Below are 111,897 nucleotides of genomic sequence, written 5' to 3' on the forward strand. Positions count from 1 at the left end.
GACCCGTTGGGGATCCTCCTCGTCGTCGCGGCTGTGGTTTTCGCCGTCTTTTTCTGGCCCAGGGAGAGGCGGGACTTCTAATCCCGGTCAAACCCTCGGCGCGTTACGAGCCCCCCCCCCCCCTGGGGTCCCCCGGTCCCGCGCGTTCCAGCAGGCCTTGTGCCAGTGGCGTCTGTCGTCGACGCCCGTGTGCTCCGCCCAGGCCACCACGTGCGGCACCCCGTCCGGGATCAGCTGGTCGCAGCCGGGGCAGCGGTACGACTTGCCCTGCGCGCTCGCGCCGGCCACGTGCCGCACGTTCCAGCTCTCGCCCTGCCAGTTCTCCGGGGACTGCCAGCCGCCGTAGCGGCCGGGGCGGTCGTCCTCGGCGCTCCGGCCGGAAGAACCGGCGTCCTTGGGTCGGTTGCGACGCGGGGACACGGGACACCTCTCGGGGCTATACAGGAAGCACGGGCCGCGTCCAGCCTACGCGGCGCGCACGGGGGTTCTGGGCTCCCGACGGTTGACTGCGCACAGGCGTGTATGGGCGAGTGTCCGTGTTGTGGCGCGTGCGGACCCCTGGGCGGGAACGCAGGTTCTTCTGTCGAATGTGTGACCTTTTGCCCGTGGTGGTCGTTGAGACGTGCTGAGGGATGGGTGGGTCAGCGCTGGGCGGGGGTGAGGGGATTGAGTGGGCTGCGGAGGGTTGGGACGCCGTTCGTGGTGCCCGGCCCTTGCGGGGTTGCGGTCCGGGACCAGCTCAAGCACCTGACTGCCGAGGACGAGAAAGTGCTGCGTCTGGTCGGTGACCATCTGGGCAGGCTGGCTTGCCTGGACCTGAAGATGCGGTGCGCGGCAGGGCTGGAGCATGACACTGATCAGTGGGCCGAGCGTAAGCGGGCTCTGACACAGGCGTCCTCTTCGCGGTGGGCCGGGTCGATCACGAGGGCCACCCACGATCAGTGGGCGCTGGCCCGACGCAGCCAGCTGGCACACATCCAGAGCCTTCAGGCGGGGGTGCGCACGATCGCGCACCGGCTGTCCCTCCCAGTCGGTGAGGCGGGCAGCAAGCGGGCTCCGGGCGGCTACCGCAGCAAGCGGGAGTGGTTCGCCAAGACGCGCCGCCTGCACGTGCTCACCGACCGGCTCCAGGCGGCCCGGGCGGACTGGGAGGCCGGGCGCGTGCATGTGCTGCGCGGCGGGAAGCGGCTGTTGAACACCCGCCACCATCTGCACACCGCCCAGCTGAGCGAGGAACAGTGGCGCGCGCGGTGGCGGGCCGGGCGCCGGTTCCTCGCAGCCGACGGCGAATCGGGGAAGCGGTTCGGCAACGAAACGATCCGCGTCACCCCCGAAGGCCAGGTCTCGATCAAGCTCCCCGCCCCGTTGGCGTATCTGGCGAACGCCCCGCACGGCCGGTATGTGCTCGCCTCGACGGTGGCGTTCGCGCACCGGGGTGAGCAGTGGGCCGACCGGGTCACCGCCAACCGGGCGGTCGCCTACCGCATCCACGAAGACACCGCACGTCGGCGCTGGTACCTGACCGCCTCATGGACGGTCCCCCAGGTCCAGACCGTGCCCCTGGCCACAGCCCGCGCGGGCGGGCTGGTCGGGGTGGACACCAACGCCGACCACCTGGCCGCCTGGCGCCTGGACAACCACGGCAACCCCGTCGGCGAACCCCATCGCTTCGACTACGACTTGTCCGGCACCGCACAGCACCGCGACGCCCAGATCCGCCACGCCCTGATCCGCCTGCTGCGCTTCGCCGAACGCCACCACCTCGCGGGCGCGACGGTCCTCCCCCGGGCGCTCTCCCCCGGACTCCCGGCGGAACGACGCATTCTGCAGACAATCCGCAAAATACTCCGCCCGGCCGTGTCCTCGACACGTGTCGGACGGTTATGCGCTGTGGGGGAGCTCCTGTCGGAGCCAAGGAAGCAGGAAAGCAATGCGCGTTGGAAGTTTCGTGTTGGCGGCCCAGTTCCCCGGTCAGGGCGAGGGAGAGGCGCTGCACCGCGCGGTCCGCTCGGCCGAGGTGGCCGAGGAGGCCGGGCTCGACACGGTCTGGCTGGCCGAGCACCACTTCGTGCCGTACGGCACATGTCCGTCGGCCATCACCCTGGCCGCCTTGCTGCTGGGCCGCACCCGGCGCATCCGGGTCGGCACGGCGGTCAGCGTGCTGCCGACCGTGCACCCCGTGGCCCTCGGCGAACAGGCGGCGCTGCTGCACCACACGAGCGAGGGCCGTTTCACGCTCGGTGTCGGACGCGGCGGCCCCTGGGTCGACCTGGAGGTGTTCGGCGCAGGTCTGGAGGCGTACGAGCAGGGGTTCCCGGAGTCCCTGGAACTTCTGGTGCGGTGGCTGCGCGAGCCGTCCGTGGCGGCCGACGGGGAGCGCTTCCGCTTCCGTGAAGTCCCGGTGGTGCCGCGGCCGTCGGAGGCTCTGACGGAGGGCGCGGGACCCGAGCTCGTCATGGCCTGCACCTCACCGGCGAGCGTGCGCCTCGCCGCCGAGCGGGGGCTGTCGATGCTGCTCGGGATGCACGTGGGGGACGAGGAGAAGGCCGAGATGGTCGCACTGTGGCGGCAGCACGCGCGGGCCTGCGGCCGGTCGCCGGAGGAGATCCTGGGCGCCTCGCATGTGTCGGCCGGCGTCTGCCAGATCGCGGACCGGCGGGTCGACGCGTCGGAGACGCTGATGAAGGCGATGCCGGGCTGGCTGAAGCAGGGCCTGGAGGCGCATGTCACGGTCGACGGGCGTACGCGCCGGATGCGCGACCCGCTGGCCTACACCGAACTGCTCTGCGGGCTCCACCCGGTGGGCACCCCGCGGCTGTGCGCGGACCGGCTGGCGGCGACGAGCGAGCGGACGGGCATCTCCCGCTTCGCGTTGCTCGTCGAGGGCTCCGGGGACCTGGCGGCGACCGAGGAGAACGTGCGGCGGCTGGGCACCGAGGTGCTCCCCCAACTCGTCTGAGAGCGCGGGAAATCCCTGGGGGCTTGCCGCTCCGGTACAAAACCGCACCTCCCGCGTACGGAGCGGCAAGCAAGTGGCGCCGCGTCAGCAGTCCCGGAACTCGGGAGACTGGTTCAGCACCTGACTGCGGAGCGAGGTGAAACGGTCCAGCTTCTCGTCGACCGAGGAGTCGAGCGGGAACACGGCCACCCGGTGGCAGTTCTGGAAGGCCAGGCGCACACCGAAGTGCCGTTGCAGCGCGCCGCGTATCGCGTCACTCGCAAGCGCACGCAGCAGCTGACCGCGTGCCTGCTCGTCCGGCGGGGGCGTCTGGTTGTCGGCGAACGCGCCGCCGTCCACCTTCAGCTGGGCCACCAGGGAGCTGATCATCTCCCACGCATAGGGCAGGGAGGTCCGGACGCAGTCGACGAATTCCGCTTCGTCGACCTCGCCTCGCTCGGCCTGTTCGAGTAGGGCCGGTGAGACGTCGAGCGACATGAGTTCTCCTCTCGCACCCCCGCCCGGCGGGCAGGGGTTGCCGGACAGATAAGGGAGTTCGCGACGCCGGACACGCTGCGTACACGCACGGCGACCTCCCGTTCATACGGTAAGCAACGTACGGTGACGGCACCAGGAAAATGCGCAGATGAGACACTCCCGATGAGCACACCATGCACACAATCGGCCATTACCGAACACGTGTTTTCCAGGGCGAATCGCGTCGACAGGCGCCCGTCGAGTAGCGTTGCCGACCATGCGTCTCGTCATTGCCCGCTGTTCCGTGGACTACGCCGGGCGGCTCACCGCCCACCTTCCCTCGGCCCCGCGCCTGATCCTGGTGAAGGCGGACGGCAGCGTCTCGATCCACGCCGACGACCGGGCCTACAAGCCCCTGAACTGGATGTCGCCGCCCTGCACCCTGAAGGAGGGCACCGGCGAGGAGGAGGGCGTCTGGACCGTCGTCAACAAGGCGGGCGAGAAGCTCATCATCACGATGGAGGAAGTCCTCCACGACTCCTCGCACGAACTGGGCGTCGACCCCGGCCTGATCAAGGACGGCGTGGAAGCGCACCTCCAGGAACTGCTCGCCGACCGCATCGAGACACTCGGCGAGGGCTACACGCTGATCCGCCGCGAGTACCCGACGGCCATCGGGCCGGTCGACATCCTGTGCCGGGACGCCGACGGCAAGACCGTCGCGGTGGAGATCAAGCGGCGCGGTGAGATCGACGGCGTGGAACAGCTCACGCGTTATCTGGAGCTGCTCAACCGCGATCCCCATCTCGCCCCGGTGCGCGGTGTCTTCGCGGCCCAGGAGATCAAGCCCCAGGCCCGCGTCCTCGCGACCGACCGCGGGATCGGATGCCAGGTGCTCGACTACGACGCGCTGCGGGGCATCGAGGACGACAAGCTGCGGCTGTTCTGACAGCCCGTACGACGACGAACAGGGCCGGGTCCGTGGAACGGACCCGGCCCTGCTGTCGGTGCGGGTGTCAGATCACCGTGTCCGGGCTGATCGGCGTGCCCGTGGTGCTCTGCGGCGCGCTCGCCGTGGTGCTCGTGGGAGCACTGGGCGCCGGGCCGCTGGCCGAGTCGGAGGTGGACGGGCTGGTCGTGGGCGGCTCCGAGGTGGGCGGCGCGGAGGTGGGCGGTTGCGAGGTCGGCGGCTCGGACGTCGGCGGCTTCGACGTGGGCGGCTTGGACGTCGTGGGGGGCTTGGACGTCGTCGGCGGCTCGGACGTGGGCGGCTTCGAGGACGACGGCGGCTTCGACGGCGACGCGGAGTCACTCGGGTCCTGCGAACCGCTCGGGGAGGCCGTCGGCGTCGGGTCGTCCGACGTGCCGAGGGTGCCGTCCGGGCCCGGGTCCGTCGGGCGGGCGGGCACCTCGCCGGTGTCGCCGCCGCCGTCTTCGTTCTTCGGCCGGTCGGCGCCGAGGCTGTCGTCGTTGATTCCCTGGCTGGCGGACGGGTTGACGCCGACCTGGCCGGAGGGTGGGTTCTGGTCGTTGTCGGAGGTGGCGCCGAGCGTCACCACCGTGCCGAGGACGGCGACGAGCAGGGCACCGGATCCTGCGGCCACGAGGTTGCGCCGGGCCAGGCCCTTGAGGCCACCCCGGGCCGCCCGTGAGGGCGCGGGCGAGCTGCGGTGGGTGACCAGGGTCGCGGGGGGTGGCTGCTGGAGCTTCGGGAAGGGGGCCGGAACACCGCCGGGCGGGGACGCCGACTCCTCGTCACGGGCGTCGGGCACCTCCTCCCCCGCGGTCGGCCCGAGCCCGATCGGGGTGCCCGAGCGGTCGGCGACGAGGGCGAGGGCACGGCGACCGGCGACGGTACCGCGCTTGTCGGCGAGGGCGCCGCGCAGGCCGATGGAGGCCTCCAGTTCGGCGCGGGCCCGGTCGAGCTGCCCCCGGCACAGGGCGAGGACGCCGAGCTCGTGGTGGAAGTAGGCCTCTTCGGCGACGTCCGCGGCGAGCCGGGCGGCCTCGGCGCCGGAGCGCAGGGCCCGCTCCCAGGCGCTCCAGTGCAGTCCGGCGGCGAACGCGGGGGCGGCGGTGCGGGCCAGGTGCACGGCCGCGCTCTCCTCGCCCTCGGCGGGCGGGCGGGTGGCCGGCCCGAGGACGGCCAGGGCGGCGAGGACCGCGTCGGCCTCGGCGCACACGCGCTCCGGGGTGACCGAGGGGTGTCCGGCCCACCAGGAGTAGTGCTGAGCGGCGCTGCGGGCACCGGCCTCGGCCTCGTCGGCGTACCCGGCGGCCTCCAGTTGGGCCGGTACGCCGGCCGCGAGGCGGTAGCGGGAGCCGACCGGGGAGACCAGACCGCAGGCGGCCAGTTCACCGAGTGCGGCGTCCGCGTGGGTGTCGCCGACCAGGGCCGGCAGATGCGCCTGGTGCGGAACCTCGCCGCCGAGGGCGACGGCGAACCGCAGGGTCGCCCGGGCGGAGGCGCTCAGCCGGGAGGCGAGCAGCGGCGCGGGCGCGGCGGCCTCGCCGAGCGCGGGCAGCGGCACGTCGTCGCCGAGGTCGTAGGTCTCGGCGCCGTCGGCCGGGAGCGCGTCCTCGAAGACACCGAACTCGTCGACGGCACTGGTGCCGGCGCGCAGCCGGTCGCGCTGCCGCAGCAGGGCGCCGGCCTGGACGAAGCGCAGCGGCAGGCCCTCGGACTCGAACCAGAGGTCTCCGGCCCAGTTGGACTCGTCCTCGGTGAGGGTGCGGCCGACGGCGTGTTCCAGCAGGTCGAGCCCGGCCGCGCGTTCCAGTCCGCCGAGGACGACCTCCTCGACGGCGGCGTCGGCGGAGGGGGCCGGCACGTCCGGGGTGGCGCCGAGCAGGAAGGCGCACTCGGGGGTCGCCTCCAGCAGCTCGTCCAGCGCGGCGCCGCCGAACTCCAGGTCGTCGAGGACGACGACCGCGCCGATCTCACGGACGTGGGTGAGCAGTTCGTCCCGGTCCGGGCGGTGCAGGGGGGCGCTGTACACGGCGTGGAACAGGCCGTACAGCAGGTCGTCCGAGGTACGTCCGAAGCCGTTGAGGCGGACGACGCCGTCGGGGGCGAGGTCGGAGCAGTCCTCCGCGACGAGGTCGAGGAGGCGGGTGCGGCCGGAGCCGGCCGGGCCGGTGAGGCGGGTGGAGCGGCCACGGGCGAGCAGGCGCACCAGGCGCTCGCGTTCGTCCTGGCGGGCCAGCAGCGGCAGGGCGGGCTGCGGGGGGCCGGGCGGGACGGGCGGACGGGCCGCGCGATCGGCCTCGGCGCGTTCGGCCGCGGTGAGCTTCACGGGCCGGGCGGGCCGTTCGGTGGGCGGGCAGACCTCTATCTCGCTGCCGTCGACGGGGTTGACCGTCAGCAGGAAATCGCCGGCGACGAGCTGCACCGTGCGGGCGAGCGCCGGCGCGTGCTGGGCGAAGTCGGGTGTGAGGGATTCCCTGGGAGGGCGCTGGCGCGGCGCAGGGCCGTCGCCTTCGTGGCCGTACTCCTCGGGTCCCCGGTTGTCAGGATCCATAGGTCAAGCCCCCCAAAAGCGTGTGTGTGCTTGGAAAAGCCCCTCCCGGCCTTGCTGCACACCGCGCTGTCGCTTCTGGTCCGGTCCCGCTCGAAGGGTGTCATGGCAGCGGGCAGCCGAACCCTAAACCTTCGCACAGTATCTACGACAGTCCGGGGTACCGCTCCGTCCGTAACGTCACGGTCTCGTGAGGATTGTGCGCGTCGCACGACGGGGCGACGTGCGTCCGGGTCTCCCCGGTCGCCCGGCTCACACCCGTACGAGCCGTCACACGCGGGGAAGCGTCTCCACTCCGATGCCTCCCTCGATCGCCAGGATCCGGTGCAGGCGGGTGGCCACCAGCAGGCGCTGCATCTGCGGCGGTACGTCACGCAGCACCAGGCGCCGGCCGCAGCGGCCGGCCCGTCGGTGGGCTCCCATGATCACGCCCAGTCCGGTGGCGTCCCAGGAGTCCAGTTCGGACAGGTCCAGCACGAGGTCCCCGACTCCGTCGTCGACGGCCGAGTGCAGGACCGTACGGGCGTCCGCCGCGCTCCGGACGTCGAGGCGGCCCCCGACGACCAGCTCGGCGTGGTCGCCCCTGATGTACATATGCGCTCCCCGTGCGTGCGAATCGTGCTCCGCGTTCTGGATGTGGGTGATGCAACCTCTGACTGTGTGGAGGAGTCAGAGGTTGCTTCCTGTAAGCGAACCGATACCGAATTCACCCTTGGGTGTGATGGGCCCCGGGCATGTGCGGTTTCAGTGCTTGTAGAAGCCCTGCCCGCTCTTGCGTCCGATGTCACCGGCGTCAACCATCCGGCGCATCGACTCGGGGGCAGCGAACTTCTCGTCCTGGGACTCGGTGTAGATGTTGTTCGTGGCGTGCAGCAGGATGTCGACGCCGGTCAGGTCCGCCGTCGCCAGCGGTCCCATGGCGTGACCGAAGCCCAGCTTGCAGGCCAGGTCGATGTCCTCGGCGCTCGCCACGCCCGACTCCTGCAGCTTCGCGGCCTCGACGACCAGGGCGCAGATGAGACGGGTCGTCACGAAGCCGGCGACGTCGCGGTTGACGACGATGCAGGTCTTGCCGACCGACTCGGCGAACTCCCTGGCGGCGGCGAGGGTTTCGTCGCTGGTCTTGTAGCCGCGCACCAGTTCGCACAGCTGCATCATCGGCACCGGCGAGAAGAAGTGCGTGCCGACGACCCGTTCCGGGCGTTCCGTCGCCGCCGCGATCTTGGTGATCGGGATGGCGGAGGTGTTGGAGGCGAGGACCGCCTCGTCCTTCACGATCTTGTCGAGCGCACGGAAGATCTCGTGCTTGATCTCGAGCTTCTCGAACACGGCCTCGACGACCACGTCCGCGTCCGCCACCGCGTCCAGGTCGGTGGTCGCGGTGATGCGGGCCAGGGCGGCGTCGGCGTCGTGCGCTTCCAGCTTGCCCTTGGCGACGAACTTGTCGTACGACGCCTTGATGCCGTCGGTGCCCCGCGTCAGAGCCTCGTCGGTGACGTCCCGCAGGACCACCTCCCAGCCCGCCTGTGCGGAGACCTGGGCGATGCCGGATCCCATGAGGCCGGCTCCGATGACGGCGAGCTTCCGTGCCACTGTGCGACTCCCCTGACGCGCTGCTTATGTCTGCCTCTCGGGCGGACACTAGCGCTCGTGAGGGGCTGTGTGACCAGTAAGTAATGCGCGTCACGTCTCACATGACGGACATCACACCGGCAGGGGTCACGGGGCGCCTCGCACGGCGTAGTTGAGCACCTTCTCGCCCAACAGCTCCTCGATGTCGTCGAGGAGGACGAGGATCTCCCGTGACACTTCGTCCGGGTTGCGCCCCTTGACCATCTCGCGGCCGATCGCGACGAAAACGGTGCCGTGGACCCAGCAGATCTGACCGGCGATCAGCCCGGGCAGCGGGTCGCCGTCAGCGGCTCCGGTCTCCTCGCGCAGGGTCGCCTCCAGGTTGTCCTGGAGCTCCTGCTGCATGCTCCACAACCGGGAGCGCAGCGGTGGCGCCTCTTCGATGCAGCGCATGAAGCGGTCGTACCCCTCGATCAGGCCGATACGGGGCGAGACGGCCTCGAGCTCGGCGCGCAGCTCGCGCAGCACCGCCCGGGCGGCCGACTCCCCCTCGTCCCGGCCTCGCACCCAGCGGGAGAGCCGGTCGACGACATCCTGGGAGCGGTCGAAGAAGAGGTCCTCCTTGGCCGGGAAGTAGTTGTAGACGGTGTTCACGGAGACGTCGGCCGCCTCCGCCACGTCCGCGATCGTCACCGTCATGAATCCGTGCTCCAGGAACAGCCCGGTGGCGATGTCCGAGATGCGCTGCCTGGTCTCGCGCTTCTTCCGCTCCCTGAGCCCCTCAGCCATGTCTGAATCCTAACTTCCCTGGGGTCATAGAAAACTTGGGGTCATTGCAAACTTTAAGAGACTCTGTTTTTCTGGAGGCATGACCATCATCAGTACGGCCGGTCTGGCCCGTACCTTCCTGACCAAGAGCGGCCCCGTGGAGGCCGTGCGCTCCATCGATCTGACCGTCCGCGAGGGCGAGATCCTCGGCTTCCTCGGACCGAACGGAGCCGGCAAGACGACGACCCTGCGGATGCTGACGACCCTGCTGCAGCCGACCGGCGGGACCGCCTCGGTCGCGGGCCACGACCTGGCGACCGACGCGGCCGGGGTGCGGCGGGTCTGCGGCTACGTGGCACAGTCCGGCGGGGTCGATCCGCAGATCAGCGTGCGTGAGGAGCTGGTCACCCAGGGGCGCCTGTACCGGCTGACGAGGGGGCAGGCGGTCGAGCGCGCCGAGGAGCTGGCGCGCGAGCTGGACCTCACGGAGCTGCTCGACCGCAAGTGCGGCGCGCTCTCCGGCGGGCAGCGGCGGCGGCTCGACATCGCGATGGCGCTCACCCACCGCCCGAAGGTGCTGTTCCTCGACGAGCCGACGACCGGACTAGACCCCGCAAGCCGCGCCGACCTGTGGGACCTGGTACGCCGGCTGCGCGACGAGCACGGCACGACGGTGTTCCTGACCACGCACTACCTCGACGAGGCCGACGCCCTCTCCGACCGGCTGGTCGTCGTCGACCACGGCGTGGTCGTCGCCGAGGGCACCCCGAGCGCACTGAAGCTGCGGTACGGCGGATCGCTCGACGCCTCGCTGCAGGACACGTTCCTGGCCATCACCGGCCGCAGCGCCGCGCCGGCCGACGCCGCCCCCGTAGCCGTATAGGAGTCCCGGAATGCTGCTGCACGACACCGCCCTCGTCTACGGGCGCTATCTCCGCCAGTCCCTGCGCTCGCGCTTCGCGCTGCTCTTCGGCGTGCTCATGCCGCTGCTGTACCTGCTGTTCTTCGGGCCGCTGCTCACGGACCTGCCGCTCGGCGCGGCAGGCAGCTCCTGGCAGGTGCTCGTCCCCGGCCTGCTGCTCCAACTCGGTCTGTTCGGCGCGTCGTTCGCAGGCTTCTCGATCATCATCGAGAAGGGTCACGGAGTGGTCGAGCGTATGCGCGTCACCCCGGTCAGCCGGCTGGCCCTGCTGCTCGGCCGGGTGCTGCGGGACGCCACGGTGTTCGTCTTCCAGGCCGTGCTGCTGGTGCTGGCGGCAGTGGTGATGGGGCTGCGGGCGCCGCTGGCCGGCGTTCTGATCGGCTTCGCCTTCGTCGCCCTGCTCACGCTCTCGCTGGCCGCGCTGTCGTACGCGCTGGCGATGAGGATGGACACCCCGCAGAGCTTCGGCCCGGCGATCAACGCGCTGACCATGCCGTCCATGCTGCTGTCCGGCCTGATGCTCCCGATGACGCTGGGCCCGGCCTGGCTGGACGCCCTGTCACACCTCATGCCGTTCCGCTACCTGGTGGACGCGGTGCGGGACGCCTACGTCGGCAGCTACACGACACCCCACATGCTCTACGGCGCGCTGGTGGCCGTCGCCCTCACGGCGCTGTCCGTGACAGTGGGCACACGCGTGTTCCGAACGGCCTGAGCGTAACTACGCTGGCCACATGGTCAATCTGACGCGCATCTACACCAGGACCGGCGACCAGGGCACCACCGCCCTCGGCGACATGAGCAGGGTCGCCAAGACCGACCTGCGGATCTCCGCGTACGCCGACGCAAACGAGGCCAACGCGGCGATCGGCACGGCCATCGCGCTGGGCGGCCTGGACGAGGAGATCGTCACGGTCCTCACCCGCGTCCAGAACGACCTGTTCGACGTGGGGGCGGACCTGTCGACGCCGGTGGTGGAGAACCCGGAGTTCCCGCCCCTGCGGGTCGAGCAGTTCTACATCGACAAGCTGGAGGCGGACTGCGACCTCTTCAACGAACGACTGGAGAAGCTCCGCTCGTTCATCCTCCCCGGCGGCACCCCCGGCGCCGCCCTGCTCCACCAGGCCTGCACGGTGGTCCGCCGGGCGGAGCGCTCGACCTGGGCGGCTCTGGAGGTGCACGGCGAGGTGATGAACCCGCTGACGGCGACCTACCTCAACCGCCTCTCCGACCTCCTGTTCATCCTCGCGAGGACGGCGAACAAGGAGGTCGGAGACGTGCTGTGGGTTCCGGGCGGGGAACGCTGAGGCGCCCCTGAAAGGGGCGCGGGGAACTGTGCGAGGGGCCACGACGCTCGGGAAGCCGGGATGCCGGCCTCAGCGACGTACCCGCTGTTCCTCGAGCCTCGCCTCGGACTCCCCCGCGGGGGCACGCCGCGGCCAGATCAGATAGCTCAGCGCGACCAGTCCGTGGATCCCGGCCGCACGCCAGGCCACATAGCGCCAGCTCTCCAGGGAGGTCACACGGCTCGGGTCGTCCACGTACCAGATCGCGAGCTGGAGGAGCACGGTCGCGACGGCGGCGCCCACCAGCGTGCCCAGCCAGACCCGGCCCTCGTACCGCGCCCGGGCCATGCCGTAGCGCGGCGGGCCGATCGGCTTCGGGGCGCCGCCCAGCCGGTGGGCGGCGTGCCCGTCGAGCCACTTCACCGTGCGGTGGCCGTGCCCCACGGTGTAGCCGATGTACAGCGCGGCCAGGCCGTGCGTCCAGTTCGGCTCGGCGCCGTTCTTCAGGTCCAGCGCGGTGGCCACCAGCAGGACGACTTCCAGCAGCGGCTCGCACAGCAGCAGCGCCAGCCCCGTACGCGGCATGCGCAGCAGGTAGCGGACGGACAGGCCGGCCGCCAGCAGCACCCAGAAGCCGATCTCGCAGGCGGCGATCAAGGCGACGATCACGGTTCGCTCCTCTCGGTCACCTCTCCAGGCTCCCGGGCGGGGCGGCGGGAATCGTCGTCGCGACTGACGAACCCCGGGTACATCGAAAGATGCAGCCGGAGCCCCTACGCGCGGATCATGCGCGGGGTGCGACCGGCCGTGTTGGATGGTGCCATGGCCGCTGGACTCCCCCGCCCCGGACGTTTCGACGTCCACGTCGCGCTCGGCAGCCTGCTCGGCGGCCTGCTGCTGTGGGGTGTCGGCCTGGCCACGAGGCCGAGCACCGAGGTGTACGTGCTCCTGCCCGGGCGCTGGCCGGTCCTGGTGCCGCTGTTCGTGCTCGCCGGCTGCGAGCTGCTGCGCCGGACCGCCCCCCGCACCGGCCTGTTGATCGGCACGGCCGCGATCGTCCTGGACCTCGTCACCCAGGGCAACCTGGTCACGATCCTGATGTACACCGACCTGATGTACGCGGCCGTCCTGTACGGCCCGCCCGCGTCGGCCCACCGCATCCCGCGGATCACCGGGCTGCTCTCGGTGGCCGGGGCGGTGGTGCCGTTCGCGGTCTGGCGCGAGCCCGAGGCGCTGCTGATCGGCGTGGTCACCGGCCTCGTGTCCTTCGGCCCCGCCGCCACGGGTCTGATCGTCCGCAACCACCGTGACGCGGCCGAGGCGGCCCGGCTGCGCGCCGAACAGACCGCACTGCTCGCCGAGATGGACCGCACCCAGGCCGTCACCGCCGAGCGCGCCCGGATGGCCCGCGAGCTGCACGACATGGTGGCCAACCACCTGTCCGCCATCGCCATCCACTCCACCGCCGCGCTGTCCCTCGACGATCCGAAGACCTCTCAGGACGCGCTCGTGGTCATCCGCGAGAACAGTGTGGAGGGGCTCGCCGAGATGCGGCGGCTGATCGGCATCCTGCGCGACAGCAGCGGCGACATGGAACCGTCCGCCGCTCCCACGCTCGACGGCCTGGGATCGCTGGTGGACGGCGCCCGCACCAACGGCCTCGACGTCACCCTCGACGCCGAACGCTGCGAGGTACCCGCTCCCGTCGAGCTCGCCGCCTACCGCATCGTGCAGGAGTCGCTGACCAACGCGCTCAAGCACGCGGCCCCGGGGCGGGTCACCGTGTCCCTGGCCCGGCGGGACGGCTCACTGGTCGTCAGCGTGACCAGCCCGTACGGGGGCCGGGACGCCCCGCGCGCGCCCGGGTCCGGCGCGGGTCTGGTCGGCATGAGAGAACGCGTGGCCCTGCTGGACGGCACGTTCGAAGCCGCCCCCGAGGACTCGCCCGAGGGCAAGATCTGGGCCGTACGCGCCACCATCCCCGTCAGTCACAGTGCCGAAGGAGACACCGCATGATCAGCGTCCTCGTCGCCGAGGACCAGTCCGCCGTCCGTGCGGGGCTCGTCCTCATCCTGCGCAGCGCGCCCGACATCGAGGTGGTCGGCGAGGCGGCGGACGGTGAGCAGGCGGTGGCGCTGGCCCGTGAGCTGCGGCCGGACCTGGTGCTGATGGACGTGCAGATGCCGCGCCTGGACGGGGTGTCCGCGACCCGGCAGGTCGTCAAGGAGCGGCTCGCCGAAGTGCTGGTGCTGACCACCTTCGACCTCGACGAGTACGTCTTCGGTGCGCTGCGGGCGGGCGCCTGCGGGTTCCTGCTGAAGAACACCGAGGCGAAGGAGCTGCTGGAGGCGGTGCGGACGGTGGCGCGCGGGGAGGGTCTGATCGCCCCGGCGGTGACGCGGCGGCTGATCGCGGAGTTCGCCGCGAAGCCCGCGCGGGAGCCCGCGGCCGATCCGGCGGTGCTCGACCAGCTGACGCGGCGGGAGCGCGAGGTGCTGTCCTGCCTCGGCCGGGGACTGTCCAACGCGGGCATCGCGGAGCGGCTCGACATGGCAGAGGCGACCGTGAAGACCCACGTCAGCAGGCTGCTCGGGAAGCTGGGGCTGCGGAGCAGGGTGCAAGCCGCCGTACTGGCGCAGGAGTTGGGCGTCTGAACCGGGGCCGGGTCTGACACGGCGCACATCGGACGCATGGTGGTCCAGACCTATTGACCGGTGGTCCAGACCTTTCTATTCTCACCGCACCATGAGTGGCGTGAGGCTCAGTCACGCCCCCCACAACTCCATCAAGGAGGCGCAGCATGCGCTTCAGACACAGAGCCGCGGCGGGGTTCGCGACCCTGTTGCTCCCGCTGGCCGGCCTCGTCGGCCTGGCGAGCCCGGCCCAGGCCGCCACGTCCGCCACCGCGACCTACGCCAAGACCCAGGACTGGGGCTCCGGCTTCGAGGGCAAGTGGACGGTGAAGAACACCGGCACCACCACCCTCAGCTCCTGGACCGTCGAGTGGGACTTCCCCTCCGGCACGTCCGTCACCTCCTCCTGGGACGCCGACGTCACCTCCTCCGGCACCCGCTGGACCGCGAAGAACAAGTCCTGGAACGGCACCCTCGCACCCGGCGCCTCCGTCTCGTTCGGCTTCAACGGCAGCGGCACCGGGTCCCCCGCGAACTGCAAGCTCAACGGCGGCGGTTGCGACGGCGGCACCACCGAGCCCGGCGACAGCGCGCCCAGCGCTCCTGGCACCCCCACCGCCTCGGACATCACCGACACCTCGGTGAAGCTGTCGTGGTCCGCCGCCACCGACGACAAGGGCGTCAAGAACTACGACGTCCTGCGCGACGGCACCAAGGTCGCCACCGTGACGGGCACCTCGTACACCAGCACCGGCCTCACCGCCGGCACCGACTACTCCTACTCCGTCCAGGCCCGTGACACCGCCGACCAGACCGGCCCGGTCAGCGGCGCCGTCCGGGTCCGCACCACGGGCGGCACCACCGAGCCGCCCACCGGCGACAAGGTCAAGCTCGGCTACTTCACCGAGTGGGGCGTCTACGGCCGCAACTACCACGTCAAGAACCTGGTGACGTCGGGCACGGCCTCGAAGATCACCCACATCAACTACGCGTTCGGCAACGTCAAGAACGGCCAGTGCACCGTCGACGACACCTACGCCGCCTACGACAAGGCCTACACCGCCGACCAGTCCGTCAGCGGCAGCGCCGACACCTGGGACCAGCCGCTGCGGGGCAACTTCAACCAGCTCCGGCAGCTGAAGGCCAGGTACCCGCACATCAAGGTCCTGTACTCCTTCGGCGGCTGGACCTACTCCGGCGGCTTCGGTCAGGCAGCGGCCAACGCCGCCGCGTTCGCGAAGTCCTGCAAGGCCGTCGTGGAGGACCCGCGCTGGGCCGACGTCTTCGACGGCATCGACATCGACTGGGAGTACCCGAACGCCTGCGGCCTGAGCTGCGACACCTCGGGACCTGCCGCCTTCAAGAACCTGATGTCGGCGCTGCGCACCGAGTTCGGCCCGAACTACCTGGTCACCGCGGCCATCACCGCCGACGGCTCCTCCGGCGGCAAGATCGACGCGGCCGACTACGGCGGCGCCGCCCAGCACCTCGACTGGTACAACGTGATGACCTACGACTACTTCGGCGCGTTCGACAAGGACGGCCCGACCGCTCCGCACTCCCCGCTCACGTCGTATCCGGGGATCCCGCAGGCGGGCTTCAACTCGGCCGACGCGATCGCCAAGCTCAGGTCGAAGGGCGTCCCCGCCAAGAAGCTGCTGCTCGGCATCGGCTTCTACGGCCGCGGCTGGACCGGCGTCACCCAGTCGGCCCCGGGCGGATCGGCGACCGGCGCGGCTCCGGGCACGTACGAGGCGGGCATCGAGGACTACAAGGTCCTGAAGAGCTCCTGCCCCGTCACCGGCACGATCGCCGGCACGGCGTACGCGCACTGCGGCGGCAACTGGTGGTCGTACGACACTCCGGCCACGATCGCCGGGAAGATGACCTGGGCGAAGAACCAGGGGCTCGGCGGCGCGTTCTTCTGGGAGTTCAGTGGCGACACCGCCAACGGGGAGCTGGCGACCGCCATCGACAGCGGCCTGAAGTAGACCGAATCGAAGAGAAGTTCGAAGGGTCGTAGACCCTGGGCGACGTTGACGCTCCCCCAGACGTCGTCCGGGGCCCCCACCCAGCGGGTGAACGTGGCTACGCCACGTTCACCCGCTGTCCGGGCGGAGCTGCTTCGAGCCACGCGAGAAACCCGGTCAGCGCGTCTTCGCTCATGGCGAGCTCGAGACGGGTGCCCCGGTGCAGACAGGCCAGGATCACATGGTCGGAGAGCAGCGCCAGCTCCTCCTCGCCCTCCGGGACCCGGCGGCCGGCCACCTCGATCGCGGAACGCTCCAGGACGCGGCGCGGACGGGGCGAGTACGAGAAGACGCGGTACCACTCGACGCGGTCACCGTTGTACCGGGCCACCCCGTACGCCCAGCCCTTGCCGTTGGGGTCTCCCTCGGCCGGGGCGTCCCAGCGCATGCTGGCGTCGAAGGTGCCGCCCGACCGCTGGATCAGCCGGCGACGCAGACCGAAGACGAACAGGCCCACCACCACGAGGGCCACCACGATTCCGCACACAGTCAGAGCGAGGACCATCGACACCGACCTCCTCGTCTCCTAGGTAACGGAACGTAAAAATCACCCACATCCGCCTCAGCCGCGGCTGGGTCCGGATCTCTCCGGTACCCAGCCGCGGCTGAGTGACATCATCGCGCGGCGAATGGGGTCAGCGGGCCGCCGTGGCAGCCCGCAGACGGACGTCGGCGCGGCGCTGGGCCTCCGCGTCGTCCTCCGCCTTCGCGCGCTCGAGCTCCTGCTCGGCGCGCTGGACATCGATCTCGTCCGACAGCTCGGCGACTTCGGCCAGCAGCGAGAGCTTGTCGTCCGCGAACGAGATGAATCCGCCGTGGACGGCGGCGACGACGGTCCCGCCCTCACTCGTACGGATGGTCACCGGGCCCGACTCCAGCACACCGAGCAGCGGCTGGTGACCGGGCATGACGCCGATGTCGCCGGACGTGGTGCGCGCGACGACCAGGGTGGCCTGGCCGGACCAGACCTCACGGTCGGCCGCGACCAGCGCGACGTGCAGCTCAGCAGCCAAGGGTGGCTCCTCGGGTCACCACCCGGCGGGAGTGCCGGGTGTTGGTTACAAGTCTAGTAGGCGTGAATGAGGGGGCGGGACGAACCCCGCCCCCTCATGACTCGAGCACTGCCCGGGTCAGGAGACGCCCAGCTCCTTCGCGTTCTTCTTCAGGTCCTCGAGACCACCGCACATGAAGAACGCCTGCTCCGGGAAGTGGTCGTACTCGCCGTCGCAGATCGCGTTGAACGCGGCGATCGACTCGTCCAGCGGCACGTCCGAACCGTCCACACCGGTGAACTGCTTGGCGGCGTGGGTGTTCTGGGACAGGAAGCGCTCCACGCGACGGGCACGGTGGACGACGAGCTTGTCCTCCTCGCCGAGCTCGTCGATACCGAGGATCGCGATGATGTCCTGCAGGTCCTTGTACTTCTGCAGGATGTTCTTCACGCGCATCGCGGCGTTGTAGTGCTCCGCCGAGATGTACCGCGGGTCGAGGATGCGGGACGTCGAGTCCAGCGGGTCCACGGCCGGGTAGATGCCCTTCTCGGAGATCGGACGGGAGAGAACCGTCGTCGCGTCGAGGTGGGCGAAGGTGGTGGCCGGGGCCGGGTCGGTCAGGTCGTCCGCGGGGACGTAGATCGCCTGCATCGAGGTGATCGAGTGACCACGGGTCGAGGTGATGCGCTCCTGGAGGGTGCCCATCTCGTCGGCCAGGTTCGGCTGGTAGCCCACCGCGGAGGGCATACGGCCGAGCAGGGTCGACACCTCGGAACCGGCCTGGGTGAAGCGGAAGATGTTGTCGATGAAGAACAGCACGTCCTGCTTCTGGACGTCGCGGAAGTACTCCGCCATCGTCAGGCCGGCCAGGGCCACGCGCAGACGGGTGCCCGGGGGCTCGTCCATCTGGCCGAAGACCAGGGCGGTCTTGTCCAGAACGCCGGACTCTTCCATCTCCGCGATGAGGTCGTTGCCCTCACGGGTGCGCTCGCCGACGCCCGCGAAGACGGAGACGCCCTCGTGGAGGTTGGCGACACGCATGATCATTTCCTGGATCAGCACGGTCTTGCCGACACCGGCACCACCGAACAGACCGATCTTGCCGCCCTTGACGTACGGGGTGAGGAGGTCGACGACCTTCAGGCCCGTCTCGAACATCTCGGTCTTCGACTCGAGCTGGTCGAACGCGGGGGCCTTGCGGTGGATGGACCAGCGCTCGCCCGTGTGGGTCTCGTCGCTGTTCAGCACCTCACCGAGGGTGTTGAACACCTTGCCCTTGGTGAAGTCGCCGACGGGGACGGTGATGCCCGCACCCGTGTCGGTCACCGGGGCCTGGCGGACCAGGCCGTCGGTGGGCTGCATGGAGATGGCGCGGACCAGGCCGTCACCCAGGTGCTGGGCGACCTCCAGGGTCAGCGTCTTCTTCTCGCCCGCCAGCGCCGGGTCGGCGACCTCGACGTGCAGGGCGTTGTAGATCTCCGGCATCGCGTCGACGGGGAACTCCACGTCGACGACCGGGCCGATGACCCGCGCGACGCGGCCAGTGGCCACGCCAGCAGGAGCGGTCGGCTCAACAGTGGTGGTCATTTATCGGTCACTCCCCGCGGTCGCGTCGGCCAGGGCACTCGCGCCACCGACGATCTCGCTGATTTCCTGGGTGATTTCGGCCTGGCGGGCCTGGTTGGCAAGCCGGGTGAGCGTCTCGATGAGCTCTCCGGCGTTGTCGGTGGCCGACTTCATCGCGCGCCGCGTGGCGGCGTGCTTGGAGGCGGCCGACTGGAGCAGCGCGTTGTAGATGCGGCTCTCGACGTAGCGCGGCAGCAGGGCGTCGAGGACGTCCTCCGCCGAGGGCTCGAAGTCGAACAGCGGGAGGATCTCACCCTTGGCGGGCTTGGCCTCCTCGGCGACCTCGTCGAGGCTGAGCGGCAGCAGCCGGGCCTCGATCGCCGTCTGCGTCATCATCGACACGAACTCGGTGTAGACGATGTGGAGCTCGTCCACGCCGCCCTCGGCCGTCTCCGTCTCGATCGCCTCGATCAGCGGGGCCGCGACCTTCTTGGCGTCCGCGTACGACGGCTCGTCGGTGAAGCCCGTGAACGTCTCCGCGATCTTGCGCTCGCGGAAGTTGTAGTGGGCGACACCGCGGCGGCCGACGATGTAGCTGACGACCTCCTTGCCCTCGGCCTCGAGCTTCGCCGTGAGCTTCTCCGCGGCCTTGATGGCGTTGGAGTTGAAGGCGCCGGCCAGACCGCGGTCGCTCGTGAGGAGCAGGACCGCGGCGCGGGTCGGGTTCTCGGGCTCGGTCGTGAGCGGGTGCTTGGTGTTGGATCCGCCGGCGACCGCCGTGACCGCCCGGGTGAGCTCGGTCGCGTACGGGGTGGAGGCCGCCACCTTGCGCTGCGCCTTGACGACGCGCGAGGCGGCGATCATCTCCATCGCCTTGGTGATCTTCTTGGTCGCGGTGACGGATCGGATGCGACGCTTGTAGACCCGGAGCTGGGCTCCCATGAGTCAGGTCCCTTCCGTCGTCACTTACCGGCAGCCGGGGTGTCCTCGCCGAGCAGCTTGCCGTCGGCGGTCTCGAACTGCTTCTTGAACTCCACGATGGCGTCGGCGACAGCCTGAAGGGTGTCGTCGGACATCTTGCCGCCCTCGCGGATGGAGGTCATCAGGCCCTGCTCCTTGCGGTGCAGGTACTCCAGCAGCTCCTTCTCGAAGCGGCGGATGTCGACGACGGGGACGTCGTCCATCTTGCCGGTGGTGCCGGCCCAGACGGAGACGACCTGGTCCTCGGTGGCCATCGGCTGGTACTGCGCCTGCTTCAGCAGCTCGACCATGCGCTGACCGCGCTCGAGCTGCGCCTTGGACGCGGCGTCCAGGTCGGAACCGAAGGCGGCGAAGGCCTCCAGCTCACGGAACTGGGCGAGGTCCACGCGCAGACGGCCGGAGACCTGCTTCATCGCCTTGTGCTGGGCGGAACCACCCACGCGGGAGACGGAGATACCGACGTTCAGCGCGGGGCGCTGACCGGCGTTGAACAGGTCCGACTCCAGGAAGCACTGGCCGTCGGTGATGGAGATGACGTTGGTCGGGATGAACGCCGAGACGTCGTTGGCCTTCGTCTCGACGATCGGCAGACCGGTCATCGAGCCCGCACCCATCTCGTCGGAGAGCTTCGCGCAGCGCTCCAGCAGACGGGAGTGCAGGTAGAAGACGTCACCCGGGTAGGCCTCACGGCCCGGCGGGCGGCGCAGCAGCAGCGACACGGCGCGGTAGGCGTCGGCCTGCTTCGACAGGTCGTCGAAGATGATCAGGACGTGCTTGCCCTGGTACATCCAGTGCTGACCGATGGCCGAACCGGTGTACGGCGCCAGGTACTTGAAGCCGGCCGGGTCGGACGCCGGGGCGGCGACGATGGTCGTGTACTCCAGCGCGCCGGCCTCCTCCAGAGCGCCGCGCACACCGGCGATCGTGGAGCCCTTCTGGCCGATGGCGACGTAGATGCAGCGGACCTGCTTGTTCGGGTCGCCCGAGCGCCAGTTGTCGCGCTGGTTGATGATGGTGTCGACGGCCAGGGCGGTCTTGCCGGTCTGGCGGTCACCGATGATCAGCTGACGCTGGCCACGGCCGATCGGGGTCATCGCGTCGACGGCCTTGTAGCCCGTCTCCATCGGCTCGTGCACCGACTTGCGGACCATGACGCCCGGGGCCTGCAGCTCCAGGGCGCGGCGGTCCTCGGTCTCGATCTCGCCGAGGCCGTCGATCGGGTTGCCGAGGGGGTCCACCACGCGGCCGAGGTAGCCCTCGCCCACCGCGACGGAGAGAACCTCACCGGTACGGGAGACCGGCTGACCCTCCTCGATGCCGCTGAACTCGCCGAGGACGACGCAGCCGATCTCGCGCTCCTCGAGGTTGAGGGCGAGACCGAGGCTGCCGTCCTCGAACTTCAGCAGCTCGTTGGCCATGACCGAGGGCAGACCCTCGACCTTCGCGATACCGTCGCCGGCGAAGGTGACCGTACCGACCTCCTCGCGCGAGGCCGCGTCCGGCTTGTACGCCTGGACGAAGTTCTCCAGCGCGTCCCGGATCTCCTCCGGCCGGATCGTGAGCTCCGCCATCTGGGTTCCCTGCTCTCCTTGTTGGGCCCGAAGTTTCACTTTGGGGGTCTGGGGGCGACCCCCAGGATTCTTCTGCACGGCCCAACCAGGGCCGTCGTAAGTACGTACTGCCTATTGAGTTGCTGCTCAGCCGGCGAGCCGGCGGCTGGCGTCCTCGATGCGGTCCGCGAGGGAGCCGTTGATGACCTCGTCACCGACCTGCACCCGGATACCGCCGAGGACCTCGGGGTCCACGTCCAGGTTGAGGTGCATCCGGCGGCCGTAGAGCTTCGCGAGGGCGTCGCCCAGGCGCTGCTTCTGCGGGTCGCTCAGCGGTACCGCCGAGGTCACGATGGCGACCATGCGGTCCCGGCGTTCGGCGGCGAGCTTGGACAGGGACTCCAGTCCCGTCTCCAGGCTACGTCCCCGCGGCGCGGTCACAAGGCGCGTGACCAGACGCTCGGTGGCCGACTGGGCCCGGCCGCCGAGCAGGCTGCGCAGCAGCTCGCTCTTGGCCGAGGTGGTGGCCTTGCGGTCGGTCAGCGCGGCCCGCAGCTCGGTACTGCCGGAGACGATCCGGCCGAACCGGAACAGCTCGTCCTCGACGTCGTCGAGCTTGCCGGCCTGCTGCGCGGCGGTGAGGTCGGCGGTGTTGGCCAGCACCTCCAGGGCGTCCACCAGGTCGCGCGACTGCGACCAGCGGGAGCGCACCATGCCGGCCACCAGGTCGGCGGCGGGGCCGCTGACCTGGGTGCCGAGCAGACGCTGGGCCAGCTCGGCCTTCGCCTCCGCGGCCTGCGCCGGGTCGGTGAGGACCCGACGCAGCGACACCTCGCGGTCGAGCAGCGCGGTGACGGCGGCCAGCTCGTCGGCGAGCGAAGCCGCGTTCACGGACGTCGAGTCCGTCAGCGCGTCGAGACGCTCACGTGCGGCTGCCAGGGCCTCGCGGCTCGCTCCGTTCATCGCCCGGCCTCGGCCTTCTCCTCGAGCTCGTCGAGGAACCGGTCGATCACGCGGCTCTGGCGGGCGTGGTCCTCGAGGGACTCGCCGACGAGCTTGCCGGCCAGGTCGGTGGCGAGCTTGCCGACGTCCTGGCGGAGCGCGGACGAGGCGGCCTTGCGGTCGGCCTCGATCTGGGCGTGACCGGCGGCGACGATCTCCTCGCGCTGACGCTGGCCCTCGGCCCGCATCTCGGCGATGAGCGCGGCACCCTGCTCCTGCGCCTCCTGGCGCAGTCGCGCGGCCTCGTGCCGGGCCTCGGCGAGCTGTGCCTTGTACTGCTCAAGGACGCTCTGGGCCTCGACCTTCATGGTCTCGGCCTCTTCGATACCGCCTTCGATCGCCGCGCGGCGCTCCTCCAGAACCTTGTTGATGTTCGGAAGCAGCTTCTTCCAGAAGAAGAAGAACACGATGGCGAAGGCGATGGTGCCGACGAGCAGCTCGGGGCCCGGAGGAACGAGCGGGTTCTGCTCCTCCTCGGCCGCCAGCTGTACCAGGTTGGCGATCACATCAGTGCCTTTCGTCGTTGCCTGTCGGTAGGGATTTTTTAGTCAATACCGAAGACGAACGGCATGACGATGCCGATGAGGGCGAGCGCCTCACAGAAGGCGAAGCCCAGGATCTGGTTGGCGCGGATCAGGCCGGCGGCCTCGGGCTGGCGGGCGAGGGCCTGGGTGCCGTTACCGAAGATGATGCCGACGCCGATGCCGGGGCCGATAGCCGAGAGGCCGTAACCGACGGAACCGATGGAACCGGAGACAGCGGCAAGGGTCTCAGTGGCAGCCATGCTGAATCTTCCTTCTCTTAACGGACCGGTGGGGGTTGGCCACCGGACGACTGGGGGTGGTGGGGCTCAGTGGTGCTCGGCCAGAGCGCCCTGGATGTACGTGCAGGCGAGGAGTACGAAAACGTACGCCTGGACGGCCTGTACGAAAAGCTCGAAGCCGATCATGGCGATGGTCATCACGAAGGAGACACCGGCCGCCGGAACCATCCAGCTGTTCAGCAGGTACCAGGAGGCAACGGTGAACATGACCAGCATCAGGTGGCCGGCGAACATGTTCGCGAACAGTCGCACCGCGTGCGTGAACGGCCGGACGAGCAGGTTCGAGAAGAACTCGATGACCATGACGAGCGGCAGCACTCCGCCAAGCGACTTGTCGTAGCCGGTGACGTTCTTGAAGAACCCGACGAAGCCGTGCCGCTTGAAGGTCAGCGAGACCCAGGTCACGTAGACGATCACGGCGAGGACCGCCGGGAAGGCGATGATCGACGAGACCGGGAACTGCGCCAGCGGGATCACGGACCAGATGTTCATGATCCAGATGAAGAAGAAGAGCGAGACCATCAGGGGGACGTACTTCTCGCCCTCCTTCTTTCCGAGGGTCTCGTAGACGATGCCGCGGCGGACGAAGTCGTAACCGGCCTCACCGACCATCTGCAGCTTGCCCGGCACCACCTTGGCCTTGCCGAAGGCCGCGTAGAAGAACCCGATGACGAGGATGGTGGTGATGATGGCGAGCAGCATCACCTTGTTGAACTCGAACCCTCCAACCGTGGCAATCGGCTTGAAGAGGAACGAGTGCAGGCCCGGTGCCGGAAAACCACACCCGTCGGACATGATCCGACAGCTCCAGTCAAAGGCGAGCTGGGTCTGGTCAGCACTCACCGCGGGCTCCTTCGGTGTGACGCATGGGTACGGCAACCTCGTTGTGTCGGCGCGGCGTACAGCCGCGGGTCGGCACCGGACTGGTGTTAAGAATGTGAGGGCGGCTGGGGGGCATCGAGCCTCGCGTTCGAGCAGGCGTCAGCTCAGATGCCCGCGCCCGCGATGCCGCAGTTGGCACCGGACGATAGCAGGAGTTCCTACTGCCCTTTATCGCGCCCCTACTCGTCACGACGACGGCCCGGTCTTCTCCGGCTTCTCGCTCTTCGCGGAGTCCGGGTCGATGTAGAAGAGCTTGGCCTTCATGTGCGCACGAGCCTGCGCAGCCATCCACACGACGGTCGCGACGATGATCCCGGCGGCGAACGCCTTCGGGTTGAAGAGAGAGGTGCCCTTGAAGAGGGCGACAAAGATGAGGAGCAGCAGAAGCTGTGCCATGTAGAGCATCAGCCCCATGGCCTGGAACAACTGCGGGAGCGTTTTTGCCGTCCACTGGAGAACGTACAGACCGATTCCCATGAAGAGGATGGCCAGTACGGTGCCGACGGCCGCTCCGATGGCTCCCTTGCCTCCGGCCACCGCGCCACTGACGGCGACCACGACCACACCGGCAGCGGCTGTGGGCACAGCGCACTGCAAGAGGTTCCGGGCGTCATTGGACGGCATGGCGGCAACTCCGCTTTCGCAGGGGGCAGGGGTGTCGTCATGGACGAGCGTAGTCCCGGGCTGAGTGGAGACCTCACACCAATGGACCGTCGCACTACGGTCCTTCGGCTCTATCCGGGGGGTTCTCGTGAACCGTATCACAAACTATTTGATGCAGTCTTTACCTGGAGGTGTGCGGACTGTCACACATGAGAGTGAACTTGCGCGTCTGAGCGGGAACAGTGCCGAGATGTCTGGTATTGGGGCGCTTCGCACCCCCATCGCAATCCCACGACTTGGCAATGCTCTAGTCAGATTCTTACCTTGTCCCCGCCTTGCGCCGGTCGGCCAGACGCGAACGGGGGCCGATGGCGGTCGCCCCGTTGACACCGGCGACCCCGGAGACCACGGGCGTGCGGCTCTCGGTCGCGACCGGGCTGTGCTGGTCCGGCGTCGACGCCGGCGTCGAGGCCTCGGGTGAGAGGGCCGCGACCGAGCCGCGGCGCCGGTAGCGCGGTGGCACGAAGCGCTCCATCCAGCGGGGCGCACGCGGCGTGAAGCGCGGCAGCAGAAGCAGCAGGAGCCCGATCGCGCTGAGGAAGACCACACCCAGCACGATCCACATGGACGCCGAGTTGACCGAGTAGGCGAGAGCCCCGAAGGCGATCAGCGCCGACCAGAAGTACATGATCAGCACCGCGCGGCTGTGCGAGTGGCCGATCTCCAGCAGCCGGTGGTGCAGGTGGCCGCGGTCGGCGGCGAACGGGGACTGGCCGCGCCAGGTGCGCCGCACGATCGCCAGGATCAGGTCGGCGGCCGGCACCGCGATGATCGTCAGCGGCAGCAGCAGCGGGATGTAGACGGGGACCGTCTGGTGCACGGCCTCCTTCTCGGAGCCCACGTACAGGTTGAGCGCGTCCGGGTCGACCTGCCCGGTGACGGAGATCGCGCCGGCGGCCAGCACCAGGCCGATCAGCATCGAGCCGGAGTCGCCCATGAAGATCCGCGCCGGGTGCATGTTGTGCGGCAGGAAGCCCAGGCACATGCCCATCAGGATCGCCGAGAAGAGGGTGGCCGGCGCGGCGGCCTCGATGCCGTACGAGTACCAGATGCGGTAGGCGTACAGGAAGAACGCCGTGGCCGCGATGCAGACCATGCCGGCCGCGAGGCCGTCCAGGCCGTCGACGAAGTTGACCGCGTTGATGGTGATGACGACCAGGGCGACCGTGAGCAGGGTGCCCTGCCACTGGGTGAGCGCGACCGAGCCGACACCCGGGATCGGCAGCCACAGGATCGTCAGACCCTGCACGACCATCACGCCCGCGGCGATCATCTGGCCGCCCAGCTTGATCAGGGCGTCGATCTCGAACTTGTCGTCCAGTACACCGATCAGCCAGATCAGGGCGGCCCCGGACAGCAGCGCCCGGGGTTCGTTCGAGGTCGCGAAGACCTGGTTGAGGTTGGTCAGGTGGTCGGCGACCAGCAGGCCCGCGCACAGGCCGAAGAACATCGCGATACCGCCGAGGCGCGGAGTGGGCTCCCGGTGCACGTCACGTGCCCGGATCTCCGGCATCGCTCCGGCCACGATCGCGAACTTCCGTACCGGCCCTGTCAGCAGATACGTCACCGCGGCCGTGATGCAGAGCGTCAGGAGGTATTCACGCACGGGCTTCCCCACAGGTCTCGCTGGCCATCTCAGCCCCACACCCTAGCGATGCGCGCATATGAGTGGGGACTTCCGGGTAGCGACGATGGTTGCACGAGTGGCTGTGCACCCTGATGCGCTTACCCCGACTCACGCCGGATACGGCGGAAATCCACCGGCCAGCTCCCGCACTTCTTCACGGGCTCTCGAGGGATCCGTCACGCCCCGGAGCACCCCGGCGAACAGTCCGGCGATCCGGACCATCTCCGTCTCGCCCATGCCCTGCGTGGTGACCGCGGCCGTACCGAGCCGCAGCCCCCGGGCATCCCCGTGCGGCAGGGCGCAGCAGTCCATGACCAGGCCCGCAGCGGCCAGACGGCCCCGGGCCGTGCGTCCGTCGACGCCGAGAGGTGCCGGGTCGGCGGTGATCAGGTGGGTGTCCGTGCCGCCGGTGGTGACGACCAGGCCGGCCGCGGCCAGCCGGGCCGCCAGAACCCGCGCATTCGCCACCACCTGATGGGCGTACGCGGCGAACGCCGGTGTTGCCGCCTCCCCGAACGCGACCGCCTTGGCGGCGATGGTGTGCATCTGCGCACCACCCTGTGTGAAAGGGAACACGGCCCGGTCGACCCGCTCGGCCAGCTCCGCCCGGCACAGGATCACGCCGCCGCGCGGGCCCCGCAGCACCTTGTGGGTGGTCCCGCAGACGATGTCCGCGTACGGCACCGGATTCGGGGCCGCTCCCCCGGCCACGAGCCCGAGCGGGTGCGCGGCGTCCGCGATGAGGTACGCGCCCACCTCGTCGGCGACCTCGCGGAAGAACGCGTAGTCGAGGTGCCGGGGGTAGGCGATCGAGCCGCACACGATCGCCTTGGGCCGGCGGGTGCGGGCCAGGGTGCGCACCTGCTCGTGGTCGATGAGCCCGGACTCTGCCTCGACGCCGTAACCGACGAAGTCGAACCAGCGGCCCGAGAAGTTGGCGGGCGAGCCGTGTGTGAGATGGCCGCCGTAGGCCAGGCCGAGCGCGAGGACGGTGTCGCCGGGGCGGAGCAGGGCGGCGTAGGCGGCGAGCACCGCCGAAGATCCCGAGTGCGCCTGGACGTTGGCGTGGTCGGCACCGAACAGCGCCCTGGCCCGCTCGACGGCGAGGCGTTCGGCGACGTCGACGACCTCGCAGCCGCCGTGGTGCCGTGCGCCGGGGTAGCCCTCGGCGTACTTGTTCACCAGCGGTGACCCCAGGGCGGCCAGCACGGCCGGGGAGCTGAAGTTCTCGGCGGCGATCAGCTGGAGCGTGGTCGACTGCCGCTCCCGCTCCCCGAGCAGGACGTCGGCGAGCTCGGGGTCCTGGCGGCGCAGGACGTCGGCCTCGATGGCAGGGGTGACCGTCATGGTGGGCTCCGGGCGACGTTTTTCCGGGCGGTTGTCTCCGGGCGCCTGAGTCGGTCGGCTCACTCGCCGTGGTGACGTACGACCAATGTAGGCCCGGCGCCCGCGGGGCGCTCGGCCGTTACGTCTTTGCGGGGACGCCCGTCAGGGCCGTGACGACCGGGTCGAGTGCCTGGTGTATCTCGTCCCCGATGGACCGGAAGAACGTCAGGGGTGCGCCGTACGGGTCGTAGACCTCGTCCGCCTCGGCCGTCGGAGCCAGCAGCCACCCGCGTAGAGCGGCCGCGGCGCGGACCAGCGCACGCGCGCGGATGACCACGCCGTCCTCCAGGGGCGGCAGGGTCGCCGGGTCGATGGCCTTGACCAGGCGGGTGAACTCCTTGAGCGTGAAGGTCCGCAGGCCCGCCGAGTGGCCCATGGAGATGACCTGCGCCCGGTGGTCCCGGGTGGCCGTCAGAACCAGGTCGGCGCGGATCACGTGCTCGTCGAGGAGCTCGCGCCCGGTGAAGCCGGAGGCGTCCGCGCCGAAGTCGGCCAGGACGGTCTCCGCGTGGGACTCCATGGGTGCGCCCTCGTGGCCCCAGGTGCCGGCGCTCTCCACGATCAGCCCGCCGCCCAGGATGCCGAGCCGCTCCCGCACCGCATGGCGGGTCAGCCGCTCGGTGATGGGCGAGCGGCACACGTTGCCGGTGCTGACGTGGAGGATCCGGAAGCTGTCACGCGGAAGCCCCACGAACGTCGTCGTGATCTCCGCCGCGCTTTCCCCGTTGCCTATGCCACGCCCCGATCCAGGGGCCGTCAATTCGCCACCTCGAGGTCGGGTACGACCTTTCGCAGCTCGTCCGCCGAGATGGCGCCCGCGCGCAGCAGCAGCGGCACCTCACGGGTCACGTCGACGATCGACGAGGGCACGATGCCGGGGGTCGGGCCGCCGTCGAGGTAGACGGAGACGGAGTCGCCGAGCATCTCCTGCGCGGCGTCGCAGTTCTCCGGCGCCGGGTGGCCGGTCAGGTTGGCGGAGGAGACGGCCATGGGGCCGACCTCGGTCAGCAGTTCGATGGCGACCGGGTGCAGCGGCATGCGCACGGCGACGGTGCCACGGGTGTCCCCGAGGTCCCACTGCAGGGACGGCTGGTGCCGGGCGACGAGCGTCAGCGCGCCCGGCCAGAAGGCGTCGACCAGCTCCCAGGCCAGCTCGGAGAAGTCCGTGACGAGGCCGTGCAGCGTGTTCGGGGAGCCGATGAGGACGGGCGTGGGCATGTTGCGGCCCCGGCCCTTCGCGTCGAGCAGGTCGGCGACCGCCTCCGAGGAGAACGCGTCGGCGCCGATGCCGTACACCGTGTCCGTCGGCAGCACCACGAGCTCGCCACGGCGGACGGCGGACGCTGCCTCGCGCAGACCGGTCACACGGTCGGTCGCGTCGTTGGTGTCGTATCGCCGTGCCATCTTTAGCTGGCCTCCTCGTACACGTGCTGCTGGGATGTGGTCCACGAAGTCAACGAAGTCCGCGAAGACCGCGGGGTGCCCGGTGTGCTCACGGCAGTGCCTTGCGGGCCGTGGCGAAGCGCGGGCGGTTGTTGAGGTCCGGGTGGTCGGCCGCGTCGGTCCAGCCGCGGTCCTCGGCGAAGATCCACGGCACCTGGCCGCCCTGGGTGTCGGCGTGCTCGACCACGACCACGCCGCCCGGGCGCAGCAGCCGGTGCGCGGTGCGCTCCAGGCCGCGGATCAGGTCGAGACCGTCCTCACCGGAGAAGAGGGCGAGGCCGGGGTCGTAGTCCCGCGCCTCGGGGGCGACGTACTCCCACTCCGTGAGCGGGATGTACGGCGGGTTGGTGATGACCAGGTCGACCTGGCCGTCCAGGTCCGGGAAGGCCGTCAGCGCGTTGCCCTGCCGCAGGTCGACCCTGGATCCCTCGACGTTCTTGCGGGTCCACTTGAGGGCGTCCTCGGACAGCTCGACGGCGTGCACGCGCGAGCGCGGCACCTCCTGGGCGAGGGCGAGCGCGATGGCGCCGGAGCCGGTGCACAGGTCGACGATGCACGGCTCGACCACGTCCATGGCCCGTACGGCGTCTATGGCCCAGCCGACCACGGACTCCGTCTCGGGCCGCGGCACGAACACCCCGGGGCCGACCTGGAGTTCCAGGTAGCGGAAGTAGGCGCGCCCGGTGATGTGCTGGAGGGGTTCGCGGGCCTCGCGGCGGGCGATGACCTCCCAGTAGCGGGCGTCGAAGTCGGAGTCCCTGACGGAGTGCAGCTCGCCGCGCTTGACGCCGTGCACGAACGCGGCGAGTTCCTCCGCGTCGGTGCGCGGCGAGGGCACGCCGGCGTCGGCGAGCCGCTGGGTGGCCTGGGCCACCTCCGCGAGCAGCAGGTTCACGCAAGTCCTCCGTTTTACTCGTACGTGATCACTCGTACGTGCTCGTGCCTGCCTTACGCGGCCGCCAGCTTCGCCGCGGAGTCCGCGTCGACGCAGGCCTGGATCACCGCGTCGAGGTCGCCGTCCAGGACCTGGTCCAGGTTGTACGCCTTGAAGCCGACGCGGTGGTCCGAGAGGCGGTTCTCCGGGAAGTTGTACGTGCGGATCTTCTCGGAGCGGTCGACGGTGCGGACCTGGCTGCGGCGGGCGTCGGCGGCCTCCCGCTCCGCTTCCTCCTGCGCCGCTGCGAGCAGCCTGGAGCGCAGGATACGCAGTGCCTGCTCCTTGTTCTGCAGCTGGCTCTTCTCGTTCTGGCAGGAGGCGACGACTCCGGTGGGAAGGTGCGTGATGCGCACGGCGGAGTCGGTGGTGTTGACGGACTGTCCGCCGGGCCCGGAGGACCGGTAGACGTCGATGCGGAGGTCGTTCGGGTTGATCTCGACGTCGACCTCCTCGGCCTCGGGCGTGACGAGCACACCGGCCGCGGAGGTGTGGATACGGCCCTGGGACTCCGTCGCGGGCACGCGCTGCACGCGGTGCACGCCGCCCTCGTACTTCAGCCGCGCCCAGACGCCCTGGCCGGGCTCGGTGGCGCCCTGGCCGCCCTTGGTCTTCACGGCGACCTGGACGTCCTTGTAGCCGCCCAGCTCGGACTCGGTGGCGTCGATGATCTCGGTCTTCCAGCCGACGCGCTCGGCGTAGCGCAGGTACATGCGCAGCAGGTCGCCGGCGAACAGGGCCGACTCGTCGCCGCCCGCGCCCGCCTTGATCTCGAGGATGACGTCCTTGTCGTCGCTGGGGTCGCGCGGGACGAGCAGGAGGCGCAGCTTCTCCGTGAGCTCCTCGCGCGCCTTCTCCAGCTCCTTGACCTCGGCGGCGAACTCCGGGTCGTCGGCGCCCAGTTCACGCGCGGTCTCGATGTCGTCGCCCGTCTGCGTCCAGGAGCGGTAGGTGGCGACGATGGGGGTGAGCTCGGCGTAACGCTTGTTCAGCTTGCGCGCGTTGGCCTGGTCGGCGTGGACCGACGGGTCGGCGAGCTTCTTCTCCAGGTCGGCGTGCTCGGCGACGAGTTCCTCGACGGCCTCGAACATCTTGGGCTCCTGTGTACGGACGGGGGTGAAGGGCGGGCGACCAAAAACGCCGGTCCCGGCGCGCCCTCGGTGGGGCGCGGCCGTGGACCGGCGAATTGAGGCTCGCTACTTCTTGGAGCCGGCGGCCTTGCCGAAGCGGGCCTCGAAGCGGGCCACACGGCCACCGGTGTCGAGGATCTTCTGCTTGCCCGTGTAGAACGGGTGGCACTCGGAGCAGACATCGGCGCGGATGGTGCCGGACTCGATGGTGCTGCGGGTGGTGAACGACGCGCCGCAGGTGCAGCTGACCTGCGTCTCGACGTACTCGGGGTGGATGTCGCGCTTCAAGGTGTCTCCTAGGTTCGGGAGGGCGCCGGGTCGCTGACGCGGGGTGCGGGAGCGTGAACCGGAGCCGACGTACCAGTCTGCCAGGACTGGGGCCTACTCCCAAAACCGGGGGTTGTCGTCGTTTGTTCCCCGCGCGCCGCCCGTGGCTGATCGCGACCCGGGGCGGAGCCGCACATCGATACAGTCCCGTGCCCCTTACGGGGTGCGGAGCCGCACATCGATACTGCTCCGCGCGCCTTACGGGGCGCTCACGACACCCTTGGCCTCACCTGTCGCCGAACCCGACGTCGCCGACTTCGGGATCGGCTTGTCCTGCTCCAGGGCCTTCCAGATCTCGTCGGCCTTCTTCTCCTGGAGGAGGACGCGGTTGGGGTCGGCCGGGTCGTAGGCCACCGGCATCGTGACCATGTGCATGTGGGACGGGCTGATGCCCTTGAGGCCGTTCGCGAAGGACGCGAGCTTGTTGACCGAGCCGAGGTCGGAGTCCGCCGTCACCGTCTTGGTCGCGGTTTCCGCGAGGTCGAGCAGCTTCTTCGGGTTCGAGAAGACGCCGACGTCCTTGATCTGGTTGACCAGGGCCTTGATGAAGGCCTGCTGGAGCTGGATGCGGCCCAGGTCGGAGCCGTCGCCGACGCCGTGCCTCGTGCGGACCAGGCCCAGGGCCTGCTTGCCGTCGAGCGTGTGGGTGCCCGCCTTCAGCTTCAGATGGCTGTCGGGGTCGTCGATGCTCTTGGTCGTGGTGATCTCGACGCCGCCGAGGTCGTCGATGAGCCTCTGGAAGCCGGCGAAGTCGACCTCCAGGTAGTGGTCCATGCGCAGGTCGGTGATCGACTCGACGGTCTTCACGGCGCAGGCGGCCCCGCCGGTGGAGTACGCGGAGTTGAACATCACGCTGCGGGCGGCGGGGTACTCGTCGCCCTTGGTGTCCGTGCACGACGGGCGGTCGATCAGGGTGTCACGCGGGATGGAGACGACGCTGGCCTTCTTGTGCCCCTTGTAGATGTGCACGATCATCGCCGTGTCGGAGCGGGCGCTGCCGTCGTCGGAGCCGCCGCCGAGCTTCTTGTTGCCTCCGGCGCGGGTGTCGGAGCCGAGGACGAGGATGTTCTCCGAGCCGTTGTCTGCCTTCTCGGGCCGGTCCGTGCCGAGAGCCTGGTCGATGTCGACGCTCTTGAGGTTGCCGTTGAGCTTGAAGTAGAGATACCCGGCCCCGGCGCCACCCAGCACGACGATGCCCGCGGTGGTCCAGGCCGTGATCATCAAGCCCTTGCGGCGTCTCTGGGGCTTGCGTCGCCGGCCCTTGCCGCGGTGACGCACTCCACTGATGCCGTTACTTCCCGGTATGCCCGGATCCGGCGTGCTCTCGGCAGACATGTACTCCTCAGCTCTTCTACGGTCGCTTACCCCCTGCGGTCAGTGCCAGGCGTGGCCGAAAAGAACCTTCCCCGCACTATCGTCGCTCCACCTGGTCAGACGGAGAAACTCGGGAAAGGGTTGCACAACGGACTGTGCCCACCGCGTAGGACGGTGGGCACAGCGTGTGTTCGTCACAGCGGGATGAACCCCGCTCACCTGCAATTTCAGCCGAAGATGTCGTACTGCTTGAAATCGGTGCCGACGGACTTCCTTGTGGCGAAGATCTCGCTGGTCCCCTTGCCGGTGCCCGCGTACAGGTACAGCGTGCCGCCGGGGGTGCGGGCCAGGAAGTCGGCCTTGCCGTCGCCCGTGACGTCGCCCGGCGCGTCGAAGGCGTTGTAGCCGTCCCACGTGCGCACCTTGACCCGGGCCGAGAAGGCGCCCGAGCCGGCCTTGCCGGTGCCCTTGTAGAGATAGAGGTGGCTGCCGGACGAGCTGCGGGCGATCAGGTCGGTCTTGCCGTCCCCGTTGAAGTCGCCCTTGCCGCGCACGGAGTTGTACTGGTTCCAGCCGGAGCCGACCTTCACGCGGGTCGCGAAGGTGCCGTTGCCCTTGCCCGGGTAGATCCACAGGACGCCCGCCGAGTCGACCGAGAGCAGGTCGGGCAGGTAGTCGCCGGTGACGTCACCGGGGGTGATGATCCGGGTGCGGGTCTTCCAGTTGTCGGCGATCTGCTTGGTGCTCCAGGTGCCGCTGGAGATGACGTAGTGGGTCCAGAAGACGTCGCCGTCGCTGCTGCGCCGGTAGACCAGGTCCTGGTAGCCGTCGCGGTCGAGGTCGGTCTGCAGGACGACGTTCACGCCGTTCCAGTCGCCCCAGGACTCGCGGGCGGCGAAGGACGTGCCGTTGGAGTTCTTGGAGTAGCCGGTCTTGGTGGAGGCGTTGCGCACCCACAGGTCGGCCTTGTGGTCACCGCTGATGTTGGTGTCGTCGAGGCGCGGGTAGGCGGCGCCGACGTAGGAGCTGACCTTGGCGAAGACGCTGTAGGCGCCCTTCGCGACACAGTCGGTCACGCCCCAGGACACGACACCGACGATCCGGTTGTTGACGACCAGGGGGCCGCCGGAGTCGCCGTTGCACGCGGAGACGGTGTCCGCGTCGCTGCCGGTGGCGGGCTTGCCCGCGCAGACCATGTGGCCCTTGACGAAGTCCGCGCCGTACGCGCCGGAGCACGTCGTGTCGGACTGCATGGGCAGCGTGGCGGTCTTCAGCGTCTCGGAGATGTCGTCGCTGGTGGAGCTGGTACGGCCCCAGCCGTAGACCTTGGCACTGGTGCCGGCCGTGTACGACGCGGTGTCGCCGGAGGTCGTCATACGGATCGGGGTGGCCTTGACCGGGACGGGCAGGGTCAGCACCGCGATGTCGTTGTCGATGGTCGTCGCGCTGTACGACGGGTGGTTCCACTGCCGCCAGACGCCGGTGACGGTACCGCCGTGCAGGTCGGTGCCGTCGGCCGAGGGCAGCTGGGAGGTGCCGGTGACGACGGCGCCGTTGGCGTTCCAGTTGTAACCCTTGACGCAGTGCGCGGCGGTGAGGATCTTCGTCGGCGCGACGACGGCGCCGCCACAGAAGAAGCCGATGTCGTCGGTGGTGCCGGCGGTGCCCCGGTCGTCGTAATAGTGGAGCTGCGCCATCCACGGGGCCGTGCTGATGGTGGTCTCGTTGCCACCGATGATCTTGGGGTCGATGCTGCCGGTGCCGGTGCTCGCACTGAGCGAGGCCTTGCTCGTCTTGCCCGCGACGTCGTCACCGGCCATGGCGCCCTCGACGCGCTTCTCCAGCTCGGCGAGCGACGGCGAGCTGACGGCGGGCTTGACCGTCGGCTGCGGCAGCGGGGTGGCCGCGTCGGCGGACGTCGTCAGCAGCGCGCCGGCGACGGCGGCGGCGACACCGGCCGCGGCGACGGGCAGTCCGATGCGTATCCGGCGTCTGTGCCGACCGCCCCCGGGCATGGGTGTACCCACGAATGTCCCCCCTCGGGATCACAAGTTCGAAGAGAGCGTGATCCTACCCGCACCGGAACAGCACAGAGGGCCGCCCCCTTCGGGGAGCGGCCCTCTTGTGCAGTCCTTACCTGAGTCGACTCACCTCAGTCGCCGTTGCCGGGCGTCGGGGTGGTCTTCTGGATCTGCATCAGGAACTCGGCGTTCGACTTCGTCTGCTTCATCTTGTCGAGCAGCAGCTCGACCGCCTGCTGCTGGTCGAGGGCGTGCAGCACCCGGCGCAGCTTCCAGACGATGGCGAGCTCGTCGGGGGCAAGCAGGATCTCTTCCTTGCGGGTGCCGGACGCGTCGACGTCCACCGCCGGGAAGATGCGCTTGTCGGCAAGCTTCCGGTCGAGCTTCAGCTCGGCGTTGCCGGTGCCCTTGAACTCCTCGAAGATGACCTCGTCCATGCGGGACCCGGTGTCCACCAGGGCGGTGGCGAGGATCGTCAGCGATCCGCCGTCCTCGATGTTGCGGGCCGCACCGAAGAAGCGCTTCGGCGGGTACAGCGCCGTCGAGTCGACACCACCGGACAGGATGCGGCCCGAGGCCGGGGCGGCGAGGTTGTACGCACGGCCCAGGCGGGTGATCGAGTCGAGCAGCACGACCACGTCGTGACCCAGCTCCACCAGGCGCTTGGCGCGCTCGATGGCGAGCTCGGCGACGGTGGTGTGGTCCTCGGCCGGGCGGTCGAAGGTCGAGGAGATGACCTCGCCCTTCACCGACCGCTGCATGTCGGTGACCTCTTCCGGACGCTCGTCGACGAGGACGACCATCAGGTGGCACTCGGGGTTGTTGTGCGTGATCGCGTTGGCGATCGCCTGCATGATCATGGTCTTGCCGGTCTTCGGCGGGGCCACGATCAGACCACGCTGGCCCTTACCGATGGGCGAGACCAGGTCGATGATGCGGGTGGTGAGGACGCCCGGGTCCGTCTCCAGACGGAGGCGGTCCTGCGGGTACAGCGGCGTCAGCTTGTTGAACTCCGGGCGGCCGCGGCCGTGTTCGGGCGCCATGCCGTTGACGGAGTCGAGGCGCACCAGCGCGTTGAACTTCTCGCGCCGCTCGCCTTCCTTGGGCTGGCGCACGGCACCGGTGATGTGGTCGCCCTTGCGCAGGCCGTTCTTGCGGACCTGGGCCAGGGAGACGTACACGTCGTTCGGGCCGGGCAGGTAGCCGGAGGTGCGGATGAACGCGTAGTTGTCGAGGATGTCCAGGATGCCCGCGACCGGGATCAGGACGTCGTCCTCGGTGATCTGCGGCTCGGAGGCGATGTCGTCGCGGCCGCGGCGGCCACGGCGGTCGCGGTAGCGGCCGCGACGGCCACGCCGGCCACCCTCGAAGTCATCGTCATCCTGCTGCTGTCCCCGGTCCTGACGGCCGCCGCCCTGCTGGCTCTGCTGCTGGCCGCGCTGGCCGCCGCCCTGCTGGTCGTCGCCCTTGCCGCCGCGGCGGTCGCGGTCCCGGCCACCACGGTCACCGCGGTCACCGCGGTCCCCGCGGTCCCCGCGCTCACGGCGGTCGCGCCGACGGCCTTCGCCGCCGTCACCGGCGTCGGACTTGGCCTCGTTGTTCTGGGACTGCTGCTGCGACTGGGCCGGCGTCTCGGCCTTGGTGTCGTTCTTCGCCTCGGCGACGACGGTCTCCGCGGCGGAAGCCGGGGCTCCGGCCTCGGCGGTGGCCCGGCGGCGACGGCGCTCGGGCGCCTCGTCTCCCCCACGCTCGCCCGCGCTCGCGCGGGAGGGGCCGCCGGCCGGCTGGCCGGGGATCTCGATCTGCTGCTGGGCCACGGCCTTGTCGGCCTTGTCCGCGGGGGCCTGGGGGGCCTCCTTCGCGTCCGCCTTCTTGTCCGCCTTCTCGGCGTTGTCGCCCGTACGGGTCCGCGAGGTGGCGCGGCGCTTGGGCTTGGTCTCGGCGGGGGCGTCGGCCTTCGCGGCCGGAGCGGCGCCGCCGGACGCCTGCGCCTCCTTGATGACCTCGATCAGCTGGCTCTTGCGCATACGCGCGGTGCCCCTGATACCGAGGCCGGAGGCGACCTGCTGCAGCTCGGCCAGCACCATGCCCTCGAGGCCGGTACCGCGGCGCCGCCGGGAGCCGGCACCGCTGGCAGGCGCGGAGGCGTCCGTGGCGGGCGCGGCAGCGGTCTCCTCGACACGTGCGCCCATCAGATCGGTGGTGTCGCTCACGAAGGGTCCTTCCCTGGAGCGGACGTCGGCCTGTCTGGCTCGGCGACCGTTTGTGCTGTCCGACTTCGGTTCGTGTGGTGTGAACCGTGCCGGGGCGGTGGTCCGCCTAAGCGGCGGAGGAATCTGGTGATGGCGCTTCCTTGAGCCGTGGCACCCAGTGTCAGTGTCACGCGGCGTGGTCGCACCGGTTCCGGAGCGTGCCCTGCGCCCCGCTCAGTGTCCTTGTACGGCGTACGGTCCGACGTACGGAACACAGTGCGGCTTGGGGGGCTCCCGGAAGAATGTCTGTCCCGGACGGGGACACGAGGCACCTCGCCATGGTGGGGTCGGGTGCAGACTTGAGATTAACACTACCGGATCCAACAAACATTCCCCCTCTCGAAATCCGGTAACCGAGGCTTTTCAGATGTCACCGGATGTCGCGAGCGGCAGCACGCTCGCGCCCTGCTGATCGAGACGCAGCCGGTTCGCGGCCCACTCCGCGCCCGCCAGAGCCTCGACCTTGTCGGCGGTCTCCGCGTTGGCCAGCGCCATGACCGTGGGTCCGGCGCCGGAGATGACCGCGGGGATGCCGTCGCCCCGCAGCCGCTCCACCAGTGCCGCGCTCTCGGGCATGGCGGGGGCGCGGTACTCCTGGTGCAGGCGGTCCTCGGTGGCCGGCAGCAGCAGTTCGGGGCGGCGCGTCAGGGCCTCGACGAGCAGGGCCGCCCGGCCCGCGTTGGCGGCGGCATCGACGTGCGGAACGGTGCGCGGGAGCAGGCCGCGCGCCGTCTCCGTGAGCACCGGCTTCCCGGGGACGAAAACCACCGGAACGATGGAATCCGCGGGATCCATCCTGATCGCGCGCGCCGCGCCGCCCTCCATCCAGGACAACGTGAAGCCGCCCAGCAGGCACGCCGCGACGTTGTCGGGGTGGCCCTCGATCTCGGTGGCGAGCTCCAGCAGCGCGGTGTCGTCGAGCTTGGCGTCGGCCCCTATGGTCACGGCGCGGGCGGCGACGATGCCCGCGCAGATGGCGGCCGAGGAGGAGCCGAGGCCCCGGCCGTGCGGAATGCGGTTGGCGCAGACGATCTCCAGACCGCGCGGCTGTCCGCCGAGCAGGTCGAAGGCGGTGCGCAGGGAACGGACGAGCAGGTGCTTCTCGTCGCGCGGGAGCGTCTCGCTTCCCTCACCCGCGATGTCGATGTGCAGCCCGGAGTCGGCCACCCGGACGACCACGTCGTCGTACAAGCCCAGCGCGAGGCCGAGGGCGTCGAAGCCCGGACCGAGGTTGGCGCTGGTGGCGGGGACGCGCACCCGGACGGCGGCGGCGCGGAACGCTGGACCGGCCATCGCTCGATGACTCTCCTTGAGCTGCGGTGATTGTCGAATGACGTTCAGTGGACATTCGATGGCGTACGAGAACCCTGGAGGCCGCTGCCGACCGGGGTGGCCGGCCGCTGCCCGGCCGCGGAGACGGCGCGGCGCCGTGCTCATGCGGAGGCATATGCGGTGGGCGGGTTCGGTACAGCCTATCGAAGGAAGGTTCTGTGGCGACATAGGGCGCACAGGAGGCGCACGATGCGTGTCGTAAGCCCCCTATGCACCCCCCGTAGGGAACTCCCCCGGGCAAGCGCCGTCTTACGCCGGACCGTGTCGGGCGGTGCACCGGCGCTCGGTGCGACGCCGCAGGTCAGGCCAGGCCGAGGCGCTCCGCCGCGGCCGCCGAGTCGACGGGTACGGTGACCGGCTGCGGGGCACCGGCGACGGCCCAGTCGGGGTCCTTCAGCCCGTTGCCGGTGACGGTGCACACGATCCGCTGCCCCGGGTCGACCTTGCCCTGCTCGGCGGCCTTCAGCAGACCGGCGACGGACGCGGCGGACGCCGGCTCGACGAAGACGCCCTCCTGCGACGCCAACAGCCGGTAGGCGCGCAGGATCTCACGGTCCGTCACCTCGTCGATGAAACCGCCCGACTCGTCCCGCGCGGCAAGCGCGTACTGCCAGGAGGCCGGGTTGCCGATGCGGATGGCCGTGGCGATGGTCGAGGGGTCCTTGACGACCTCGCCGCGCACGATCGGGGCGCTGCCGGAGGCCTGGAAGCCCCACATCCGCGGGGTACGGGTCGCCACGCCGTCGGTGGCGTACTCCGTGTAGCCCTTCCAATAGGCCGTGATGTTGCCCGCGTTGCCGACGGGCAGGACGTGGATGTCGGGCGCGTCGCCGAGCATGTCCACGATCTCGAAGGCCGCCGTCTTCTGACCCTCGATACGTACCGGGTTGACCGAATTGACCAGCGCCACGGGGTAGTTGTCGCTCAGGCCGCGGGCGAGCGTGAGGCAGTCGTCGAAGTTGCCGTCGACCTGGAGGATCTTCGCGCCGTGCACGAGGGCCTGGCCCATCTTGCCGAGCGCGATCTTGCCCGTCGGCACGAGCACGGCGCAGACCATCCCGGCCCGCACGGCGTACGCGGCGGCGGAGGCCGACGTGTTGCCGGTGGAGGCGCAGATGACGGCCTTCGCGCCCTCCTCCTTGGCCCGGGTGATGGCCATGGTCATGCCGCGGTCCTTGAAGGACCCGGTCGGGTTCGCACCCTCGACCTTGAGGTGCACCTCGCAGCCCGTGCGCTCGGAGAGCACCTGCGCGGGCACGAGGGGCGTACCGCCCTCACGGAGCGTCACGACCGGCGTGCTGTCGGATACCGGCAGCCGGTCCCGGTACTCCTCGATGATTCCGCGCCACTGGTGGGTCATTGCTGGTTACTCTCCTTCAACCCGCATGATGCTGGCGACACCACGCACGGTGTCGAGCTTGCGCAACGCCTCGACGGTCCCGGTGAGGGCGGCGTCGGACGCGCGGTGCGTGACGACGACGAGGGAGGCCTCGCCGTCCTTCCCCGACTGGCGAACCGTATCGATCGAGACTCCGTGCTCGGCGAAGACGGTCGCGACCTGGGCGAGAACACCCGGTTTGTCAGCTACGTCGAGGCTGATGTGGTACCGCGTGACGACGTCGCCCATCGGGGACACCGGCAGCGCGGCATAGGCGGACTCGCCCGGTCCGGTCGCGCCGCCGATCCGGTTGCGGCACACGGCGACGAGGTCGCCGAGCACGGCGGAGGCGGTGGGGGAACCGCCCGCTCCGGGGCCGTAGAACATGAGCTGCCCGGCGGCGTCGGACTCGACGAACACGGCGTTGTAGGCGCCGCGGACGGAGGCCAAGGGGTGGCTCAGGGGGATCATGGCGGGGTGCACGCGCGCGGTGACGGACGCCCCGTCGCCGGCCCGCTCGCAGATGGCGAGCAGCTTGATGGTGCAGCCCATCTCCTTCGCGGAGGCGAAGTCGGCCGCGGTCACCTCGGTCATGCCCTCGCGGTAGACGTCGTCGAGGCGCACGCGCGTGTGGAAGGCGATGCCGGCGAGGATCGCGGCCTTGGCGGCGGCGTCGAAGCCCTCGACGTCGGCGGTCGGATCGGCCTCCGCGTACCCCAGGGCGGTGGCCTCGTCGAGGGCTTCCTGGTAGCCGGCGCCGGTGGAGTCCATCTTGTCGAGGATGAAGTTCGTCGTGCCGTTGACGATGCCCATCACCCGGTTGATCTTGTCGCCGGCGAGGGACTCGCGCAGCGGCCGGACCAGCGGGATGGCACCGGCGACGGCGGCCTCGTAGTAGAGGTCCTTGCCGTGCTGCTCGGCGACCGCGTGCAGGGCCGCCCCGTCCTGGGCGAGCAGCGCCTTGTTGGCGGAGACGACGGAGGCGCCGTGTTCGAAGGCGGTGGTGATGAGGGTCCGGGCGGGCTCGATGCCGCCGATGACCTCGACCACCACGTCGATGTCGCCGCGTTTGACGAGGGCGGTGGCGTCGGTGGTGACGAGCTCGGGGGCGATGCCCTCACGCACCCGGTCGGGCCGCCGAACGGCCACGCCCGCGAGTTCCACCGGGGCTCCGATACGGGCCGTGAGGTCGTCGGCGTGCGTCGTCATGATGCGCGCCACCTCTGAGCCGACCACTCCACAGCCCAGCAGCGCCACCTTCAGCGGACGCGTACGCATCATCCGACCTCGTTTCCTCTTTACCGTCTACGGTGGAACCAGTCTCACTCACCGGACGGGAGTTTCTGCCCCCGGTCCGGATCGTGAGATGTCTATTTCATTTTCGCGGAGGCGAAAGACAGGAGATCTTCCGCCGCCCCCGATGCCGGCCCTTTCCGACCAGCTGCCGGTCAGCTGCCGGTCAGCCGACGTCGAGACGCAGCAGGTCCTCCTCCGTCTCCCGGCGGACGATCACCCGCGCCTCACCGCCGTCGACGGCGACGACCGGCGGACGGAGCACGTGGTTGTAGTTGCTGGCCATCGACCGGCAGTAGGCGCCGGTGGCCGGTACCGCGACGAGGTCACCCGGTGCCAGGTCGGACGGCAGGAACGCGTCCTTGACCACGATGTCCCCGCTCTCGCAGTGCTTGCCGACGACGCGCGCGAGCATCGGCTCGGCGTCGGAGGTGCGCGACACCAGCGCGACGCTGTACTCCGCGTCGTACAGCGCGGTGCGGATGTTGTCCGACATCCCGCCGTCGACGGAGACGTAGGTGCGCAGCCCGTCGAGGGGCTTGACGGTGCCGACCTCGTAGAGCGTGAAGGCGGTCGGCCCGACGATGGCGCGCCCCGGCTCGACGGAGATACGCGGAGTGCGCAGCTTGGCGGCCTCGCACTCCCGCGTGACGATCTCGGTGAGCGCCTTCGCGATCTCGTGCGGCTCGCGCGGGTCGTCGTCACTCGTGTACGCGATACCGAGGCCGCCACCGAGGTCGATCTCGGGCAGCTCGACGCCGTGCTCGTCGCGGACGGACTTCAGGAGCGAGACGACCCGGTGGGCGGCGACCTCGAACCCGGACATGTCGAAGATCTGCGACCCGATGTGGCTGTGGATGCCGACGAGCTCGAGCCCGTCGAGCTGCAGGGCCCGGCGTACGGCCTCGGCGGCCTGCCCGCCGGCCAGCGGGATGCCGAACTTCTGGTCCTCGTGGGCCGTGGCGATGAACTCGTGGGTGTGGGCCTCGACGCCGACGGTGATGCGGATGAGGACCTTCTGCCGCTTTCCGAGGCTCTGCGCGATGTGGGCGACCCGGACGATCTCCTGGAAGGAGTCGAGGACGATGTGCCCGACGCCGGCCTCGATCGCCCGGGTGATCTCGTCGACGGACTTGTTGTTGCCGTGGAAGGCGATGCGCTCGGCGGGCATGCCGGCGGACAGGGCGGTGGCCAGCTCTCCGCCGGAGCAGACGTCGACGTTCAGCCCCTCCTCGTCGAGCCAGCGCACGACGGCGCGGGAGAGGAACGCCTTGCCGGCGTAGAAGACGTCGGCGTCGGCCCCGAAGGCGGTGCGCCAGGCACGCGCGCGGGCCCGGAAGTCGGCCTCGTCCAGGACGTAGGCGGGGGTGCCGAACTCCTCGGCGAGCCGGGTGACGGGAATGCCGCCGACGGTCACGACCCCGTCCGCGTCACGGGTCACGGTCTGGGCCCACACCTTGGGGTCCAGCGCGTTGAGGTCGGCGGGCGGGGCGGAGTAGTGCCCCTCGGGGAGGACATCGGCGTGACGGGGCCCGGCGGGGTGTGCGGAACGGCTCATGATCTGTTCGTGTCTCTCAGAGATGGTCGGGTGCGTCGATGCCGAGCAGGGACAGGCCGCCGGCCAGCACCGTCCCGGCGGCTTCGGCGAGCGCGAGCCGGGCACGGTGGGCGGCCGAGGGTTTCTCCTCACCGAGGGGCAGCACGGCGGGGAACAGGGGCATCGCGGCATCGGCGACGGTGACGAGGTGCCGGGCCAGGCGGTCGGGGGTGTGCTGCGTGGCGGTGGCGGCGACGACGCGGGGGTGATCGCCGAGTACGGCGGTCAGCGCTTCCGCTTCGCTCACGGGACCCGGCTCGGGGTGGAAGCCGAGGTCGGCGGCGTTGCGCAGGAGAGCCCGGGTGCGGGCGTGGGCGTACCGGACGCGGAAGAGGGGGTTGCTCTCCCGCTGGACGAGGTGGTCGCCGGGAATCTTGGGCCGGTCGTGGGCGGCGGGGTGCAGCAGGGCCCAGCGGGCGGCGTCCCGGCCGAGGGGCAGCGGGTCGGCGGGGGCGGGGACGGGCTGGACGGTGACGGACCGGTCGGGGATGACACGCGGCCCCGGAGTGGTGATGTCCGCCCCGAGGACGGACTCCCACTCCGGTGCGGTCCGGCCGGTGCACGAGACACGGACGATGTCCCCCTGGCTGCGCGCCAGACGGGCCACGACGTCCGTGACCACGACGGCACGCACCTCTGCCCGGCACCAGATCTTGAGGGCACTCCCGCTGAACCCGGTCGTCGCGTGGCCGTAGCGCCGCCCGCGCCGCAGGATCTCGTCGACCAGGTCGCCGGAGGCGGTGCTGTGCAGGCTGACGTTGAGGAAGCCGGGCCCGGTGACCACGACGTCGGCGAACCGCTGCTCGGCGAGGAGCCGCGCCCGCAGGACCTCGGCCACGTCACGCGGCGGCCGCCCTGCCGTGCGGGCCAGCTGGAGGGCGATGTTGGTGGCGTAGTCGCCACAGCCCCCGGGGCCCGGCGGGGCGACCACGGCCCGCTCCGGCACGGTCACGCTGAGCTCACCCTCGTCGACGGCGCGACGCACGGCGTGCAGCACGGTGCGGGAGAGCTCGGCGGGGGTCACGGAACAAGCGTATGGGAGGAAGGGGGTGGGTATGCGAGCCGGTTTCCCTACGGTCCGGGATGTGGACGCCGCCCGGTGTTCGAGACCTGCGCCGGCACCAGGTTCGAGACCTGCGCTGGCACCACGTTCGAGCCCTGTGGCGGTACCAGGTTCGAGACCTGCGCTGGCACCACGTTCAAGAGCTGCGCCGGCACCACCCGCCTACGGTACGGCGGGAAGATCCACTTCTTTCCCCTGGTCCCTCACCGGTTCCTTCGCTTGGGCACCACCGCCGTCGGTGTCGGGGCCACCACCGCGCTGCCGGCCCCCGCCCCGGGCTCGCTCCATCAACTGGCGCACCATGCGGACCAGTTCGGCGGGCTCGAAGGGTTTGGCGAGGAATGCGTCGACGCCCACTTCGAGTCCGGCCTCGATCTCGTGGTGGCCGCAGGCGCTGACGATGGCGAGGGGCGTGTCCCGGGTCCGCGGGTCGGCCCGGAGGCGAGCGGCGGTCCGCAGCCCGTCCAGCCGGGGCATGACGACATCGAGGGTCACGACATCGGGCCGCACCTGATGCACGACATCAAGACACTCGGCACCATCGGCCGCGGTCACGACCTCCAGCCCCTCCAGCTCGAGGTTGACCCTGATCAACTGCCGGATGACCTTGTTGTCGTCCACAACAAGCACCCGCCCCGACGCGCCTGGCACAACTCGAGAGTAGGTCGACCCCGGCCATCGCGTCCGGGTTTTCCCCACTTCCACCCCGCACGAGCGACCCGCATCCCCGCCCCCGGCAGCGGAAACCCGTTCATGACCACACCAGGAGAGCTGGTAGTGTTCTACCCGTCGCCGCGAGCAACGCGACGAACACGCCCCCGTAGCTCAGGGGATAGAGCAACGGCCTCCGGAGCCGTGTGCGCAGGTTCGAATCCTGCCGGGGGCACCTTGTATCAGGTGCCCAAAGACCCCGCCATCAGCGCTTTCGCTGGGACGGGGTCTTCGTGTGTGTGCAGGCGTGTGCCGGTCGGAGCAGCTGTATGCCGAGGGCTGTGGACGGACTATCCGTGGACTGGCTACAGGGTAAGAATTCGCAGGTCAGGCTCGGAAAACGCCGAGGCCCCGGATCGTGGTCCAGGGGCCGTCATGCCGCAGGTACGCGTGTCGGAGGGGTGCCGCCCGTCCTCGGCGGTGTCGAACTCCTCGATGCGGACGAGGCGAGGCGGGATCGGGACGATGCGCGTTTCGTTCGCGGGGCGATTCTTGAGGCCGCGGTTGTCGTGAACCTCCCCGGTTCCGGTCCAGCGCTTCCCCGCCGTCGGGCGTCTTCTCCAGGATCAGCGAGCCCCACCCGGTCTCCGGCAGCGTGCAGTCAGGACGCCGCAGCGCCACAGCTTCCGCCGGCCGAAGCCCACCGAAGTACATGCAGGCGAAGAGCGCGACCATGCGCCGCCCACCGGCTCTGCGGTAGCCGCCGACGTAAGAGACTGCGGCCAGGAGTTCGCATGCCTACTTAGGGTTCACCACGACCGGCGGTCGACTTCCTTGGTCATCTTCGGCGGCTTCCACTTCACGAGCGTGACCGGGTTCTCCGGAAGCTCCCCCAGTTCGACCGCATAGGCCAGGGCATTGAAGAGGACCGCACGCTTGCGCCGTACCGTCTCGGCGGCCGCTGGAGCGCCCGAGGCTTGGACGACGAAAGCCCTTGCCCCGCAGCGCCCGGCGCAAGACGTCGTCAGCCGGACGCCCAGGCCGATCACCCAGCAGCTGAGTCGTGACGAGCGTCATCGTCTCGTTCAAGCTGTCGCGTGAGGTCGGAGCCGCGTGCGGCCACTTCATGGCGACGTACGCCCGTGCGAAGTCGTACCAGGTGCGAGACGCCTTGGCGGGTGCCATGGAGTCCGGCAGACCGGTTTCCGTGTCGAATGCCTCCCCCTTCTGGGCAGCCCGAAGAAGCTTGGCTCGGAAGTTGTCGGCGAGTGCCTTCGTCCGGAAGGTCTCGGAGAAGGGCGGGGCATCGCCGACCTTCCATCGCACGTCGTACGACGGCGTCTTGTACGGCCGCTTGCGGATGCCCCACGCCCTCACGTCATGTGACTTCACGCCGCCTCCGCGAGCCCGTGGAGCCACGCGTTGAAGTCGCTGCGCCAAACGCGGAGCTCACCGTTCGGAAGCTTGATCGCTTCCGGAGCCTGTCCCAGCTCGCGCCAGCGATAGAAGGTTCGGCGGGACAGTCCGCCGAGCTCGGCCAGGATCTGCCGGGACAGTCATCAGTTCATCCCGTCGGCGGTCCATGTCGTGTCTCCTTCCGTTCCAGGGGCGGGTTCGAGAGATGCGGCCAGCCAGGCTTCGGCGTCGGACAGGCCGGTACCGGCGAAGACCCAGTGGGCGAGGACGTACGTCGTCTCGAGCTCGGGACCGGTGGCTGCTGCGGCTTGGGCGCGGCGCCATTCGGCGCGGGCGTCGCTGAGGGCTCCGAGGGTGGTGGAGTAGCGGCGATTGCGCGGCGCACTCGCCTGAGTCGAACGGCCTGAACGGACCGCCCACCAGGCGACCCCGATACCAACGCGAGAGCTCCTCGGACACGGACGGCTTGTCGCACGTGTCGGCGTGCACGCGAAGGTGCTCAGGCGCGTACACCAGCCATGCTGGGTTACGGGTGGACCTGCCACCGCAGGTCTGCCTCAGCGAAAGCCAGTTCGGTGTCGTACTGGCTCCCGTCAAAGTGAAATTCGGGCGGCGGGGCTGCCGGGGCGTACGGAACCTGCCAGTCCGACCACTGCACGATGTCCCCGAGCCGCTGCACGACCGCCGAGAGGAAACCGCAGCAACCGCCAGTGCACTCGGGTTCTCCCAGCTCCACGCGCCGTGCCTCGCTGGTCGCCTGCAGGGGGCTGGGGCGGCCGGTGGGCAGTGCATCAGCTGTGAACGGCCCGCGGCCCCCCTTGCCGACTGCACCTTCGACCACGTCCTCGCCGTTGACCCAGAACCGCAACTGAGCAGCGAACCGAGGGCCCGGCGGCAGCACCCTGATCTGCAACTGATCGAATATCAGGCCACCTTACGGTGAGTGTCGACGTCGGCACGCACCCAACCGATGCCACCGAGCCGAGCATGTTCGCGTGGACCCGGCTGAGCGCTTCGCCGAGTACGCCAACAGGACCTCGCTACGACACTCCCGAGGGTCTATTCACCCCTCACCAACAGCCGTCCGTACCAACATGGTCTTCATGCCGTTGGCCCCCACCAAGGCATCGATCTCCCAGCCTGCGCATGCGACTTCACGCCCCGCACAGAGAAGCCGAACACGGCCACCGTCAACCATCAGCTGGGACCGAAGTGTCAAGCATCTACCGGGACCGGACACAGCCCGCACCACAGACTGAGTTACAACTTTCTCTACTGGTTCAGGGCGGCTCGCTCCGCTCACCGCGCGCGGCCCGGCCCCCGGCCGGGCCTGCCCTCCAGTCTCCGCACCGCTCCAGCCCGGCCGGCGCCCGTGCCGCGCTCACGGCAGTCAGTCGCCTGATGCCAGAGAAGGAGGTGCGTCGTGGCTGGGGCGGTCGGCTCCACGGCTCTGGACCTCCTCTCATTTGGTGAGTCTGCGGTGGCAGATGAGGGTCATGAAAGGCTGGGAGCATGTTGGGCGGACCGTCTGAGAACCCAGACCTCTGGGCATTCCTGGAATCACTACCCCGCGGCGAGTTCCTTTCCGGCACCGTCACAGCGATCGAACGGTTCGGTGTGTTCGTTGCGCTGGACGACGGCCCCGACCATCCGGTCTTCCCCGGCGTCGGATTCATCTCCTGCGCTGAACTGTCTTGGCGACATTTCGACGCAGCCTCCGACGTCGTGCAGGTCGGGCAGCGCGTCTCATGCGAGTTCCTCCAGTTCGACACGTGGAACCTCGAGGCCAGACTGTCCTTGAAAGCCACACAGCCGGACCCCTTTCAGGCATTCGCCGACACCATCGCGGTGGGGCAGAAACTGCCTGGCCAGGTCACCAAGCTGATCCCGTTCGGCGTCTTCGTCCAGGTCGCCGACGGAATCGAGGGACTGGTCCACCTGCGCGAGCTCGCCTGGACACCCGTCAAGACTCCATCAGATGTCGTCCAGGTCGGCGACCAGATCACGGTGGTCGTCACCGAGATCGACCGAGAGCGACGCAGGCTGGCCCTCTCCCGACGACAAGGCGCATCCGCCGGCGGGTGATGCGCTGTGTTCCTGCGACAGTTCCTTTGCGCGACTGTCCCTGAACGTCTGCTCAGTCAAAGGAAGGCACACTCTCCAGGCCGGTGAACCTTTGCGGTCACAGCACTGAAGACCCTGCCATCAGCGCTTTCGCTGGGACGGGGCTCCACACCGCGCTTGCAGTCGATGCCGACCAGGGCGACCGGCCGTAGGGCGAGTTCACCCGCCGGGACAAGCTTCGGCAGGAACGACTCGATGCCAGTTCCGCCTACGCAGGCGCCTTGGTCAACTACCGCCGCTGCCTTGGTCATCTCTGCTTCTGCGAGCACGAACAGCCGCCACCCCAGACGGTCGGCCAGTTGTGGCACGCGGATCTCAACCATGACGACCCGCTACTCACTGCGGAGCCGTCCGAGTCGGCGCATCGCGGACACGACAGCCAGACCGAGAGTGATCCAGAGGAACCAGCCGGTATGTCCACGGCGCGCAATCCATCCCTCTCGGTAGGCCACCAGTACAGCCGTGCTGCACCAACTGTCGGCCAGGCGCGTTGATCCGCCATCAAACTGCTTCTGTCAGCCCAGGACGCACGGATAGGGTGCCGCTGGATGTCGCGCCGTCGTGAAACGGTGGTGCCGCGTGACACGGGGGTACGGATGAGAATGCGGTCAGGCTGGATAGCGCTTGCCGTCGCAGTGTCGACAGCCGCGGTGGGGTGCGGAAGGGGAGAGACACCCGTCCTCTCATCCGCGGAGCTGCAGGGTCGGTGGTGGTCATGGGTGTCCGCCGGACCTGACGAATCCGATCCCGTCGCGGACCAGGACGGAAGCTCATGTGCTCGGTCCCAGCCGGACGACGTGTGGTTCCTTGCCGGCACGTACGGGGGATCTGTCCGACGAGCCTGCACCATTCCTCACAGCCGGCCTGTCGCCTTCCCCCTCGTGAACAGGGTTGGCACTCCTCAGGAATGCTCGGACTTCATGGCGAGTGCTGCCGGGTCGGCTGCCCTCGACGGCAAGCGGCTGGATGCGGAGACCTATCAGGGGGAGCCGATTCAGATCGGCCGCTTCGCAGACGGTCGGGTCATCGGCGGGGACAGTGGAATCAATACCACTGGATGCGGAGTGTGGGTCCAGTTGCCGCCGCTGGAGCCGGGCGCACACGTTCTGAAAATTCGCGGTAGGTCTGGCGGCTTCCGCGTCAGCGTCGACTATGCGCTGACGGTCGATGCAGGGCAGGGCTAGTACGGGCTCCATACATCGCCCGCCTCACGCATGAAGCGTCGCCGCGAAGATGTCGAGGATGCCGGAGATCATCAGCATGACGGCCGCGAACACGGTCACGCCGGTCGCCCATTCCCGCAGGGACGTACCGGAGCTCCCCGGGTGCGTGGCGGTCATGCCGCTACCTCGGGCCCGAGCCGCCGGGTGAAGGGTGGCCACCTGCCAGGACCAGTTCCTTCGCCCTGCGGAACTCCTCGTCCGTGATGTCGCCGCGGGCGCGGATCTCGGACAGCCTGGCGAGCTCGTCGACGCTGCCGGACCGGCTGTCGCCGCCCTTCGCGGTCTCCCGGACGTAGCTCTCGAACGCCTCCTGCTGGGCCCGCGCCTGGGCGACTTCGCGGTGACCCATGTCCTTGCCGCGGGCGATCACGTAGATGAACACGCCGAGGAACGGCAGGACGCAGACGAACACCAGCCAGCCTGCCTTGGCCCAGCCGCCCAGGGAGTCGTCGCGGAAGATGTCGACGACGATCCGGAAGAGCAGGACGAACCACAAGATCCACAGGAAGACCCAGAACACGGTCCAGAAGGCGCTCAGCAGCGGAAAGTCGTAGGCCAGGTACGTCTGCGCGGTCATGTCCGTCCTCCATCCCGGGTGCGGCCGGCACGAGGTGGCCCCGGCCGGGGACGCCTGCCGTTCTCAGCGTGCCCACGGCAAGACGGGGCGGGCTTCACCCGGGGAGGGTGAGCTACAGGCAGCCCTGATTGCCCGTTGATTGCCCACTTTCGCCCCATTCGCACCATTGCTCTACGGTGGAGAGAACGACGCTGCTCACCCCTCTCACCGATCATCGAGGTGACGGTCATGACGGAGACCACTCAGCGCAGTAACCCAGCGGTCAGGCAGGACGGGGCGCCATCACAGGGCGGCAAGGCTGCTCCCGGCACCCGCGGGAGCACCGCCATCGCGGACCCGGTCGTCGCGAAGATCGCGGGCATGGCGGCCCGGGAGATACCCGAGGTGCACACCCTCGGCGGAGGCATGACCAGGGCCTTCGGAGCCGTGCGTCAGCGGGTGCCGGGCGGGGGCGGCGGGGTCACCCAGGGGGTGAAGGTCGAGGTGGGCGAGCGCCAGGCCGCCGTCGATCTCGAGGTGGTCGTCGAATACGGCGCCGCCATCACCGACACCGCCGCTGACATACGGACCAACGTCGTCAACGCGGTGGAGCGGATGACCGGCCTGGAGGTCGTGGAGGTCAACATCGCCGTCGGCGACGTCCATCTGCCGGACGAGGAAGAGGACGAGTCCGAGCAGCAGGAGGGCAGGCGGGTGGCCTGACCCGCCGGGTCCGCCTCAGTAGATCTCCGGGCTCAGTCGTCTCCGGACTCAGCAGTCCCCGGGCTCAGTCGTCTCCGGACTCAGTAGTCCCCGGGCTCAGTAGATCTCCGGGCTCAGTAGATCTCCGGGGCCGGACCGCACGTGCACGCGGGCGTGCTCCCCGTGGCCGCAGTGGACGATACGGTCGCCGAGGCCGATGGCGTCGGCCTCGGCGACGAACGCGGACAGCGGCGAGCGCATCAGCGTGTAGTCCCCGTAGTCCCCGTAGTCCCCGTAGTCCCCGTAGTGCACGGGTAGCACGAGCCGGGGGCCGAGGCGGCGGACGAGTTCGGCGCCTTGGGCGCCGTCCATCGTGACCACGAAGCCGCCGGGAAGGCGGGTGCCTCCCAGGAGGAGGACGGCGAGGTCAGCGGCTCCCAGCACAGGGGACCAGTCGGCATGAGGTCCCAGGCCGTGCGCCCGAGTACCGAGCGCGCGGAGCGTCAGGCCGTGCGTCAGGCCGTGCGCTTGCGGGACGCCGACTTCTTGGCCGTCGTCTTCTTCGCGGTGCTCTTCGACGCCGCCTTCTTCGTCGTCCCCTGCCCCTGGTCCGACTTGGCCGTCGACTTCTTCGCCGCCGTGGTCTTCTTGGCCGCCGTCTTCTTCGCGGTGGACGTCGACTTCTTGCCGCCGGTCTGCTTGGGGGCCGCCCGGGCCGTCTTGCGCTGCGGGAGCGACTTCACCTCGGCGTGCTCGGCCTCCTCGCCGCGGGACTCGCGGGCGGCGCGGACGCTGCTCTCCAGGGCCGCCATGAGGTCCAAGACCTTGCCGCCCGTGGCCGGTTCCGGGGCCTGGGGCGGGGCCTCGCCGGCGGCCTTCGCGGCGATGACCTCCTCCACGGCCTCCCGGTACTCGTCGTGCAGGTCCTCCAGGTCGACCTCGCCCAGGGTGTCCATCAGCGCGTCCGCCAGGTCCAGTTCCTGCTCACGGACGGTGACGTGGGAGTCGGGGGCCAGGCCCTCGGGGGCGCGGACCTCGTCCGGCCACAGCAGACCGTGCATGGCGATGGCCTCGCCGACGACCCTGAGCATGCCCAGACGCTCACGTCCCCGCAGGGCGAACTTCGCGATGGCCACCTTGTTGCTGCGCTTCAGCGCCTCCCTCAGCAGGGTGTACGGCTTCGCCGCCGGGGCGCCGCCGGCCTGGAGGTAGTACGCGGCGTCCATCTGGAGCGGGTCGATCCGGTCGGCCGGGACGAAGGCGACGATCTCGATCGTCTTGGCCGTCGGGAGGGGCAGGCTCGACAGGTCCTCCTCGGTGATCGGGATGATCGTGCCGTCCGCGTCCTCGTACCCCTTGCCGATCTCCCCCTGGGTGACCTCCCGGTCCTCCAGTTCGCAGAATTTGCGGTACCGGATGCGGCCGCCGTCCTCGGTGTGGATCTGGCGGAAGGAGATCGAGTGGCTCTCGGTGGCGTTCACCAGCTTGATCGGAATGCTGACCAGGCCGAACGAGATGGCGCCGTTCCAGATGGATCTCACGTGCAGCACCCTTCCGGTCACGCTCGGGAGCGTTCGTCATGGTTTGCGTGGGATTCTTATCGTATGGCGCCTATCACGCTGGTGGAGGGGCGACGGCTCGCTCTCAGCAATCTGGAGAAGGTGCTGTATCCCGCCACCGGCTTCACCAAGGGCGAGGTGCTGCACTACTACGCGACCGTCGCCGAGGTCCTGCTGCCCCATCTGCGTGATCGGGCGGTGTCCTTCCTGCGCTATCCGGACGGGCCGGACGGGCAGGTGTTCTTCACCAAGAACGTGCCGCCGGGTACGCCCGAGTGGGTCACCACCGCCGAGGTGCCACGGGTCGAGGGACCTTCGCGGATGGTGCTGGTGCAGGATCTGCCGAGCCTGATGTGGTCGGCGAACCTCGTGACCGAGTTCCACACCCATCAGTGGCTCGTCGATACGCCCGACGAGGCGGACCGCATCGTGTTCGACCTCGATCCCGGGGCGCCTGCGAGCATCGTCCAGTGCTGCGAGGTCGCGCTGTGGCTGCGGGAACGGCTCGCGGAGGACGGCTTCCAGGCCTACGGCAAGACCTCCGGCTCCAAGGGGCTGCATCTGCTCGCCGCCGTGCGCGGGGCGTCTTCCGAGCGGGTGTCCGAGTACGCCAAGGCGCTCGCCGTCGAGGCCGAGAAGGCCATGCCGCGGCTCGCGCTCCACCGGATGACCAGGAGCCTGCGCCCGGGGAAGGTCTTCGTCGACTGGAGCCAGAACGCCGCCCGCAAGACCACGGCCACCCCCTACACCCTCCGGGCCCGCCCGGAACCGACCGTCTCGGCGCCGGTGACCTGGGAGGAGATCGAGGAGTGCCGCACGCCGGGCCGGCTGGACTTCCACGCGGTGGACATCGCCCCGAGGATCCAGGACTACGGCGACCTGCTGGCCCCCCTGCTGGACGCGGACGGGGCCGGGACCCTGCCGTAGCGGTACACGGGCCGCTCACGTCGCCGATCACACCCCGGCCTGGGCCGGGCCCGGCCCAGGCCGACCCGATACGCCGCCGCCCCCTGCCCGTGCGGCCGCCGCGCGAACACTCGCCCCTGGCCCCGACCGGCCCGGCCACTGGCCCCGGGCCGGCCCGACCAACCGCCTACGCCACCGAACCCGGCCCTCGCCCGTCCGCCGCCACCCCCGGCTCTCGCCCGTCCGCCGCCACCCCCGGCTCTCGCCCGTCCGGCGGCGCCCCGCGAACACCCCCGCCACCGATCCCCCGCTCCCTCACACCCGCGCCCACGTGTTCCGGTCGCGGGCCATCGCGTGCAGGGCCTCCACGTCCGCCGGTTTCAGGACGGCGCCCTGTCGCGACAGGCCTTCCACCTCCGCCGACGTCAGGACGTGGACCTCGCGGGGGGCGGCCGGGATCGACAGCGCCGCCGGGTCCACCAGGACGAGTGCCGGGTGGACCTCCGCCGTCAGGGCGTGGGAGGCGCGGTCGGCGTCGGCGCGCAGGCGGTGGAGGAGGGGGTGGGGGTCGCGGCGGCCCAGGGTGATCATGGGGTCGGCGATCCGGACGCGCTGCTTGCGCGCGTGGAGGGTGTGGACGGCGTAGAGGCCGCCGGGGCCGATCAGCAGGTGGTGGATGCGGTCGCCGCCCGAGAGCGGCACGGAGTGCAGGGTGTGCCAGCCCGCGCCGTCGAGACGGTCCAGGGCGTCGCCGACCGTCTGCTCGGCCGCCAGGGCCCTGCGGCGCGGGTCGGGGCGCAGCCGGTGCGTGGGGCCGGGGTCGCGGTCGAGGGCGACGATGAGGGCTTCGCCGGGGCGGTTGGGAGCCAGGTCGTCGTCGGGGTGGAGGGTCAGGCGGGCCAGCTCGGCGGGGGTCGGCACCGGCGGCGGCCCCACCGTCACGGGGCCGGTGATGAAGGGCCGGAGGGCCCTCAGGACGTCGTCCTCGCGGTCCTCGCCGAGCAGGTTCACCCGGGCGGCCTCACGGTCGTACCAGGCGATGTTCCTGCCGTCCGGGAGGCAGACGTGGAGCCGCTCCCGGCCGTGCCGCCAGATCGGTATGACGCGCAGTCCGTTCATGCACCATCACCCCATTCCATGGGAACAGGCGGGGTGCTGCGGCGGCAAGAACCTGGTTACCTTGGAGAGGAGTTGAGCCTGCCCGCGGACCCTCGGGCGGTCATGGTGGGGAGGCGCCGTTGCGTACCCGCAGTAAACCCGACGTGCCCGCTCCGGAGAGTCCGTGGAGCGAGGTCGTCCCCGGGCTCTGGATGGGCGGGCACGAGTACACGGGGACCTTGGGACACCTGGAGTTCGCCGTCGTACGGGACGAGTTCGATCTCGTGCAGACGCTGCTGCGGCTGCCGGGGCACGGGCCCGATCCGGGCGTCCGGCACCATGTGTGGCCCATCCCCGACGGGCCACTGGACGGGACGCAGCTCGCCGGGGTGATCCGGCTGGCCGAGGCCGCGTGCGAGGCGATGGACGAGGGACGCAGGGTCCTGGTCCGCTGCTACCACGGGTACAACCGCTCCGGGCTCGTCGTCGCGCACGCTCTGATGCGCCAGGGCAGCTCCGCCGAGGCGGCGATCCGGCTGATCCGGGCCCGCCGCTCGCCCTGGGCGCTGCACAACGACCTGTTCGTCGAATACCTGCGGGCCGGGCTCGCCACGGCCCGGCTGCTGGAGGAGCTCACCGAGTAGCCCGACGCCCGTACGGCCGCACGCACACGGCCACCCTCTCGCGCAAATGGGACTTCCGCGCGAATAAGGTGTACGCGGCCGACGGTCGCGCCTGCCGTCCGCCCACCCTCTGTCGACCCTCTGTCCACCGCGTCGTCCGCCATGTGTCCGCCGTGTGCTCACCCACGAACCGCCAGGAGTGCAGTGCCCCTCCGCCGCCCCGGGCAGATCGCCCGCCGCCTCGCCGTCGTCGCCCTGCTGCTGGCCGCCGCCGTGGGGTGCGGGGACGCCGGCGGTCTCGAGGGAGCGGGGTCGACCCCCACCGCACAGGGGCCGGCCCGCCTGTGGCCGGAGCTGACCCCGGCGTCCAGCCCGGCGTTCGAGATCGGCGAGGTGAACACCGAGGTGGTCAAGGGGGTGAAGGTGCCCGGCGACGACATCCGCCGGGTCGATCCCGTCCGGATCGTCCGGGCCGAGATCGCCGGGAGCCCGGGCGACTACGCCGGCGCCAAGGCGCCCTACCGCGACACCGGGCGGGCGATGGCCGACTGCGCGAAGGGTCCGGGGCGCGGAAAGTGCCCGGTGCTCCGGCCGTACTACCGGGATCTGACCGGTGACGGGCGCGACGACCTGACGCTGGGGTTCCCGCTGCTGCCCGGCAAGACGACGGCGGTCCGCGTCTACACCGTCGAGAAGCACCGGCTGGTGCAGGTGATGGCGTGGGAGGACGCGCTGAGCGGTGTCGAGCTGGCCGGGCGCTCCCTGGTGATCCGCTCGCCGTCGGAGGTCGCGGGCTACGAGTACCGTCTGCAATGGACCTGGGACCGGGACCAGCGGGCCATGCTGCTCACCCACGACGAGATGCTGCGCACCGGCCCGCACCAGCGCTCCCGACGCCCGTCGGACTCCCGCACCGGTCCCCCGTCGGCCTCGCAGCCCGCTCCTCTGTCCGCTCCCCTCTCCGCCTCGCAGTCCGCTCCCCTGTCCGCCTCGCAGTCCGCTCCCCTGTCCGCCTCGCAGTCCGCTCCCCTCTCCGCCTCGCAGTCCGCTCCCCTCTCCGCCTCGCAGTCCGCTCCCCTCTCCGCCTCGCAGTCCGCTCCCCTCTCCGCCTCGCCGTCCGCTCCCCTGTCCGCCTCGCCGTCCGGCTCCCCCTCGGTGAGCGGCGGATGAGGCCGGTACTCCCCCCGTGGTCGGGGACGCTCGCCGCGAAGGCCGCCGCCTTCATCACGGTCATGTGCTGCGCGCTCGCCGCCCTGCTCGGCGTCCTGGTGCACGTGCAGGTGACGAACCAGACCGTCGGTCAGGCCCGTGACCAGGCGTTGCAGCGGCTGACGCAGGCGACGCAGCGGTACGAGGCCGGAGACACCCTGCGGCGGGGCGCCGGGGTGGATCCGCCGGGGCTGCCCGGGGAGCTGCGGGAGCTGGCGGTGGCCGGGGATCGCGGCACGATGGTCGCCGACCGGGCGGGACGCCCCACGATGTGGGCGGCGGGTCCCGTCGACGGCGAGCGGGCGCTGGCCGTGGCGGTCGACTACTCGCAGCAGGCCCGCACGATCGAGGGCCTGGACCGGGCGATCGTGTGGTCGTCGGGCCTGGCCATCGGAGCGACGCTGCTGGTCGGGGCGTTCGCGGTGACGCGGGTGACGAGGCGGCTGCACACCACGGCTCTGGTGGCCCGGCGGATCAGCGCGGGCGACCTGGACGCGCGCGTGAACGACCCCCGCACGGGCCCGCGCACGCAGGCCGGTCCGCAGGACGAGGTGGCCGCGGTCGCCGCCGCGCTGGACTCCATGGCCGCGTCGCTGCAGGGGAAGCTGCTGGCCGAGCAGCGGTTCACGGCGGATGTCGCGCATGAGCTGCGCACGCCGCTGACCGGGCTGCACGCGGCGGCGGAGCTGCTGCCGCCGGGCCGTCCGACGGAGCTGGTGCGCGACCGGGTGGCGGCGCTGCGCACCCTCACCGAGGACCTGCTGGAGATCTCCCGGCTGGACACCGGCCGGGAGCGGGTGGAGCTGGACACCGAGCAGTTGGGGCCGCTGGCCGAGCGGGCGGTGCGGGCGGCGGGGAACGGTACGGAGGTCAGGGTCGTACGGGACGTGTCCGTGGAGACGGACCGGCGGCGGCTGGAGCGGGTGCTGGGCAATCTCGTGGCGAACGCGCACAACCACGGGCGGGGGCCGGTGGTGCTGACCGTCGACGGGCCGGTGGTGACCGTTCGTGACCACGGGGACGGGTTCCCGGAGTACCTGGTCGCGCACGGCCCGCAGCGGTTCCGCACGGAGGGCGGTACGCGGGGGCACGGTCTGGGGCTGACCATCGCGCGCGGGCAGGCCGAGGTGCTGGGGGCGCGGCTGGAGTTCGCGAACGCGCCGGAGGGCGGGGCGGTGGCCACCCTGACACTCGCGGCGGAGTGAGCACCCGGTTCGTGTCCTCCTATGGCCCAGCGTGAGGGGCGGCACCCCGGGGGCGCTCCTAATGTGTCGATTAGTCAGCTTCGGCACCTTTGCCCCCACATGGAGGTATCCCCCATGCCCCTGCGCACCCGCCTCGCCATAGCCACCGTCGCCGGGCTCCTCGCCGCAGCGGCCGCCGTCACGCCCGCCGCCGCGGACGGCGACCGGGATCCGGGTGGCGGCAACGGCAACAGCCAGCACCACTCGAGCGGCGGCAACGGCAACGGCCACCACGACCCGAGCGGCGGCAACGGCGACAACGACCCGAACGGCTGGAGCGGGAACGGCCGGCACGACCCGAGCGGCGGCAACGGTGACCACCAGGGCCGCCACGACCAGCGCCTCTACGAGGGCGTCGTCACGGCGAACACGCTGGCGCTGCGCAGCGCCCCGAACCGCGGTTCGCAGATCATCCGGTTCGCCCATCGGGGCGACGTCGTCAAGATCTTCTGCAAGACGGGCGGTGAGACCGTGCAGGGCAACCCGCTCTGGTACCTGCTGACGGACGGCACCTGGGCCTGGGGCGCGGCCCGGTACATCGACAACATCGGCCCCGCACCACGCTGGTGCTGACACCCTGTCACCCAAAGGCAGACAAGATGCACTGTTTGGGTAGATTCCGGCCATGAGCAAGGCCGGAATCACCGTGGCGACGGCGGACCCGCCCCCGCCCGCCGTCCGCCGCCTCCCCCGGCGCCGGGGCATCGAACTCGCCCTCATCGTGCTGGCCGTCCTGCTGTCGGTGTACGGCTACTGCGCCGTGGGCCTCGCCCGGCACGGAACGCTGCCGCCCGGTGCCGCCGGCTACGGCTCCGGCCTCGGCGTACTGGCGCTGCTGGCCCATCTGACGGTGCGTCTGCGGGCCCCCTACGCCGACCCCCTGCTCCTCCCGCTGGGGGTGCTGCTGAACGGGCTGGGCCTGGTGCTGATCTACCGGCTCGACCTGGAGACCCCGGGCGACCGGGCGGCACCGGCCCAGCTGGTGTGGTCAACGCTGGGCGTGGCGCTGTTCATCCTGGTCGGCCTGCTGCTGCGCGACCACCGGGTGCTCCAGCGCTACACGTACGTCTGCGTGGTCGCGGCCCTGGTCCTGCTCACGCTGCCGATCCTGTTCCCGGCGGTGAACGGGGCCCGCATCTGGATCCGGATCGCCGGGTTCTCCATCCAGCCGGGCGAGTTCGCGAAGGTGCTGCTGGCGGTGTTCTTCGCCGCGTACCTGGCGGCGAACCGCAACGCGCTGGCCTACACCGGCCGCCGCATCTGGAAGCTCCAGCTCCCCACCGGCCGCGTGCTCGGTCCGATCGTCGCCGTCTGGCTGGTGAGCGTCGGGGTGCTGATCCTGGAACGCGACCTCGGCACCTCGCTGCTGTTCTTCGGCCTGTTCGTGGTGCTCCTCTACGTGGCCACCGGCCGCACCGGCTGGATCGCGGTCGGCCTGCTGCTGGCCGCGCTGGGTGCGGTCGCCGTGGGCCGGCTGGAACCGCACGTACACAGCAGGATCGAGACCTGGCTGCACCCCTTCGCCTCCATCGAGGCCGGCGAGGGCGCCAACCAGCTCGCCCAGTCGCTGTTCGCCTTCGCGGAGGGCGGCATGCTCGGCACGGGCCTCGGACTCGGGCACTCCTTCCTGATCGGCTTCGCCGTGAAGTCGGACTTCATCCTGGCCACCGCGGGCGAGGAACTCGGCCTGGCCGGCCTCAGCGCCATTTTCCTCCTCTACGGCCTGCTGGTGGAGCGCGGTTTTCGTGCGGGTCTCGCACAGCGCGAGCCCTTCGGCCGGCTGCTCGCGGTCGGCCTCGCCTCACTGGTGGCGCTCCAGGTGTTCGTGATCGCGGGCGGGGTGACCGGGCTGATCCCGCTGACCGGCATGGCGATGCCGTTCCTGGCACAGGGCGGCTCGTCGGTGGTCACCAACTGGGCGATCGTGGCGCTGCTGGTCCGGGTCAGCGACTCGGCACGGCGCAGTTACGACGGGCAGGACGTCCGGTGACCCGGCACATCCGGCACGCCGGGTACTTCTGCGCGCTGCTGCTGGTGGCCCTGCTGGTGAACGCCGCCCGCGTCCAGGTCGTCCAGGCACCGTCGTACGACCGCAACCCGGCCAACCGGCGCCCCGACATCGCCCGCTACGAGCAGCCACGCGGGGACATCTGGGTCGGTGGGCGTCCGGTCACCGGTTCCCGGGACACCCGCGAGCACCTCCGCTACGAACGGACCTACACGGACGGCCCGATGTACGCCCCGGTCACGGGCTTCGCCTCCCAGCTGTACGGGACGACGCTGCTGGAGAGCACGGAGGACGGCGTGCTGTCCGGCGCGGATCCGATGCTCGCGCCGTTCCCGCTGTGGAACGACTTCACGCGTGCGCGCAACGCGGGTGGGGACGTCGTCACGACGCTCCACCCGGCCGCCCAGGAGGCCGCGTACCGGGGACTCTCGGGCCGCAAGGGCGCGGTGGCGGCGCTGGAGCCGTCGACCGGCCGGATCCTGGCCCTGGTGTCCGCCCCGTCCTACGATCCCCAGCCGCTCTCCGGCAACGGCTCGGCGGCGGCCCGGGCCTGGCAGCGGCTCACCGCGGACAAGGACAAGCCGATGCTCAACCGGGCGGTGCGGCAGACCTACCCGCCGGGCTCGACGTTCAAGGTCGTCACCGCGGCCGCCGCGCTGGACGCCGGCGTGGTCACGGACCTCGATGCGCCGACCGACTCCCCCGACCCCTACCGGCTGCCCGGAACGCGCACGCGCCTGACGAACGCGTCGAAGGGCTGCGCGGACGCCTCCCTGCGCGAGGCCTTCACCTTCTCCTGCAACACCGTGTTCGCCAAGCTGGGTGCGGAGGTGGGCGTGACGGACATGACAGCCACGGCGCGTGCCTTGGGCTTCAACAACGGGGAGCTGAGGATCCCCTTCCCGGTGGCCCGGTCCACGTTCGACACCACCCTCGACGGGGCCCAGCTCGCCCTGTCGTCGATCGGCCAGTACAACACCCGCGCCACACCGCTGCAGATGGCGATGGTCGCGGCGGCCGTGGCGAACGGCGGCCAGGTACGGGACCCCTACCTGGTGGAGCGCACGACCCGGCCGGGCGGCAGCACCCTCGCGGCGGCCGGTTCACGGGCGATCCGCCAGGCGATGTACCCGTCCACCGCCGGCCGGCTGCGTGCGATGATGCGGGACGTGGTCGAGAACGGCACCGGCCGCGGCGCCGCGATCCGCGGTGCCAAGGTCGGCGGCAAGACCGGCACCGCCCAGCACGGCCTCGGCAACTCCGGCATCCCGTACGCCTGGTTCGTCTCCTGGGCACAGGGCGACCGGGACCTGGTGCCGCGGGTGGCGGTCGCGGTCGTCGTGGAGGACGCGGAGGCCGACCGCGGGGAGATCACCGGGGGCGGCGACGCGGCGCCGATCGCGCGGGCGGTGATGGAGGCGGTGCTCAAGTCGCCCTGAGCGGTGCCCGGTTGCTGAGACAGGGCTGGCGGCCGCGAAGTCGCCCGACCTAACGTTCGGTCCATGACCGAGACCACAGCCACGTACGAACTCGCCCAGGTCAACATCGCCCGCCTGAAGGCTCCGCTGGACTCACCGCAGTTGAAGGGCTTCGTCGACGCCCTGGATCCGGTGAACGCCGACGCCGACGCGGCCGACGGCTTCGTGTGGCGCCTGCAGGGCGACACCGGCAACGCCACGGACGTGTCCGTCTTCGGCGACTCCTGGCTGATCCTCAACATGTCGGTATGGCGCGACACCAACGCGCTGACGGCGTACATGTACCAGGGCAGGCACCGGGAGATGCTCGCCCGGCGGCGCGAGTGGTTCGAGCGGGTCGAGGAGGCCATGGTCACGATGTGGTGGGTGCCGGCCGGTCACCGCCCGACCGTGGCCGAGGCGGAATCCCGCCTCCTGCACATCCGCACCCACGGCCCGACGCCGTACGCCTTCACGCTGCGGATGCCGTTCCCGCCCCAGGGCGCCGAGCCGCTGATCGGCGAGGTGCCGGAGGGGCTGGGCTGCGCGCTCTGACGAGCACACAGCCGTCCGCCGTCCCCGCCTGCATCCGGGCGGGGACGGCGGCCCGACGTTCACACCCGCGCACCCACGTGAGGTAGACACCGGGTCAACAAGTGACGCGCAGGGGATTGACGAGCTTGCTGACAAGCAGTCTCATAAGTGCATCAGTGACGTGTGCACAACGAGGTGGCAGCCATGACGACCCTGACGGAAGCCGACGCGCTCGACGGCCTGCGCGATGCCCTCGGCCTGCTGAAGGACCGGGAGCAGGTGGCCCAGCGGCTGCTCGACTCCTCCGCCAAGCACTCCTTCGACCCGGACAAGGAACTGGACTGGGACGCGCCCTTCGAGGAGGGCAAGTGGTTCTGGCCGCCGGAGCTGGTCTCGCTCTACGACACCCCGCTGTGGAAGCGGATGGGCGAGGAGCAGCGGATCCTGCTCTCCCAGCACGAGGCGGCGGCCCTGGCCTCCCTGGGCATCTGGTTCGAGATCATCCTGATGCAGCTGCTGGTCCGGCACATCTACGACAAGGCGGCGACGAGCGCACACGTCCGCTACGCCCTCACCGAGATCGAGGACGAATGCCGGCACTCCAAGATGTTCGCCCGGCTGATAGCCCAGGGCGACACGCCCTGGTACCCGGTCAGCCGCGCCCACCAGCAGCTGGGCCGGCTGTTCAAGACCATCTCGACCACGCCGGGCTCCTTCACGGCGACCCTGCTGGGCGAGGAGGTCCTGGACTGGATGCAGCGCCTGACGTTCCCCGACGAGCGGGTGCAGACCCTGGTCCGCGGCGTCACCCGCATCCACGTCGTGGAGGAGGCCCGGCACGTCCGCTACGCCCGCGAGGAACTCCGCCGCCAGATGGTGACCGCCCCCAAGTGGTCCCAGGAGTTCACCCGCATCACCTCCGGCGAGTTCGCCCGGGTCTTCTCGGTGGCCTTCGTGAACCCCGACGTCTACACGAACGTGGGCCTCGACAAGCGGGAGGCCCTCGCCCAGGTCCGCGCGAGCGGCCACCGCCGGGAGGTCATGCAGAACGGCTCCAGGCGCCTGACCGACTTCCTCGACGACATCGGCGTACTGCGCGGCGTCGGCCGACGCCTGTGGAAGTCGTCAGGACTGCTGGCGTAGGAGACAGGCACCAAGGCCGTCGGCCGCCCACAACGGCAGGGGACACCCCCCGCGCGGCCCCGCCCCACCACCCGGCGCAAGGAGAAGGACCCGCACCCGCACGACCACCGCTACGCAGCCCCCGGCACCCCGATTACGCTGCGAGGCATGACACCAGCCGCCCCCACCCCCGCCTACCGGCGACTCAGCGTCGAGGAACGCCGTAGTCAGCTCCTCACCTCGGCGCTGAAACTCTTCGCCCACCGCGCCCCGGAGGAGGTGTCCCTCGACGACGTGGCGGAGGCGGCCGGGGTCTCGCGGCCGCTGGTGTACCGGTACTTCCCGGGCGGCAAGCAGCAGCTCTACGAGGCCGCCCTGCGCTCCGCCGCCGACGAGCTCCAGCACTGCTTCGACGAACCCCGCGAAGGCCCGCTCCTGCCCCGCCTCTCCCGCGCCCTCGACCGGTACCTCGCCTTCGTCGACCAGCACGACACCGGCTTCAGCGCCCTCCTCCAGGGCGGCAGCGTCGTGGAGACGTCCCGCACCACCGCCATCGTGGACGGCGTGCGCCGTGTCGCCGCCGAGCACATCGTCAGCCACCTGGGCGTCACCGGCCCCGGTCCCGGCCTGCGCATGACCATCCGCATGTGGATCACGGCGGTGGAGGCGTCGTCGCTCATCTGGCTCGACGAGGACAAGCAGCCCACCGCCGGGGAACTCCGCGACTGGCTCGTCGAGCAGTTCGTGGCGATGCTGACGGTGACCGCCCGCCGTGACCCGCAGACCGACGCCCTGGTCCGGGCGCTCGCCGAGGATCCCCGACACTGATCCCGTGAGAAGCGAAGACACCCCCTTCGAGGGCGGCCCCATGGACGGCAGGGTCCTGCCCGTCCTCCTCGGCATCACCGGCCACCCGCCCAAGACGTACCGCATCCCCGTCCCGGACCCCGACGGCGGGCCGGACACCGTGCTCGTCTACCGCCGCGTGCCCCGGGGACCGGGCAAGGTCGGCCTGTCCAACCGCTGGAAGTACGCCTACGCCCCGGAGGGGATCCCGCCCCGCCGTCTGAACTGGCCCTGGTCGAAGCCAGCCGCCACGCCGCCCGGCAAGCCGGACGACGCCGACGGGTGACCCCGTTGCGCCGAACCGCGCACACCCACCGCGCGCAGCGCACGCACCCGCCTGATCCTCACGGTGTCCGGCGGCACCACGCCGCCCACGCAACGGAGGTGATGGCATGTCAGGAAAGCTGCTGCGTCTGGTCTGCATCGCGGCGACGGCGGCCGGAACCGCCCTGGCACCCGTCCCGGCCACGGCCGTCCCCGAGCCGGACGCGGGACAGTCCACGGCCGTCCCCGAGCCGGACGCGGAACAGTCCACGGCCGTCCCCGAGCCGGGCGCGGAACAGTCCACGGTCGCGGTCCTTCTGACGGATCTTCAGAGGCTGTACCGCAAGGCCGAGGAGGCCACCGAGGCCTACAACGCCACCGAGGAGAAGCTGAAGAGGCAGCGCGCCGAGACCGACCGTCTGGACCGCGCCCTCGCTCGCGCCCGGCTCTCCCTGCACGACAGCCGGGGCGCGGCCGGCCGGCTGGCCCGGCAGCAGTACCAGAGCAGCACCGACCTCTCCCCGTACGTCCGCCTGCTCCTGGCCCGCGATCCGCAGCACGCGATCGAGCAGGGCCATGTGATCGGCCGGCTCGCGCAGGAGCGGGCCGGCAGCATCACCCGGCTGACCGGCGACGAGCGCAAGGCCGACGAACTGGCCCGCAAGGCCCGCACCGCACTCGACCGGCAGCTCGCCCTCACCGAGCGGCGCAAGAAGGAACGGGACGAGGTCCGCACCCGCCTCCACGACGTCGAGGAACTGCTCGCCTCCCTCAGCCGCGAACAGCTCACCGAGCTTGCCGAGTTCGAGCGGAAGGGCATCGCGAAGGCACAGGAGAAGTTCATGGCGTCCGGCGCGCTCGGCAGCGAAGCAGACGTCGACGACGGCGGCGGGAGCGGCAAGAACAACGACAGCGACGGCACCGGCGGCAGTGTCCGTACCCCGTCGGCCGAGGGCGGCCGCGCCGTGGACCACGCCGTGCGGCAGATCGGCAAGCCGTACGAGTGGGGCGCGGAGGGCCCGCGGACGTACGACTGCTCGGGGCTGACCTCGCAGGCGTGGGCCGAGGCCGGGACGCCCGTCCCCCGGACCAGCCAGGAGCAGTGGAAGCAGCTGGAGCGGATCCCGCTGGACGAACTGCGCCCCGGCGACCTGGTCGTGTACTTCCCTGAGGCCACGCACGTGGCGCTGTACCTCGGCGACGGCATGGTCGTCCATGCACCCCGTCCGGGCGCGAAGGTGAAGGTGTCACCGGTCGCGGCCAACCCGGTCCTGGGTGCCGTACGGCCGGACCCGGGCGGGGAGCCCCTGCGGCGTTACGAGCCGCCGGTGCTCCCCGAGGGCGCCACGGACGGGTCCGACGAGGGCTACGACGGTTACGCGGCGCCCGCGCCGGACACCTCGGCCAGGTAGGCCTGTGTCTTGTCCGGGTCGTAGAAGAAGTTCTCGAAGTCGGCCGGGTCGTTGAAGCCGTTGGCGAAGCGGTCGGCGACCGGCTGGAGCTCACCGGCGGCACCGATGAGGTTCAGGATGTGCTCCGGCGGCGGCGCGAGCATCGCGTTGGTCCACTTGGTGACGTGCTGGGCGGTGTTCCAGTAGCGGTCGAAGGTGGCGCGCATCCACTCCTCGTCGAACGGCTTGTCGCCGTGCTCGACGATCGAGGAGAGGTAGGCGGCGGCGCACTTGGACGCCGAGTTGGAGCCCTGCCCGGTGATGGGGTCGTTGGCCACGACGACGTCCGCCACGCCGAGCACGAGTCCGCCGCCGGGGAGGCGGCCGATCGGGTTGCGGACGGTGGGGGCGTAGCGGCCGGCCAGCGTGCCGCCGGCGTCGGTCAGTTCGACCTTGGTGGCCCGCGCGTACTCCCAGGGGACGTACCGCTCCATGAGTTCCAGGGTCAGGGAGAGGTGCTCCGCGGGGTCCTTCACGCCGTTGAAGGCGTCGAGCGGGCCGCCGGGTATGCCCTCCCAGAACAGGATGTCGGCGCGACCGGAGGTGGTCAGGGTCGGCATGACGAACAGCTCGCCGACGCCCGGCACGAGGTTGCAGCGGACCGCTTCGGTGCCCGGATGCTCGGGGCGCGGGCCGAGGCCGTGGACGTACGACACGGCCAGCGCGCGCTGCGGCTCGGTGTAGGGGGAGCGCTCGGCGTCGCGGCCGAACATCTGGACCAGCTCGCCCTTGCCGGCGGCGACGAGCACCAGGTCGTAGGTGCGGGAGAAGTAGTCGAGGTCGCCGACGGCCGCGCCGTGGATGACGAGCTGTCCGCCGCGCTGGGCGAACGTCTCCATCCAGCCGGCCATCTTCACGCGCTGGTCGACGGACTGCGCGTATCCGTCGAGCCGGCCCAGCCAGTCGATGGCGCGGGCGGCGGGGCCCTCGGCCCAGGAGCCGGGGGCGGCGACCGAGACGCCGAGTCCTTCGATCTTCGGGGCCTGGGACTCCCAGAAGTTCAGCTGGAGATCGCGCTCGTGCTGCAGGGCCGTGTGGAACATGCACTGCGTGGACATGACCCGGCCGGTGCGGATCTCGTCCGCCGTCCGGTTGGACATCAGGGTGACCTCGTACCCCTGTGCCTGGAGGCCGAGAGCGATCTGGAGCCCGGACTGACCGGCTCCGACGACGAGTATCTTCCGCATGCGGGCTGTCCTCTACTCGGGGGTTTCGTCGAGCGCGTGGCCCACGAGGGCCAGGAGGGTCTCGATCACGGAGATCCGGCGACGCGCGTCCATGATCATGACAGGTATGTGCCGCGGGATGGTCAGGGCCTCCCGCACGTCCTCCGGCTCGAACAGCTCACTGCCGTCGAAGTGGTTGACCGCGACGACGTACGGCAGCCCGGAGCTCTCGAAGTAGTCCAGGACCGGGAAGCAGTCCTTCAGGCGGCGGGTGTCGGCCAGGACGACCGCGCCGATCGCACCGCGCACGATGTCGTCCCACATGAACCAGAATCGCTGCTGGCCCGGCGTGCCGAACAGGTAGAGCACCAGGTCGTCGTCGAGCGTGATGCGCCCGAAGTCCATGGCCACGGTGGTGGTGGACTTGCCCGGCGTGGCGGTGAGGTCGTCGGTCGCCTCGCTCGCCTCGGTCATCAGCGCCTCGGTCTGCAGGGGCGTGATCTCCGAGACGGCGGTGACCAGCGTGGTCTTGCCCACGCCGAAGCCGCCCGCCACCACGATCTTCGTGGCGATGGGGGCACGGGTGCGGTCCGTCTCCCAGGCGTGCATGCTGTCGTCCGGTTGGACGAACGGGGAGGAACCAGCAACGCCGTGAGCGGCGTCAGAGACGACGGAGTCCACTCAGCACCCTTTCCAGCAGAGCCCGGTCCGGGCGGCCCGTGCCATGGCCGGTGCCCGTTCCGTACACACGGATCTTTCCCTGGTCCGCCAGGTCGCTCAGGAGCACGCGGACCACGCCGAGCGGCATCTTCAGCAGCGCGGCGATCTCGGCCACCGTTCGCATCCGGCGGCACAGTTCGACGATGGCCCTCAGCTCCGGCATGACGCGGGTGGAGAGGTGGCCGTTCGTCAGTTCCCTGCGCTCCTCGGGGGCGTCCAGCGCGGCTGTGCTCGCCACGAACGTCTCCACGAGGAGGACGTGGCCGAACCGGGTACGGCCGCCGGTGAGCGAGTAGGGGCGGACCCGGGCGGGTTTGCGGTCACCGCCGCGGACCGGGAGGTGCTGCTTCGGCGTACTGCTCATCGGGCACTCCCCGTCGTCTGGGAATCCTCCAGGGACTTCCGGAGCTCGCTGCGGAGTTCCGGAGTCAGGACGTGACCGGCGCGGCCGACGAACAGGGCCATGTGGTACGCCACCACGCTCATGTCGCAGTCCGCGGAGCCGTGGACGCCGAGCAGCGAGCCGTCGCTGATCGACATCACGAACAGGCTGCCCTCGTCCATCGCGATCATCGTGTGCCGGACGCCGCCGAAGTCCATCAGCCGGGCGGCGCCGATGGTGAGGCTGCCGATGCCGGAGACGATGGTGGCCAGGTCGGCGGCGGAGCCGCGCGGGCCGGTGCGGCGGGTGCCGCGGGCCTGCAGTGCCTCCCTCGCCTCCTTGTTGCGGTGGTCGTCGGAGGAGAGCAGGAGCAGTCCGTCGGAGGAGACGACCGCTACCGAGAGGATGCCGGGTACCTCCTCGACGAGGTTGGTGAGCAGCCAGTGCAGGTTGCGTGCCTCACTGCTCAGTCCGATCAGTCCGAAGGTACTGGGCGCGGTCAACTGCTTGCCTCCTCGACTGTGCCCCCCGTGGATTCTTCGGATCCAGCTGGTCCTGCAGCGCCGGTGGCCGGCCGCTGGTGCGAGGCCGTCCTCTCGGCGATCTCCGCCTCCACGTCGCGGTAGCCCGCCTGCGCGCCCTGGCGGAAGCCGCCCAGGCGGCGGCGCAGGGCTTCGGCGTCGACGGAGCCGCTGCGCTGGCGCGGGGCGGTGGTCTGTGCGGTGATCTTCGGGGTGCGCTTGGGGAGGCCCTTGTCGGTGACGCGGTCCTCCTCCTCGTCGGGCGCGCGCTCGTGCTCCGGGCTCTCGTCCCGCTCCGCGCCGCCCGTATGGGCCCCGCCTTCGGACGCGGGCTGCCCGTACGGGCCGGTCCCGCCCGTGCGGGAAGCGACGTCGGACGCGTGCCGCTCGTGCGGGCCGGTCTCACCCGTGCGGGAAGCGACGTCGGACGCGGGCTGCCCGTACGGGCCGGTCTCGGCGCCGTCGACCGCGGGTCCGTGCCCCGCCGGGTGCCGCTCGTGCGGGCCGGTCTCGGCGCCGTCGACCGCGGGTCCGTGCCCCACCGGGTCCGGCTCCCCCGCCTGCGCCGGGATCAGCAGCTCCATCGTGGTCTCCGCGGGGGATTCCACGGGTGCGGCGGTCTCGTCCGGGCCGGCGTGCGGCCTCGGCTCGGGGTCTGCCGCGAGTTCGCCGGGCGTCGGGTCGCTGGACGCCGCCGGGTCGACAGGGGCGGCCGGATCGCGCTCGGCCGGGGAGGCGTGGGCGGCCTGATCGGCGGGCGCCACCGGGGAGGCGTGGGCGGCCTGATCGGCGGGCGCCACCCGGGCGTCCCGCGTCACCGGGCCGGCGGCGTGTGCCCCCGGCTCGGTGTGCGCCGTCGGCTCACCGGGCGCTGCCGGCTCGGCCGATGTCGCCGGGATCGCCGTTTCGGGCGACTCCGGCGCCTCCAGCACCTCGGGCGCCTCGGACGCCTCCGCCGGTTCCGGCTCCCCGGCCGGTTCCGGGTGGGGGGTGGGCGTCGTGGTCTCCACGGCTTCGTCCTGGCGTACCGCCTTCTCCGCCAGGGCCACCAACGGGTCGTCACCGGATGCGCGGCCGTGCAGGACGTTGGAGTTGGCCTCGGCGTCGGCGCCCGGGAAGGAGTAGGAGTGGGTCGTGCCGGTGAGGGGGCCGGAGGCCGGTACGGCCACGGGCGGGGCGGCGGCGAGGAGCGTGCGCGGCAGGACGACGACCGCCGCGACACCGCCCTGCTTCTGCTCGCGCAACTGGACGCGCACGCCGTGGCGGTGGGCGAGCCGGGCCACGACGTACAGGCCGAGGCCGAGACCGTCCTCGCCCTCCTGGTCGTAGGGCGCCTCGGGGTCGAAGTCGGCGAGGCGGGAGTTGAGGCGCTCCAGCCGGTCCTCGGTCATGCCGATGCCCTCGTCCTGGACGGACAGCATGACCTCGCCGTTCTCCAGCAGCCAGCCGGAGATCTCGACGGGCAGGTCGGGCGGGGAGAACGAGGTGGCGTTCTCCATGAGTTCGGCCAGCAGGTGGGAGAGGTCGTCCGCGGCGAACCCGGCGATGTGCGCGTGCGGCGGCAGCGCGGCGATCCTGACCCGCTCGTACCGCTCGATCTCGCTCACCGCGGCCCGGACGACGTCCACCAGCGGTACCGGTCCGGCGGCGTGCTGGACGTGCTCGGTGCCGGCGAGCACCAGGAGGTTCTCGCTGTGCCGGCGCATGACCGTCGCGAAGTGGTCGAGCTTGAACAGCGTGGCGAGGCGGTCCGGGTCCTGCTCGCGCTCCTCCAGGTTCTCGATGACGGCCAGTTGCCGCTCGACCAGGCCGAGGGTGCGCAGGGCGAGGTTGACGAACGTCCCGCCGATGGCCGTGCGCAGCCGCTCCAGCTGGGCGGCGGACTCGGCGAGTTCGCCGCGCAGTTCCTCGCGGGCGTCGGCCATCTTCTGGCGCTGCCCGACGAGGTGCTTGCGGTCGGACTCCAGCGTGGTGATCCGCTCGGTGAGGGCGGCCGCGTGCGCGTGCAGGGCGTTGACGGAGCGGACGGCCTGGGCGAACTCGTCGTTGCGGCCGGTGAACTTCACCGGCTCCTCTGCCGCCGGGTCCTCGGCCTCGGCGAGGCGCTTGGACCCCAGGCGCAGGACGGCGAGCGGTCGGGTGAGGCTGCGGGCCATGCCCGTGGCGACACCGACCGCGAGCAGCATGAGGGCGCCGAGGATCGCGATGCGGATCTCCAGCGCGGTGACGTCGTCGTCGCGCAGCGCCTCGAGGTCCTTGGTGCGGCGGTCGTAGAGGGCCGACTCCACGCCGCGCATCAGGTCGACGCGGGCGGACAGGGCCGCGTCCAGCCTCTTGGTGCTGGTGGCGAGGTCGGTGCGGGAGAGCGTCGGCTGGTCGGTCAGGGTGGCGAGGTACTTGTCGGCGGAGTTGACCTCGGTGCCGGTGACCGTGGAGTCGAAGGAGGCGCGGGCCGGCTTGGGCGCGGTGCCGCGGAAGTCGGCCAGGGCCGCGTCGGAGCGCAGCCGGGCCTGCTGGGCGGCGGCGCTGAGGGCGTCGCGCTGCCGGGCGTCGGCGTCCGAGGAGGTGGAGCTCTCGCTCGGCAGGCCGGTGACGGGGTCGATGACCGTCTCGGTGCTGCGCGGCACGCTCAGCGCGGCGAGCAGCAGCCCGCGGGCCGCGGCGGCCTGCTGGACGGCGGAGTCCAGCTCGGCCAGCGCGTAACCGCCGGCACCCGCGCGCGGCGGGGTCCGCTGCGCCAGCTGCTCGGCGAGGTCGTGGAGTTCGGTGATGGCGCGGGAGTACGCCTGGTGCGCTTCGAGGGCGCTGCTCTTGCCGGTGAGCGCAGCCCTGCGCACGGCCGCTATGCCGTCGAGGTCCGAGCGGAGGGAGGCGGGCGTGTCGGTGTCGGAGCGCAGCTCCTCGACCTGCCGGTCCACCCGGGCGCTGCGCTGCTCGGAGGGCGCCTTGGACTTGGGGCGCCCGGCGGCGATGTAGGAGGTGACGTCGTCCCGCTCGTCGGCGAGGGAGTGCGCGAGCGCGAGCGCGTCCTGCGTCTGCTCCGCGAGCGTCACCAGTTCCTGGGAGTCGTGGAGCTGCCCGGAGGCGGCCAGGACGGACGGGGTGCCGGCCCCGGCGATGGCCGCGGCGACCACGGCCACGGCCACGATCAGCCGGTTGCGTACATGCGTGGGACGGCCCGTGCCGGTGGGGGGCGTCGGCTCAGCGCCCTGAACGGGGGCCTTCTGCTTGCCTGTGCGACGAGGCCGCGTCTTCTGCACCGGTGCTCGCATTCCTGACTCGTGAACCCTTGGGCCCGGATGACGCTCCGTCAACTGGTGCGTACTCCCGGTACACTTCCCGACCCTCCCAGCGCCGGTGGGCAGCGCACGCGCATCACCTGACCCGCCACCCGAAGGAGTGAACCCCGGACGGGAGTTGAGGGGCAAGTTCCGCAGGCCCTTGCAGCGACCTTGCGTGGCATGCCGGTTGGACGACGGCGGAGGCCGGTGGCAGTATTCGCCACCACGCCTTCCCGGAACAAATCATTCCATCCCAAACCCGGCGTCTGACCTGCGCGGCTGCGCCGATCCGGCAACCGTTGCCGGTCCCTTGCGGACGTTGTGAAGGGCTCGTGCAGACTGGCCGGATGCGCACTGAACTCGCCTCGGAGCCGGGAGACGCCGACCGCCCCAACGAGGACTTCGCCGGTGTCGGGCTACCGGCCTCGGGACAGGGCGGTTCGGTCGTCGTCCTGGACGGGGTCACGCCGCCGAGGACCGGGACGGGCTGTCTGCATTCCGTTCCCTGGTTCACCGCACGCCTCGGTGGAGCACTGACCGAACTGACCGTTTCACTCCCGGATGCCCCCCTGGTCGACGCCTTGTCCCGCGCCATCGCGCGTACCTCCGAGGCGCACGCCACAACCTGTGACCTTTCTCACCCTCGAACCCCTCAGGCCACAGTGGTCGCGGCCCGATGGAATCCGGAGACGGTCGAGTATCTGGTCCTGTCCGACTCGGCTCTGCTCCTGGAGTCGCCGGACGGCGTGGTCACACCCCTCCTCGACGACCGACTGGCCCTGCTCCCCCGCTCGGCGCTCGCCACGGACGCGCTGGTGGACTCCACGTTCCGCAACATGGAGGGCGGCTTCTTCACGGCGGCCGCCGACCCCTCGGTGGCGGCCCGGGCGGTGACCGGAACCGTGCCCCGTCGCGAGGTCCGTGCCCTGGCCGCGCTGACGGACGGCGCGACGCGCTGGGTCGAGCGGTTCGAGGAGGGCGACTGGACGGACTGCTTCCACCTGATCCGCAAGGAGGGGCCCCAGGCACTGGTGGACCGCGTCCGGACGCTGGAGCGGTCGGACGCCGCCACGACGTCCCTGGGCAGGAGCAAGCGGCACGACGACGCGACGGTGGTGTTCGTCGAGTTCTAGCGCACCACTCAGCGGACGCCGGCCGGCCGGCGCGTGGCCTACTTCTCCATGCCGCGGTTGAGCTGGTTCAGCAGCCGGGCCAGTTCCGTGACCTCGCGGGAGTCCCAGTCGGCCAGGCGGCCGGCGTAACGTGCGCGGCGGGCCTCCCGGACCCGGCGGACGCGGTCGTGGCCCTCCTGGGTGAGGGCGACGAGCCAGGCGCGTCCGTCGGCGGGATCGGGCTCGCGCGCGACCAGCCCGAGCTCCTCCAGGGCGCGCAGCTGGCGGGACATCGTCGCCTTGCCGACCCCGATGTAGGCGGCCAGCTCGGTCGCCCGCTGCTTGCCGTGCTCGTCCAGCCGCACGAGCAGGCCGTACGCGGACGACTCCAGGTCGGGGTGGACCTCGCGGGCCATCTCACCCTGGCTGGCCCGGGCGCGCCGCAGCAGCACGGTCAGCTCGCGCTCCAGCGCCAGGAAGGCGGGCTGATCCACACCGGTTCCGGCCACACCGGCGTCGCGGTGTCCGTCGTCGTTGCCGCCCTCGTGCACGTCAGCCCCTGCCTCGGTCGTCGCCCGGTCGTGGAACGCCGGTACCTGAATTTTCCGCCACCTGCCGCCATCACCGCAGTTCGGCAAGTATTCCGCAGGTCAGGGCGTCCGTGTCCACAGGGCCACCACACGGTGAAGGCCCGGGCCTCCCTCACGAGGAACCCGGGCCTTCCCTATCCGGTCACGCCCGTCACGCCGCGACCGGAACCTCCGGCGCCGCGCTGTTCGTCGCGGGCGCGAGCGCCAGTTCCAGGACCTGGCGGACGTCGGTGACGGCGTGGACGTCGAGCTTGTCCAGCACCTCCGCCGGGACGTCGTCCAGGTCGGGTTCGTTGCGCTTGGGGATGACCACCGTGGTGACCCCCGCCCGGTGCGCGGCGAGCAGCTTCTGCTTCACACCGCCGATCGGCAGGACCCGCCCGGTCAGCGAGACCTCGCCGGTCATCGCCACGTCCGTGCGGACCAGCCGGCCGGACAGCAGGGACGCGAGGGCCGTGGTCATCGTGATGCCCGCGCTCGGGCCGTCCTTGGGGACCGCGCCCGCCGGGAAGTGGATGTGCACGCCCCGGTCCTTCAGATCGCCCACCGGCAGTTCCAGCTCGGCGCCGTGGGAGCGCAGGAAGCTCAGCGCGATCTGCGCGGACTCCTTCATCACGTCGCCCAGCTGGCCGGTCAGGGTCAGCCCGGCCGCGCCCGTCTCCGGGTCGGCCAGGGACGCCTCGACGTACAGGACGTCACCGCCCGCTCCGGTCACCGCGAGGCCGGTCGCCACGCCGGGGACGGACGTGCGCCGCTCGGCCGGGTCCTGAGCGGACTCGGGCACGTGGTGCGGCCGGCCGATCAGGTCACGCAGGTCCTCGTCCCGAACGGTGAAGGGCAGCTTCCGCTCGCCCAGTTCGTGCTGGGCGGCGACCTTGCGCAGCAGCCGTGCGACGGACCGCTCCAGGGTGCGCACACCCGCCTCGCGGGTGTACTCACCGGCGAGCTTGCGCAGCGCGCCCTCGTCGATGGTCACCTCGTCCTCGCCGAGTCCGGCCCGCTCCAGCTGGCGCGGGAGCAGGTGGTCACGGGCGATGACGACCTTCTCGTCCTCGGTGTAGCCGTCCAGGCGGACGATCTCCATCCGGTCGGCCAGTGCCTCCGGGATCGCCTCCAGGACGTTGGCGGTCGCGAGGAAGACGACATCGGACAGGTCCAGCTCGACCTCCAGGTAGTGGTCCCGGAAGGTGTGGTTCTGCGCCGGGTCGAGCACTTCGAGGAGGGCAGCGGCCGGGTCGCCCCGGAAGTCCGAGCCCACCTTGTCGATCTCGTCGAGCAGCACGACCGGGTTCATCGAGCCCGCCTCCTTGACGGCCCGGACGATCCGGCCCGGCAGCGCGCCGACGTAGGTACGCCGGTGGCCGCGGATCTCGGCCTCGTCGCGGACGCCGCCGAGGGCGACGCGGACGAACTTGCGGCCCATGGCGTGGGCGACGGACTCGCCCAGGCTGGTCTTGCCGACGCCGGGCGGCCCGACGAGCGCGAGCACGGCACCGCCGCGCCGCCCGCCGACCACGCCCAGTCCTCGCTCGGTGCGCCGCTTGCGCACCGCCAGGTACTCGGTGATCCGCTCCTTCACGTCCTCCAGGCCGGAGTGCTCGGCGTCGAGGACGGCCTGGGCGCCCTGGATGTCGTAGGCGTCCTCGGTGCGCTCGTTCCACGGCATCTCCAGGACCGTGTCGAGCCAGGTGCGGATCCAGGAGCCCTCGGGCGACTGGTCGGAGGACCGCTCCAGCTTGTCGACCTCCTTGAGCGCGGCCTCACGGACCTTCTCGGGCAGGTCGGCGGCCTCCACGCGGGTGCGGTAGTCGTCTGACTCCTCGCCCCCCTGCTCACCGTTGAGCTCGCGCAACTCCTTGCGGACGGCTTCCAGCTGACGCCGCAACAGGAATTCGCGCTGCTGCTTGTCGACGCCCTCCTGGACGTCCTTGGCGATCGACTCGGCCACGTCCTGCTCGGCGAGGTGGTCGCGCAACTGCTGGGTGGCGAGCTTCAGCCGGGCCACCGGGTCGGCGGTCTCCAGCAGTTCGACCTTCTGGTCGGTGGTGAGGAACGGCGAGTAGCCGGAGTTGTCGGCGAGCGCCGAGACGTCGTCGATGGCCTGGACCCGGTCGACGACCTGCCAGGCGCCGCGCTTGCGCAGCCAGGCGGTGGCGAGGGCCTTGTACTCCTTCATCAGTTCGGCGAGATGCCCGGGCAGGGGCTCCGGCACGGTCTCGTCGACCTGGGTGCCTTCCACCCAGAGGGCGGCACCGGGACCCGTGGTCCCCGCGCCGATGCGCACCCGGCCCCGGCCGCGGATCAGGGCGCCCGGGTCGCCGTCGGCGAGCCGGCCGACCTGCTCGACGGTGCCGAGGACACCGGTGTTCGCGTAGGTCCCGTCGATGCGTGGCACCAGGAGTACCCGGGGCTTTCCGGGCGTTGACCGGGCAGCGGCCTGAGCGGCCTCCACCGCGGCACGGACCTCGGAATCGCTCAGGTCCAGCGGGACCACCATCCCTGGCAGCACGACCTCGCCGTCGAGCGGCAGCACGGGCAGGGTGAGCGGTGTGAACGCCGTGGACTCAGCAGCCATGATCTCCCCTTCGGCAGTCAAGTTGAGCTATGCCGACTCAATGCTTGAGCGGCGCCGGATGTTCCCCAGCCACTGTTCGCTGTCAGCGATCACCCATGACGCCGGGAGCCGGAGGGCGCGTAAGGTCCCCAGGTAAGGGATGATCAGGATTCGCGCTCATTACAGGGGGACGACATGGACGGAACCGTGCAGGCCTGGGTGAACGGATGGGTCGTGTCGCGCGGGGCCGCTCCACCCCTGGCCGAGCCGTGGGGCTGGACCATCGACATGGGGATGTACGGCCACGTCACGCGGCACGTGTTCGGCGCGACGGGCGAGAGCCTCGACGAGACGACCGTCCGCAAGGTGGCCGACGGGGTGACCGGCCGGGGTGTATGGCTGAAGGCCTTCCGGGATCCGTCGGTGGTCTCCGGCTGGCTGGACGACACCTGGTGGATCGACCCCGAGCCCGGCTGCCTGATGACGGTCCCCCTGAAGGCGGACGGCGCTCCGGCCGTCCCCGAGGGTTTCCGGCTGCGCGAGTGGTCGCGCGGTGGAGTGACCCGTCTGATGGTGGCCGCGCCGGACGGGTCCCTGGCGGCCCGCGGACAGGTCACACCGACGGGCGAGACCGCTGTCGTCGACCAGATCGAGACGGCCCCCGAGCACCGCCGCAAGGGTCTGGGCAGCCTCGTCGTACGGACCTTGCAGAACGCCGCCGTCCGGCAGGGGGCGCGGACCGGAGTCCTGGCAGGCACCCCCGCGGGCCGAGGGCTCTACGAGGCGTTGGGCTGGGAGATGGTGGCCCCGCTGACCAGCGCCAGGCACGACCCGCCGGCCTCCGCCGGGGCCTGAAGGCCCTCGTGGTCAGCCCCCGGCCGGGCCGAGGCGCGTCGCGCACCACCGCCGGACCGCCGGCCAGGCCACGATTCCGATGCCCAAGGCGATGAGGTGACCCCAGTTCGTCATCGGGTCGGCGTAGGCGAGCAGGTCCTGGAGCAGCATCCAGCCGAACGCGGCCAGCAGCGGCAGACGCTGCCACCGCGGCAGCAGACCGGCCAGGGCGCCGATACCGGCGGCGACGCCGAAGCTGACGCCGTAGTCGAGGCGGTGCAGGGAGCTGTCCGGAAGGTGACCGGCCAGGACCGCGAGGCCCACGGGGACCTCGGTGGCGAGGGTGGCCAGTACATGGCCGAGGAGGAAGACAGCGGCCGTGCGCAGGGCCCCGATCCGCCGCTCCAGTGCCGTCAGCGCCAGTACGAAGGCGATGGCGAACGGCGAGGTCACCCCGCCCGCGACCCACAGCGCGCTGCCGATCAGCACCAGCCCCGGCGTCCGCAGAAGGTGCGTCACATCCGTGCTGGAGCCCTGGAGCAGGGCGTGCACCAGGGCCGGGTCCGCGTAGGCGGCGATCAGCGAGGTGAGGCAGAGGACGACCGCGTATCCGAAGGTGAACGGCGTCCCGGTGGGGGTCGGCAGCAACCGCCAGGGCCGCGGCGATCGCCGGGGCCCTGCCGCCGGAGTGGGTTCCCGCAGCGCCGCGCCTGCCGTCTCGCGCGGGATCCGCTGCCGCGGCACCCCGTCCAGCAGCCCCGGCACGTCCTGGACGGGCGCGCCCGTCGGCTTCGGTGTGGCCGTCTCGGGGGGCGGCGCGGGGCGTTCCACGAAAGGCGCTCCTTTCCCTCAGGTCCCAGCCTTCGCGGCGGACCCCGCGCTGTCTGTGACCCGCGCCACGCTGGAGCCGATGCACAGCAACCCGCAAGCATCGCCCCGAGTCCCCCAGGGGGCCCGGGGAAATACGAGGCACCACACCCCTCTGCCCTGCCAGGATGCCCCCATGCCTACCCCTTACGACATTCCCGACGTCCTGGACCGTCGCGAGGGCCCCCACGGTGAGGTGGTGCTGCGACGGCACGGTGACCGGCTGGAGATCATCGCCAACGGCTGTTTCCTGATGGACACCTCCGACGGCCGCTCGGAGCGGCGGCTGGTCGACGCGGCACTGGACGCCCTGGCCGGCCGGGACCGCCCCGAGGTCCTGATCGGCGGGCTCGGCGTCGGCTTCTCCCTCGCGCACGCCGCCGCGGACCCGCGCTGGGGACGGATCACAGTGGTGGAACGCGAGCACGCGATCGTCGAGTGGCACCGCGACGGCCCGCTCTCCGCGCTCTCCGCCCAGGCTTTGGCCGACCCCCGCACGCATATCGTCGAGGCCGATCTCGTCGCACACGTCAATGAGACATCCGACACATATGACGCCCTGTGTCTCGACATCGACAACGGACCCGGCTGGACCGTCACCGAAGGCAACGGAAATCTGTACCGGGCGGCCGGACTGGCAAGCTGTGCAAGGGTGTTGAGACCCGGCGGGGTTCTGGCCGTCTGGTCCGCCCAGCCGTCTCCGGAATTCGAAGAAACCTTGCGGAATGCCGGGTTCCAGCAGGTGCGTACCGAAGAGATCCCGGTTGCCCGGGGCGTTCCGGACGTGGTGCACCTCGCCATCAGCCCTGGATAGCAAAGGCGTACTGACTCCCCGTACGCTGCTCCCCTGACGCCGATCATTCAAGCGTCAATCGCAACCATGCGCAGGCATAGCCAGTCAGAAGGAATCACCCCACTGATTCCGGAAAGCACACCCCAGGGGCGGGCGATGGAGCAGACACAGACCTCCCACAACGGTTCGGCGACGGCTACTCCGGGCGCGCAGCGCCGGGTCCTGGTGGTCGAGGACGACGCGACGATCGTGGACGCCATCGCGACCCGCCTGCGGGCCGAGGGATTCCTCGTGCAAACAGCGGGCGACGGCCCGGCCGCGGTCGACACGGCCGAGGCGTGGCAGCCCGACCTGCTGATCCTCGACATCATGCTGCCCGGCTTCGACGGTCTGGAGGTCTGCCGACGCGTGCAGGCCGCCCGCCCGGTGCCGGTGATGATGCTCACCGCGCGCGACGACGAGACCGACATGCTGGTCGGCCTCGGTGTCGGCGCCGACGACTACATGACCAAGCCCTTCTCGATGCGGGAGCTGGCGGCGCGCGTGCATGTCCTGCTGCGCCGGGTGGAGCGGGCCGCCATCGCGGCGGCCACCCCCCGCTCCGGCATCCTGCGCCTCGGCGAACTGGAGATCGACCACGCACAGCGCCGGGTCCGGGTGCGCAGCGAGGACGTCCACCTCACGCCCACCGAGTTCGATCTGCTGGTGTGCCTGGCCAACACCCCGCGCGCGGTGCTCTCCCGTGAGCAGCTGCTGGCCGAGGTCTGGGACTGGGCGGACGCCTCCGGCACCCGCACGGTCGACAGCCACATCAAGGCCCTGCGCCGGAAGATCGGCGCCGAGCGGATCCGCACGGTGCACGGCGTGGGTTACGCCCTGGAGACCCCGACGCCATGAGCGGCGGGCCGGCCGCACGGAAAAACCCCGGGGAGAACCCCTGGGGCGGGGTGAGCCCGTTCTCGATCAAGACCAAGCTGGGCGCGCTGGTCGTCATCTCGGTGCTGATCACCACGGGCCTGTCGGTGATCGCGGTGCACACCAAGACGGAGCTGCGCTTCATCACGGTCTTCTCGATGATCGCCACGCTCCTCATTACGCAGTTCGTGGCCCATTCGCTCACCGCACCGCTGGACGAGATGACCGCGGTGGCCCGCTCCATCTCGCAGGGCGACTACACCCGCCGCACGCGGGAGAACCGCCGTGACGAGCTCGGCGACCTGGCCGTGACGATCAACGCCATGGCCGACGAGCTGGAAGCACAGGACAGCCAGCGCAAGGAACTCGTGGCGAATGTCTCGCACGAGCTGCGCACGCCCATCGCCGGTCTGCGCGCGGTGCTGGAGAACATCGTCGACGGCGTCACGCAGGCCGACCCGGAGACCATGCGCACGGCCCTGAAGCAGACCGAGCGCCTCGGCCGGCTGGTGGAGACCCTGCTGGATCTCTCCCGCCTGGACAACGGCGTCGTACCGCTGAAACAGCGGCGCTTCGAGGTGTGGCCGTACCTGTCCGGCGTGCTGAAGGAGGCCAACATGGTCGCCTCCGTACGCGCGGGCATCGCCACCGGCTCGGGCAGTCACACCCGTACGGACGTCCATCTGCACCTCGACGTCCATCCACCGGAGTTGACCGCGCACGCCGACCCGGAGCGCATCCACCAGGTCGTCGCCAATCTCATCGACAACGCGGTCAAGCACAGCCCGCCGCACGGCCGGGTGACGGTCAAGGCGCGGCGCGGTGCCCTGCCGGAGTCGCTGGAGCTGGAGGTGCTGGACGAGGGCCCCGGCATTCCGAAGTCCGAGTGGCACCGTGTCTTCGAGCGGTTCAACCGCGGCAGCGCCAAGCGGCCGCAGGGGCCGGGCAGCGACGGCGGCACGGGCCTCGGCCTGGCCATCGCCCGCTGGGCCGTGGACCTGCACGGGGGCCGGATCGGAGTGGCCGAATCCGAGCGGGGTTGCCGGATTCTTGTCACTCTTCCGGGACTGTCATCCGTGCCAAGTTGACGTAAAGTTCGAAGCGGAGCCACAAGATCCACGGGCGTCCGCGCTGACGGACACGTGTGATCAGGCACGGGCCCGCGCCATCGGCGCCCTGGGCCCTGCCTCGCTCTTGTCTCATAAAGCGGAACCACGCTTGTTTCCCGCCATTTCAAGCCCCGAAACACGGTTCCAGATGTGATGTGCACGACGTTGAACGGGCCCGGCCTGACCTACCCCCTCCAGGGGGCGTAGCCTTGATTCCCGCTGTCCATCATCTTGTGAAGCGGAAGAGGGCGGTTGCCGCCGTGTCGCCACAGTCCCCCAGTAACTCGAGCATCTCGACCGACACCGACCAAGCGGGGAAGAACCCTGCTGCGTCGTTCGGTGCCAACGAGTGGCTCGTCGACGAGATCTATCAGCAGTACCTCCAGGACCCGAATTCGGTAGACCGAGCCTGGTGGGACTTCTTCGCCGACTACAAGCCAGGGGCGGCTGCCGCCTCGGCTCCGGCGGGTACCGCGGCCGCGGGGGCCGCAGGGACCACCACCGCTCAGGCGGCCGCTCCGGCCGCTCCGGCCGCTCCCGCCCAGGCCCCCGCCCCGGCGGCCGAGAAGCCCGCCGCCGCGCCGGCTCCGGCCCAGGCGAAGCCCGCCGCACAGGCACCGGCCCAGGCCCCCGCTCCGGCGAAGGCCGCTCCGGCCGCCGCCAAGCCGGCCGCGGCCAAGCCCGCGCCCGCGAAGCCGAAGGCCGAGGCGGACGGTCAGGCCCCCTCCGGCCCCGAGCAGATCGTGCTGCGCGGTCCCGCCGCCGCGGTCGCCAAGAACATGAACGCCTCCCTGGAGGTGCCCACGGCCACGTCCGTGCGCGCGGTCCCGGTGAAGCTGCTGTTCGACAACCGCATCGTCATCAACAACCACCTGAAGCGTGCCCGGGGCGGGAAGATCTCCTTCACGCACCTGATCGGCTACGCGATGGTGCAGGCCATCAAGGCCATGCCGTCGATGAACTACTCCTTCGCGGAGAAGGACGGCAAGCCGACCCTGGTCAAGCCGGAGCACGTCAACTTCGGCCTCGCCATCGACCTGGTCAAGCCCAACGGCGACCGCCAGCTCGTGGTCGCGGGCATCAAGAAGGCCGAGACGCTGAACTTCTTCGAGTTCTGGCAGGCCTACGAGGACATCGTCCGCCGCGCCCGCGACGGCAAGCTGGGCATGGACGACTTCACCGGCGTGACGGTCTCCCTGACCAACCCCGGCGGCCTCGGCACCGTCCACTCCGTGCCGCGTCTGATGCCCGGCCAGTCGGTGATCATGGGCGTCGGCTCCATGGACTACCCGGCCGAGTTCCAGGGCACGTCCCAGGACACGCTGAACAAGCTCGGCATCTCGAAGGTCATGACGCTCACGTCGACCTACGACCACCGGGTCATCCAGGGCGCCGCCTCCGGCGAGTTCCTGCGGATCGTCGCGAACCTCCTCCTCGGTGAGAACGGCTTCTACGACGACGTCTTCGAGGCGCTGCGCATCCCCTACGAGCCGGTCCGCTGGCTCAAGGACATCGACGCGTCCCACGACGACGACGTCACCAAGGCCGCCCGCGTCTTCGAGCTGATCCACTCCTACCGGGTCCGCGGCCACGTCATGGCCGACACCGACCCGCTGGAGTACCAGCAGCGCAAGCACCCCGACCTGGACATCACCGAGCACGGGCTCACCCTGTGGGACCTGGAGCGCGAGTTCGCCGTCGGCGGCTTCTCCGGCAAGTCGATGATGAAGCTGCGCGACATCCTCGGCGTCCTGCGCGACTCGTACTGCCGCACCACCGGCATCGAGTTCATGCACATCCAGGACCCAAAGCAGCGCAAGTGGATCCAGGACCGCGTGGAGCGCCCGCACTCCAAGCCGGAGCGCGAGGAGCAGCTGCGCATCCTGCGCCGGCTGAACGCTGCCGAGGCCTTCGAGACCTTCCTGCAGACGAAGTACGTCGGCCAGAAGCGCTTCTCCCTGGAGGGCGGCGAGTCCGTCATCCCGCTGCTGGACGCCGTGCTGGACTCGGCCGCCGAGTCCCGCCTGGACGAGGTCGTCATCGGCATGGCCCACCGCGGCCGGCTGAACGTCCTCGCCAACATCGTCGGCAAGTCCTACGCCCAGATCTTCCGCGAGTTCGAGGGCAACCTCGACCCGAAGTCGATGCACGGCTCCGGTGACGTGAAGTACCACCTGGGCGCCGAGGGCACCTTCACCGGTCTCGACGGCGAGCAGATCAAGGTCTCCCTGGTCGCGAACCCCTCGCACCTGGAGGCGGTGGACCCGGTCCTGGAGGGCGTCTCGCGCGCCAAGCAGGACATCATCAACAAGGGCGGCACCGACTTCACCGTCCTGCCGGTGGCGATCCACGGCGACGCGGCCTTCGCGGGCCAGGGCGTGGTGGCCGAGACCCTGAACATGTCGCAGCTGCGCGGCTACCGCACCGGCGGCACGGTCCACATCGTCATCAACAACCAGGTCGGCTTCACCGCGGCCCCCGAGTCCTCGCGTTCCTCCATGTACGCGACGGACGTGGCCCGCATGATCGAGGCCCCGATCTTCCACGTGAACGGCGACGACCCGGAGGCCGTGGTCCGCGTCGCGCGGCTCGCCTTCGAGTTCCGCCAGGCGTTCAACAAGGACGTGGTGATCGACCTCATCTGCTACCGCCGCCGCGGTCACAACGAGTCGGACAACCCGGCCTTCACCCAGCCGCTGATGTACGACCTGATCGACAAGAAGCGCTCGGTGCGCAAGCTCTACACCGAGTCCCTCATCGGTCGCGGCGACATCACCCTGGAAGAGGCCGAGCAGGCGCTGCAGGACTACCAGGGCCAGCTGGAGAAGGTCTTCACGGAGGTCCGTGAGGCCACGTCCCAGCCGGGCACGGTCGAGTCCTCGGACCCGCAGGCCGAGTTCCCGGTCGCCGTGAACACCGCGGTGACCACGGAGGTCGTCAAGCGGATCGCCGAGTCCCAGGTCAACATCCCCGACCACATCACCGTGCACCCGCGTCTGCTGCCGCAGCTGCAGCGCCGGGCGTCGATGGTCGAGGACGGCACGATCGACTGGGGCATGGGCGAGACCCTCGCGATCGGTTCCCTCCTGCTGGAGGGCGTCCCGGTCCGCCTGGCCGGCCAGGACTCGCAGCGCGGTACGTTCGGCCAGCGCCACGCGGTCATCATCGACCGCAGCACGGGCGACGAATACACGCCGCTGCAGTACCTCTCCGAGGACCAGGCGCGGCTGAACGTCTACAACTCCCTCCTCTCCGAGTACGCGGCGATGGGCTTCGAGTACGGCTACTCGCTGGCCCGCCCCGAGGCGCTCGTGATGTGGGAGGCGCAGTTCGGCGACTTCGTCAACGGCGCCCAGACGGTCGTGGACGAGTTCATCTCGTCGGCCGAGCAGAAGTGGGCCCAGACCTCCGGCGTCGTCCTGCTCCTGCCGCACGGCTACGAGGGTCAGGGCCCGGACCACTCCTCGGCCCGCCCGGAGCGCTTCCTGCAGATGTGCGCGCAGAACAACATGACGGTCGCCATGCCGACGTCGCCGTCGAACTACTTCCACCTCCTGCGGTGGCAGGTGCACAACCCGCACCACAAGCCGCTGGTGGTCTTCACGCCGAAGTCGATGCTGCGCCTGAAGGCGGCGGCGGCGAAGGCGGAGGAGTTCACGACGGGCCAGTTCCAGCCGGTCATCGGCGACGCGTCGGTGGACCCGGCCGCGGTCAAGAAGGTCGTCTTCTGCGCCGGCAAGGTCTACTACGACCTGGAGGCCGAGCGTCAGAAGCGCGGCGTCACGGACACGGCGATCATCCGCATCGAGCGCCTGTACCCGCTGCCGGGTGCCGAGCTCCAGGCGGAGATCAAGAAGTACCCGAACGCCGAGAAGTACCTGTGGGCCCAGGAGGAGCCGGCGAACCAGGGTGCCTGGCCGTTCATCGCGCTCAACCTGATCGACCACCTGGACCTGGCGGTCGGCGCGGACGTCCCGCACGGCGAGCGGCTGCGGCGCATCTCGCGCCCGCACGGCTCGTCCCCCGCGGTGGGTTCCGCGAAGCGTCACCAGGCCGAGCAGGAGCAGCTGGTGCGTGAGGTGTTCGAGGCGTAATCGCCCTCGCGCGCCTGCTCGGCCGGGCCGCATCCCCGCTTCGGGGGTGCGGCCCGGCCGTTTTCGCGCACCTATCCTTGAGGCATGTACTTCACGGACCGTGGCATCGAGGAACTGGAGAAGCGGCGCGGCGAGGAGGAAGTCACCTTCGAGTGGCTCGCCGAGCAGCTGCGGACGTTCGTCGATCTCAATCCCGACTTCGAGGTGCCGGTGGAGCGGCTGGCCACGTGGCTGGCGCGGCTGGACGACGAGGACGACGAGTAGGAACCGGCTCCGGCCGCTCCCGGGGCGTCAGTCGCGCGGGTGCGTGAAGGTGTAGGTCAGGCCCAGCACGCCGTGCGCGAGAAGCAGGGCGCCGGCCGTGACCCAGCCCCAGCCGCCGCTGTGCCTGCGCAGGCCCCAGGCCAGCAGCGGCGCGCCCGCCGCCACCTGTGCCAGAGCCAGTGCGCGCGCCCCGGGGCCGCCGGTCCAGGGCATCCGGGGGCCGAGGCGGCTGTGGTCGAGGGTGTCGCCCTCCGCGCCCGCCCCGGTCCAGGGCTTCCGGGGGCCGAGGCGGCTGTGGTCGACGGTGTCGCCTTCCGCGCCCGCGTCACGCCGGCCCGGCCGTTCGACGGGCAGGCTGTCCGGCATGTGGGCGGCGGCCTCCAGGAGGCGGTCGGCGGGTTCGCCGGGGGCGAGTTCGGCGGGCGGTACGACGCCCACGCGCGCGAGGACCGCCAGCAGCCCGCGCAGACGGGTGCCGGCGTCGGCCCCGGAGGCGGGTTCGGCCAGCTCGTCGAGGGCCTGGACGTCCAGGACGGGGTCGAGACCCATCCGTGCGGCGAAGGTGTGCAGGGCCTCGACCTCCCCCACCGGCACGCCGCTCGCGAGCCACACGAAGCCGACCGGGCGGCGGAAGCCGGACGCGAGCGCGAATCCCGCGTGGTCGGTGTCCCACCACAGGGCGAGGACGGGCCAGGGCGCGCCGACGGCGAGGGCCGTGGCCCAGCCGGTGACCACGCGGTCGACCGGCTCGGTGCCGTCCTGCCAGGGCCCGCCGCCGGGGACGAGAACGCTCCATGCGTCGCCCGCGCGCGTGAGCCGCATCGGTGCGCGCAGCAGACGGGCGACAGGAGCGACGGACGCGGGTGCCGCCCGGCACAGCAGGAGTGCCCCAGGCGCGGGTCCGGTGCGGGCAGCTTCCGTCGACATGGTCACACGCTAGGACGAATCATCACCTTTTGAGCAGTTCTGACCGTTCCGCCCTCCCCAAAACGGGTGTCTTGACTTTCCCCGGCCACGATATATCGTGAATTCGAGAGGACGCGATATGGCGCGTCGAGTCGGGGAGGTCACCATGTCCGAGTGGTCCGTCACAGAACCGAGGAAGCTCACCTTCGACGAGCCCGTGAGCGACCTGCGTGTGCGCATCGTCAACGGAACGGTGAACGTGGTGGGCACGGACGAAGGTTCCGCCCGCCTGGAGATCTCCGAGATCGAGGGGCCGCCCCTGGTGGTGACCCAGCAGGACGGCGTCCTCACGGTGACCTACGAGGACCTGCCCTGGAAGGGCTTCCTGAAGTGGCTGGACCGCAAGGGCTGGCGCCGCAGCGCGGTGGTCTCCCTGGCCGTGCCGCCCGGCACTCGCGTGGAGGTGGGCGTGGTGGGCGCGGCCGCCGTGCTCTCCGGGATCCATGGCCCGACGGTGGTGAAGGGCGTCACCGGCGACACGACACTGGTGGGCCTGTCCGGCCCGGTGCGCGCCGACACGGTCTCCGGCGGCCTGGAGGCCCAGGGCGTGACCGGCGACCTGCGGTTCAACTCGGTCTCCGGCGACCTCACGGTGATCGAGGGCTCCGGCCCCTCCGTGCGGGCGGAGTCGGTCAGTGGCTCGATGATCGTCGACCTCGACCCGAACGGCCCGACGGACGTCCGGCTGACCAGCGTCTCGGGCGAGATCGCCATCCGGCTGCCGTACCCGGCGGACGCGGAGGTCGAGGCGAACACGGCGAGCGGCTCCCTTTCCAACGCCTTCGAAGGCCTGCGGGTGCACGGCCAGTGGGGAGCCCACAAAATCACGGGCCGGCTCGGCGCGGGCACCGGCAAACTGCGGGCCACCACCGTCTCCGGCTCGATCGCCCTGCTCCGTCGCCCGGCCGGAGAGGACGATCACGACGACGAGCCATGGGGCACGCGGCCCGACAGCAGCGGCGCGGCGGCAGCCCCGGCGAGCGGCCCCCGGGACGGCTCGGGAGACAATTCCGTCTCCGGCCCGGGCGACGGCCCCGCCACCGCCCCGGCCGACGGCACAACCGACAAGAAGGTGCTCTGACATGCCCCCCGTCTTCGCCCACGGCCGCCTCCGCCTCTACCTGCTGAAGCTGCTGGACGAGGCGCCCCGCCACGGCTACGAGGTGATCCGCCTCCTCGAGGAGCGCTTCCAGGGGCTGTACGCGCCGTCGGCGGGCACGGTCTACCCGCGTCTGGCCAAGCTGGAGGCCGAGGGCCTGGTCACCCACACCACCGAGGGCGGCCGCAAGGTCTACTCGATCACGGACGCGGGCCGCGCCGAACTGGCCGACCGCAGCGGCGAGCTGGCCGACCTGGAACTGGAGATCCGGGAGTCGGTCGCCGAACTGGCCGCGGAGATCCAGGCCGACGTGCGCGGAGCCGCCGGAGACCTGCGCCGCGAGATGCGCGCGGCGGCGACGGAGGCCCGCCGGGGCAACGGCACCACGACCGACGGCACGACGGGCACCCCCTACGGCGACTTCTCGCAGTACGGCGACAAGGAGGCCTGGCGCATCGCCAAGGAGGAGATGCGCCGGGCCCGCCAGGAGTGGAAGGAGCAGGCCCGGCGCGCCAAGGACGAGAGCCGCCGCGCCCGCGAGGACGCCCAGCGCGCCCGCCGCCAGGCGAAGGAGGCCCAGGAGCAGGCCCGGGTCCAGGCCCAGGAGCAGGTGCAGCGCATCACCCGCCACGTCCAGGAACAGGTGCAGGACCACTTCGCCCGCGGCGACTGGCCGACGGGTCTGCGTGAGGGCCTGAGCGAACTGGTCAAGGAGGTGGGCGAGTTCGGAAAGGACTACGGCAAGGACTTCGGCAAGGACCTGGGCTTCGACTGGCCCGGCACCGGCAAGCCCACCGCGGAGCCGCCTCACGCCCAGGCCCCGGAGGACTTCCCGGCCGCCTATGAACCGGCCTGGGCCCACGAGGACACCGCGGACTCGACCGGCGACCCGGCCCGCGACCTGGACCGCCTGCTCGACCGCTTCCGGGACGACATCCGTGACGCGGCCCGGGACCACGGCGTCACCCCCGACCAGCTGCGGGACGCCCGCCGCCATCTGTCGACGGCGGCGGCCCACATAGGAGCTCTCCTGCGCACGCAGAAGAGGTAGGCGCCCGGGGCCAGGGCCCGTCAGCCGGCCTTGGCCTCGCCACCGCTGCCGTACAGCACCCGCACCAGGGACTCGTACGTCGCCCCGTGGTCGGCGAGGACCTCGGCCGGCACGCCGGGGCGCAGGGTCAGGGCGAGCAGGATGTGCTCGTCGCCGATGTGCCGGTCCCGCTGGGCGAGGGCCACCCGCAAGGACCGCTCCAGCACGTCCTTGGCGCCCCGGCCGAAGGAGACCCGCCCCGTCCACCGCCCTTTGCCCTTCCGGTCACCGGCCAGGGCACCGGCCCCGTGCGCCTCCTCCACCCGGGCGACGACCTCCTCCACATCGATCCCCAGCCCGGAGAGCGCCTCGGTCTCGGCCTGCGTCAGGCCGGCCCGCCGCCGCGCCGCACGCAGCGCCTCGCGCACGGACTCCCGCCGTTCACCGAGACCTACGGCGGCGAGTGCGAAGGACCCGCGGCTGCCCTCCCGGTCGAGCAGTGCCAGCAGCAGATGCTCCGGCTCCACGCACTGCCCGCCTCCACCGCCCTCCTCGACGTGCGCGTACGCGCTCTTCACCACGTCGCGGGCGTCTTTCGTGAACCGCTCGAACATCAATGCCTCCCGTACTTCTTGTGCACGGCCTGCCTGCTCACACCGAGTTCGGTGGCGATCTCCTGCCACGACCAGCCCTGGTTGCGCGCATTGCGCACCTGTACGGCTTCCAACTGCTCCAGCAGCCGACGCAGCGCGGCGACGGCCCGTAGGCCGACCCGTGGATCACGGTCCCCCGCACGCTCGGCCAGATCGGTCGCTTCGGTCATGCCGTCAACCTATGTTGACAACCCGCTCTCGTCAACCATGGTTGACACACGAAAACGGCCGGCCCATTCCGGACCGACCGTCGACGCACCCTCGCGGGGACTCAGGGATTGGTCAGCACGACCTTCCCGAACTGCTCACCCGCGGCCAGCCGTTCGAAGCCCTCTCGCGCCCGGTCCATCGGCATGACCTCGTCGATGACGGGCCGCACACCGGTGGCGGCGCAGAACGCGAGCAGGTCCTCCAGCTCGTCCTTGGTGCCCATCGTGGACCCGACGACCTTGAGTTCCAGGAAGAAGATCCGGGTCAGCTCGGCGTGGGAGGGCCGGTCGCCACTGGTGGCACCGGAGATGACCAGCGTGCCGCCGGGCTTCAGCGACTTCACGGAGTGCGACCAGGTCGCGGCCCCGACGGTCTCGATCACGGCGTCGACGCGCTGCGGCAGCCGCGCCCCGGACTCCAGCGCCTCGACGGCCCCGAGCTCCAGGGCCCGCTTCCGCCTGGCCTCGTCGCGGCTGGTGGCGAAGACGCGGAGCCCCGCGGCCTTGCCCAGCACGATGGCGGCCGTGGCGACACCACCACCGGCGCCCTGCACCAGCACGGAGTCGCCGGGACGGACACCCGCGTTGGTGAACAGCATCCGGTACGCGGTCAGCCACGCCGTGGGCAGACAGGCGGCCTCCGCGAAGGAGAGCTCCTTGGGCTTGGGCAGGATGTTCCAGGTCGGCACGGCGACCTGCTCGGCGAAGGTGCCCTGGTAGCGCTCGGTGAGGATGGAACGGGGCTCCTTCGGGCCGACCCCGTGCCCGCTCTGTCCGATCACGGAGTGCAGGACGACCTCGTTGCCGTCCTCGTCGACGCCGGCGGCGTCACAGCCGAGGATCATCGGCAGCTTGTCCTCTGCGAGGCCCACGCCACGCAGGGACCAGAGGTCGTGGTGGTTGAGGGAGGCGGCCTTGACCGTGACGGTGCTCCAGCCGGGACGGGCCTCGGGAGCCGGACGCTCCCCCAACTCCAGGCCGGACAGCGGCTGGTCGCGGTCGATTCGGGCGGCGTAGACAGCGAACATGACCTTGACGATAGGTTCCGCGAGGAACCGAAGGAACCACCCGGCCCTGTGAGACACGCCCTCTTGCCAGGTGGGCGCCGGTGTTGCTGGGGCCCGCCCGAGCCGCACGGCTGCGACGTCGGGCGGGACGCGCCCGCACCCGCGTACGGCGAGAAGGGGAACTGTCAGGGGTGTCCGCCCGCAGCGGTTGACGCGTCAACGAACAGCCAGTCGGCGTCCGACCCCATCGCGCCGTTCCGAGAACGGACAACCCCCGGCGCGGCCCCGGCCCCCACCCGACGCGAAGGCGAAGGCGAAGGCGAAGGCGAAGGCGAAGCGAACGCGCACCCCCACCGCCGGAGGCAGACGCACCACCCGAACAGCCTCACCCAACGAAAAAAATGTGGCCCCGCCCGATCCCGGGCGGGGCCACATCACACCGACGTCAGGTCAGCCTCAGCGCCGCGCCACACCCTCGGCCCGAGCAGCCGCCGCCACCGCGGCCGTGACCGCCGGAGCGACCCGCTCGTCGAACGGCGACGGGATGACGTAGTCGGCGGCGAGATCGTCCCCGACCACGGCCGCCAGCGCCTCGGCGGCGGCCAGCTTCATCCCCTCGGTGATCCGGGAGGCCCGCACCTGCAGCGCCCCGGCGAAGATCCCCGGGAACGCCAGCACGTTGTTGATCTGATTCGGGAAGTCCGACCGCCCGGTCGCGACGACCGCCGCGTACTTGTGCGCGACCTCGGGGTGCACCTCGGGGTTCGGGTTCGCCATGGCGAAGACGAACGCGCCCTTGGCCATCGTCGCCACCGCGGACTCCGCGACCGTGCCACCGGAGACACCGATGAACACATCGGCCCCGTCCAGCGCCGTCTCCAGCGACCCGGTGATCCCGGCCTTGTTCGTGAACCCGGCCAGCTCCTGCTTCACCGGCGTGAGGTCGTCCCGGTCCGCCGACACGACACCCTTGCGGTCGGCCACCGCGACGTCCCCGATGCCGGCCTCGACCAGCATCTTCGCGATGGCGACACCGGCCGCACCGGCGCCGGAGATGACGGCCCGCAGCTCCCCGAGGGCCCGCCCGCTCAGCCGCGCGGCGTTCCGCAGGGCCGCCAGCGTCACCACGGCCGTACCGTGCTGGTCGTCGTGGAAGACGGGGATGTCCAGCCGCTCCTGCAGCTTCCGCTCGACCTCGAAGCACCGGGGTGCCGAGATGTCCTCCAGGTTGACTCCGCCGAACGACGGCGCGAGCCGCACCACGGTCTCGACGATCTCGTCGACGTCCGTGCAGTTCAGGGCAATCGGAACGGCGTCCACGCCACCGAACTGCTTGAACAGAATCGCCTTGCCCTCCATGACCGGGAGGGAGGCCTCGGGCCCGATGTCACCGAGCCCCAGCACGGCCGTACCGTCCGTCACGACGGCCACGACCGACGACTTCCACGTGTAGTCGTGCACGAGCTCCGGCTGCTCCGCGATCGCGCTGCACACCTTCGCGACGCCGGGCGTGTACGCCAGGGACAGGTCGTCCTTGTCGCGGACCGGCACGGTGGCCTGCACGGCCATCTTGCCGCCGCGGTGCAGGGCGAACGCCGGGTCGAAGGAGTCGAGGGGCTCCGCACTGCCCTCGTGATCCGTATCGCCGGTCTTGCTCTCGCTGCGAGGATTGACGATCTCCGCTGCCACTTCGTTTTACCCCTTAAATCTTCATTGTTTTGAGGGTGGCCACTCCTGGTGAGGGGTGGGCGGGCACCGCGTAGACCCATGTCGTGCTTGTACGTGTATCCGTACGGGCGCGCACGCGACGGGCGCGCCGCACACGCGCCCTGAGCCCCGGATGAGGGGTGTAAAGACCCTTCTTACCGGACGGACGGCATCGACGACGAGTCCATAACGCGAAGGTCACATGACGGGGCCCTGACCCTTCGTCCAAAATCGGGACAAGACCTGGACAAACCAGCTACACCCACTCAACCATCCGTGAAGCTCGCGGTCCCCGTATCGAAATCTCGGGATTTTCCGAAGATCTTCCGGCCGGAACGGGTGATTCCTGCAGAAGGTCCGGCCGTGATGTACCGGAGTGGTGCGGTTCGGGGGTCGCCCGTTATCCGATTTTGACATGGCTGGCCCCCAGAATCGCGCAGTCCGAATGGCAAGATGCCGTAATCACACGAGGTCGCGACACTCGAAGAGGTGTGCTCTCGTCAACCCACGGCACTGCCGAAACCTTCGGCATGCCACGGCCGTGCCGAACCCATCGGCAGCGGCCCGCCCCATCGGCAACTCCACCCATCCGCCGGAGGAACCCACCATGACCGCAAGCTCCACCCGTCGTACGACCGCCGCGCACTCCCGGCTAGCAGCGGTCGGTGCGATCGCGGTCGCAGGCGCGCTGATGCTCACCGGCTGCGGTGACCAGACCAAGGACACCGGTTCGAGCGACACCGCGGCCTCCGCCCCGCTCGCGGACAAGCTGCCGCAGGCCATCCGCGACAAGGGTGTCATCAAGGTCGGCTCCGACATCGCCTACGCCCCGGTCGAGTTCAAGGACAACTCGGGCAAGGTCGTCGGCATCGACCCGGACCTCGCCGCTGCCATGGGCAAGCAGCTCGGGGTCGACTTCCAGTTCGAGAACGGCACGTTCGACACGCTGATCACGGGTCTGCGCTCCAAGCGGTACGACATCGCCATGTCCGCGATGACCGACACCAAGGACCGCCAGGAGGGCATCGACTCCGACACCGGCAAGAAGGTCGGCGAGGGCGTCGACTTCGTCGACTACTTCACCGCCGGTGTGTCGATCTACACCAAGAAGGGCGACGACCAGGGCATCAAGAGCTGGTCCGACCTGTGCGGCAAGAAGATCGTGCTGCAGCGCGGCACGGTCTCCGAGGACCTCGCCAAGGCCGAGTCGAAGAAGTGCCCGTCCGGCAAGAAGATCGCCATCGAGCCCTTCGACAACGACCAGCAGGCCCAGACCCGCCTGCGCGCGGGCGGCGCCGACGCCGGCTCGTCCGACTTCCCGGTCGCCGCGTACGCGGTGAAGACCTCCGGCGGCGGCAAGGACTTCCAGCTGGTCGGCGAGCAGGTCGAGGCCGCCCCGTACGGCATCGCGGTCGCCAAGAACCAGACGCAGCTGCGGGACGCCCTCAAGGCCGCGCTGGACGCCGTCATCGAGAACGGCGAGTACGACAAGATCATGAAGAAGTGGGGCGTCACGGACGGCTCCGTGCAGGAAGCCACCATCAACGGCGGCAAGTGACCGCGCCCTAGCGGCACTGAAAGGCAACACCCGTGACTGTTGACATCGACAAGACGCCGGCCGACACGCCCCCGGCCGGACCGGAGGCCATCAAGGCCATCCCGGTCCGGCACTACGGGCGGTACGTGTCCGCCGTCGTCGCCATCGCCCTGCTGGTCGGGGTCGTCTACGCGTTCTCCCAGGGCAAGATCAACTGGGGCGCGATCCCCGACTACTTCTTCGACGACCGCATCCTGGACGGCGTCGGCAAGACCCTCCTGCTGACCGTCCTGTCCATGGTGATCGGCATCGTCGGCGGCGTCATGCTCGCCGTGATGCGCCTGTCGAAGAACCCGGTGACCTCGTCGATCGCGTGGTTCTACATCTGGTTCTTCCGCGGCACCCCGGTCCTGGTCCAGCTGATCGTCTGGTTCAACCTGGGCCTGGTCTTCGAGTACATCAACCTCGGGCCGTTCTACAAGGACGAGTGGTCGGACTTCATGACCCCGTTCCTGACGGCGCTGCTGGGCCTCGGGCTCAACGAGGCCGCGTACATGGCGGAGATCTGCCGTGCCGGTCTGCTCTCGGTCGACGAGGGCCAGACCGAGGCGTCGCACGCGCTGGGCATGAGCCACTCCAAGACGCTGCGCCGGATCGTCATCCCGCAGGCGATGCGCGTGATCGTGCCGCCGACGGGCAACGAGGTCATCAACATGCTGAAGACGACCTCGCTGGTCTCGGTCGTCCAGTACCCCGAGTTGCTCCGAGCGGCTCAGGACATCGGCCAGACCTCCGGCGCCCCCGCCGAGATGCTGTTCCTGGCGGCGGCCTGGTACCTGCTGATGACCTCCATCTTCAGCATCGGCCAGTACTACCTGGAGCGGTACTACGCGCGTGGTTCGAGCCGGTCCCTGCCGGCCACGCCGTTCCAGAAGATCAAGGCGAACGTGCTGTCCCTGTCCAACCGCTCGGCGTCGACGGGAGGCACCGCATGACCGCCATGGTCAAGGCCGAGGGCGTCCACAAGTCCTTCGGTCCCCTGCAAGTCCTCAAGGGCATCGACCTGGAGGTGAAGTCCGGCGAGGTGTTCTGCCTCATCGGCCCCTCCGGCTCCGGCAAGTCGACCTTCCTCAGGTGCATCAACCACCTGGAGAAGATCAACGCCGGCCGTCTGTACGTGGACGGCGAGCTGGTCGGCTACCGGCAGAAGGGCGACAAGCTCTACGAGCTGAAGGACAGCGAGGTCTCGGTCAAGCGCCGGGACATCGGCATGGTCTTCCAGCGCTTCAACCTGTTCCCGCACATGACGGCCGTGGAGAACGTCATGGAGGCGCCGGTGCAGGTCAAGGGCGTGGGCAGGGGCAAGGCCCGCGAGCGTGCCCTGGAGCTGCTGGACCGGGTGGGCCTGGCCGACAAGGCGGGCAGCTACCCCTCCCAGCTCTCCGGCGGCCAGCAGCAGCGCGTCGCCATCGCCCGGGCCCTCGCCATGGACCCGAAGCTGATGCTGTTCGACGAGCCGACCTCGGCGCTGGACCCGGAGCTGGTGGGTGACGTCCTGGACGTCATGCGCGACCTGGCCGAGTCCGGCATGACGATGATCGTCGTCACCCACGAGATGGGCTTCGCCCGCGAGGTGGGCGACAGCCTGGTCTTCATGGACGGCGGTGTGGTGGTCGAATCCGGTCACCCGCGCGAGGTGCTGACCAACCCGCAGCACGAGCGGACGAAGTCCTTCCTGTCCAAGGTGCTCTGACGGCACGCACGGCGAGGGGGCGGTACGGAGTTTCCGTACCGCCCCCTTCGTCTGCGCTACCCGAGGGCCGGCAACAGGATGTCCGAGGGAGAGCACCACACCGGCCTGGCCTCGCCGAAGCCCTTCTCGCGCAGCACTCGCGCGTGCCACTGGACCGAGGGCTTGTCGCCGTCGGCGTGGTCGCCGTAGATCTCGTAGCGCCGGGCCGTGGGTTCGGCGAGGACCGGGTCCTTGGCGGCGAGCTGCCACCACTCCGTCCAGCCGAGGACACCGGATTCCCTGGCCTGTTCCATGCGTGCGTGGCGCTGCGCCCGCTCGGCGGCGTTGATCTGCGGCGTCGACTCGTCGATCATGTGGTCCGCGTTCATGAAGACACCGCCGGCGCGGACGAGTCCCGCGACCCGGCCGTAGAGGTCCGCGAGGGGTTCCCGGTGCAGCCAGTGCAGGGCCGTCGCGCTCAGGACGGCGTCGTAGGAGTCGTACGGCAGCCTCGCCGGCCAGTCGGGGTGCTTGAGGTCGGCGGTGACCAGGCAGACCCGGTCGTCGCCCGCGAAGGTCCCCTCGGCGATGGCGAGGAGCGCCGGGTCGAGGTCGACGCCGGTGCTGGTGGCGTCCGGGAAGCGGGCGAGCAGCCGGGCGATGATGCTGCCGGTGCCACAGTCGAGCACGCGCGGGGCGGTGCCCACGGTGGCCTCGACCTCCCCCATAGCCCGAAAGGCATGGGGGGACCCCCATCGAGCATGATCCGGAAGCGTTCCTCGCGGTCGGGCAGGTACCAATCCTGCTGCCGGTCCCAGCTCCTCTGCCAGGCCTGCCAGTCGGCGGTGGCCGTGGCGGTGTCGGCGTTCGCCATGGAGCCCCTCCCGCGTAATACCCTGGAAGCACCATCAGCTCTTACACGTGCATCTCTTGACCGCAAAGCCCCTCCGTAAGGACTACAAGTGGAACTGGCCTATTACTCGGACTACGCCGTGCGCCTCGTCAACACAGAGGAGCCGGTCCGGGGCAAGGACGCCCTGACGTCGGTGGAGGCCGTCCGCGATCTGTTCGGGCCCATCCAGTCGGCGGCCCGCCGCGCCACCGACGCGGACGTGACCCGCTTCCGCTCGGTCCGGGCCCGGCTGCGCGCCGTCTTCGAGGCGGCCGACACGGGCGACGAGAGGCTCGCCGTCGACCTGCTGAACTCACTGCTGCTGGAGTTCCCGGTGAGCCCGCAGATCTCCGGGCACGACTTCCGCGACGACGACGGCCGCCCCCTGTGGCACATGCACCTGGCGGACCACCCCTCGAACGCGACGGCGGGCTACGCGGCGATCGCGGCGATGGGCCTGGCGTTCCACCTGACCGAGTACGGCGTGGACCGCCTCGGCCTGTGCGAGGCCGCGCCCTGCCGCAACGCCTACCTCGACACCTCCACCAACCGCTCCCGCCGCTACTGCTCCGACCGCTGCGCGACCCGCGCCAACGTGGCGGCCTACCGCGCCCGCAAACGCCTGGAGGCCACCCGGCCCGACCGGCCCGAGAGCACGGGCCTGGCCGCCGACAGCGCCCAGCCCAGCAGCGCCCAGGGCGACCGCCGGCCGGACCTGCGCGGCCGGTAGCGGAACCGGACCCGCCCCAGCACCAGGTCGTCGGGCACGACGCCGTAGTCGGTGCTGTCGCCGCCGGCGTACGCGTTGTCCCCGAGCACCCACCAGCCGCTCTCGCGCCGCTGGGCGACCCGCTTGACGACCAGCAGATCCTGCTGGAAGGGGTGCCGCAGCACCACGACGTCGCCGGGCCTGACCCGGGCCCCGTAGTGCACCAGGAGCCGGTCGCCGTGGTACAGCGTGGGCACCATGGACGGCCCTGTGACCTCGGCCACCCCGAAGGGCGGAGCCGGCCTCCCCCGCTCGGACTCCTGCGACAGCTCCGGCATCACCCGGCACCTCCCCGGTTCTTCCTCCACCAGTCTCAGTCTCACCCCGGACTTTTGTCCTAAGCCCATGGGGGCACCCGCCAAAAGCCGTCCCTCACGGAGTAATGTCCCCTGTGAGAAGACGATCACGAGGAAGGAATGCTCCATGCTTTCCCGCCTGTTTGCCCCCAAGGTCAAGGTCAGTGCCCACTGCGACCTTCCCTGCGGTGTGTACGACCCCGCCCAGGCCCGCATCGAGGCGGAGTCGGTGAAGGCCGTGCAGGAGAAGATGGCCGCCAACGACGACCCGCACTTCCAGACGCGCGCCACCGTCATCAAGGAGCAGCGCGCCGAGCTCGCGAAGCACCACGTCTCGGTGCTCTGGAGCGACTACTTCAAGCCCCCGCACTTCGAGAAGTACCCGGAGCTGCACCAGCTGGTCAACGACACCCTGAAGGCCCTCTCGGCCGCCAAGGGCTCGACCGACCCGGCCACCGGCCAGAAGGCGCTGGACTACATCGCCCAGATCGACAAGATCTTCTGGGAGACCAAGAAGGCTTGATCGTCTCCGTATCGCCTGACCCGCGATGTCGCCGGTCGGGTGAGAGGGACGGTGGGCCCCGTACCCGTTGCCGGGTACGGGGCCCTCGCTCTTCTGCTACTTCCCCGGCCCCCCGGTTCCCTTTCTGGCGTTGCGGCTTCGCCGGGCACCGATCAGCACCACGATGACGGTGATGACGACGAGCATCACGATGCCGGTGGGCCACAGGCCGCTGCCGCCCCCGGCGGCCAGATCGAGGTCCTCCACGCCCGAGTCCCTTCCTGTTCGCTGTTGCGGTCGTCGGTGAGGTACCCGTTCGCCGGCCTGCGTTGCGCGGCGAGGCCCGCCGAAGCAGGGGCGCCGGTGGACTGAGGGACGACCAGGTGGATCCCTGTCCGAGGCGGTCCGGTCCTTAAGGCGAGTCCGGTCCCCGTCGCTCAGACGGCCGTGCCGACCTTGGCCGACGGCTCGGTACGGATGGCGGCCTCCCGGGCGTCGTTGACGTTGTGGGCGTGCACCGGGTTGCGGCGCGAGACGACGACGATGCCCACGGCGAGGGCCGTGCCGACCAAGGCGACGGCAGCCGTGCCGATGTCACCCCCGCTTCGCACGAGCGCGGCGGCCAGTCCGCCGACCAGCGCGGCGGCGGGCAGGGTGACCGCCCAGGCGACCGCCATGCGGCCCGCGACGCCCCAGCGGACCTCCGCGAGCCTGCGGCCGAGACCCGCTCCCAGGATGCTGCCCGAGGCCACCTGGGTGGTGGACAGCGCGAAGCCGAGGTGCGTGGAGGTCAGGATGACGGTCGCGGAGGCGGTCTCGGCGGCGAAGCCCTGCGGCGACCGGATCTCGGTGAGGCCCTTGCCCAGCGTGCGGATGATCCGCCAGCCGCCGAGGTAGGTACCGAGGCCGATGGCCAGGCCCGCGGACGCGACGACCCACAGGGGCGGGCCGGCGTGGTGGCCGAGGGCACCGGCCGAGATCAGCGTCAGGGTGATGACGCCCATGGTCTTCTGCGCGTCGTTCGTGCCGTGGGCGAGGGAGACCAGCGAGGCGGAGGCGATCTGGCCGATGCGGAAGCCCCGGGTGACGCAGTCCCCGCCGGCCCGGTCGGTGAGCCGGTAGGCGAGGTGGGTGGCGAGCAGCGCCGCGACACCGGCCACGACGGGCGAGGCCACCGCCGGAACCAGCACCTTCTCGACGACCTTTCCGAAGTCGACGCCGTGGCTGCCGGCCCCGACCCACACGGCCCCGATCAGCCCGCCGAACAGGGCGTGCGAGGAGCTCGAGGGCAGACCGATCAGCCAGGTCAGCAGATTCCACAGGATGGCGCCGACCAGCCCCGCGAAGATCATGCCCGGGGAGACGAGGTTGTCGTCCACGATGCCGTCCGAGACGGTCCTGGCGACCTCGGTGGACAGGAAGGCGCCGACGACGTTGAGGACACCGCTGATCAGGACCGCCGTACGGGGTGCGAGCGCGCCGGTGGCGATGGACGTGGCCATCGCGTTCGCCGTGTCGTGGAAACCGTTGGTGAAGTCGAAGGCGAGTGCCGTGATGATGACGGCCGCCACGAGGAACGTGATGTGGTCCATTGCTGAATGCAAACAGCGCAGGCCGATGGATCGGGATCGGTGCGGCGAGGGCCGGTCGAGGTTCACGCAGGTGGCGGTGGAGCGTCCCTCTACGATCGCGCCCATGAGGATCAGATGGACGTACGCCTTCATCGACCGCCCGCGTGGGGACTTCGGCACCGCCTGCGCCTTCTGGACGGCGGTCACGGACACCCGGCTGTCCGAACTGCGCGGGGAGCACGACGAGTTCGTCACCCTGCTCCCCGAGGGAGCCGACGCGTGCGTGAAAGTGCAGGCCGTCGGCCCGGGTTCCGGCGGTGCGCACCTCGACTTCTGTGTGGACGACGTGGCGGAGTTCGCCGCCGCGGCGGTACGGCTCGGCGCGGGCGTGGTGGCCGACCTCGGGTCGCTCGTCGTGCTGCGTTCGCCCGGCGGGCAGTTGTTCTGCGCGGATCCCTGGCGCGGTCAGTCGTCGCGGCCGGGTGTGGTGCGGGGCAGCCGTCTCGACCAGGTGTGCGTGGACGTCCCGCCCTCGGCCTACGAGGGCGAGGTCGCCTTCTGGAGCGCGCTGCTCGACGGCTGGGAGTCGCTGCCGGGCGCCCTGCCGGAGTTCCACGTGGTCAAGCCGCCGCCCGGCCTGCCGGTCCGTCTGCTCCTGCAACGCCTCGGCGAGGAGGGGCCCGCCTCGGCCCACCTCGACCTCGCCTGCGCGGACGTCACGGCGACCCGGGCGCACCACGAGCGACTCGGGGCCGCCTTCGTGGCCGGTTTCTCCGGCTGGACGGTGATGCGTGACCCGTCCGGCGGCACGTACTGCCTGACGACCCGGGATCCGGTGACGGGCGGGTTGCGCGGTCAGGGGGTGTCGACGTAGGCGCAGGCGACGGTCGGAGCTTCCCCGGTCGTCGGGCAGGGCGGCAGGTCCAGTGGCTCGTCGGGGTCGGCCTCTTGCCAGACGTAGGGCCCACGTGGCTCCGTGGAGTCCTGCATCCACAGCGTCAGAACGCCCGCGACGACCACGAGCAGCGCCCACCCGATCATCACCCGGCGCCACACCGTACGGCGCCGATCCCCCGGTTCACCCATGCCTCACAGGCTAGTCACCCAACTGCGCCGCCCGGGCCCGGAGATAACGCTGCTCGGGCAGGCTGAGGGTCTGCGCCGCCGCCGACTCGTAGGCGGCTCGGGCGGCTTCGGACTCGCCCGCCCGCTCCAGGAGGTGGCCTCGCACGGCGTCCAGGCGGTGGCCCCTCGACTCGTCCTTCAGGGCTTCGACTTCGGCCAGGCCGGCGTGCGGGCCGTGGACCATGGCGACGGCGACCGTGCGATTGAGACGTTCGACCGGGCCGGGGACCAGGCCGACCAGGATGTCGTACAGGCCCAGGATCTCGGCCCAGTCGGTCGCCTCGGGCGAAGCGGCCTCGTCGTGCACGGCGGCGATCGCGGCCCGCAGCTGGAAGGGCCCGGGGCGGCCCCGGGACAGGGCCCGGGTGACCAGTGCCACGCCCTCCTCGATCGCCGCCCTGTCCCAGCGCTCGCGGTCCTGCTCGTCGAGGGGGATCAGCTCGCCGTGCGGACCGCTGCGCGCCTCACGCCGGGCATCGGTGAGCAGCATCAGCGCGAGCAGACCGGCCACCTCGCGGTCGCCGGGCAGCAGCCGGTGGACCTTACGGATCAGCCGCACGGCCTCACCCGCGAGATCGCGGCGTTGCAGCGCGGCGCCGGAGGTGGCCGTGTAGCCCTCGTTGAAGATCAGGTAGAGGGTCTGCAGGACGGACGGCAGCCGCTTCTCCCACTGGTGCGGGCGGCCGAAGCGCACGCCCCGCACCTTCTGCTTGGCCCGGCTGACACGCTGGGCCATCGTCGCTTCCGGGACCAGAAATGCCCGCGCGATCTCCGCGGTGGTCAGGCCGCCCACGGCACGCAGGGTCAGCGCGATCTGCGCGGGCGGCGACAGGTCCGGATGGCAGCACAGGAACAGCAGCGAGAGCGTGTCGTCCTCGCGGGGCGCCCGCTCCCCGGGCGGCGGGGCCGTGAAGGCGTCCCGGGGCGTGAGCGCGGCGGCCCGCTCCTCGCGCTTGCGTCGGGCCTGATCGCTGCGCAGGGCGTCGGTGAGCCTCCGCGAGGCGACCTTGATCAGCCAGCCGCGCGGATTGCCGGGCACGCCCGCTTCAGGCCATTGCCCGGCCGCCGCGAGCAGTGCCTCCTGTACGGCGTCCTCGGCGGCGTCGAAGTGCCCGTACCGTCGGACCAGCGCGCCGAGGACCTGCGGCGCGTTGTCGCGCAGCAGGTCCTCGATCCCGGGCGTGTTCCTCACGGGCGTGTCCGTCGGTGCCGGCCGTCCGTCAGATGTCCCCGGAGCCGTCCATGATCGGGCGGATCACGACCGGATGGGCGGGGGCACCGGCCGGCTGGGGGCAGCGGGAGACGCGGTCGGCGATCTCCGTGACCCGGTCCAGGCTCTCGCACTCCAGGACCCAGTAGCCGGCCAGCAGCTCCTTGGTCTCGCTGTACGGCCCGTCGGTGATCACTGCCTTGCCGTCGTCACCGAGGGTGACGTGCCGGGTCTGTGCCGGCTCGGCCAGGCCCTGCCCGTCGACGAGCTCACCGCTCTCGGAGAGGTCGTCGTTGATGGCGCCCATGTAGGCGAACATGGTCTGCAGCTCCTCCTCGCTCCAGGCCGGGGAGTCCGCCGACGCCCTGCCCCGCATGGCCTCGTAGTCCGCCTGCGTGCCCTGCACCATGACCAGGTACTTCATCAGTCCGCTCCTTCGGCTCTCACCGCCCCGGTGGGCGGTTCCTCACAGGGGACGTCGGAGCCGGGCGGCGCATTTCGACACCGGATCAGGAATCCTTCGCGACGGTCTCCCCGGGGGCCGCTTCGGGCCCGTCCGGGGTGTTCTCCTCGGGAAGTGCGGGGTCCTCCGCGGGCTGAGTGGCCTCCAAGGTGTGGCCTCTTTCGGCGGCTTCCGCGTCGTAGGACCCGCACTCCGGGTTGCGGCACGGGCCCGCCACCCATCGGGGCACCCAGGTGCCCAGCGTCTTGTGACGCCGGACGACCGTGTCCACTGGCTGTCCGCAGTCGGGACAGACATGTTCTTCGCTGCCCATGTCCTCAGCGTAGGCCGGTCATGGGCTCAGCGCTTCTTGCCTGATGACCCGGCCGAACGACCGCTCCCCGGTCACGGCCTTCATGCACGCCCTCATGGCCCGCGACCGCATCCGTCCATGCCTGGGCTGCTCCTGGAACATCTGCCCCTGCCGGGTGTACTGGAAGGCGCCCTGCCCGGGGTGGGCGTACGGGTGGGTTCGGGGTGGGCGCACGGGAGGGGTTCGGGGTGGGCGTACCGCAGGGGTTCGTGGAGCGGAGCGTGGCGACGGTGTTGTCGGAGGGGAGCCGGGCGGAGGAGAGCCAGGGCCGGTGTTGCACGGTGGGAGCGGCAGGCGGCGCTTTCGCCGGTTGGGCCTAGGCGGGCTGCCGGTGCGTTCTGGGCTCGCGCCACATGGGCCACATCGCCGGGCCGTCCGGGAGGTCGAGGACCGGGGCGACGGACTCGAAGCCCAGGCGCTCGTACAGCTCGCGGCTGCGGGCGCTGCTGGCCTCCAGGTAGGCGGGCACGGCCTCACGGTCGCAGCGGTCGAGGACGCTCTCGATGAGGGCGGTGCCGAGTCCCTCGCCCTGGCGGCCGGGTGCCACGCCGATCATCCACAGGTACTCGTGGGCCCGCCCGGTGGGGTGGATGGCGGCCGTCAGCCGGCCGATCATCTCGATGCGCTGGTTGTCGGGATCGACGGCCTCCCGCACCTGGGCCGGACCTTCGTCCTCGGCGGCGCCGTCGTGGTCGGCGGGGGCGTCAGGGCCCCCGTCGGCGGGCATGGAGAGCCACAGGGCGCAGGCCGAGCCGTCCTCGGTGACGTCTATGCGGCCGGCCGCGAGCACGATGTCGGTGAAGGCGGCCATGAGCCCGGGGTGTTTGGCACGGCGCTCCTCCACTTCGGGGAAGACCCAGCCGCTGACGGGGTCGTCCTGGAAGGCCTCGTCAAGAAGCCGGACGATCAGCTCCCTGTCCCCTGCGCCAGCCGTCCGGATGGCCACACCCATGCCCCGCCCCTTCGCTCGTCCCGACGGGCGTTGATCGTAGGGGGGCTGGCCCGCACGGGGTGAGGCGAGCAGGATCTTGGCGGGATCCAGTCGAACATTTGCCCAAACTCGATCGATACGGGAGCCGTACGGGACTCGGTCCGGACGTCGAGCCAGGGGTCGTGGGGTCGTTCCGGCCGCGCGGATCCGGGCGACGGCCGCCTCGATCCCGATCGTGTCGACGGTCAGCCGTTCCGGGAAGGAGGCGGGCCCCGCACACCGTGGGGCGTGGGGCAGTGCGGGACCCGCCGACCGGACGCCGGTGACCGTGCGGGGTCAGGAGCCGCACGGCCCCGGGCACCCCGGGGTCTTGCCCGGCGGTGGCCCGAGGAGCGTCGCTGGTGTTGCCGCTCATCGGCCCTGGCCGACCGACAACGGCTCACCAACCGATGCAGGCCACCTCTCGCCGCCGGCCGCCACCCACCGCCGGCCACCTCCCACCGCGGGCCGCCACCCGCCGCAGGCCGCCACCCACCGCGGGCCGCCACCCCCCACGGGCCGCCAGCCACCGCGGGCCACAGCCCGCCGCCGACGCGGGCCGTCAACCGGCCCGCCGGGTCACGAACTCGACGAGGGCCAGCAGACCGCCTGCCGCCTCCGGGTCCGGCACCGCACGGGCCAGTTGCTGCATGGCCCGGGCCATCCGGTCGGCCGCCTGGCCCTGAGCCCAGTCACGGCCGCCCGCGCGCTCCACTGCCAGGGCGATGCGCTCCACGTCCTCCGTCTCGCTGGGTCGTGCGTACAGCTCGGCGAGTTCGGCCGCCGCCGGGTGGCCGGAAGCGAAGGCCGCCACCAGCGGCAACGACTTCTTGCGGACGGCCAGATCGGCACCGACAGGCTTGCCGGTGCGGCGCGGGTCGCCCCATATGCCGATGACGTCGTCGATGAGCTGGAACGCGAGCCCGGCCTCCCGTCCGAACGCGTCCAGGGCCGCCACTTCCGCATCCGAGGCCCCCGCGTACAACCCTCCGATCGCGCAGGCACTCCCCAGCAGGGCGCCCGTCTTGGCCTCCGCCATGGCGAGCACCTCGTCGAGCGTGACCTCGGCCGGCGCACAGCGTTCCATCGCCGTGTCCGCGTGCTGCCCCGCGCACAGTTCGACCACGCAGTCCGCGAGCCGGACGGCGGCGGCCGGGGCCGCCGGGTGCGGGTCCTGGGCGAGCAGCCGCAGGGCCAGCGCCTGCAGGGCATCCCCGGCGAGAATGGCGTCGGCATCGCCGAACACGGTCCACGCGGTGGGGCGATGGCAGCGGGTGGTGTCCCGGTCCATCACGTCGTCGTGCAGCAGCGTGAAGTTGTGGACGAGCTCCACCGCGGCCGCTGCCCGAGCCGCCCCCGCCCGCGCCTCGGACCCGCCGCCTGCGGCCGCAGCGGCGAGGACCAGCGCGGGCCGGATGGCCTTGCCGGAGCTCCCCGCCGCCGCAGTGCCGTCGGCCTGTTCCCAGCCGAAGTGGTAGAGCGCGATCCGGCGCATCGGCCCGGGCAGCGAGCCGAGCGCGGTCCGCAGCACCGGATCGACCTCCGTCCGGGTCCGCTCCAGCAGCATGACCGCCTCGTGCCCCTCGGCCGGCGCCGGCCGGCCGTCCCGCTGTGTCCCGATGGTCCCTCGTCCTTCCGGTGTCCCGGCGGCCTGCCGGGGCTCGGCGTACCGCTGCACACCCGGCGCGGGCAGCGTCGTCTCCGTCCTGGACTCCGTGAGGGACTCACCCATGGGACCGCCTCGGAGGATGAGCGGAGGGTGGCGCTTCCGCTGTCGCTGGGCGCGTGCTCCGAGGATGTACCCGCCCTGACGGGCGGGGACACGGCCGGCCCGCCGGCAGCGTCACTGCCAGCGGCCGATCTCGACGTTCTCGAGGACCCCGAGCGCGTCCGGTACCAGGACCGCGGCCGAGTAGTAGGCCGTGACCAGGTACTTGATGATGGCCTGTTCGTTGATGCCCATGAAACGCACCGACAGGCTCGGCTCGATCTCGTCCGGGATGCCGGAGGCGCGCAGCCCGATGACGCCCTGGTCGGCCTCGCCGGTACGCAGGGCGATGATGGACGTCGTACGGGCGTCCGAGACCGGGATCTTGTTGCACGGGAAGATCGGTACACCGCGCCAGGTCGGGATGCGGTTGCCGGTCATGTCGATGGTCTCGGGCACCAGCCCGCGCTTGTTGAGTTCGCGGCCGAACGCGGCGATGGCGCGAGGGTGGGCGAGGAGCATCTTGGTGCCGCGGCGCCTGCTGAGCAGCTCGTCGAGGTCGTCCGGGCCGGGCACGCCGTCGTGCGGCTGGATCCGCTGGTCGTACTCGCAGTTGTGCAGGAGCCCGAAGTCGCGGTTGTTGATGAGCTCGTGCTCCTGGCGCTCCTTCAGCGCCTCGACCGTCAGCCGGATCTGCTGTTCGGTCTGGTTCATGGGCTGGTTGTAGAGGTCTGCCACGCGCGTGTGGATACGCAGCACGGTCTGGGCGACGCTCAGTTCGTACTCACGGGGCCGGGCCTCGTAGTCGACGAACGTGTGGGGGATGTCCGGCTCGCCGGAGTGACCGGCGGAGAGGTCGATCTCCTTCTCGCCGTACTTGTTGGAGCGCTGCGAGGGGATCGAGCGGCGCTGCTGGAGGTGTTCGCGCAGGGTGTCCGAGCGCTCCGCGATCTGTTCGAACTCCTGGCGGGACAGCACGAGCACGGTGCACGCGGTCAGGGCGCGGGCCGTGAACTCCCAGATGGCGTCCTCGTCGAGCAGCGCCTCGTCGCCGAAGTAGGCGCCGTCGGCGAGGATTCCGAGGGACTCGTCGTCCCCGTAGGGGCCGGTGCCGACTTTCTCCACCCTGCCGTGCGCCAGCAGGTACACCTCGTCGGACGGGCTGCCGAAGGAGGCGATCACCTCGCCCGCCGGGATCTCCCGCTGTTCGCAGCGGCGAGAGATCTCGAAGAGCACCTCCTCGTCCTCGTACGACCGCAGCGCCGGCAGCTCCCCCAGTTCCGCAGGGATGACCTCGACACGGTCGCCGGTCTTCACGAATGTCACCCGGCCGTCGCCCACGGAGAACGTGAGCCGGCGGTTCACCCGGTACGTGCCGCCCTGGATGTCGACCCAGGGAAGCATCCGCAGCAGCCAGCGCGAGCTGATCTCCTGCATCTGCGGCACGGACTTGGTCGTGGTGGCCAGGTTCCGCGCGGCCGCCGTGCCGAGACTCTGCTGCGGCTTGGTCTGCTCCGTGCGGACCTCTTCGCCTACCGACATAGAGAACTGCCCTCCCGGTTGTGACCGACGCCCCCATGCCTCGGGCATCGATGTGCATCCGCAAGCCTTCCGCACGCGACGCGGTGGTGCTATTACCCGAAAGAGCGGGAATGGATCTTCGCGCTGCTGGGCAGGGGGTGCCCGTCACGGCGCTCGAAAGCGCGCCCGCGTCCGACGCGGACCGGGTGCCGGGCGCACCGACGACGTCGGCCCCGAGGCTCCCTCATCCCCCACGTGCGGGTGACAATGGCTCGATGACCAGCCCCGACCCGCCCGGACTCGCCGTGCTGCGTCCCCGGCTGCCGTCACCGGTGCAGGAAGTCGTGGACGACCGGTTCGAGCGCCGGGGCGTCCGGCTGCTGCTGAAGCGGGACGATCTGATCCACCCCGAGCTGATCGGCAACAAGTGGCGCAAGCTCGCGCCGAACCTGACCGCGGCGGCCGGCCGTACCGTCGTCACCTTCGGCGGCGCCTGGTCCAACCATCTGCGCGCCACGGCCGCGGCCGGCCGGCTGCTCGGCATCCCCACCGTCGGTGTCGTACGCGGCGACGAGCTGGCCGGCCGACCTCTCAACCCCTCACTGACACGCTGTACGTCCGACGGCATGCGGCTGCACTTCGTCGACAGGGCGACCTACCGCCGCAAGTCCTCGCCCCTGGACCTGGCCGGCATCCTGCGCGCGGCGGACGCCGAGGACGCGTACGTCGTCCCCGAGGGCGGCAGCAACGCCGAGGCCGTACGCGGTTGCCGCGCACTCGGCACCGAGCTGCAGGGCCGGGCCGAGGTCGTCGCCGTGGCCTGCGGCACCGGTGGCACGCTCGCGGGGCTGGCCGCCGGTCTCGGCCCCGGCGTGCGCGCCCTGGGCGTGCCGGTGCTCAGGGGCGGCTTCCTGACCGCCGAGACGGAGGCCCTGCAGCGTGAGGCATTCGGCGGCCGGCGTGGCACCTGGAGCCTGGATGAGCGCTTCCACTTCGGTGGCTACGCGCGCGTGCCCGCCGAACTCGATACCTTCGCGGAGGACTTCGAGCAACGGCACGGCCTGCCCGTGGAGCGTCTGTACGTCGCCAAGCTGCTGTACGGACTCGTCACCCTGGCCGGCGAGGGTGCCTTCCCGCGCGGGACGGCGGTCGCGGCCGTGATCACCGGCCGCCCCTTCCCCTGATGTGCCGCCGCTCCGCCTTCGTCCGAGGCGACGCCCCGGATCTCCCTCAGGCGACGGTCCGCCGTCACACCGCCTCGCGGAACGCCGCCGCCTCCTCCAGGTCCAGCCTGCGCAGCAGGGTCCGCAGCATCTCGTCGTCGATGTGACGGCCGTCCCGGAGTCTGACGAACACGTCACGCTCGGCGCTGATCATCTCGCGCGACAGCCGCCGGTAGGTGTCGTCGACGGACTCCCCGGTGATCGGGTTGGCCTGGCCCAGCCGCTCCCAGACGGCGTTGCGGCGGCGCTCCAGGACGATGCGCAGCCGGTCGGCGAGCGGGGCGGGCAGGGCGTTGCGCTCGTCGGTGAGGAGTTCGTCCAGGCGCCGTTCGGCGGCCCGGGAGGCCTGCGCCTGGGCGTTGGCCTCGGCCAGCGTCTCGGTCTGGGGGTCCCGCCCGGGGAACTTCAGCAGCCGGATCAGCGGGGGCAGGGTCAGACCATGCACGACCAGGGTCGCGATGACCGTGGTGAAGGTCAGGAAGAGGATGAGGTTGCGCTGCGGGAAGGGCTCCTCTCCGTCGTGCATGGTGAGCGGGATGGAGAAGGCGATGGCCAGCGAGACGACCCCGCGCATCCCGGCCCACGCGATCACGAACGGTCCCTTCCAGGTCGGGTTCTGTTCCCGTTCCCGCACCCGGGCCGACAGCAGCCGCGGCAGGAAGGTGGCGGGGTACACCCAGACGAACCGGGTGGCGACGACGACCAGGAACACGGCGACCGCGTACCAGGCGGCCTCGGCTCCCTCGTATTGCCCGAGCCCCTTCAGCACCACCGGCAGTTGCAGGCCGATCAGCGCGAACACCGCCGACTCCAGGACGAAGGCGACCATCTTCCAGACCGCCTCCTCCTGCAGGCGCGTCGCGAAATCGACCTCCCACGCGCGGTGCCCCAGGTAGAGCGCGACGACCACGACCGCGAGGACACCGGAGGCGTGCACCTGTTCGGCGACGGCGTACGCGACGAAGGGGATCAGCAGGGACAGCGTGTTCTGCAGCAGCGCTTCCTTCACGTGCGTGCGCAGCCAGTGGATCGGCGCCATCAGCAGCAGGCCCACCACGACGCCGCCGACCGCCGCGAGCAGGAACTCGCCGATACCCCCGGCCCAGGTCGCGCCCTCGCCGACGGCGGCGGCCAGGGCCACCCGGTAGGCGGTGATCGCGGTGGCGTCGTTCAGCAGGGACTCGCCCTGGAGGATCGTGGTGATCCGCGACGGCAGCCCCACCCGGCGGGCGACCGCCGTGGCCGCGACGGCGTCCGGGGGCGCCACCACCGCGCCGAAGACCAGGGCCGCGGTCAGCGGCATCTCCGGCACGATCACGTACACGGCCCAGCCGACGACGAAGGTCGCGAACAGCACGTACCCGACGGACAGCATCGCGACCGGCCGCAGCTGCGCCCGCAGGTCGAGGTAGGAGCTGTCGGTCGCGGCCGTGTACAGCAGCGGGGGCAGGATGAGCGGCAGGAAGACGTGCGGGTCGAGCGTGTACTCGGGTACCCCCGGGACGTAGCTGACCGCCAGGCCCACGGCCACCAGCAGCAGCGGCGCCGGCACCGGGGTCCGCCGCGCGGCCGCGGCGATCGCGGCACTGCCCGCCACGAGCAGCAGCAGTGGCATCACGTCCATTGTTCTCGCCCGCCCTCATTTTTCGACGCGGTCTTCCGCCCGACCGTCGTAACCTGGCAATCATGAAACAGTGCACGCACGCCGACGCGCTGCCGCACCCCGAACCCGGCCCGCTCAGCGAGACGTGTCCGGAGTGCTTGGCGGAGGGCATGGATCCGGTGCAACTACGGCTGTGCCTCAGCTGCGGTCACGTCGGCTGCTGCGACTCCTCGCCGGGGCGGCACGCGGCGGAGCATCACAAGGAGTCCGGTCACCCCGTGATGCGGACCCACGAGCCCGGAGAGACCTGGCGCTGGTGCTTCGTCGACCACGTCCTGGTGTGACGCGACGGGACCCCGGCGGCGGACGGTTCGACCGTCTGACGTCTGGGTACGTCAACCCGGCGCGCGCTCTTCCCATTTGGGCCCGCCCAACCCCTAGACACGGAGCGTATCCGCAGGTTTACTGTGAGTGACGACAAGGGGTTGGGGTCCCGGGGACAGGACCGTCGAGAGCGCGGTAGCGTCACCGCTGAACCACGTATCGCGTTACCCCGAGGGGCGACCCTCGGCCCTGAAACGCTTGTACCACCATGGAGGTGAGGGTGTCCCAGATCGCAGGCGAGCCCGCGACCCAGGACTTCGTGGAAGTCCGGCTGCCGGCCGCGGGGGCCTACCTGTCGGTGCTGCGTACGGCCACGGCCGGTCTCGCGGCCCGTTTGGACTTCACCCTCGACGAGATCGAGGATTTGCGCATCGCGGTGGACGAGGCCTGCGCGATCCTGCTCCAGCAGGCCGTGCCCGGCTCGGTGCTCAGTTGCGTCTTCCGCCTCGTCGACGACTCACTCGAGGTCACCGTCTCGGCGCCGACCACGGACGGCCATGCCCCTTCGCGGGACACCTTCGCCTGGACCGTCCTGTCCGCTCTGGCGGGCAAGGTCTCCTCCGCCGTGGACAAGGACAAAACCGTTTCGATCAGCCTCTACAAACAGCGCGGCGCGGGACCCGGGCCGGCGTGAGGAGCGAGGACGGGCCGGTGCGGGACGAAGAGCGCGGCACACGAGAGCTGCCGGCCGAGGGCACGGGCACGAGCGGCCCGACCGGCGCCCGACGCATGGCGGACGGCATCGACGGCATCCCCGAGCAGGCTCGCCCGCATCCCGAGGACGACTCCGCGGGGGTCGTCCTCCCGGGCGGCGGGCGGCCGGGCCGGGACGGTGCCGTGCGGAGCGCGCCTCCGGGCGAGGGGATCGCCGTACCCCCGGCCCAGGGGGGTCCCCCCACTCCCGCGAAGTCGAGAGTGGCGGAGGAGGCGAGGGCTCGGGGAAGGGCGACGGGCGGGACGATGAGCGAGCACGAGCGACACTCCGAGGATCAGACGCCGCGCGTGCACCACGCGCAGGGTGCGCAGCACGGCTCACCGGACCGCAGTGGGGCGCGCGAGATGTTCCTCAAGCTGCGCACCCTGAGCAGCGGCAGTCCCGAGTACGCGGAGCTGCGCAACCAGCTGGTCCGGATGCATCTGCCGCTCGTGGAGCATCTCGCGCGCCGGTTCCGCAACCGGGGCGAGCCGCTGGACGACCTCACCCAGGTCGCCACGATCGGGCTGATCAAGTCGGTCGACCGTTTCGACCCGGACCGCGGCGTGGAGTTCTCCACGTATGCGACCCCGACGGTCGTCGGCGAGATCAAGCGGCACTTCCGCGACAAGGGCTGGGCGGTGCGCGTCCCACGCCGGCTGCAGGAGCTGCGCCTGGCGCTGACCACGGCGACGGCCGAGCTGTCGCAGCTGCACGGCCGCTCCCCCACGGTCCACGAGCTCGCCGAGAAGCTGGCGATCTCCGAGGAGGAGGTCCTGGAGGGCCTGGAGTCCGCCAACGCGTACTCCACGCTGTCCCTGGACGTCCCCGACACCGACGACGAGTCCCCGGCGGTCGCGGACACCCTCGGCGCCGAGGACGAGGCGCTGGAGGGCGTGGAGTACCGGGAGTCCCTCAAGCCACTGCTGGAGGATCTCCCGCCGCGCGAGAAGCGGATCCTGCTGCTGCGGTTCTTCGGCAACATGACGCAGTCGCAGATCGCGCAGGAGGTCGGCATCTCCCAGATGCACGTCTCCCGGCTGCTGGCGCGCACACTGGCGCAGCTGCGGGAGAAGCTCCTCGTCGAGGAGTGACGGCTACTTCTCCAGATTGCCGGCGTTGCCGGGCCCGCGGATCCCGAGGGCCCGGGTCGTCTCGGGGTTCACCAGCAGCACCAGCGAGGCGACGGCCGCGGCCGCGAGGGCGATCCCGCCCGGGATGGCCATGCTGTCGGCCTGCAGCAGGTTGTAGGCCACCGGCAGCGCCATGAGCTGTGTGATCACCGCCGGACCGCGGCTCCAGCTGCGCAGCGCGAGCAGGCCACGGGCCGCGAGCAACGGCAGCAGCGCGAGCACGACCAGCGTGATGCCTCCGGTGACCGCCTGCTGCCGGTCGTCCGGATGCCCCGTGAGGCCGAGGACCAGAATCCATACACCACCGACGACCAGCGCGAGCCCCTCCAGCGCGGCCAGCAGCGCGGCGTACGTCAGACGCCGGGGGCGGGGGCCGGTGGTTTCCTCGGTGGTGGGGGTCTGCTCACTGCTCACCCCTGAAGAGTAGCCCTCGTCGTGCGCGCCCCTCGTGGCGAGGTTCACCCCCGCTCCCTTACCTGATCCCTACCTCGGTATGGGCCCGGTACCCCCCAGTAGGTACGCTGCCAGTCATGCGTGCACTCCTCGTGGTCAATCCGGCGGCAACCACCACAAGTGCGCGCACACGCGACGTACTGATCCATGCGCTCGCCAGTGAGATGAAGCTGGAGGCGGTCACCACCGAGTACCGAGGTCACGCCCGCGACCTCGGCCGGCACGCGGCGGACAGCGACGACATCGACCTGGTGGTGGCCCTCGGCGGCGACGGCACGGTCAACGAGGTGGTCAACGGCCTCCTGCACGCCGGCCCCGCGCCGGGCCATCTGCCCGGCCTCGCGGTGGTCCCCGGCGGCTCCACCAATGTCTTCGCCCGCGCCCTGGGCCTGCCCAACGACGCCGTGGAGGCCACCGGCGCCCTGCTGGACGCCCTGCGCGACGGCAGCGAGCGAACCGTCGGCCTGGGCCTGACCTCGGGCACGCCGGGCACGGAGGACGAATCGGTGCCGGCCCGCTGGTTCACCTTCAACGCGGGGCTCGGCTTCGACGCCGGTGTGGTGGGCCGTGTGGAGCAGCATCGCGAGCGCGGCCGGAAATCCACACACGCGCTCTACGTGCGCCAGGTGATGCGTCAGCTTCTGGGCGAGCCGAACCGCCGCAACGGAACGATCACACTGGAGCGGGCCGGCGAGGTTCCGATCACGGATCTGGTGCTGTCCATAGTCTCGAACACCTCGCCCTGGACGTTTCTGGGGAATCGCCCGATCTACGCGGCACCTAAGGCCTCGTTCGATACCGGGCTCGATCTCTTCGGTCTCAGCCGCCTGTCCACAGCGGCGGTTGCCCGGTATGGCACCCAGTTGCTCACTTCGTCCCCCGAGCGTGGACCCCATGGCAAGCACGCCACCTCTCTGCACGACTTGACAGAGTTCACCTTGCATTCGAAGGTCCCGCTCCCCCTCCAGATGGACGGCGACCACCTGGGGCTGCGAACAAGCGTGACGTTCACAGGCGTACGCCGTGCACTGCGTGTGATTGTGTGAGCAGAACTGGCTAAAGTCCTTTCACTCGAACGTTTAGGCCAGGATCCACCCCATGGAAGTACGGCTGTGACCTAGTCGACACCGAAGAATCAAAAAAAACTTTCCAGAAGGGGTTGTATCCGCCGCTGAGGTTTGCGAGTCTCTACG

At 70.7% G+C, this 111,897-nt stretch carries 106 protein-coding genes, 1 tRNA gene and 7 pseudogenes; 45 read left to right on the forward strand and 69 right to left on the reverse strand.

Going from position 1 to position 111,897, the window contains the following annotated elements; all coding sequences use genetic code 11:
* Positions 1–87: 87 nt before the first annotated feature.
* Positions 88–420: an ATP/GTP-binding protein gene (locus ACZ7EG_RS05350; RefSeq protein WP_471072654.1), complete on the reverse strand. Its 333-nt coding sequence runs from the start codon at positions 418–420 to the stop codon at positions 88–90.
* 246 nt (positions 421–666) lie between these two features.
* Between ACZ7EG_RS05350 and ACZ7EG_RS05355 the strand changes: the two are divergent.
* Both ACZ7EG_RS05355 and ACZ7EG_RS05360 read left to right on the forward strand, forming a co-directional pair.
* Positions 667–1,750: pseudogene (locus tag ACZ7EG_RS05355) on the forward strand (IS200/IS605 family accessory protein TnpB-related protein); the annotation flags it as partial.
* A gap of 180 nt (positions 1,751–1,930) precedes the next feature.
* Positions 1,931–2,959 carry an LLM class flavin-dependent oxidoreductase gene (locus ACZ7EG_RS05360; RefSeq protein ID WP_471072657.1) on the forward strand — a complete coding sequence of 343 codons (1,029 nt, stop codon included), beginning with the start codon at positions 1,931–1,933 and terminating at the stop codon, positions 2,957–2,959.
* An 84-nt stretch (positions 2,960–3,043) separates the two neighbouring features.
* Here the strand turns inward: ACZ7EG_RS05360 and ACZ7EG_RS05365 are convergent, their stop codons facing one another.
* Positions 3,044–3,436, reverse strand: coding sequence for an SCO5389 family protein (locus ACZ7EG_RS05365; protein ID WP_471072660.1), 393 nt, complete (start codon positions 3,434–3,436; stop codon positions 3,044–3,046).
* A gap of 256 nt (positions 3,437–3,692) precedes the next feature.
* Between ACZ7EG_RS05365 and nucS the strand changes: the two genes are divergently transcribed.
* Entirely contained in the window at positions 3,693–4,364 is a 672-nt protein-coding gene (gene nucS, locus ACZ7EG_RS05370) for an endonuclease NucS (protein ID WP_033312972.1), read from the forward strand.
* A 67-nt stretch (positions 4,365–4,431) separates the two neighbouring features.
* Here the strand turns inward: nucS and ACZ7EG_RS05375 are convergent, their stop codons facing one another.
* From ACZ7EG_RS05375 to ACZ7EG_RS05390, 4 genes are all read right to left on the reverse strand, one after another.
* Entirely contained in the window at positions 4,432–6,936 is a 2,505-nt protein-coding gene (locus ACZ7EG_RS05375) for an ATP-binding protein (RefSeq protein WP_471072664.1), read from the reverse strand.
* A 267-nt stretch (positions 6,937–7,203) separates the two neighbouring features.
* Entirely contained in the window at positions 7,204–7,527 is a 324-nt protein-coding gene (locus tag ACZ7EG_RS05380) for an STAS domain-containing protein (RefSeq protein WP_344458811.1), read from the reverse strand.
* A 150-nt stretch (positions 7,528–7,677) separates the two neighbouring features.
* Positions 7,678–8,526 (reverse strand): 3-hydroxyacyl-CoA dehydrogenase family protein, encoded by an 849-nt coding sequence (locus ACZ7EG_RS05385; protein ID WP_471072667.1) that lies wholly within the window; start codon positions 8,524–8,526, stop codon positions 7,678–7,680.
* A gap of 126 nt (positions 8,527–8,652) precedes the next feature.
* On the reverse strand, positions 8,653–9,294 hold the full coding sequence (locus ACZ7EG_RS05390) for a TetR/AcrR family transcriptional regulator (protein WP_471072670.1): 642 nt from the start codon (positions 9,292–9,294) through the stop codon (positions 8,653–8,655).
* 79 nt (positions 9,295–9,373) lie between these two features.
* Between ACZ7EG_RS05390 and ACZ7EG_RS05395 the strand changes: the two genes are divergently transcribed.
* The 3 genes from ACZ7EG_RS05395 to ACZ7EG_RS05405 are packed head-to-tail and all read left to right on the forward strand — an operon-like array spanning position 9,374 to position 11,502.
* Positions 9,374–10,156: an ABC transporter ATP-binding protein gene (locus tag ACZ7EG_RS05395; RefSeq protein WP_471072673.1), complete on the forward strand. Its 783-nt coding sequence runs from the start codon at positions 9,374–9,376 to the stop codon at positions 10,154–10,156.
* Positions 10,157–10,166: 10 nt separating this feature from the next.
* Entirely contained in the window at positions 10,167–10,910 is a 744-nt protein-coding gene (locus ACZ7EG_RS05400; RefSeq protein WP_471072676.1) for an ABC transporter permease, read from the forward strand.
* Positions 10,911–10,929: 19 nt separating this feature from the next.
* Positions 10,930–11,502, forward strand: coding sequence for a cob(I)yrinic acid a,c-diamide adenosyltransferase (locus ACZ7EG_RS05405; RefSeq protein WP_471072679.1), 573 nt, complete (start codon positions 10,930–10,932; stop codon positions 11,500–11,502).
* Between the two features lie 69 nt (positions 11,503–11,571).
* Here ACZ7EG_RS05405 and ACZ7EG_RS05410 read toward each other — a convergent pair whose 3' ends face one another.
* Positions 11,572–12,150 carry a hypothetical protein gene (locus ACZ7EG_RS05410; protein ID WP_471072682.1) on the reverse strand — a complete coding sequence of 193 codons (579 nt, stop codon included), beginning with the start codon at positions 12,148–12,150 and terminating at the stop codon, positions 11,572–11,574.
* A 153-nt stretch (positions 12,151–12,303) separates the two neighbouring features.
* Here ACZ7EG_RS05410 and ACZ7EG_RS05415 point away from each other — a divergent pair, with 153 nt between their 5' ends.
* The 3 genes from ACZ7EG_RS05415 (at position 12,304) to ACZ7EG_RS05425 (ending at position 16,105) form a co-directional block, all read left to right on the forward strand.
* Positions 12,304–13,497, forward strand: a complete 1,194-nt coding sequence (locus ACZ7EG_RS05415) for a sensor histidine kinase (RefSeq protein WP_471072685.1) — start codon at positions 12,304–12,306, stop codon at positions 13,495–13,497.
* Positions 13,494–14,135 carry a response regulator gene (locus ACZ7EG_RS05420; protein ID WP_471072688.1) on the forward strand — a complete coding sequence of 214 codons (642 nt, stop codon included), beginning with the start codon at positions 13,494–13,496 and terminating at the stop codon, positions 14,133–14,135. Before ACZ7EG_RS05415 ends, ACZ7EG_RS05420 begins: the two co-directional genes overlap by 4 nt.
* Before the next feature lie 146 nt (positions 14,136–14,281).
* Positions 14,282–16,105, forward strand: a complete 1,824-nt coding sequence (locus tag ACZ7EG_RS05425; protein WP_471072691.1) for a glycosyl hydrolase family 18 protein — start codon at positions 14,282–14,284, stop codon at positions 16,103–16,105.
* A 97-nt stretch (positions 16,106–16,202) separates the two neighbouring features.
* Here the strand turns inward: ACZ7EG_RS05425 and ACZ7EG_RS05430 are convergent, their stop codons facing one another.
* From ACZ7EG_RS05430 to ACZ7EG_RS05555, 26 genes are all read right to left on the reverse strand, one after another.
* The gene (locus ACZ7EG_RS05430; RefSeq protein ID WP_471072694.1) at positions 16,203–16,649 is read right to left on the reverse strand and encodes a DUF2550 domain-containing protein; all 447 of its coding nucleotides are present in this window, start codon (positions 16,647–16,649) and stop codon (positions 16,203–16,205) included.
* A 130-nt stretch (positions 16,650–16,779) separates the two neighbouring features.
* Positions 16,780–17,157 carry a F0F1 ATP synthase subunit epsilon gene (locus ACZ7EG_RS05435; protein ID WP_033312984.1) on the reverse strand — a complete coding sequence of 126 codons (378 nt, stop codon included), beginning with the start codon at positions 17,155–17,157 and terminating at the stop codon, positions 16,780–16,782.
* Positions 17,158–17,274: 117 nt separating this feature from the next.
* Positions 17,275–18,723: a F0F1 ATP synthase subunit beta gene (gene atpD, locus ACZ7EG_RS05440; protein WP_471072697.1), complete on the reverse strand. Its 1,449-nt coding sequence runs from the start codon at positions 18,721–18,723 to the stop codon at positions 17,275–17,277.
* On the reverse strand, positions 18,724–19,644 hold the full coding sequence (locus ACZ7EG_RS05445) for a F0F1 ATP synthase subunit gamma (protein ID WP_031104203.1): 921 nt from the start codon (positions 19,642–19,644) through the stop codon (positions 18,724–18,726).
* Positions 19,645–19,664: 20 nt separating this feature from the next.
* A complete protein-coding gene (gene atpA, locus ACZ7EG_RS05450; RefSeq protein WP_031104202.1) occupies positions 19,665–21,254 on the reverse strand; it encodes a F0F1 ATP synthase subunit alpha in 1,590 nt (529 codons plus the stop codon).
* 126 nt (positions 21,255–21,380) lie between these two features.
* Positions 21,381–22,196 carry a F0F1 ATP synthase subunit delta gene (locus ACZ7EG_RS05455; RefSeq protein WP_467059281.1) on the reverse strand — a complete coding sequence of 272 codons (816 nt, stop codon included), beginning with the start codon at positions 22,194–22,196 and terminating at the stop codon, positions 21,381–21,383.
* A complete protein-coding gene (locus ACZ7EG_RS05460) occupies positions 22,193–22,741 on the reverse strand; it encodes a F0F1 ATP synthase subunit B (RefSeq protein ID WP_030246436.1) in 549 nt (182 codons plus the stop codon). Before ACZ7EG_RS05460 ends, ACZ7EG_RS05455 begins: the two co-directional genes overlap by 4 nt.
* 38 nt (positions 22,742–22,779) lie before the next feature.
* A complete protein-coding gene (locus tag ACZ7EG_RS05465) occupies positions 22,780–23,019 on the reverse strand; it encodes an ATP synthase subunit c family protein (protein ID WP_030246434.1) in 240 nt (79 codons plus the stop codon).
* A gap of 66 nt (positions 23,020–23,085) precedes the next feature.
* Complete coding sequence (atpB, locus tag ACZ7EG_RS05470) at positions 23,086–23,853, reverse strand: F0F1 ATP synthase subunit A (protein ID WP_298565006.1); 768 nt, start codon at positions 23,851–23,853, stop codon at positions 23,086–23,088.
* 273 nt (positions 23,854–24,126) lie between these two features.
* A complete protein-coding gene (locus tag ACZ7EG_RS05475; RefSeq protein ID WP_471072701.1) occupies positions 24,127–24,564 on the reverse strand; it encodes a hypothetical protein in 438 nt (145 codons plus the stop codon).
* A gap of 298 nt (positions 24,565–24,862) precedes the next feature.
* A complete protein-coding gene (locus ACZ7EG_RS05480; RefSeq protein WP_471072704.1) occupies positions 24,863–26,209 on the reverse strand; it encodes an MraY family glycosyltransferase in 1,347 nt (448 codons plus the stop codon).
* Positions 26,210–26,338: 129 nt separating this feature from the next.
* Positions 26,339–27,577, reverse strand: a complete 1,239-nt coding sequence (locus tag ACZ7EG_RS05485; protein WP_471072707.1) for a serine hydroxymethyltransferase — start codon at positions 27,575–27,577, stop codon at positions 26,339–26,341.
* A gap of 118 nt (positions 27,578–27,695) precedes the next feature.
* Positions 27,696–28,376 carry an arsenate reductase/protein-tyrosine-phosphatase family protein gene (locus ACZ7EG_RS05490; protein ID WP_471072710.1) on the reverse strand — a complete coding sequence of 227 codons (681 nt, stop codon included), beginning with the start codon at positions 28,374–28,376 and terminating at the stop codon, positions 27,696–27,698.
* On the reverse strand, positions 28,373–29,020 hold the full coding sequence (locus tag ACZ7EG_RS05495) for an L-threonylcarbamoyladenylate synthase (RefSeq protein WP_053670593.1): 648 nt from the start codon (positions 29,018–29,020) through the stop codon (positions 28,373–28,375). The genes ACZ7EG_RS05490 and ACZ7EG_RS05495 overlap by 4 nt, the downstream gene beginning before the upstream one ends.
* An 88-nt stretch (positions 29,021–29,108) precedes the next feature.
* Entirely contained in the window at positions 29,109–29,954 is an 846-nt protein-coding gene (gene prmC / locus ACZ7EG_RS05500; protein ID WP_471072714.1) for a peptide chain release factor N(5)-glutamine methyltransferase, read from the reverse strand.
* Between the two features lie 53 nt (positions 29,955–30,007).
* A complete protein-coding gene (prfA, locus tag ACZ7EG_RS05505; protein ID WP_471072717.1) occupies positions 30,008–31,084 on the reverse strand; it encodes a peptide chain release factor 1 in 1,077 nt (358 codons plus the stop codon).
* Positions 31,085–31,189: 105 nt separating this feature from the next.
* Positions 31,190–31,411: a 50S ribosomal protein L31 gene (rpmE, locus tag ACZ7EG_RS05510; RefSeq protein ID WP_003992975.1), complete on the reverse strand. Its 222-nt coding sequence runs from the start codon at positions 31,409–31,411 to the stop codon at positions 31,190–31,192.
* Between the two features lie 237 nt (positions 31,412–31,648).
* A complete protein-coding gene (locus ACZ7EG_RS05515; protein ID WP_471072720.1) occupies positions 31,649–32,785 on the reverse strand; it encodes an LCP family protein in 1,137 nt (378 codons plus the stop codon).
* A 206-nt stretch (positions 32,786–32,991) separates the two neighbouring features.
* Complete coding sequence (locus ACZ7EG_RS05520) at positions 32,992–34,779, reverse strand: trypsin-like serine protease (RefSeq protein ID WP_471074817.1); 1,788 nt, start codon at positions 34,777–34,779, stop codon at positions 32,992–32,994.
* 137 nt (positions 34,780–34,916) lie between these two features.
* Complete coding sequence (gene rho, locus ACZ7EG_RS05525; protein ID WP_471072723.1) at positions 34,917–36,998, reverse strand: transcription termination factor Rho; 2,082 nt, start codon at positions 36,996–36,998, stop codon at positions 34,917–34,919.
* A gap of 402 nt (positions 36,999–37,400) precedes the next feature.
* The gene (gene thrB / locus ACZ7EG_RS05530; protein ID WP_471072726.1) at positions 37,401–38,330 is read right to left on the reverse strand and encodes a homoserine kinase; all 930 of its coding nucleotides are present in this window, start codon (positions 38,328–38,330) and stop codon (positions 37,401–37,403) included.
* Between the two features lie 340 nt (positions 38,331–38,670).
* Entirely contained in the window at positions 38,671–39,729 is a 1,059-nt protein-coding gene (gene thrC / locus ACZ7EG_RS05535; protein WP_471072729.1) for a threonine synthase, read from the reverse strand.
* Positions 39,730–39,735: 6 nt separating this feature from the next.
* Complete coding sequence (locus ACZ7EG_RS05540) at positions 39,736–41,028, reverse strand: homoserine dehydrogenase (protein ID WP_471072732.1); 1,293 nt, start codon at positions 41,026–41,028, stop codon at positions 39,736–39,738.
* Between the two features lie 178 nt (positions 41,029–41,206).
* A complete protein-coding gene (gene lysA, locus ACZ7EG_RS05545) occupies positions 41,207–42,598 on the reverse strand; it encodes a diaminopimelate decarboxylase (RefSeq protein WP_471072735.1) in 1,392 nt (463 codons plus the stop codon).
* Positions 42,599–42,614: 16 nt separating this feature from the next.
* The gene (nrtL, locus tag ACZ7EG_RS05550; RefSeq protein ID WP_471072738.1) at positions 42,615–43,661 is read right to left on the reverse strand and encodes an ArgS-related anticodon-binding protein NrtL; all 1,047 of its coding nucleotides are present in this window, start codon (positions 43,659–43,661) and stop codon (positions 42,615–42,617) included.
* 201 nt (positions 43,662–43,862) lie between these two features.
* The gene (locus tag ACZ7EG_RS05555; RefSeq protein WP_471072741.1) at positions 43,863–44,399 is read right to left on the reverse strand and encodes a response regulator; all 537 of its coding nucleotides are present in this window, start codon (positions 44,397–44,399) and stop codon (positions 43,863–43,865) included.
* Between the two features lie 115 nt (positions 44,400–44,514).
* Here ACZ7EG_RS05555 and ACZ7EG_RS05560 point away from each other — a divergent pair.
* Positions 44,515–44,586, forward strand: a tRNA-Arg gene (locus tag ACZ7EG_RS05560).
* A 229-nt stretch (positions 44,587–44,815) separates the two neighbouring features.
* On the opposite strand, the pseudogene ACZ7EG_RS05565 reads toward ACZ7EG_RS05560, so the two are convergent.
* The 4 genes and pseudogenes from ACZ7EG_RS05565 to ACZ7EG_RS05580 all read right to left on the reverse strand — a co-directional run.
* Positions 44,816–45,743 (reverse strand): annotated as a pseudogene (locus ACZ7EG_RS05565) (tyrosine-type recombinase/integrase); the annotation flags it as partial.
* A pseudogene (locus tag ACZ7EG_RS05570) lies at positions 45,740–45,935 on the reverse strand (helix-turn-helix transcriptional regulator). The pseudogenes ACZ7EG_RS05565 and ACZ7EG_RS05570, both read right to left, overlap by 4 nt.
* Positions 45,911–46,144, reverse strand: a pseudogene (locus tag ACZ7EG_RS05575) (replication initiator); the annotation flags it as partial. The pseudogenes ACZ7EG_RS05570 and ACZ7EG_RS05575, both read right to left, overlap by 25 nt.
* 149 nt (positions 46,145–46,293) lie before the next feature.
* Entirely contained in the window at positions 46,294–46,680 is a 387-nt protein-coding gene (locus tag ACZ7EG_RS05580) for a hypothetical protein (protein ID WP_471072744.1), read from the reverse strand.
* Between the two features lie 599 nt (positions 46,681–47,279).
* Between ACZ7EG_RS05580 and ACZ7EG_RS05585 the strand changes: the two genes are divergently transcribed.
* The gene (locus ACZ7EG_RS05585; RefSeq protein ID WP_471072747.1) at positions 47,280–47,852 is read left to right on the forward strand and encodes a S1 RNA-binding domain-containing protein; all 573 of its coding nucleotides are present in this window, start codon (positions 47,280–47,282) and stop codon (positions 47,850–47,852) included.
* Positions 47,853–47,908: 56 nt separating this feature from the next.
* Here the strand turns inward: ACZ7EG_RS05585 and ACZ7EG_RS05590 are convergent, their stop codons facing one another.
* The gene (locus ACZ7EG_RS05590) at positions 47,909–48,214 is read right to left on the reverse strand and encodes a hypothetical protein (protein WP_471072750.1); all 306 of its coding nucleotides are present in this window, start codon (positions 48,212–48,214) and stop codon (positions 47,909–47,911) included.
* A 597-nt stretch (positions 48,215–48,811) separates the two neighbouring features.
* Here ACZ7EG_RS05590 and ACZ7EG_RS05595 point away from each other — a divergent pair.
* Positions 48,812–49,075 (forward strand): hypothetical protein, encoded by a 264-nt coding sequence (locus ACZ7EG_RS05595; protein ID WP_471072753.1) that lies wholly within the window; start codon positions 48,812–48,814, stop codon positions 49,073–49,075.
* A gap of 24 nt (positions 49,076–49,099) precedes the next feature.
* Here the strand turns inward: ACZ7EG_RS05595 and ACZ7EG_RS05600 are convergent, their stop codons facing one another.
* Positions 49,100–49,231, reverse strand: coding sequence for a hypothetical protein (locus tag ACZ7EG_RS05600; RefSeq protein ID WP_471072756.1), 132 nt, complete (start codon positions 49,229–49,231; stop codon positions 49,100–49,102).
* 4 nt (positions 49,232–49,235) lie between these two features.
* Positions 49,236–49,691: an SHOCT domain-containing protein gene (locus ACZ7EG_RS05605; protein ID WP_471072759.1), complete on the reverse strand. Its 456-nt coding sequence runs from the start codon at positions 49,689–49,691 to the stop codon at positions 49,236–49,238.
* 228 nt (positions 49,692–49,919) lie between these two features.
* Here ACZ7EG_RS05605 and ACZ7EG_RS05610 point away from each other — a divergent pair, with 228 nt between their 5' ends.
* Complete coding sequence (locus ACZ7EG_RS05610) at positions 49,920–50,393, forward strand: Asp23/Gls24 family envelope stress response protein (protein ID WP_471072762.1); 474 nt, start codon at positions 49,920–49,922, stop codon at positions 50,391–50,393.
* Between the two features lie 96 nt (positions 50,394–50,489).
* Here ACZ7EG_RS05610 and ACZ7EG_RS05615 read toward each other — a convergent pair whose 3' ends face one another.
* On the reverse strand, positions 50,490–50,816 hold the full coding sequence (locus ACZ7EG_RS05615; protein WP_471072765.1) for a hypothetical protein: 327 nt from the start codon (positions 50,814–50,816) through the stop codon (positions 50,490–50,492).
* Between the two features lie 71 nt (positions 50,817–50,887).
* A complete protein-coding gene (gene ku / locus ACZ7EG_RS05620) occupies positions 50,888–51,913 on the reverse strand; it encodes a non-homologous end joining protein Ku (RefSeq protein WP_471072768.1) in 1,026 nt (341 codons plus the stop codon).
* A 63-nt stretch (positions 51,914–51,976) separates the two neighbouring features.
* On the opposite strand from ku, the gene ligD reads away from it, so the two are divergent.
* Entirely contained in the window at positions 51,977–52,858 is an 882-nt protein-coding gene (ligD, locus tag ACZ7EG_RS05625) for a non-homologous end-joining DNA ligase (RefSeq protein WP_471072771.1), read from the forward strand.
* Positions 52,859–53,152: 294 nt separating this feature from the next.
* Here ligD and ACZ7EG_RS05630 read toward each other — a convergent pair whose 3' ends face one another.
* On the reverse strand, positions 53,153–53,956 hold the full coding sequence (locus tag ACZ7EG_RS05630; protein ID WP_471072774.1) for a nuclease-related domain-containing protein: 804 nt from the start codon (positions 53,954–53,956) through the stop codon (positions 53,153–53,155).
* A 119-nt stretch (positions 53,957–54,075) separates the two neighbouring features.
* Here ACZ7EG_RS05630 and ACZ7EG_RS05635 point away from each other — a divergent pair, with 119 nt between their 5' ends.
* The 11 genes and pseudogenes from ACZ7EG_RS05635 to ACZ7EG_RS05685 all read left to right on the forward strand — a co-directional run bounded on the left by ACZ7EG_RS05635 (position 54,076) and on the right by ACZ7EG_RS05685 (position 64,654).
* Positions 54,076–54,579: a protein-tyrosine phosphatase family protein gene (locus ACZ7EG_RS05635; protein WP_471072777.1), complete on the forward strand. Its 504-nt coding sequence runs from the start codon at positions 54,076–54,078 to the stop codon at positions 54,577–54,579.
* A 141-nt stretch (positions 54,580–54,720) separates the two neighbouring features.
* Positions 54,721–55,512, forward strand: a pseudogene (locus tag ACZ7EG_RS05640) (hypothetical protein); the annotation flags it as partial.
* Positions 55,513–55,724: 212 nt separating this feature from the next.
* Positions 55,725–56,972 (forward strand): ATP-binding protein, encoded by a 1,248-nt coding sequence (locus ACZ7EG_RS05645; RefSeq protein WP_471072780.1) that lies wholly within the window; start codon positions 55,725–55,727, stop codon positions 56,970–56,972.
* Between the two features lie 114 nt (positions 56,973–57,086).
* Positions 57,087–57,584 (forward strand): SH3 domain-containing protein, encoded by a 498-nt coding sequence (locus tag ACZ7EG_RS05650; protein ID WP_471072783.1) that lies wholly within the window; start codon positions 57,087–57,089, stop codon positions 57,582–57,584.
* 52 nt (positions 57,585–57,636) lie between these two features.
* A complete protein-coding gene (locus ACZ7EG_RS05655; RefSeq protein WP_471072786.1) occupies positions 57,637–59,001 on the forward strand; it encodes an FtsW/RodA/SpoVE family cell cycle protein in 1,365 nt (454 codons plus the stop codon).
* Complete coding sequence (locus tag ACZ7EG_RS05660) at positions 58,998–60,458, forward strand: penicillin-binding transpeptidase domain-containing protein (protein WP_471072789.1); 1,461 nt, start codon at positions 58,998–59,000, stop codon at positions 60,456–60,458. The genes ACZ7EG_RS05655 and ACZ7EG_RS05660 overlap by 4 nt, the downstream gene beginning before the upstream one ends.
* 63 nt (positions 60,459–60,521) lie before the next feature.
* Positions 60,522–61,031, forward strand: coding sequence for a DUF3291 domain-containing protein (locus ACZ7EG_RS05665; RefSeq protein ID WP_471072792.1), 510 nt, complete (start codon positions 60,522–60,524; stop codon positions 61,029–61,031).
* Positions 61,032–61,214: 183 nt separating this feature from the next.
* The gene (locus ACZ7EG_RS05670) at positions 61,215–62,153 is read left to right on the forward strand and encodes an AurF N-oxygenase family protein (RefSeq protein ID WP_184560133.1); all 939 of its coding nucleotides are present in this window, start codon (positions 61,215–61,217) and stop codon (positions 62,151–62,153) included.
* Between the two features lie 147 nt (positions 62,154–62,300).
* A complete protein-coding gene (locus ACZ7EG_RS05675; RefSeq protein ID WP_471072796.1) occupies positions 62,301–62,960 on the forward strand; it encodes a TetR/AcrR family transcriptional regulator in 660 nt (219 codons plus the stop codon).
* Between the two features lie 4 nt (positions 62,961–62,964).
* Positions 62,965–63,264 (forward strand): hypothetical protein, encoded by a 300-nt coding sequence (locus tag ACZ7EG_RS05680; RefSeq protein ID WP_471072799.1) that lies wholly within the window; start codon positions 62,965–62,967, stop codon positions 63,262–63,264.
* A gap of 106 nt (positions 63,265–63,370) precedes the next feature.
* Positions 63,371–64,654, forward strand: a complete 1,284-nt coding sequence (locus tag ACZ7EG_RS05685) for a C40 family peptidase (RefSeq protein ID WP_471072802.1) — start codon at positions 63,371–63,373, stop codon at positions 64,652–64,654.
* Here ACZ7EG_RS05685 and ACZ7EG_RS05690 read toward each other — a convergent pair.
* From ACZ7EG_RS05690 to ACZ7EG_RS05710, 5 genes are read right to left on the reverse strand one after another with little or no spacing between them, the layout of a single operon-like run.
* Positions 64,618–65,880, reverse strand: a complete 1,263-nt coding sequence (locus ACZ7EG_RS05690) for a styrene monooxygenase/indole monooxygenase family protein (RefSeq protein WP_471072804.1) — start codon at positions 65,878–65,880, stop codon at positions 64,618–64,620. The genes ACZ7EG_RS05685 and ACZ7EG_RS05690 overlap by 37 nt on opposite strands.
* A 12-nt stretch (positions 65,881–65,892) precedes the next feature.
* Entirely contained in the window at positions 65,893–66,540 is a 648-nt protein-coding gene (locus ACZ7EG_RS05695; protein ID WP_471072807.1) for a GTP-binding protein, read from the reverse strand.
* Positions 66,521–66,943: a DUF742 domain-containing protein gene (locus ACZ7EG_RS05700; RefSeq protein ID WP_104784842.1), complete on the reverse strand. Its 423-nt coding sequence runs from the start codon at positions 66,941–66,943 to the stop codon at positions 66,521–66,523. The genes ACZ7EG_RS05695 and ACZ7EG_RS05700 overlap by 20 nt, the downstream gene beginning before the upstream one ends.
* A complete protein-coding gene (locus ACZ7EG_RS05705; RefSeq protein ID WP_053670640.1) occupies positions 66,940–67,464 on the reverse strand; it encodes a roadblock/LC7 domain-containing protein in 525 nt (174 codons plus the stop codon). The genes ACZ7EG_RS05700 and ACZ7EG_RS05705 overlap by 4 nt, the downstream gene beginning before the upstream one ends.
* Positions 67,461–70,742 (reverse strand): sensor histidine kinase, encoded by a 3,282-nt coding sequence (locus ACZ7EG_RS05710; protein WP_471072811.1) that lies wholly within the window; start codon positions 70,740–70,742, stop codon positions 67,461–67,463. The genes ACZ7EG_RS05705 and ACZ7EG_RS05710 overlap by 4 nt, the downstream gene beginning before the upstream one ends.
* 368 nt (positions 70,743–71,110) lie before the next feature.
* On the opposite strand from ACZ7EG_RS05710, the gene ACZ7EG_RS05715 reads away from it, so the two are divergent.
* Positions 71,111–71,896 (forward strand): protein phosphatase 2C domain-containing protein, encoded by a 786-nt coding sequence (locus ACZ7EG_RS05715; RefSeq protein ID WP_471072814.1) that lies wholly within the window; start codon positions 71,111–71,113, stop codon positions 71,894–71,896.
* A 38-nt stretch (positions 71,897–71,934) separates the two neighbouring features.
* On the opposite strand, the gene ACZ7EG_RS05720 is transcribed toward ACZ7EG_RS05715, so the two are convergent.
* Together ACZ7EG_RS05720 and lon are read right to left on the reverse strand one after the other, a co-directional pair.
* On the reverse strand, positions 71,935–72,426 hold the full coding sequence (locus ACZ7EG_RS05720) for a MarR family winged helix-turn-helix transcriptional regulator (RefSeq protein WP_471072817.1): 492 nt from the start codon (positions 72,424–72,426) through the stop codon (positions 71,935–71,937).
* A 190-nt stretch (positions 72,427–72,616) separates the two neighbouring features.
* Positions 72,617–75,040, reverse strand: a complete 2,424-nt coding sequence (lon, locus tag ACZ7EG_RS05725; protein WP_471072820.1) for an endopeptidase La — start codon at positions 75,038–75,040, stop codon at positions 72,617–72,619.
* A 174-nt stretch (positions 75,041–75,214) separates the two neighbouring features.
* Between lon and ACZ7EG_RS05730 the strand changes: the two genes are divergently transcribed.
* Positions 75,215–75,874, forward strand: a complete 660-nt coding sequence (locus ACZ7EG_RS05730; RefSeq protein WP_471072823.1) for a GNAT family N-acetyltransferase — start codon at positions 75,215–75,217, stop codon at positions 75,872–75,874.
* 12 nt (positions 75,875–75,886) lie between these two features.
* Here the strand turns inward: ACZ7EG_RS05730 and ACZ7EG_RS05735 are convergent, their stop codons facing one another.
* The gene (locus ACZ7EG_RS05735) at positions 75,887–76,684 is read right to left on the reverse strand and encodes a rhomboid-like protein (RefSeq protein WP_471072826.1); all 798 of its coding nucleotides are present in this window, start codon (positions 76,682–76,684) and stop codon (positions 75,887–75,889) included.
* Positions 76,685–76,856: 172 nt separating this feature from the next.
* Here ACZ7EG_RS05735 and ACZ7EG_RS05740 point away from each other — a divergent pair, with 172 nt between their 5' ends.
* The 5 genes from ACZ7EG_RS05740 (at position 76,857) to ACZ7EG_RS05760 (ending at position 83,895) form a co-directional block, all read left to right on the forward strand.
* Complete coding sequence (locus ACZ7EG_RS05740) at positions 76,857–77,534, forward strand: spermine/spermidine synthase domain-containing protein (protein ID WP_471072829.1); 678 nt, start codon at positions 76,857–76,859, stop codon at positions 77,532–77,534.
* Between the two features lie 135 nt (positions 77,535–77,669).
* Positions 77,670–78,410 carry a response regulator transcription factor gene (locus ACZ7EG_RS05745; RefSeq protein ID WP_030851757.1) on the forward strand — a complete coding sequence of 247 codons (741 nt, stop codon included), beginning with the start codon at positions 77,670–77,672 and terminating at the stop codon, positions 78,408–78,410.
* Positions 78,407–79,516 (forward strand): sensor histidine kinase, encoded by a 1,110-nt coding sequence (locus tag ACZ7EG_RS05750; RefSeq protein WP_471072832.1) that lies wholly within the window; start codon positions 78,407–78,409, stop codon positions 79,514–79,516. Before ACZ7EG_RS05745 ends, ACZ7EG_RS05750 begins: the two co-directional genes overlap by 4 nt.
* A 281-nt stretch (positions 79,517–79,797) precedes the next feature.
* Positions 79,798–83,631, forward strand: a complete 3,834-nt coding sequence (locus ACZ7EG_RS05755; RefSeq protein ID WP_471072835.1) for a multifunctional oxoglutarate decarboxylase/oxoglutarate dehydrogenase thiamine pyrophosphate-binding subunit/dihydrolipoyllysine-residue succinyltransferase subunit — start codon at positions 79,798–79,800, stop codon at positions 83,629–83,631.
* An 84-nt stretch (positions 83,632–83,715) separates the two neighbouring features.
* The gene (locus tag ACZ7EG_RS05760; RefSeq protein WP_003992906.1) at positions 83,716–83,895 is read left to right on the forward strand and encodes a DUF6104 family protein; all 180 of its coding nucleotides are present in this window, start codon (positions 83,716–83,718) and stop codon (positions 83,893–83,895) included.
* A gap of 27 nt (positions 83,896–83,922) precedes the next feature.
* Here the strand turns inward: ACZ7EG_RS05760 and ACZ7EG_RS05765 are convergent, their stop codons facing one another.
* Positions 83,923–84,822, reverse strand: a complete 900-nt coding sequence (locus tag ACZ7EG_RS05765; protein ID WP_471072838.1) for a hypothetical protein — start codon at positions 84,820–84,822, stop codon at positions 83,923–83,925.
* A 145-nt stretch (positions 84,823–84,967) separates the two neighbouring features.
* On the opposite strand from ACZ7EG_RS05765, the gene ACZ7EG_RS05770 reads away from it, so the two are divergent.
* Together ACZ7EG_RS05770 and ACZ7EG_RS05775 are read left to right on the forward strand one after the other, a co-directional pair.
* Positions 84,968–85,942 carry a DUF4097 family beta strand repeat-containing protein gene (locus tag ACZ7EG_RS05770; RefSeq protein WP_471072842.1) on the forward strand — a complete coding sequence of 325 codons (975 nt, stop codon included), beginning with the start codon at positions 84,968–84,970 and terminating at the stop codon, positions 85,940–85,942.
* 1 nt (position 85,943) lies between these two features.
* The gene (locus ACZ7EG_RS05775; RefSeq protein WP_471072845.1) at positions 85,944–87,011 is read left to right on the forward strand and encodes a PadR family transcriptional regulator; all 1,068 of its coding nucleotides are present in this window, start codon (positions 85,944–85,946) and stop codon (positions 87,009–87,011) included.
* Between the two features lie 20 nt (positions 87,012–87,031).
* Here the strand turns inward: ACZ7EG_RS05775 and ACZ7EG_RS05780 are convergent, their stop codons facing one another.
* From ACZ7EG_RS05780 to ACZ7EG_RS05795, 4 genes are all read right to left on the reverse strand, one after another.
* Positions 87,032–87,604 (reverse strand): Clp protease N-terminal domain-containing protein, encoded by a 573-nt coding sequence (locus tag ACZ7EG_RS05780; protein WP_471072848.1) that lies wholly within the window; start codon positions 87,602–87,604, stop codon positions 87,032–87,034.
* The gene (locus ACZ7EG_RS05785; protein WP_003992902.1) at positions 87,604–87,813 is read right to left on the reverse strand and encodes an HTH domain-containing protein; all 210 of its coding nucleotides are present in this window, start codon (positions 87,811–87,813) and stop codon (positions 87,604–87,606) included. Before ACZ7EG_RS05785 ends, ACZ7EG_RS05780 begins: the two co-directional genes overlap by 1 nt.
* Before the next feature lie 101 nt (positions 87,814–87,914).
* Positions 87,915–88,880 carry a zinc-binding dehydrogenase gene (locus ACZ7EG_RS05790; protein ID WP_031103308.1) on the reverse strand — a complete coding sequence of 322 codons (966 nt, stop codon included), beginning with the start codon at positions 88,878–88,880 and terminating at the stop codon, positions 87,915–87,917.
* A gap of 435 nt (positions 88,881–89,315) precedes the next feature.
* Positions 89,316–90,548: an NAD(P)-dependent malic enzyme gene (locus tag ACZ7EG_RS05795; RefSeq protein ID WP_471072851.1), complete on the reverse strand. Its 1,233-nt coding sequence runs from the start codon at positions 90,546–90,548 to the stop codon at positions 89,316–89,318.
* A gap of 625 nt (positions 90,549–91,173) precedes the next feature.
* On the opposite strand from ACZ7EG_RS05795, the gene ACZ7EG_RS05800 reads away from it, so the two are divergent.
* Genes ACZ7EG_RS05800 through ACZ7EG_RS05810 form a run of 3 tightly spaced genes read left to right on the forward strand, consistent with a single transcriptional unit; the run spans position 91,174 to position 93,856 of the window.
* Positions 91,174–92,124, forward strand: a complete 951-nt coding sequence (locus ACZ7EG_RS05800) for an ABC transporter substrate-binding protein (RefSeq protein WP_471072854.1) — start codon at positions 91,174–91,176, stop codon at positions 92,122–92,124.
* Positions 92,125–92,156: 32 nt separating this feature from the next.
* Complete coding sequence (locus ACZ7EG_RS05805; protein ID WP_031103311.1) at positions 92,157–93,098, forward strand: amino acid ABC transporter permease; 942 nt, start codon at positions 92,157–92,159, stop codon at positions 93,096–93,098.
* Positions 93,095–93,856, forward strand: a complete 762-nt coding sequence (locus tag ACZ7EG_RS05810) for an amino acid ABC transporter ATP-binding protein (protein ID WP_471072857.1) — start codon at positions 93,095–93,097, stop codon at positions 93,854–93,856. The genes ACZ7EG_RS05805 and ACZ7EG_RS05810 overlap by 4 nt, the downstream gene beginning before the upstream one ends.
* A gap of 56 nt (positions 93,857–93,912) precedes the next feature.
* Here ACZ7EG_RS05810 and ACZ7EG_RS05815 read toward each other — a convergent pair.
* A pseudogene (locus ACZ7EG_RS05815) lies at positions 93,913–94,709 on the reverse strand (class I SAM-dependent methyltransferase).
* Between the two features lie 88 nt (positions 94,710–94,797).
* Between ACZ7EG_RS05815 and ACZ7EG_RS05820 the strand changes: the two are divergent.
* Positions 94,798–95,457, forward strand: coding sequence for a CGNR zinc finger domain-containing protein (locus tag ACZ7EG_RS05820; protein WP_471072860.1), 660 nt, complete (start codon positions 94,798–94,800; stop codon positions 95,455–95,457).
* 65 nt (positions 95,458–95,522) lie between these two features.
* Here the strand turns inward: ACZ7EG_RS05820 and sodX are convergent.
* Positions 95,523–96,008, reverse strand: a pseudogene (gene sodX, locus ACZ7EG_RS05825) (nickel-type superoxide dismutase maturation protease); the annotation flags it as partial.
* Here sodX and sodN point away from each other — a divergent pair.
* Complete coding sequence (gene sodN / locus ACZ7EG_RS05830) at positions 95,920–96,315, forward strand: superoxide dismutase, Ni (RefSeq protein ID WP_215207465.1); 396 nt, start codon at positions 95,920–95,922, stop codon at positions 96,313–96,315. The pseudogene sodX and the gene sodN overlap by 89 nt on opposite strands.
* A gap of 96 nt (positions 96,316–96,411) precedes the next feature.
* Here sodN and ACZ7EG_RS05835 read toward each other — a convergent pair whose 3' ends face one another.
* Positions 96,412–96,561: a hypothetical protein gene (locus ACZ7EG_RS05835; RefSeq protein ID WP_471072863.1), complete on the reverse strand. Its 150-nt coding sequence runs from the start codon at positions 96,559–96,561 to the stop codon at positions 96,412–96,414.
* A gap of 170 nt (positions 96,562–96,731) precedes the next feature.
* Complete coding sequence (locus tag ACZ7EG_RS05840; RefSeq protein ID WP_471072866.1) at positions 96,732–97,886, reverse strand: inorganic phosphate transporter; 1,155 nt, start codon at positions 97,884–97,886, stop codon at positions 96,732–96,734.
* Positions 97,887–97,989: 103 nt separating this feature from the next.
* On the opposite strand from ACZ7EG_RS05840, the gene ACZ7EG_RS05845 reads away from it, so the two are divergent.
* Positions 97,990–98,739 (forward strand): VOC family protein, encoded by a 750-nt coding sequence (locus ACZ7EG_RS05845; protein ID WP_471072869.1) that lies wholly within the window; start codon positions 97,990–97,992, stop codon positions 98,737–98,739.
* On the opposite strand, the gene ACZ7EG_RS05850 is transcribed toward ACZ7EG_RS05845, so the two are convergent.
* The 7 genes from ACZ7EG_RS05850 to ACZ7EG_RS05880 form a co-directional block, all read right to left on the reverse strand.
* Complete coding sequence (locus ACZ7EG_RS05850) at positions 98,721–98,951, reverse strand: hypothetical protein (protein ID WP_471072872.1); 231 nt, start codon at positions 98,949–98,951, stop codon at positions 98,721–98,723. The two genes, ACZ7EG_RS05845 and ACZ7EG_RS05850, sit on opposite strands and share 19 nt — an antisense overlap.
* Before the next feature lie 10 nt (positions 98,952–98,961).
* Positions 98,962–100,182: an RNA polymerase sigma factor gene (locus ACZ7EG_RS05855; RefSeq protein WP_471072875.1), complete on the reverse strand. Its 1,221-nt coding sequence runs from the start codon at positions 100,180–100,182 to the stop codon at positions 98,962–98,964.
* A gap of 28 nt (positions 100,183–100,210) precedes the next feature.
* Positions 100,211–100,624 (reverse strand): YciI family protein, encoded by a 414-nt coding sequence (locus ACZ7EG_RS05860; RefSeq protein ID WP_471072878.1) that lies wholly within the window; start codon positions 100,622–100,624, stop codon positions 100,211–100,213.
* A gap of 85 nt (positions 100,625–100,709) precedes the next feature.
* Complete coding sequence (locus ACZ7EG_RS05865) at positions 100,710–100,976, reverse strand: hypothetical protein (protein ID WP_471072881.1); 267 nt, start codon at positions 100,974–100,976, stop codon at positions 100,710–100,712.
* A gap of 355 nt (positions 100,977–101,331) precedes the next feature.
* Entirely contained in the window at positions 101,332–101,967 is a 636-nt protein-coding gene (locus ACZ7EG_RS05870; protein WP_471072885.1) for a GNAT family N-acetyltransferase, read from the reverse strand.
* 580 nt (positions 101,968–102,547) lie between these two features.
* Positions 102,548–103,717 (reverse strand): family 2 encapsulin nanocompartment cargo protein polyprenyl transferase, encoded by a 1,170-nt coding sequence (locus tag ACZ7EG_RS05875; protein WP_471072888.1) that lies wholly within the window; start codon positions 103,715–103,717, stop codon positions 102,548–102,550.
* Positions 103,718–103,828: 111 nt separating this feature from the next.
* Positions 103,829–105,235 carry a family 2B encapsulin nanocompartment shell protein gene (locus ACZ7EG_RS05880; protein WP_471072891.1) on the reverse strand — a complete coding sequence of 469 codons (1,407 nt, stop codon included), beginning with the start codon at positions 105,233–105,235 and terminating at the stop codon, positions 103,829–103,831.
* 254 nt (positions 105,236–105,489) lie between these two features.
* Here ACZ7EG_RS05880 and ACZ7EG_RS05885 point away from each other — a divergent pair, with 254 nt between their 5' ends.
* Positions 105,490–106,398, forward strand: coding sequence for a 1-aminocyclopropane-1-carboxylate deaminase/D-cysteine desulfhydrase (locus ACZ7EG_RS05885; RefSeq protein WP_471072894.1), 909 nt, complete (start codon positions 105,490–105,492; stop codon positions 106,396–106,398).
* 64 nt (positions 106,399–106,462) lie between these two features.
* Here ACZ7EG_RS05885 and ACZ7EG_RS05890 read toward each other — a convergent pair whose 3' ends face one another.
* On the reverse strand, positions 106,463–108,061 hold the full coding sequence (locus ACZ7EG_RS05890) for a Na+/H+ antiporter (protein ID WP_471072897.1): 1,599 nt from the start codon (positions 108,059–108,061) through the stop codon (positions 106,463–106,465).
* Between the two features lie 62 nt (positions 108,062–108,123).
* On the opposite strand from ACZ7EG_RS05890, the gene ACZ7EG_RS05895 reads away from it, so the two are divergent.
* From ACZ7EG_RS05895 to ACZ7EG_RS05905, 3 genes are all read left to right on the forward strand, one after another.
* Complete coding sequence (locus tag ACZ7EG_RS05895) at positions 108,124–108,384, forward strand: UBP-type zinc finger domain-containing protein (RefSeq protein WP_053672413.1); 261 nt, start codon at positions 108,124–108,126, stop codon at positions 108,382–108,384.
* Positions 108,385–108,644: 260 nt separating this feature from the next.
* Positions 108,645–109,058, forward strand: a complete 414-nt coding sequence (locus ACZ7EG_RS05900) for an ATP-binding protein (protein ID WP_003992877.1) — start codon at positions 108,645–108,647, stop codon at positions 109,056–109,058.
* A 17-nt stretch (positions 109,059–109,075) separates the two neighbouring features.
* Entirely contained in the window at positions 109,076–110,212 is a 1,137-nt protein-coding gene (locus ACZ7EG_RS05905; protein WP_471072900.1) for an RNA polymerase sigma factor SigF, read from the forward strand.
* Positions 110,213–110,215: 3 nt separating this feature from the next.
* Here the strand turns inward: ACZ7EG_RS05905 and ACZ7EG_RS05910 are convergent, their stop codons facing one another.
* Positions 110,216–110,665, reverse strand: a complete 450-nt coding sequence (locus tag ACZ7EG_RS05910) for a hypothetical protein (protein ID WP_471072904.1) — start codon at positions 110,663–110,665, stop codon at positions 110,216–110,218.
* A gap of 116 nt (positions 110,666–110,781) precedes the next feature.
* Between ACZ7EG_RS05910 and ACZ7EG_RS05915 the strand changes: the two genes are divergently transcribed.
* Entirely contained in the window at positions 110,782–111,750 is a 969-nt protein-coding gene (locus ACZ7EG_RS05915; RefSeq protein ID WP_471072907.1) for a diacylglycerol/lipid kinase family protein, read from the forward strand.
* The last annotated feature ends 147 nt before the right edge of the window (positions 111,751–111,897 follow it).

The organism is Streptomyces sp. NPDC037100 (assembly GCF_055606225.1).

Coding starts and splice junctions, on each gene's coding strand:
- nucS (WP_033312972.1), top strand. CDS start 3,693: ATGCGTCTCGTCATTGCCCGCTGTTCCGTGGACTACGCCGGGCGGCTC.
- ACZ7EG_RS05495 (WP_053670593.1), bottom strand. CDS start 29,020: ATGGCACGGCGATACGACACCAACGACGCGACCGACCGTGTGACCGGT.
- atpA (WP_031104202.1), bottom strand. CDS start 21,254: ATGGCGGAGCTCACGATCCGGCCGGAGGAGATCCGGGACGCGCTGGAG.
- ACZ7EG_RS05405 (WP_471072679.1), top strand. CDS start 10,930: ATGGTCAATCTGACGCGCATCTACACCAGGACCGGCGACCAGGGCACC.
- ACZ7EG_RS05485 (WP_471072707.1), bottom strand. CDS start 27,577: ATGACGGTCACCCCTGCCATCGAGGCCGACGTCCTGCGCCGCCAGGAC.
- ACZ7EG_RS05390 (WP_471072670.1), bottom strand. CDS start 9,294: ATGGCTGAGGGGCTCAGGGAGCGGAAGAAGCGCGAGACCAGGCAGCGC.
- ACZ7EG_RS05865 (WP_471072881.1), bottom strand. CDS start 100,976: ATGGGCAGCGAAGAACATGTCTGTCCCGACTGCGGACAGCCAGTGGAC.
- ACZ7EG_RS05380 (WP_344458811.1), bottom strand. CDS start 7,527: ATGTACATCAGGGGCGACCACGCCGAGCTGGTCGTCGGGGGCCGCCTC.
- ACZ7EG_RS05715 (WP_471072814.1), top strand. CDS start 71,111: ATGCGCACTGAACTCGCCTCGGAGCCGGGAGACGCCGACCGCCCCAAC.
- ACZ7EG_RS05810 (WP_471072857.1), top strand. CDS start 93,095: ATGACCGCCATGGTCAAGGCCGAGGGCGTCCACAAGTCCTTCGGTCCC.
- ACZ7EG_RS05455 (WP_467059281.1), bottom strand. CDS start 22,196: ATGAACGGAGCGAGCCGCGAGGCCCTGGCAGCCGCACGTGAGCGTCTC.
- ACZ7EG_RS05750 (WP_471072832.1), top strand. CDS start 78,407: ATGAGCGGCGGGCCGGCCGCACGGAAAAACCCCGGGGAGAACCCCTGG.
- ACZ7EG_RS05630 (WP_471072774.1), bottom strand. CDS start 53,956: ATGAACGGACTGCGCGTCATACCGATCTGGCGGCACGGCCGGGAGCGG.
- ACZ7EG_RS05520 (WP_471074817.1), bottom strand. CDS start 34,779: ATGCCCGGGGGCGGTCGGCACAGACGCCGGATACGCATCGGACTGCCC.
- ACZ7EG_RS05515 (WP_471072720.1), bottom strand. CDS start 32,785: ATGTCTGCCGAGAGCACGCCGGATCCGGGCATACCGGGAAGTAACGGC.
- ACZ7EG_RS05775 (WP_471072845.1), top strand. CDS start 85,944: ATGCCCCCCGTCTTCGCCCACGGCCGCCTCCGCCTCTACCTGCTGAAG.
- ACZ7EG_RS05870 (WP_471072885.1), bottom strand. CDS start 101,967: ATGGGTGTGGCCATCCGGACGGCTGGCGCAGGGGACAGGGAGCTGATC.
- ligD (WP_471072771.1), top strand. CDS start 51,977: ATGGCGCCTATCACGCTGGTGGAGGGGCGACGGCTCGCTCTCAGCAAT.
- sodN (WP_215207465.1), top strand. CDS start 95,920: ATGCTTTCCCGCCTGTTTGCCCCCAAGGTCAAGGTCAGTGCCCACTGC.
- ACZ7EG_RS05675 (WP_471072796.1), top strand. CDS start 62,301: ATGACACCAGCCGCCCCCACCCCCGCCTACCGGCGACTCAGCGTCGAG.
- prfA (WP_471072717.1), bottom strand. CDS start 31,084: ATGTTCGAGGCCGTCGAGGAACTCGTCGCCGAGCACGCCGACCTGGAG.
- ACZ7EG_RS05430 (WP_471072694.1), bottom strand. CDS start 16,649: ATGGTCCTCGCTCTGACTGTGTGCGGAATCGTGGTGGCCCTCGTGGTG.
- ACZ7EG_RS05395 (WP_471072673.1), top strand. CDS start 9,374: ATGACCATCATCAGTACGGCCGGTCTGGCCCGTACCTTCCTGACCAAG.
- ACZ7EG_RS05670 (WP_184560133.1), top strand. CDS start 61,215: ATGACGACCCTGACGGAAGCCGACGCGCTCGACGGCCTGCGCGATGCC.
- ACZ7EG_RS05465 (WP_030246434.1), bottom strand. CDS start 23,019: ATGGCTGCCACTGAGACCCTTGCCGCTGTCTCCGGTTCCATCGGTTCC.
- ACZ7EG_RS05595 (WP_471072753.1), top strand. CDS start 48,812: ATGGCGAGTGCTGCCGGGTCGGCTGCCCTCGACGGCAAGCGGCTGGAT.
- ACZ7EG_RS05770 (WP_471072842.1), top strand. CDS start 84,968: ATGTCCGAGTGGTCCGTCACAGAACCGAGGAAGCTCACCTTCGACGAG.
- ACZ7EG_RS05765 (WP_471072838.1), bottom strand. CDS start 84,822: ATGTCGACGGAAGCTGCCCGCACCGGACCCGCGCCTGGGGCACTCCTG.
- ACZ7EG_RS05845 (WP_471072869.1), top strand. CDS start 97,990: ATGAGGATCAGATGGACGTACGCCTTCATCGACCGCCCGCGTGGGGAC.
- ACZ7EG_RS05730 (WP_471072823.1), top strand. CDS start 75,215: ATGGACGGAACCGTGCAGGCCTGGGTGAACGGATGGGTCGTGTCGCGC.
- ACZ7EG_RS05850 (WP_471072872.1), bottom strand. CDS start 98,951: ATGGGTGAACCGGGGGATCGGCGCCGTACGGTGTGGCGCCGGGTGATG.
- ACZ7EG_RS05875 (WP_471072888.1), bottom strand. CDS start 103,717: ATGGGTGAGTCCCTCACGGAGTCCAGGACGGAGACGACGCTGCCCGCG.
- ACZ7EG_RS05700 (WP_104784842.1), bottom strand. CDS start 66,943: ATGAGCAGTACGCCGAAGCAGCACCTCCCGGTCCGCGGCGGTGACCGC.
- ACZ7EG_RS05360 (WP_471072657.1), top strand. CDS start 1,931: ATGCGCGTTGGAAGTTTCGTGTTGGCGGCCCAGTTCCCCGGTCAGGGC.
- ACZ7EG_RS05745 (WP_030851757.1), top strand. CDS start 77,670: ATGGAGCAGACACAGACCTCCCACAACGGTTCGGCGACGGCTACTCCG.
- ACZ7EG_RS05365 (WP_471072660.1), bottom strand. CDS start 3,436: ATGTCGCTCGACGTCTCACCGGCCCTACTCGAACAGGCCGAGCGAGGC.
- ACZ7EG_RS05880 (WP_471072891.1), bottom strand. CDS start 105,235: ATGTCGGTAGGCGAAGAGGTCCGCACGGAGCAGACCAAGCCGCAGCAG.
- ACZ7EG_RS05785 (WP_003992902.1), bottom strand. CDS start 87,813: ATGACCGAAGCGACCGATCTGGCCGAGCGTGCGGGGGACCGTGATCCA.
- ACZ7EG_RS05420 (WP_471072688.1), top strand. CDS start 13,494: ATGATCAGCGTCCTCGTCGCCGAGGACCAGTCCGCCGTCCGTGCGGGG.
- lysA (WP_471072735.1), bottom strand. CDS start 42,598: ATGAGCCGTTCCGCACACCCCGCCGGGCCCCGTCACGCCGATGTCCTC.
- ACZ7EG_RS05475 (WP_471072701.1), bottom strand. CDS start 24,564: ATGCCGTCCAATGACGCCCGGAACCTCTTGCAGTGCGCTGTGCCCACA.
- thrB (WP_471072726.1), bottom strand. CDS start 38,330: ATGGCCGGTCCAGCGTTCCGCGCCGCCGCCGTCCGGGTGCGCGTCCCC.
- ACZ7EG_RS05780 (WP_471072848.1), bottom strand. CDS start 87,604: ATGTTCGAGCGGTTCACGAAAGACGCCCGCGACGTGGTGAAGAGCGCG.
- ACZ7EG_RS05540 (WP_471072732.1), bottom strand. CDS start 41,028: ATGATGCGTACGCGTCCGCTGAAGGTGGCGCTGCTGGGCTGTGGAGTG.
- ACZ7EG_RS05590 (WP_471072750.1), bottom strand. CDS start 48,214: ATGGTTGAGATCCGCGTGCCACAACTGGCCGACCGTCTGGGGTGGCGG.
- thrC (WP_471072729.1), bottom strand. CDS start 39,729: ATGACCCACCAGTGGCGCGGAATCATCGAGGAGTACCGGGACCGGCTG.
- lon (WP_471072820.1), bottom strand. CDS start 75,040: ATGGCTGCTGAGTCCACGGCGTTCACACCGCTCACCCTGCCCGTGCTG.
- ACZ7EG_RS05895 (WP_053672413.1), top strand. CDS start 108,124: ATGAAACAGTGCACGCACGCCGACGCGCTGCCGCACCCCGAACCCGGC.
- ACZ7EG_RS05860 (WP_471072878.1), bottom strand. CDS start 100,624: ATGAAGTACCTGGTCATGGTGCAGGGCACGCAGGCGGACTACGAGGCC.
- ACZ7EG_RS05425 (WP_471072691.1), top strand. CDS start 14,282: ATGCGCTTCAGACACAGAGCCGCGGCGGGGTTCGCGACCCTGTTGCTC.
- ACZ7EG_RS05840 (WP_471072866.1), bottom strand. CDS start 97,886: ATGGACCACATCACGTTCCTCGTGGCGGCCGTCATCATCACGGCACTC.
- ACZ7EG_RS05415 (WP_471072685.1), top strand. CDS start 12,304: ATGGCCGCTGGACTCCCCCGCCCCGGACGTTTCGACGTCCACGTCGCG.
- ACZ7EG_RS05915 (WP_471072907.1), top strand. CDS start 110,782: ATGCGTGCACTCCTCGTGGTCAATCCGGCGGCAACCACCACAAGTGCG.
- atpB (WP_298565006.1), bottom strand. CDS start 23,853: ATGTCCGACGGGTGTGGTTTTCCGGCACCGGGCCTGCACTCGTTCCTC.
- ACZ7EG_RS05610 (WP_471072762.1), top strand. CDS start 49,920: ATGACGGAGACCACTCAGCGCAGTAACCCAGCGGTCAGGCAGGACGGG.
- ACZ7EG_RS05790 (WP_031103308.1), bottom strand. CDS start 88,880: ATGTTCGCTGTCTACGCCGCCCGAATCGACCGCGACCAGCCGCTGTCC.
- ACZ7EG_RS05375 (WP_471072664.1), bottom strand. CDS start 6,936: ATGGATCCTGACAACCGGGGACCCGAGGAGTACGGCCACGAAGGCGAC.
- ACZ7EG_RS05665 (WP_471072792.1), top strand. CDS start 60,522: ATGACCGAGACCACAGCCACGTACGAACTCGCCCAGGTCAACATCGCC.
- ACZ7EG_RS05400 (WP_471072676.1), top strand. CDS start 10,167: ATGCTGCTGCACGACACCGCCCTCGTCTACGGGCGCTATCTCCGCCAG.
- atpD (WP_471072697.1), bottom strand. CDS start 18,723: ATGACCACCACTGTTGAGCCGACCGCTCCTGCTGGCGTGGCCACTGGC.
- ACZ7EG_RS05655 (WP_471072786.1), top strand. CDS start 57,637: ATGAGCAAGGCCGGAATCACCGTGGCGACGGCGGACCCGCCCCCGCCC.
- ACZ7EG_RS05650 (WP_471072783.1), top strand. CDS start 57,087: ATGCCCCTGCGCACCCGCCTCGCCATAGCCACCGTCGCCGGGCTCCTC.
- ACZ7EG_RS05600 (WP_471072756.1), bottom strand. CDS start 49,231: ATGACCGCCACGCACCCGGGGAGCTCCGGTACGTCCCTGCGGGAATGG.
- ACZ7EG_RS05760 (WP_003992906.1), top strand. CDS start 83,716: ATGTACTTCACGGACCGTGGCATCGAGGAACTGGAGAAGCGGCGCGGC.
- ACZ7EG_RS05445 (WP_031104203.1), bottom strand. CDS start 19,644: ATGGGAGCCCAGCTCCGGGTCTACAAGCGTCGCATCCGATCCGTCACC.
- ACZ7EG_RS05605 (WP_471072759.1), bottom strand. CDS start 49,691: ATGACCGCGCAGACGTACCTGGCCTACGACTTTCCGCTGCTGAGCGCC.
- ACZ7EG_RS05690 (WP_471072804.1), bottom strand. CDS start 65,880: ATGCGGAAGATACTCGTCGTCGGAGCCGGTCAGTCCGGGCTCCAGATC.
- ACZ7EG_RS05585 (WP_471072747.1), top strand. CDS start 47,280: ATGTTGGGCGGACCGTCTGAGAACCCAGACCTCTGGGCATTCCTGGAA.
- ACZ7EG_RS05890 (WP_471072897.1), bottom strand. CDS start 108,061: ATGGACGTGATGCCACTGCTGCTGCTCGTGGCGGGCAGTGCCGCGATC.
- ACZ7EG_RS05800 (WP_471072854.1), top strand. CDS start 91,174: ATGACCGCAAGCTCCACCCGTCGTACGACCGCCGCGCACTCCCGGCTA.
- ACZ7EG_RS05885 (WP_471072894.1), top strand. CDS start 105,490: ATGACCAGCCCCGACCCGCCCGGACTCGCCGTGCTGCGTCCCCGGCTG.
- ACZ7EG_RS05740 (WP_471072829.1), top strand. CDS start 76,857: ATGCCTACCCCTTACGACATTCCCGACGTCCTGGACCGTCGCGAGGGC.
- ACZ7EG_RS05645 (WP_471072780.1), top strand. CDS start 55,725: ATGAGGCCGGTACTCCCCCCGTGGTCGGGGACGCTCGCCGCGAAGGCC.
- ACZ7EG_RS05685 (WP_471072802.1), top strand. CDS start 63,371: ATGTCAGGAAAGCTGCTGCGTCTGGTCTGCATCGCGGCGACGGCGGCC.